This window comes from Pseudogulbenkiania subflava DSM 22618 (genome assembly GCF_900177275.1).
Taxonomy (GTDB): domain Bacteria; phylum Pseudomonadota; class Gammaproteobacteria; order Burkholderiales; family Chromobacteriaceae; genus Pseudogulbenkiania; species Pseudogulbenkiania subflava.
Genome location: NZ_FXAG01000005.1, coordinates 115343 through 230685, shown reverse-complemented (window position 1 = coordinate 230685; position 115343 = coordinate 115343). Strand labels below are relative to the sequence as shown.

At 59.4% G+C, this 115343-nt stretch carries 109 protein-coding genes and 1 other RNA gene (2 of these 110 running past the window's edge); 72 read left to right on the top strand and 38 right to left on the bottom strand.

The window, feature by feature from the left end:
* The 3 genes in view from B9N72_RS07070 to B9N72_RS07060 are tightly spaced (at most 1 nt apart) and all read left to right on the top strand, a layout consistent with a single transcriptional unit that may run on beyond the window.
* Positions 1-467, top strand: the 3' portion of a protein-coding gene (locus B9N72_RS07070) for a complex I NDUFA9 subunit family protein (protein ID WP_085275718.1). Its footprint begins 481 nt before the window's first position; 467 of the gene's 948 nt are visible here — the last part of the coding sequence; its start codon lies off the left edge, out of view; its stop codon occupies positions 465-467.
* 1 nt (position 468) lies between these two features.
* The gene (locus B9N72_RS07065; protein ID WP_085275717.1) at positions 469-1695 is read left to right on the top strand and encodes a multifunctional CCA addition/repair protein; all 1227 of its coding nucleotides are present in this window, start codon (positions 469-471) and stop codon (positions 1693-1695) included.
* On the top strand, positions 1692-2807 hold the full coding sequence (locus B9N72_RS07060) for a 2-methylaconitate cis-trans isomerase PrpF family protein (protein ID WP_085275716.1): 1116 nt from the start codon (positions 1692-1694) through the stop codon (positions 2805-2807). The genes B9N72_RS07065 and B9N72_RS07060 overlap by 4 nt, the downstream gene beginning before the upstream one ends.
* Before the next feature lie 72 nt (positions 2808-2879).
* Here the strand turns inward: B9N72_RS07060 and B9N72_RS07055 are convergent, their stop codons facing one another.
* The gene (locus tag B9N72_RS07055; RefSeq protein ID WP_085275744.1) at positions 2880-3857 is read right to left on the bottom strand and encodes an SGNH/GDSL hydrolase family protein; all 978 of its coding nucleotides are present in this window, start codon (positions 3855-3857) and stop codon (positions 2880-2882) included.
* Between the two features lie 597 nt (positions 3858-4454).
* Here B9N72_RS07055 and B9N72_RS07050 point away from each other — a divergent pair.
* Complete coding sequence (locus tag B9N72_RS07050) at positions 4455-4766, top strand: hypothetical protein (RefSeq protein ID WP_085275715.1); 312 nt, start codon at positions 4455-4457, stop codon at positions 4764-4766.
* Between the two features lie 16 nt (positions 4767-4782).
* Here B9N72_RS07050 and B9N72_RS07045 read toward each other — a convergent pair whose 3' ends face one another.
* The 6 genes from B9N72_RS07045 to motA all read right to left on the bottom strand — a co-directional run bounded on the left by B9N72_RS07045 (position 4783) and on the right by motA (position 10533).
* Positions 4783-5763, bottom strand: a complete 981-nt coding sequence (locus tag B9N72_RS07045) for a hypothetical protein (protein ID WP_200810895.1) — start codon at positions 5761-5763, stop codon at positions 4783-4785.
* A 115-nt stretch (positions 5764-5878) separates the two neighbouring features.
* Positions 5879-6673 (bottom strand): TrmH family RNA methyltransferase, encoded by a 795-nt coding sequence (locus B9N72_RS07040; RefSeq protein WP_085275714.1) that lies wholly within the window; start codon positions 6671-6673, stop codon positions 5879-5881.
* A gap of 9 nt (positions 6674-6682) precedes the next feature.
* The gene (locus B9N72_RS07035) at positions 6683-8011 is read right to left on the bottom strand and encodes an HDOD domain-containing protein (RefSeq protein ID WP_085275713.1); all 1329 of its coding nucleotides are present in this window, start codon (positions 8009-8011) and stop codon (positions 6683-6685) included.
* Positions 7998-8756 carry a class I SAM-dependent methyltransferase gene (locus tag B9N72_RS07030; protein ID WP_085275712.1) on the bottom strand — a complete coding sequence of 253 codons (759 nt, stop codon included), beginning with the start codon at positions 8754-8756 and terminating at the stop codon, positions 7998-8000. The genes B9N72_RS07035 and B9N72_RS07030 overlap by 14 nt, the downstream gene beginning before the upstream one ends.
* Entirely contained in the window at positions 8753-9652 is a 900-nt protein-coding gene (gene motB, locus B9N72_RS07025) for a flagellar motor protein MotB (protein ID WP_085275711.1), read from the bottom strand. The genes B9N72_RS07030 and motB overlap by 4 nt, the downstream gene beginning before the upstream one ends.
* Before the next feature lie 20 nt (positions 9653-9672).
* A complete protein-coding gene (motA, locus tag B9N72_RS07020; RefSeq protein WP_085275710.1) occupies positions 9673-10533 on the bottom strand; it encodes a flagellar motor stator protein MotA in 861 nt (286 codons plus the stop codon).
* Between motA and B9N72_RS21695 the strand changes: the two genes are divergently transcribed.
* Both B9N72_RS21695 and B9N72_RS07015 read left to right on the top strand, forming a co-directional pair.
* A complete protein-coding gene (locus B9N72_RS21695) occupies positions 10462-10845 on the top strand; it encodes an Arm DNA-binding domain-containing protein (protein ID WP_407681297.1) in 384 nt (127 codons plus the stop codon). The two genes, motA and B9N72_RS21695, sit on opposite strands and share 72 nt — an antisense overlap.
* Positions 10846-10972: 127 nt before the next feature.
* Positions 10973-12394: an EAL and HDOD domain-containing protein gene (locus tag B9N72_RS07015; protein WP_085275709.1), complete on the top strand. Its 1422-nt coding sequence runs from the start codon at positions 10973-10975 to the stop codon at positions 12392-12394.
* 171 nt (positions 12395-12565) lie between these two features.
* On the opposite strand, the gene B9N72_RS07010 is transcribed toward B9N72_RS07015, so the two are convergent.
* The 4 genes from B9N72_RS07010 to ald all read right to left on the bottom strand — a co-directional run bounded on the left by B9N72_RS07010 (position 12566) and on the right by ald (position 17372).
* Complete coding sequence (locus B9N72_RS07010; RefSeq protein ID WP_085275708.1) at positions 12566-13945, bottom strand: aspartate aminotransferase family protein; 1380 nt, start codon at positions 13943-13945, stop codon at positions 12566-12568.
* Between the two features lie 124 nt (positions 13946-14069).
* Positions 14070-15404: a glutamine synthetase family protein gene (locus B9N72_RS07005; protein WP_085275707.1), complete on the bottom strand. Its 1335-nt coding sequence runs from the start codon at positions 15402-15404 to the stop codon at positions 14070-14072.
* 69 nt (positions 15405-15473) lie between these two features.
* Positions 15474-16232, bottom strand: a complete 759-nt coding sequence (locus B9N72_RS07000; RefSeq protein ID WP_085275706.1) for a gamma-glutamyl-gamma-aminobutyrate hydrolase family protein — start codon at positions 16230-16232, stop codon at positions 15474-15476.
* Between the two features lie 15 nt (positions 16233-16247).
* Positions 16248-17372, bottom strand: coding sequence for an alanine dehydrogenase (gene ald / locus B9N72_RS06995; RefSeq protein WP_085275705.1), 1125 nt, complete (start codon positions 17370-17372; stop codon positions 16248-16250).
* A gap of 217 nt (positions 17373-17589) precedes the next feature.
* Between ald and B9N72_RS06990 the strand changes: the two genes are divergently transcribed.
* Both B9N72_RS06990 and B9N72_RS06985 read left to right on the top strand, forming a co-directional pair.
* Positions 17590-18132, top strand: a complete 543-nt coding sequence (locus B9N72_RS06990; protein WP_008952792.1) for a cupin domain-containing protein — start codon at positions 17590-17592, stop codon at positions 18130-18132.
* 54 nt (positions 18133-18186) lie between these two features.
* Positions 18187-19677 carry an aldehyde dehydrogenase gene (locus B9N72_RS06985; protein WP_085275704.1) on the top strand — a complete coding sequence of 497 codons (1491 nt, stop codon included), beginning with the start codon at positions 18187-18189 and terminating at the stop codon, positions 19675-19677.
* A gap of 64 nt (positions 19678-19741) precedes the next feature.
* Here B9N72_RS06985 and B9N72_RS06980 read toward each other — a convergent pair whose 3' ends face one another.
* On the bottom strand, positions 19742-20227 hold the full coding sequence (locus B9N72_RS06980) for a YajQ family cyclic di-GMP-binding protein (protein WP_085275703.1): 486 nt from the start codon (positions 20225-20227) through the stop codon (positions 19742-19744).
* A gap of 152 nt (positions 20228-20379) precedes the next feature.
* On the opposite strand from B9N72_RS06980, the gene B9N72_RS06975 reads away from it, so the two are divergent.
* From B9N72_RS06975 to B9N72_RS06945, 7 genes are all read left to right on the top strand, one after another.
* Entirely contained in the window at positions 20380-21021 is a 642-nt protein-coding gene (locus B9N72_RS06975; RefSeq protein ID WP_085275702.1) for a LysE family translocator, read from the top strand.
* An 82-nt stretch (positions 21022-21103) separates the two neighbouring features.
* Positions 21104-21331: a hypothetical protein gene (locus B9N72_RS06970; RefSeq protein WP_085275701.1), complete on the top strand. Its 228-nt coding sequence runs from the start codon at positions 21104-21106 to the stop codon at positions 21329-21331.
* 205 nt (positions 21332-21536) lie between these two features.
* Positions 21537-26087: an AAA domain-containing protein gene (locus B9N72_RS06965; protein ID WP_085275700.1), complete on the top strand. Its 4551-nt coding sequence runs from the start codon at positions 21537-21539 to the stop codon at positions 26085-26087.
* Positions 26088-26327: 240 nt separating this feature from the next.
* Positions 26328-26936, top strand: coding sequence for an HD domain-containing protein (locus tag B9N72_RS06960; protein WP_085275699.1), 609 nt, complete (start codon positions 26328-26330; stop codon positions 26934-26936).
* A gap of 99 nt (positions 26937-27035) precedes the next feature.
* Complete coding sequence (locus tag B9N72_RS06955; protein WP_085275698.1) at positions 27036-27350, top strand: metal-sulfur cluster assembly factor; 315 nt, start codon at positions 27036-27038, stop codon at positions 27348-27350.
* Positions 27351-27352: 2 nt separating this feature from the next.
* Positions 27353-28438, top strand: coding sequence for a hypothetical protein (locus B9N72_RS06950; protein ID WP_234985905.1), 1086 nt, complete (start codon positions 27353-27355; stop codon positions 28436-28438).
* A complete protein-coding gene (locus B9N72_RS06945; protein ID WP_085275696.1) occupies positions 28435-28830 on the top strand; it encodes a hemerythrin domain-containing protein in 396 nt (131 codons plus the stop codon). Before B9N72_RS06950 ends, B9N72_RS06945 begins: the two co-directional genes overlap by 4 nt.
* On the opposite strand, the gene bamE is transcribed toward B9N72_RS06945, so the two are convergent.
* Positions 28827-29114, bottom strand: a complete 288-nt coding sequence (gene bamE, locus B9N72_RS06940) for an outer membrane protein assembly factor BamE domain-containing protein (protein ID WP_085275695.1) — start codon at positions 29112-29114, stop codon at positions 28827-28829. The genes B9N72_RS06945 and bamE overlap by 4 nt on opposite strands.
* 289 nt (positions 29115-29403) lie before the next feature.
* On the opposite strand from bamE, the gene B9N72_RS06935 reads away from it, so the two are divergent.
* From B9N72_RS06935 to B9N72_RS06925, 3 genes are all read left to right on the top strand, one after another.
* A complete protein-coding gene (locus tag B9N72_RS06935; protein WP_008952804.1) occupies positions 29404-29607 on the top strand; it encodes a cold-shock protein in 204 nt (67 codons plus the stop codon).
* Positions 29608-29716: 109 nt separating this feature from the next.
* Entirely contained in the window at positions 29717-30283 is a 567-nt protein-coding gene (locus B9N72_RS06930; protein ID WP_085275694.1) for a DUF1415 domain-containing protein, read from the top strand.
* 96 nt (positions 30284-30379) lie between these two features.
* Complete coding sequence (locus B9N72_RS06925) at positions 30380-31144, top strand: hypothetical protein (RefSeq protein WP_085275693.1); 765 nt, start codon at positions 30380-30382, stop codon at positions 31142-31144.
* A 75-nt stretch (positions 31145-31219) separates the two neighbouring features.
* On the opposite strand, the gene B9N72_RS06920 is transcribed toward B9N72_RS06925, so the two are convergent.
* Positions 31220-31489, bottom strand: a complete 270-nt coding sequence (locus B9N72_RS06920; RefSeq protein WP_085275692.1) for a hypothetical protein — start codon at positions 31487-31489, stop codon at positions 31220-31222.
* Between the two features lie 215 nt (positions 31490-31704).
* On the opposite strand from B9N72_RS06920, the gene B9N72_RS06915 reads away from it, so the two are divergent.
* The 3 genes from B9N72_RS06915 (at position 31705) to B9N72_RS06905 (ending at position 33343) form a co-directional block, all read left to right on the top strand.
* On the top strand, positions 31705-32568 hold the full coding sequence (locus B9N72_RS06915; protein WP_085275691.1) for a dienelactone hydrolase family protein: 864 nt from the start codon (positions 31705-31707) through the stop codon (positions 32566-32568).
* A gap of 102 nt (positions 32569-32670) precedes the next feature.
* Positions 32671-32769, top strand: an RNA gene (gene ffs / locus B9N72_RS06910) — signal recognition particle sRNA small type.
* A 244-nt stretch (positions 32770-33013) separates the two neighbouring features.
* Entirely contained in the window at positions 33014-33343 is a 330-nt protein-coding gene (locus B9N72_RS06905) for a helix-turn-helix domain-containing protein (RefSeq protein WP_008952809.1), read from the top strand.
* 84 nt (positions 33344-33427) lie between these two features.
* Here the strand turns inward: B9N72_RS06905 and B9N72_RS06900 are convergent, their stop codons facing one another.
* Positions 33428-33877, bottom strand: a complete 450-nt coding sequence (locus B9N72_RS06900; RefSeq protein ID WP_085275690.1) for a universal stress protein — start codon at positions 33875-33877, stop codon at positions 33428-33430.
* 118 nt (positions 33878-33995) lie between these two features.
* Between B9N72_RS06900 and B9N72_RS06895 the strand changes: the two genes are divergently transcribed.
* From B9N72_RS06895 to xerC, 3 genes are all read left to right on the top strand, one after another.
* Positions 33996-34442 carry a thioesterase family protein gene (locus B9N72_RS06895; RefSeq protein ID WP_085275689.1) on the top strand — a complete coding sequence of 149 codons (447 nt, stop codon included), beginning with the start codon at positions 33996-33998 and terminating at the stop codon, positions 34440-34442.
* Positions 34439-34861: a tellurite resistance TerB family protein gene (locus B9N72_RS06890; RefSeq protein WP_085275688.1), complete on the top strand. Its 423-nt coding sequence runs from the start codon at positions 34439-34441 to the stop codon at positions 34859-34861. The genes B9N72_RS06895 and B9N72_RS06890 overlap by 4 nt, the downstream gene beginning before the upstream one ends.
* A gap of 81 nt (positions 34862-34942) precedes the next feature.
* Complete coding sequence (gene xerC / locus B9N72_RS06885; protein WP_085275687.1) at positions 34943-35914, top strand: tyrosine recombinase XerC; 972 nt, start codon at positions 34943-34945, stop codon at positions 35912-35914.
* A 43-nt stretch (positions 35915-35957) separates the two neighbouring features.
* Here the strand turns inward: xerC and pncC are convergent, their stop codons facing one another.
* The 3 genes from pncC to orn all read right to left on the bottom strand — a co-directional run bounded on the left by pncC (position 35958) and on the right by orn (position 38846).
* Complete coding sequence (pncC, locus tag B9N72_RS06880) at positions 35958-36458, bottom strand: nicotinamide-nucleotide amidase (RefSeq protein ID WP_085275686.1); 501 nt, start codon at positions 36456-36458, stop codon at positions 35958-35960.
* Positions 36448-38097, bottom strand: a complete 1650-nt coding sequence (gene pgi / locus B9N72_RS06875; RefSeq protein WP_085275685.1) for a glucose-6-phosphate isomerase — start codon at positions 38095-38097, stop codon at positions 36448-36450. Before pgi ends, pncC begins: the two co-directional genes overlap by 11 nt.
* A 203-nt stretch (positions 38098-38300) precedes the next feature.
* Positions 38301-38846 (bottom strand): oligoribonuclease, encoded by a 546-nt coding sequence (gene orn, locus B9N72_RS06870; RefSeq protein WP_008952816.1) that lies wholly within the window; start codon positions 38844-38846, stop codon positions 38301-38303.
* Between the two features lie 74 nt (positions 38847-38920).
* Between orn and B9N72_RS06865 the strand changes: the two genes are divergently transcribed.
* The 5 genes from B9N72_RS06865 (at position 38921) to B9N72_RS06845 (ending at position 42832) form a co-directional block, all read left to right on the top strand.
* Entirely contained in the window at positions 38921-40168 is a 1248-nt protein-coding gene (locus B9N72_RS06865) for a M48 family metallopeptidase (protein ID WP_085275684.1), read from the top strand.
* Complete coding sequence (locus B9N72_RS06860; RefSeq protein ID WP_085275683.1) at positions 40165-40494, top strand: 4a-hydroxytetrahydrobiopterin dehydratase; 330 nt, start codon at positions 40165-40167, stop codon at positions 40492-40494. Before B9N72_RS06865 ends, B9N72_RS06860 begins: the two co-directional genes overlap by 4 nt.
* Positions 40491-41363 carry a ribosome small subunit-dependent GTPase A gene (gene rsgA / locus B9N72_RS06855; protein ID WP_085275682.1) on the top strand — a complete coding sequence of 291 codons (873 nt, stop codon included), beginning with the start codon at positions 40491-40493 and terminating at the stop codon, positions 41361-41363. The genes B9N72_RS06860 and rsgA overlap by 4 nt, the downstream gene beginning before the upstream one ends.
* A 113-nt stretch (positions 41364-41476) precedes the next feature.
* Positions 41477-42214, top strand: a complete 738-nt coding sequence (gene phbB, locus B9N72_RS06850) for a beta-ketoacyl-ACP reductase (RefSeq protein WP_085275681.1) — start codon at positions 41477-41479, stop codon at positions 42212-42214.
* 132 nt (positions 42215-42346) lie between these two features.
* Complete coding sequence (locus B9N72_RS06845; RefSeq protein ID WP_085275680.1) at positions 42347-42832, top strand: GAF domain-containing protein; 486 nt, start codon at positions 42347-42349, stop codon at positions 42830-42832.
* 124 nt (positions 42833-42956) lie between these two features.
* Here B9N72_RS06845 and B9N72_RS06840 read toward each other — a convergent pair whose 3' ends face one another.
* From B9N72_RS06840 to B9N72_RS06815, 5 genes are all read right to left on the bottom strand, one after another.
* Positions 42957-44009 (bottom strand): DNA-binding protein, encoded by a 1053-nt coding sequence (locus B9N72_RS06840; protein ID WP_085275679.1) that lies wholly within the window; start codon positions 44007-44009, stop codon positions 42957-42959.
* Positions 44010-44105: 96 nt separating this feature from the next.
* Positions 44106-45290: a tyrosine-type recombinase/integrase gene (locus B9N72_RS06835; protein WP_085275678.1), complete on the bottom strand. Its 1185-nt coding sequence runs from the start codon at positions 45288-45290 to the stop codon at positions 44106-44108.
* A gap of 454 nt (positions 45291-45744) precedes the next feature.
* A complete protein-coding gene (locus tag B9N72_RS06825; RefSeq protein WP_085275676.1) occupies positions 45745-47283 on the bottom strand; it encodes a DHA2 family efflux MFS transporter permease subunit in 1539 nt (512 codons plus the stop codon).
* Between the two features lie 12 nt (positions 47284-47295).
* Positions 47296-48435, bottom strand: coding sequence for an HlyD family secretion protein (locus B9N72_RS06820; RefSeq protein WP_085275675.1), 1140 nt, complete (start codon positions 48433-48435; stop codon positions 47296-47298).
* A 36-nt stretch (positions 48436-48471) separates the two neighbouring features.
* Positions 48472-49848, bottom strand: a complete 1377-nt coding sequence (locus tag B9N72_RS06815) for an efflux transporter outer membrane subunit (RefSeq protein WP_234985902.1) — start codon at positions 49846-49848, stop codon at positions 48472-48474.
* On the opposite strand from B9N72_RS06815, the gene B9N72_RS06810 reads away from it, so the two are divergent.
* Complete coding sequence (locus B9N72_RS06810) at positions 49847-50614, top strand: TetR/AcrR family transcriptional regulator (RefSeq protein ID WP_234985901.1); 768 nt, start codon at positions 49847-49849, stop codon at positions 50612-50614. The two genes, B9N72_RS06815 and B9N72_RS06810, sit on opposite strands and share 2 nt — an antisense overlap.
* 135 nt (positions 50615-50749) lie before the next feature.
* On the opposite strand, the gene B9N72_RS06805 is transcribed toward B9N72_RS06810, so the two are convergent.
* Positions 50750-51388: a TetR family transcriptional regulator gene (locus tag B9N72_RS06805; protein ID WP_085275673.1), complete on the bottom strand. Its 639-nt coding sequence runs from the start codon at positions 51386-51388 to the stop codon at positions 50750-50752.
* A 374-nt stretch (positions 51389-51762) separates the two neighbouring features.
* Here B9N72_RS06805 and B9N72_RS06800 point away from each other — a divergent pair, with 374 nt between their 5' ends.
* The 3 genes from B9N72_RS06800 to adeC are packed head-to-tail and all read left to right on the top strand — an operon-like array spanning position 51763 to position 57625.
* Positions 51763-52947, top strand: coding sequence for an efflux RND transporter periplasmic adaptor subunit (locus B9N72_RS06800; protein WP_085275672.1), 1185 nt, complete (start codon positions 51763-51765; stop codon positions 52945-52947).
* A gap of 15 nt (positions 52948-52962) precedes the next feature.
* Entirely contained in the window at positions 52963-56163 is a 3201-nt protein-coding gene (locus tag B9N72_RS06795) for an efflux RND transporter permease subunit (protein ID WP_085275671.1), read from the top strand.
* Positions 56156-57625 (top strand): AdeC/AdeK/OprM family multidrug efflux complex outer membrane factor, encoded by a 1470-nt coding sequence (adeC, locus tag B9N72_RS06790; RefSeq protein WP_085275670.1) that lies wholly within the window; start codon positions 56156-56158, stop codon positions 57623-57625. The genes B9N72_RS06795 and adeC overlap by 8 nt, the downstream gene beginning before the upstream one ends.
* A 120-nt stretch (positions 57626-57745) precedes the next feature.
* On the opposite strand, the gene B9N72_RS06785 is transcribed toward adeC, so the two are convergent.
* The 6 genes from B9N72_RS06785 to B9N72_RS06760 form a co-directional block, all read right to left on the bottom strand.
* The gene (locus B9N72_RS06785; protein WP_085275669.1) at positions 57746-58366 is read right to left on the bottom strand and encodes a methyltransferase family protein; all 621 of its coding nucleotides are present in this window, start codon (positions 58364-58366) and stop codon (positions 57746-57748) included.
* 115 nt (positions 58367-58481) lie between these two features.
* Entirely contained in the window at positions 58482-60356 is a 1875-nt protein-coding gene (gene asnB, locus B9N72_RS06780; protein ID WP_085275668.1) for an asparagine synthase (glutamine-hydrolyzing), read from the bottom strand.
* Positions 60357-60360: 4 nt separating this feature from the next.
* The gene (locus B9N72_RS06775; RefSeq protein ID WP_085275667.1) at positions 60361-61320 is read right to left on the bottom strand and encodes a glycosyltransferase family 2 protein; all 960 of its coding nucleotides are present in this window, start codon (positions 61318-61320) and stop codon (positions 60361-60363) included.
* Between the two features lie 50 nt (positions 61321-61370).
* The gene (locus B9N72_RS06770; protein ID WP_085275666.1) at positions 61371-61709 is read right to left on the bottom strand and encodes an EamA family transporter; all 339 of its coding nucleotides are present in this window, start codon (positions 61707-61709) and stop codon (positions 61371-61373) included.
* A complete protein-coding gene (locus tag B9N72_RS06765) occupies positions 61706-62650 on the bottom strand; it encodes a class I SAM-dependent methyltransferase (RefSeq protein ID WP_085275665.1) in 945 nt (314 codons plus the stop codon). Before B9N72_RS06765 ends, B9N72_RS06770 begins: the two co-directional genes overlap by 4 nt.
* 45 nt (positions 62651-62695) lie before the next feature.
* A complete protein-coding gene (locus tag B9N72_RS06760; protein ID WP_085275664.1) occupies positions 62696-64279 on the bottom strand; it encodes a hypothetical protein in 1584 nt (527 codons plus the stop codon).
* Between the two features lie 261 nt (positions 64280-64540).
* On the opposite strand from B9N72_RS06760, the gene B9N72_RS06755 reads away from it, so the two are divergent.
* From B9N72_RS06755 to B9N72_RS06595, 33 genes are all read left to right on the top strand, one after another.
* A complete protein-coding gene (locus B9N72_RS06755; RefSeq protein WP_085275663.1) occupies positions 64541-64735 on the top strand; it encodes a Flp family type IVb pilin in 195 nt (64 codons plus the stop codon).
* 494 nt (positions 64736-65229) lie between these two features.
* On the top strand, positions 65230-65424 hold the full coding sequence (locus B9N72_RS06750; protein WP_085275662.1) for a Flp family type IVb pilin: 195 nt from the start codon (positions 65230-65232) through the stop codon (positions 65422-65424).
* 30 nt (positions 65425-65454) lie between these two features.
* The gene (locus tag B9N72_RS06745) at positions 65455-66006 is read left to right on the top strand and encodes an A24 family peptidase (protein ID WP_085275661.1); all 552 of its coding nucleotides are present in this window, start codon (positions 65455-65457) and stop codon (positions 66004-66006) included.
* Between the two features lie 193 nt (positions 66007-66199).
* Positions 66200-67510 carry an ATPase gene (locus B9N72_RS06740; RefSeq protein WP_085275660.1) on the top strand — a complete coding sequence of 437 codons (1311 nt, stop codon included), beginning with the start codon at positions 66200-66202 and terminating at the stop codon, positions 67508-67510.
* Positions 67511-67586: 76 nt separating this feature from the next.
* Complete coding sequence (gene cpaB / locus B9N72_RS06735; RefSeq protein ID WP_085275659.1) at positions 67587-68438, top strand: Flp pilus assembly protein CpaB; 852 nt, start codon at positions 67587-67589, stop codon at positions 68436-68438.
* Between the two features lie 43 nt (positions 68439-68481).
* Positions 68482-70044, top strand: coding sequence for a type II and III secretion system protein family protein (locus tag B9N72_RS06730; protein ID WP_085275658.1), 1563 nt, complete (start codon positions 68482-68484; stop codon positions 70042-70044).
* Positions 70045-70056: 12 nt separating this feature from the next.
* A complete protein-coding gene (locus B9N72_RS06725) occupies positions 70057-70347 on the top strand; it encodes a hypothetical protein (protein ID WP_085275657.1) in 291 nt (96 codons plus the stop codon).
* A 43-nt stretch (positions 70348-70390) separates the two neighbouring features.
* Positions 70391-71656, top strand: coding sequence for a TadE/TadG family type IV pilus assembly protein (locus B9N72_RS06720; protein WP_085275656.1), 1266 nt, complete (start codon positions 70391-70393; stop codon positions 71654-71656).
* A 9-nt stretch (positions 71657-71665) separates the two neighbouring features.
* Positions 71666-72136, top strand: a complete 471-nt coding sequence (locus B9N72_RS06715; RefSeq protein WP_085275655.1) for a TadE/TadG family type IV pilus assembly protein — start codon at positions 71666-71668, stop codon at positions 72134-72136.
* Entirely contained in the window at positions 72133-72606 is a 474-nt protein-coding gene (locus B9N72_RS06710; RefSeq protein WP_085275654.1) for a TadE/TadG family type IV pilus assembly protein, read from the top strand. Before B9N72_RS06715 ends, B9N72_RS06710 begins: the two co-directional genes overlap by 4 nt.
* A 48-nt stretch (positions 72607-72654) precedes the next feature.
* Positions 72655-73890 (top strand): CpaE/TadZ family protein, encoded by a 1236-nt coding sequence (locus B9N72_RS06705; protein WP_234985899.1) that lies wholly within the window; start codon positions 72655-72657, stop codon positions 73888-73890.
* 122 nt (positions 73891-74012) lie between these two features.
* The gene (locus B9N72_RS06700; RefSeq protein ID WP_085275652.1) at positions 74013-75371 is read left to right on the top strand and encodes a TadA family conjugal transfer-associated ATPase; all 1359 of its coding nucleotides are present in this window, start codon (positions 74013-74015) and stop codon (positions 75369-75371) included.
* Positions 75372-75379: 8 nt separating this feature from the next.
* The gene (locus tag B9N72_RS06695; RefSeq protein ID WP_085275651.1) at positions 75380-76354 is read left to right on the top strand and encodes a type II secretion system F family protein; all 975 of its coding nucleotides are present in this window, start codon (positions 75380-75382) and stop codon (positions 76352-76354) included.
* A 35-nt stretch (positions 76355-76389) separates the two neighbouring features.
* A complete protein-coding gene (locus B9N72_RS06690; protein WP_085275650.1) occupies positions 76390-77334 on the top strand; it encodes a type II secretion system F family protein in 945 nt (314 codons plus the stop codon).
* 31 nt (positions 77335-77365) lie between these two features.
* Positions 77366-78517, top strand: a complete 1152-nt coding sequence (locus B9N72_RS06685; RefSeq protein WP_234985898.1) for a LytR C-terminal domain-containing protein — start codon at positions 77366-77368, stop codon at positions 78515-78517.
* Between the two features lie 947 nt (positions 78518-79464).
* Positions 79465-82278 carry a YjbH domain-containing protein gene (locus B9N72_RS06680; RefSeq protein ID WP_327078283.1) on the top strand — a complete coding sequence of 938 codons (2814 nt, stop codon included), beginning with the start codon at positions 79465-79467 and terminating at the stop codon, positions 82276-82278.
* Positions 82279-82324: 46 nt separating this feature from the next.
* Positions 82325-84235 (top strand): SLBB domain-containing protein, encoded by a 1911-nt coding sequence (locus B9N72_RS06675; RefSeq protein ID WP_085275649.1) that lies wholly within the window; start codon positions 82325-82327, stop codon positions 84233-84235.
* A gap of 57 nt (positions 84236-84292) precedes the next feature.
* Positions 84293-85504: a GumC family protein gene (locus B9N72_RS06670; RefSeq protein WP_085275648.1), complete on the top strand. Its 1212-nt coding sequence runs from the start codon at positions 84293-84295 to the stop codon at positions 85502-85504.
* Positions 85505-85673: 169 nt separating this feature from the next.
* A complete protein-coding gene (locus tag B9N72_RS06665; protein ID WP_085275647.1) occupies positions 85674-86927 on the top strand; it encodes a lipopolysaccharide biosynthesis protein in 1254 nt (417 codons plus the stop codon).
* Between the two features lie 66 nt (positions 86928-86993).
* Positions 86994-88154, top strand: coding sequence for a UDP-4-amino-4,6-dideoxy-N-acetyl-beta-L-altrosamine transaminase (gene pseC / locus B9N72_RS06660; RefSeq protein ID WP_085275646.1), 1161 nt, complete (start codon positions 86994-86996; stop codon positions 88152-88154).
* The gene (pseF, locus tag B9N72_RS06655) at positions 88151-88843 is read left to right on the top strand and encodes a pseudaminic acid cytidylyltransferase (protein ID WP_085275645.1); all 693 of its coding nucleotides are present in this window, start codon (positions 88151-88153) and stop codon (positions 88841-88843) included. Before pseC ends, pseF begins: the two co-directional genes overlap by 4 nt.
* Complete coding sequence (gene pseG, locus B9N72_RS06650) at positions 88840-89943, top strand: UDP-2,4-diacetamido-2,4,6-trideoxy-beta-L-altropyranose hydrolase (RefSeq protein WP_085275644.1); 1104 nt, start codon at positions 88840-88842, stop codon at positions 89941-89943. Before pseF ends, pseG begins: the two co-directional genes overlap by 4 nt.
* 64 nt (positions 89944-90007) lie before the next feature.
* Positions 90008-90586 carry a hypothetical protein gene (locus B9N72_RS06645; RefSeq protein WP_200810893.1) on the top strand — a complete coding sequence of 193 codons (579 nt, stop codon included), beginning with the start codon at positions 90008-90010 and terminating at the stop codon, positions 90584-90586.
* Position 90587: 1 nt separating this feature from the next.
* Positions 90588-91649, top strand: a complete 1062-nt coding sequence (gene pseI, locus B9N72_RS06640; RefSeq protein ID WP_143477764.1) for a pseudaminic acid synthase — start codon at positions 90588-90590, stop codon at positions 91647-91649.
* Entirely contained in the window at positions 91649-93073 is a 1425-nt protein-coding gene (locus B9N72_RS06635) for a capsular polysaccharide export protein, LipB/KpsS family (RefSeq protein WP_085275642.1), read from the top strand. Before pseI ends, B9N72_RS06635 begins: the two co-directional genes overlap by 1 nt.
* The gene (locus B9N72_RS06630) at positions 93070-94416 is read left to right on the top strand and encodes an O-antigen polymerase (RefSeq protein WP_085275641.1); all 1347 of its coding nucleotides are present in this window, start codon (positions 93070-93072) and stop codon (positions 94414-94416) included. The genes B9N72_RS06635 and B9N72_RS06630 overlap by 4 nt, the downstream gene beginning before the upstream one ends.
* Before the next feature lie 21 nt (positions 94417-94437).
* On the top strand, positions 94438-95541 hold the full coding sequence (locus tag B9N72_RS06625; protein WP_159453023.1) for a glycosyltransferase: 1104 nt from the start codon (positions 94438-94440) through the stop codon (positions 95539-95541).
* 26 nt (positions 95542-95567) lie between these two features.
* Positions 95568-96602 (top strand): polysaccharide biosynthesis protein, encoded by a 1035-nt coding sequence (locus tag B9N72_RS06620; protein WP_085275639.1) that lies wholly within the window; start codon positions 95568-95570, stop codon positions 96600-96602.
* Positions 96603-97709 (top strand): UDP-2-acetamido-2,6-beta-L-arabino-hexul-4-ose reductase, encoded by a 1107-nt coding sequence (gene wbjC, locus B9N72_RS06615; protein WP_085275638.1) that lies wholly within the window; start codon positions 96603-96605, stop codon positions 97707-97709.
* A gap of 1 nt (position 97710) precedes the next feature.
* Complete coding sequence (wecB, locus tag B9N72_RS06610; RefSeq protein ID WP_085275637.1) at positions 97711-98841, top strand: non-hydrolyzing UDP-N-acetylglucosamine 2-epimerase; 1131 nt, start codon at positions 97711-97713, stop codon at positions 98839-98841.
* 61 nt (positions 98842-98902) lie between these two features.
* Entirely contained in the window at positions 98903-100075 is a 1173-nt protein-coding gene (locus B9N72_RS06605; protein ID WP_200810892.1) for a glycosyltransferase family 4 protein, read from the top strand.
* Positions 100076-100533: 458 nt separating this feature from the next.
* On the top strand, positions 100534-101664 hold the full coding sequence (locus B9N72_RS06600) for an MraY family glycosyltransferase (RefSeq protein ID WP_085275635.1): 1131 nt from the start codon (positions 100534-100536) through the stop codon (positions 101662-101664).
* Between the two features lie 83 nt (positions 101665-101747).
* Positions 101748-102737 carry a calcium:cation antiporter gene (locus tag B9N72_RS06595; RefSeq protein ID WP_234985897.1) on the top strand — a complete coding sequence of 330 codons (990 nt, stop codon included), beginning with the start codon at positions 101748-101750 and terminating at the stop codon, positions 102735-102737.
* A 367-nt stretch (positions 102738-103104) separates the two neighbouring features.
* On the opposite strand, the gene B9N72_RS06590 is transcribed toward B9N72_RS06595, so the two are convergent.
* The 7 genes from B9N72_RS06590 to B9N72_RS06560 all read right to left on the bottom strand — a co-directional run bounded on the left by B9N72_RS06590 (position 103105) and on the right by B9N72_RS06560 (position 107903).
* Entirely contained in the window at positions 103105-103458 is a 354-nt protein-coding gene (locus B9N72_RS06590; protein ID WP_085275633.1) for a hypothetical protein, read from the bottom strand.
* A 115-nt stretch (positions 103459-103573) separates the two neighbouring features.
* Positions 103574-104071, bottom strand: coding sequence for a phosphatidylglycerophosphatase A family protein (locus tag B9N72_RS06585; RefSeq protein ID WP_085275632.1), 498 nt, complete (start codon positions 104069-104071; stop codon positions 103574-103576).
* A complete protein-coding gene (gene thiL / locus B9N72_RS06580) occupies positions 104055-105005 on the bottom strand; it encodes a thiamine-phosphate kinase (protein ID WP_085275631.1) in 951 nt (316 codons plus the stop codon). Before thiL ends, B9N72_RS06585 begins: the two co-directional genes overlap by 17 nt.
* 59 nt (positions 105006-105064) lie before the next feature.
* A complete protein-coding gene (nusB, locus tag B9N72_RS06575) occupies positions 105065-105511 on the bottom strand; it encodes a transcription antitermination factor NusB (protein ID WP_085275630.1) in 447 nt (148 codons plus the stop codon).
* Between the two features lie 65 nt (positions 105512-105576).
* A complete protein-coding gene (gene ribH / locus B9N72_RS06570; protein WP_085275629.1) occupies positions 105577-106044 on the bottom strand; it encodes a 6,7-dimethyl-8-ribityllumazine synthase in 468 nt (155 codons plus the stop codon).
* A 41-nt stretch (positions 106045-106085) separates the two neighbouring features.
* Entirely contained in the window at positions 106086-107192 is a 1107-nt protein-coding gene (gene ribBA, locus B9N72_RS06565) for a bifunctional 3,4-dihydroxy-2-butanone-4-phosphate synthase/GTP cyclohydrolase II (protein WP_085275628.1), read from the bottom strand.
* Positions 107193-107291: 99 nt separating this feature from the next.
* Complete coding sequence (locus tag B9N72_RS06560; protein ID WP_085275627.1) at positions 107292-107903, bottom strand: riboflavin synthase subunit alpha; 612 nt, start codon at positions 107901-107903, stop codon at positions 107292-107294.
* Positions 107904-108230: 327 nt separating this feature from the next.
* On the opposite strand from B9N72_RS06560, the gene B9N72_RS06555 reads away from it, so the two are divergent.
* The 6 genes from B9N72_RS06555 to B9N72_RS06530 all read left to right on the top strand — a co-directional run bounded on the left by B9N72_RS06555 (position 108231) and on the right by B9N72_RS06530 (position 115024).
* Positions 108231-109841 carry a peptide chain release factor 3 gene (locus tag B9N72_RS06555; RefSeq protein WP_085275626.1) on the top strand — a complete coding sequence of 537 codons (1611 nt, stop codon included), beginning with the start codon at positions 108231-108233 and terminating at the stop codon, positions 109839-109841.
* 7 nt (positions 109842-109848) lie between these two features.
* Complete coding sequence (locus B9N72_RS06550) at positions 109849-110700, top strand: mechanosensitive ion channel domain-containing protein (RefSeq protein ID WP_085275625.1); 852 nt, start codon at positions 109849-109851, stop codon at positions 110698-110700.
* A gap of 50 nt (positions 110701-110750) precedes the next feature.
* Positions 110751-111395, top strand: a complete 645-nt coding sequence (locus B9N72_RS06545; RefSeq protein WP_085275624.1) for a TetR/AcrR family transcriptional regulator — start codon at positions 110751-110753, stop codon at positions 111393-111395.
* Between the two features lie 128 nt (positions 111396-111523).
* Positions 111524-112816 (top strand): paraquat-inducible protein A, encoded by a 1293-nt coding sequence (locus B9N72_RS06540; protein ID WP_085275623.1) that lies wholly within the window; start codon positions 111524-111526, stop codon positions 112814-112816.
* Positions 112800-114449: an intermembrane transport protein PqiB gene (gene pqiB / locus B9N72_RS06535; protein ID WP_143477763.1), complete on the top strand. Its 1650-nt coding sequence runs from the start codon at positions 112800-112802 to the stop codon at positions 114447-114449. Before B9N72_RS06540 ends, pqiB begins: the two co-directional genes overlap by 17 nt.
* Positions 114446-115024, top strand: coding sequence for a PqiC family protein (locus B9N72_RS06530; RefSeq protein WP_085275622.1), 579 nt, complete (start codon positions 114446-114448; stop codon positions 115022-115024). The genes pqiB and B9N72_RS06530 overlap by 4 nt, the downstream gene beginning before the upstream one ends.
* A gap of 38 nt (positions 115025-115062) precedes the next feature.
* Here the strand turns inward: B9N72_RS06530 and B9N72_RS06525 are convergent, their stop codons facing one another.
* Positions 115063-115343 carry the 3' portion of a coniferyl aldehyde dehydrogenase gene (locus B9N72_RS06525; RefSeq protein ID WP_085275621.1) on the bottom strand. It continues 1153 nt past the right edge of the window, so the window shows 281 of its 1434 coding nt (coding positions 1154-1434); the start codon falls outside the window, past its right edge; its stop codon occupies positions 115063-115065.

Here is a 115343-nt window from a genome sequence, read left to right as displayed (position 1 = left end):
CCTTGTTCGCCCACCTCGCACGCACCCTGCCGGTGCTGCCGCTGGCCGGTGCCGACACCCGCTTCCAGCCGGTGTGGGCCGACGACGTGGCGCGCGCCATGGTAGCGTGCCTGGCCAACGACGCCACCGTCCATCACAAAATCGAACTCTCCGGCCCCAAGGTCTACGCCCTGCGCCAGCTGGTGCGCTATGTCGCCACCCTGAGCGGCCGACAGCCGCTCATCCTCGGCGTGCCGGCGGGCCTGGCCATGTTGCAGGCCGGGCTGATGGAGCTGCTGCCGGGACAGCCGCTGATGAGCCGTGACAACGTACGCTCGCTCTCGGTCGACAACGTCGGCACCGGCCCCTTCCCGCACGAGTTGCTCGGCTTCTCGCCCACGGCACTGGAAGCCATAGCGCCGCTCTACCTGGGCAAGGCCGAGCCGAACAAGGTGCGCTCGCACTTCCGCACCGGGGCTGGACGTTGACATGAAGATCTACCAAGTCGGTGGAGCGGTACGTGACCGCCTGCTGGGACTGCCGGTGACCGACCACGACTGGGTCGTGGTCGGCGCCACGCCGCAAGACATGACCGCCCGCGGCTTCCGCCCGGTCGGCAAGGACTTCCCGGTGTTCCTGCACCCGGAAACCCACGAGGAATACGCGCTGGCACGCACCGAGCGCAAGATTGGCCGCGGCTACCACGGCTTCACCTTCCACGCCGATCGCGACGTCACCCTGGAAGAGGACCTGGCACGGCGCGACCTCACCATCAACGCCATGGCCAGCGACGAAACCGGGCAGATCATCGACCCCTACCACGGCCAGGACGACCTGAAAAACCGCATTTTGCGGCACGTCAGCCCGGCCTTCGCCGAAGACCCGGTGCGGGTGCTGCGCCTGGCCCGCTTCGCCGCCCGCTTCGGCTTCGCCATCGCGCCGGAAACCCTGCAATTGATGCGCACCATGGTCGCAAACGGCGAGGTCGACGCCCTGGTCGCCGAGCGCGTCTGGCAGGAAATGGCGCGCGGCCTGATGGAAAACCAGCCGTCGCGCTTTTTTCTGGTCCTGCGCGAATGCGGCGCGCTGGCGCGCATCCTTCCCGAGGTGGACGCCCTGTTCGGCGTCCCGCAGCGTGCCGACTACCATCCGGAAATCGACACCGGCGACCACGTGATGCGCGTGATCGACTACGCGGCAGCCCACCAACTGCCGCTGCCGGTACGCTTTGCCGCGCTCACCCACGACCTGGGCAAGGCGCTCACGCCGGACGACGTGCTGCCACGCCACATCGGCCACGAAGCACGTGGCGAGAAACCACTACTGGCACTGAGCGAGCGCCTGCGCGTACCGGCCGACTGCCGCGACCTGGCCCGTATCACCTGCCTTCATCACACCAAGGTGCACGTGGCCGGCGAAATGCGCCCGGACACAGTGCTGAAGATGTTCCGCGAAACCGATGCCCTGCGCCGGCCTGACCGTTTCCGCCTCATGCTCGATGCCTGCCTCGCCGATGCCCGTGGCCGCCTCGGTTTCGAACAGTGCAACTACCCGCAAGTCGACTGGCTGGCGCGCATGCTGGACGCCGCACTGGCGGTGGATGCAGGCGCCATCGCCCAGAATTGCACTGACAAACGCCAGATTCCGCACGCCGTCGACGCGGCCCGCAGCGCCGCCATCGCCGCCTGCAAACTGACCCTGGAACCCGCCGCATGACCACCCTGCATTCCCTCAAGGCCACCCTGATGCGCGGCGGCACCAGCAAGGGCCTGTTCTTCCGCGCCGACAGCCTGCCCGCCGACACGGAAACGCGCGACCGGCTGTTGCTGCGCGCCCTCGGCAGTCCCGACCCGCATGGCCTGCAAATCGACGGCCTGGGCACCGGGATTTCCAGCACCAGCAAGATCGTCATCCTCTCCCCGTCGCAACGGCCCGACTGCGATGTCGATTACCTGTTCGGCCACGTGGCGATCGGCGAGCCGCTGATCGACTGGTCCGGCAACTGCGGCAACCTGACAGCCGCAGTGCCGCTGTTTGCCGTGGCCTCCGGACTGGTGCCCCCCGACAAGGATGGCCCCTTCACCGTGCATATCTGGCAGGCCAACATCAGGAAACGCATCCACGCCGAGATCGACATCGAGCGCGGGCAAGCGGTCTGGCATGGCGACTACCGCATCGACGGCGTCGCCTTTCCTGGCGCGCCGATCCGCCTGCACTTTCTCGACCCGGCCGGAGGCAGCGCCGGAACCCTGTTCCCCACGGGAAACCCCTGCGACACTCTCCATCTACCCGACGGCACAACGCTTGCCGCCACGCTGATCAATGCCGGCAACCCGACGGTATTCATACGTGCCACCGATCTCGACCTCTCGGGGTACGAGACCGCCGCCGACCTGTCGGCCTCCACCCGCCAGACGCTGGAATGGGCCCGTGCCGCCGGCGCGGTGGCGATGGGTTTGGCGCCGGACATCACCAGCGCCAGCCACGAGCGTCCGGCCACCCCCAAAATCAGCTTTCTCAGTCCGGCACTCGCCACCGGCCACGACCTGAATGGCCGCATCCTGTCGATGGGGCGGCTGCATCACGCCTTCACCGGCACCGGCGCCATCGCCCTCGCCGCCGCCTGCGCCATCGATGGCACGTTGGCGAGCGAAATCGCCGGCGGCGTGATACGTGGACGGGAACTGAACTTCTCCCACGCCAGCGGAAGACAGGCTCTGGAAGCCAGGGTCAGCCGGCACGGCGACGCCTGGCAGGTCGACGAAGTCGTCATGACACGCACCGCCCGTCCGCTGATGAGCGGCGAGGCGTGGGTGCCGCTGGACTGACCCCAGCCCGACACAGGCTGCCCCACCGTCCGCGCGCCCCGCGCCGGACGGAGAGGATGCAAGGCCAATCCCTCACTCAGATAGTGCCTGGGCGGCTTTTTGCGAAAAGATGGCGTGTACCGTCCTGGTGGGATGGATGCCGTCCCAGAACAGAAAGTCAGCCGGATTCCGGCAAGTAAACGGTGCCACATTGGGCGTGACACACGGCGCCGAGACATCCCTCAAGCCAAACGTCGACGGGCTTTGCGTCATGTCATTAACCGTCTGAAACACGTTCAAGAGGACAAACTGGCTATCAGAATAGTTCGCCCGCAACCCGGTCAGCAGGTCGGCAAGCCCGATGTTGAAGTTGAGCGACAGCGAGCTGAGGGCCAGCTTGGCACCGGGAGACGCCTGGTCCAGGCGTTGCACCGCTGGTGTCAAGCCAAGATCCGGCACATTGGCGACCAGAAATTTTCGGGCGCCTTTGGCATGCAGTAGGGCGATATTGTCCTGAATCGCCGTCAATGCGGCGGAGATCACCCCACCGCCGTCTCCCCCCATGGCCAGTGAGACAAAGGCATCGCGTACATCGTTGGAGCCCGCCTCCACGACGTACAACCCGCCCGCGGGCGCAACACCGCCGAAATCCGCCAGAAAACGGCTGACCTGCGCGGACAGGCTCAACTCACCGGCGGGACGCGCCCGAGCGCCACCAACCGCGTAGTTGCTCGCATGATCGTTCGAGGCCCGAAAGGCGGGACGCGTGCTGGCGGCAAGCGCGTGAGACTCGGCGAACTGTTCGATCCAGGTCGCGCCATCGCTAAAGTGGTGTCCCCCTCGGGCATAGGGTGCCGAGGGAATGAGAAAAGGGTCCGAGGGATCCAGCTTGTTATACGGCGGGGTATTCTCCTGACCCGTCAGGGCGAAAACATTGCCCGGGTCCGACAGGCTGGTGCCGAATACCACGATCCGATCGAACGTCACCTGCGCCATCGCCCAAGCAGGCACCAGCAACGCCCATGCCAGTAGCCCAGTGACCAGCCATTTCTTCGTGGATTTCCTCTTCATTTTTCGCTCCCGAAGTGACACATCAAACGATAGCGGATCGGCATCCTCACGCTTTGCGTCATACCATCGGCGGTACAGGCGAAAAAGTGGGGTGTCGAACCCCCATCCCATCATTATTGACATGACAGTCCGAGGTCACCACCGCAAAACAGGAATACACCCCCAATTATTTCTATTACCGCCATACAGGCGATTACACCCTCACCGGCAACCTCGTCCAGGTCCGGAAAACCCGTCATGGCCGCCGCCCAGCTGGATAAAAACACCGCGGAGTCATGCCAAATATATGCAGACAACACCGGGAACACCGCCTGATCGGACAAGGCATCATCGACGCCAAGGCCCGCCTTATCGCCTCCCCGCCAGCCTTCTTGTAAAGCAAGTCTTGGACAACCATACTGAAATTGATTTCTGGCGGAAACCGACCGGCCGAAGCAGCGACGAGGCGACTCAGCCTTGCCGCTGCCTGGAACCACGGATGCGTCCCACACTATCCGCTTACCCGCATAACCCACCTCGCAGGTTCTTGCGTGCCAGTCTGATTGAAACCCCAGGGAAGGGGGCCGTTTCAATTTTTATCAGGGAAGGGCAAATACCATGAAACGCATTGCACTTTACGGTGCGTTGGCCTCTGCCTGCATTTTGATCGGCAGTGCCGCCTGCGCAGCGGACCAGGTCAACGACATGTCGTTTACCGAACAAGGACAGACAGTCAATCAGGAAGTACAGATTCACCAGGCAACAGGCCAATTCGGCCGAGTCGGCAGTCAAGCCATGAGCAAGGAAGGTGTTCCTGGCCTGATGGGGGCCAGCGCCGATGAGGATATGGATCGCTATGTGTACGAACTGGGGGTCGAGATGAGGATACGCAATGCCAAATACAGCCGTGACCCGACAGGGTTCCGGTAATGTCCTCCGATGGCCATCACTTCTTCCATTCAGTAGTCGGACCGCGGGGCCCCGCCTGGGAACGCGGGACGGCTACCGCTGCTGTTTTTGGCGGCACCATCGTACCGGCAGGAACGGAGGTTGGGGCAAGATCGATGCCCTCGATACCCAAGAGTGCCAGGACATCAAAAATGAATTTCTTATGCTCTGCCGGGGCGTTGCCGTACCAGTGCTGCAAGTACTGCTTCAGGGTGTCTGTCGCATCGGCAGAGTCAAGGTTGAGATAATGCAGCGTCGCCCACTCTTCCGGGTTCTTTTCGAACAGGGGCAATAACAAACTGGCGACGACCTCATTCTTGTCGCGCAGATAGGGATCACTCCTCAGCTTCCCCTCGTTCTCCCGTAACCAGGCCGCCAGCGTGGTGCCGGCGGGGAGCTGGCGGTGCTCTTCGCGGGTAAACTGTTCGGCATAGTCACGCATCGCGGGGGCGTAATCTCGCCAATTGGGATAGGGGGCGGAGGTTTCCCAGGTAACCGCCATACTTTTCAAGGCGTAGAGCGAAGCGGTTTCACACAATGTTTCCTCGAACCACTGGTTGTACTTGGTGGTATTTTCAGCGCCGACGTTCGCTTCGTAATTCGACATGATGTGACACAGTTCGTGGGCAAACTGGTAAACAAACTGTGACCAGCGCCGATCCTTGGCGCTGAGACGCACCAGATATTCCCCATCCGGTCCCTTCTCGAACTCCGTGACCGGATTGCCCTCGACGTGCGTCACCACGATAGGGGCCGTCACTTTGGCAGGAAAACGGTTCAGCAACTCGTCAGCCGCCGAATAGAGCACGGCTTCGACTTCAGCCCGGTCCGCCCTCCCCCAGTCCTCGCCTTCGACCCGGATGGTAAGCCCCATCTTCTTACTGGACAGCGGTCTTCTCTCCTTGGCCTCGTCAGCATGGGTAGAGGGCGACAGCAGCAAGGATGACAAGATCGAAGCGATAACAATAGATAAGCGCATCGGAGGCAGCCATTTCGACGAAAAACAAACCTACCCTCTCACTGTTGTAGAGGGGGTGCGCTTCGTCAAGAAGGAATGCAGAGAGCGCCTGTAAGCTCCGCGCCAGGAGGGCGAATCAGCCAAGCGAAACCTCAAGCTGCCGCACCCGTTCGAACAGACAGATGGTGGCCGCCATTGCCACATTCAGCGACTCGGCATGGCCCGGCATCGGAATCCGTACACGACAGTCCGCCTGTTGCAGCAACGCCGGCGACACGCCCGCCCCCTCGTTGCCGAACACGAACGCCACGTCGCCGCGCAGGTCCTGCGCATACAGCGACTGGCTGCCTTCCAGGTGGGTGACCAGCTTGCGCCCGGCAAAGCCGGCCAGCACGTCCGCCAGGTCCGCCGCCTCGTGCAGGTTGAGCACGAAATGCGCCCCCATGCCGGCGCGCAGCACCTTGGGAGAAAACACGTCGGCACAGCCCTTGGAGAGGAAGACCTCCATCACCCCAGAGGCCGCCGCCGAGCGCAGAATCGTGCCCATATTGCCCGGGTCCTGAATGTCTTCCAGCAGCAGGCAGCTGCCGCTACGGCGCGGCGGGTGCGGCCGCGGGCAGACGGCAATCAGCTCGGGGGCGCTCGACAGCGAAGTCAGCTTGCCGAGCAAGGCCTCGGGCACCACCAGCGGCGACAGCGTCTGCGGCAGGCGGGCGAGCAGCGCCGAGACCTCGGAGCGCCCCAACGCGGCCTCGTTGATGAAGCACTGTGCCGGGACGACACCCTGCTCCAGCGCCGCCTCGAGCAGATGAATGCCCTCCAGCACGATCACGTCGTCCTTGCGCCGGTCGCGGGCAAACTGGACCAGCCGTGCCAGGTGTTTGAGGGTGTCGTTGTGAGGCGATGTGAGGGTACGGTATGGGTGCGGCATGGAGAATGGTCAGAGGTGACGCGTGAAACGGGTCACGAGATCCTTGAAACGATGGTAGGTATCCGGGTCGATGGCTCGACCGCTGCGGCCGTTGTCAACGTAGAACACGCCACTCAGGGTGTGGCCGGCATAGAGCGTCATCACGGCAAATTCGCCGTCGCCGATATGATCAAAGAACGGGTCCTGATATTTTGCACCCAACTGGGCACTCACGTGCGCCGGCGCATGGAAGCTCTGCGGCTTGCTGGCGAGCAAGGCGAAGAAGGAGCCGGGCTCCAGGCTCACCGCCAGTCGCCGCAGCGGTGACGTCTCCGCCAGTCCCACCTGGTAACGCAGCCGCAGAGCATGCTCGGACGGCTCGTAGCGCAGGAACAGGATGCGTTCGAAGCGCAGGTCGTTGGCCAGATGGCGGATCGATTCGCGCATCAGTTGCTCGAGCTGCGCGGCATCGCTCAACATGGCGGTGGCGGTCAGATGCGCCCGTGGCGGGTAGTCGCCCGGCAGCATCAGCAGCTCGCGCATCGGGTAGGTATAGGCCGGCGCGCGCGGCTTTCTCGCCACGTTCTCGGCGGCGCTGAGCACGCAGCGATAGGCATCGTCATAGCTGACCCGCATCTGTCGGGCCGCCACCTCGATCCCGGTCGTCCACGGCGAGCGCCACCAGCCCGATTCGATCGCGTTGGCGGTCGCCACAGCCAGCTTCAGCAGTTGTTTGCGCGGCGAGGGTGCACTGCCACTGCCCAACAGCGTCACCAGTCCCGGCGGCAGACCGGTAGCCTCGACGAAACGTTCCAGCAACTTGGGATAGTCCACCTCGAAGTAGCCCGACACCGCCTGCAACAGCGGCTGGTCAGGGAGCTGATTGCGATAGAGCAGAAAGAAACAGGCCGGCAGGTTGTACAACAAGGCAGCGACAAAGCAATCCTCGACCTTATGCTCCCCGCTCAGCGACAACCAGTCCTTGATCAGGTAGGCCGCTACCCGGCTGCGCCCCAGCCAGTCGGCCACGACCTCGATCACCTCGTCGTCGAGCTTGCCTTCCTGCCCTCGCAACGCCGTCGCCAGGGACAAGCGGCGCGTGACACGCTCCAGCCCCATCAGCATCATCGCCTGCTCCACGGTCGGCGCGGCTTCGTTCTCGCGCAGCACCGAAGAGGACCCGACCGCCCGCAGCACGTCGAACAACAGCAGAGGGTCGGAGAGGCAAATATTGGACAGGTCTGAAAGATTGATCAGCTCGGCGTGGCGGGCGCAGGCCAGCTGCACCTCATCCAGCGTACCGGGCAGGATGGGCCAGCGCCGGTCGGCGATCGACTGTAGCCAGTTAGCGAGTTCCATGTGGGTGGCGCCAGATCAAGAGTTGTTTTTGCAACGGGCCGCCCAGGGCGAGGGAGCGTTCTGGCTCCACGCCGGGCACGGTAAAGGTATTGCTCAGCAGCAGAGAACCCGACTGTCCTTCCGTCACGAATTTACGCCACAGTCTGGGCATCGGTTGCGGCGAGAGAAAGGCATAGACGGCATCGTATTCGGACAGGGGCTCGAGCCAGAAGCTGCGACAGGCAATACGCACATTAGCAGGACGCCCTGCCAGACACCAGCGCAGCCACGCCAGTGCCCAGGCCGCCCAAGCGGTTTCCAGCGCGGCAATCTGTAAATCGGGACGGCGCTCCGCCAGTTGCAAGGCCAGCCTGGCGTCGCCGCAGCCGGCTTCGAGCAAACGGGCCTGCTCCGGCAAGGCTTCGGCCAACCTTTCCACCACCCGCGGCGATGAGCGGTAAAACGGCACACGCTCCAGCCAGGCATTTCGTCCGATGGCGAAGGTCAACAGCAAGGCCAGCAGATAGGCCCATGCCGGCAGTGCCAGTTGGTAGCTGTACACGACGGCCGGGGCAAACAAGCCATGTGCCAGCCAACTGCCGCGGCGAAGGCGCAACAAGGCCGCCAGCGCGGCGGCCAGGAGCCCTTGCAACACCGACCAGGCCAGCGGCTGGAGTGCCGGCGCGATCAGGAACCAGGCGCCAAGCGCGGCGGCCAGTTGCAGCAAGCCATGCCGCAACAAAGCGACAGGTACGGCTCGACTCAATGGCCCGCCCCGGCCGTGGCGGGCTGTGCCGGCGGAGCCGCGGGCGCCGGAGGCGTTTCGGCGTCGGGCTTCAAGCCGTCGCCAAGGATCGAGGCTTCCGCCTCCTTGTTGAGCACCACGATGGCGATGCGGCGGTTCTCCGGGCTGAACACGTTGCTGCGGATCAGCGGGTTGGCGGCGGCGAGGCCGACTACGCGCAGGATTTTGTCCTGCATCAGGCCGCCGGCCAGCAATTCGCGGCGTGCGGCGTTGGCGCGGTCGGCCGACAGCTCCCAGTTGCTGTAACCGTGCTGGGCACCGCCAAACGGCTTGGCATCGGTATGGCCGGAGATGCTGAGCCGGTTGGCGACACCGTTGAGCTCCTTGCCCAGTTCCTGCAGGATGGTTCGGGTATGCGGCAGCAGGTTGGCGCTGCCGGAGTCGAACATCGGACGGTTCTGCTCGTCGACGATCTGGATGCGCAGCCCTTCCGGGGTCATTTCCAGTTGCAGCTGATTCTTGTAGGCCTTGAGCACCGCACTCTGTTCGATATTGCTTTCGATCTTCTTCTGCAGTTTCGCCAACCGGGTCTTTTCCTGCTGGATTTCTTCCTCTCTCGCCCGCTTGACCTGCCCGGCCTGGCGCGTGAGATCGGTACCGCCCCCCTTGATCATCGAGGTGGCATCGCCGGAGCCTTGTCCTCCTGCCAGCGCCACCTTGAGCGGGGTGCGGAAGTATTCGGCGATACCCTGCAGCGTGCCCTGCGACACCGAGCCCAACAGCCACATCAACAGGAAGAACGCCATCATCGCCGTCACGAAGTCGGCGTAGGCGATCTTCCATGCCCCCCCGTGGTGGCCATGGCCACCCTTCTTGATGCGTTTGACGATGATGGGGCGTTGCGATTCGTCAGCCATGCGTGGTCACTCCGGGCGGCTTACTTGTTCTTGGCTTGCTTGACGTGGTCTTCGAGTTCCTTGAACGACGGACGGTCGTGCGAGGCCAGGACCTTGCGGCCGAATTCCACCGACACCTGCGGCGCGTAGCCGTTGAGGCTGGCGAGCAGGGTCACCTTGATGGTCTGGAAGACGCGGGTGCCGTCGGCCAGCTTGTGCTCCAGGATGGTGGCCAGCGGGCCGACGAAGCCATAGGCCAGCAAGATACCGAGGAAGGTACCGACCAGGGCGTGGGCGATCAGCATGCCAAGTTCGGAAGGCGGGATACCGACCGATTCCATGGTGTGCACCACACCCATCACGGCGGCCACGATACCGAATGCCGGCATGCCGTCGGCCAGGCCCTTCATGGCGTTGACCGGAATTTCACCCTCGTGGTGGTGGGTTTCGATTTCGACGTCCATCAGGTTCTCGATCTCGAAGGCGTTGAGGTTGCCGCCGACCATCAGTCGCAAGTAGTCGCAAATGAACTCGACCACGTGGTGGTCGTGCAGAACCGCCGGATACTTAGAAAACACCGGGCTGGATTCGGGATTGTCGACGTCTGCCTCGACCGACATCAGCCCCTCCTTGCGCACCTTGGCGAGGATTTCATAGAGCAGCGCAAACAGCTCCATGTAGAAGGCCTTGGTGTACGAGGAGCCCTTGAACAGGGTCGGCAAGGCGGCCAGCGTGGCCTTGAGCGGCGTGCCGCCGTTGGCCACCACGAAGGCGCCGATGGCCGCGCCACCAATCATCAGGACTTCCAGCGGCTGCAGCAGAGCGGCCAGATGGCCCCCGGCCATGACAAAGCCCCCGAGCACCGAGGCAAGGATAACGACATACCCGATTCCGACAAACATGCGTCACGTCCTGTGATGAGGAAGAGGAAACCCGGCTCTTTTGGGCACGGCTTTGCTTCATTGTTTACGTCTGGCGGGTGCCATGTCAGCACCCATGACAAGAAACTGGACACCCTTACGGTCGGCAATTATCCGGGCATTGGAGTGGCCGAGGCAAGACAAAGGCGTGAAGAAATTCGGGCAGATATCGCCAACGGGAATGATGCAAAGCGAGCACTCCCACGCCGCCAACAAGCGAGGCGACACGCGACGCATGACCTTACAGGGCCGCGGCAATGCGGCAGAACGACGCAAGGAGCGCACGGGCCATAGCACCCGCATGGCCGAATCGTGGCGGAAAGGTTGACGAAGGCTTCGTATCTTCAAATTCCGAAATACTTGATACAGCGATGACATTATTGTAAAAGTCGTGAATAAATGACGCATTGGAGAATGCCAAATGTTGAAGCAACTGTTTGGCGGCCTGCTTGGCAAGGATAAGCAATCAGCCCCGGGCAACGAACCAGGGCCAGCCAGTGCACCCCTCGCTTCGCCTCCAGCCCGTGTTCTGGATGGAACCGACGCACTCGCCCCACTGCATCACGTGCAAACGCTGGGTTTTGTGTCGCATCAGCCGGTGCAGGACAAGGACCAGCGCGTTGTCGCCTATGAATTCATCGTCAAGGGCAGCCAGGACGGCGCCAAGTCCGCGGCTCACAAGCGCACCTTTGACCGGCTGCTGCTCACCACGCTGCGTAACATGAATGTGTTCCGGCTGCTGGCTTACCGTCGCGCGTTCATCCATTTGTCGCTGGCCTCGCTGGACGATCTGCCGTCGCCGGACCTGCCCGCCAACAGCTGCATTTTCATCCTGGACATGCTGCCGGGCGACGTCCTGGACGAAGCGCTGATGTCCAGACTGGATTCCCTGCGCCAGGCCGGCTTGCGTTTTGCCGTGGAACCGGCCAGCGTCGGCAGCCAGCCGGCGGCCTTGGCCCTCTACCAGCGCATGGACTACCTGGTGCTGGATTTTGCCGCGCCCAACGCGCGCATGCTTTTCCCTCTGCTGGAAAAACTGCCGCAGCGGTTTCCTCACGTTCGCTGGCTGGGGCGCAATATCAACTCGGCCGAAGAGCTGGATCTCTGCCTCCACTCTCCCGGCAGCCAGCACTTCGCGCTCTTCCATGGTTCCTACTTGAACGTGGCCCAGCCCAGAAACGCCAACAAGAACGAAGGCGCCAACCAAGGGCGCGTACTGGAAGTGATGCGTTTGCTGCGTGCCAATGCGCCGATCGACGAGATCGAAGCACAGTTCAAGCTGGATTCGTTGTTGCTGTTCAAATTGATGCGCTACGTCAATTCCCCGATAAACGGTCTGAACCGCAAGGTGCAGACCATCGAGGAAGGCATCATGCTGCTGGGCCGGGGCAACTTGTTCAAGTGGCTGTCATTGATGCTCTTCACGTCGGAAAGCGACAGCGGCTCGGCACTGACGCTGATGGAAAAGTCACTGATCCGCGCCCGCTTCATGGAAGAACTGGGATTGGCGCACGGCAACAAGCTGGAGGCCGAGCACTTGTTCCTGACGGGCATGTTCTCGCTGCTCGGCACCTTGCTGAATACCACGCTGGCCGAGGCGCTGGCACCGCTCGATCTGCCGATGATGATTGCGGATGCCCTGCTGAGAGGAAAAGGCCTGTTTGCCGAGCCCCTGCAGTTGGCGCTGGCCTGCGAACAGGATGACAACGATGCCATCGCACGCCTCAGCGCGTCGCAGCGCGTCAGCCTGGAGCAAGTCACCGGCATCCACATGGATGCCGTGGTCTGGGCGCAGGAGGTACTAAAGGAAAGCGACGTACAGAACGACGTGGAGGGAGTTTAGCCCGGCAGCGGCGGCTTCTCCGACAGCCTCAGTCAAAAAAGGGAAAGCACTCGCTGTGCTTTCCCTTTTTTACAGCCGCCTCACCTTCCCTTCCGGCTACGCCGTGCTCACAGCCCCTTCACCACCGGCAACGTCCCGTGATGTCGGCATCCCCGCCTCCCAACACCTGGATCAGACCAGCCCGCGCTGACGCAGCACCTCTTCGCACTCGGTGACACACTGCACCGCCGTGTCGATCAGCTGATCGATCTCGGCCTTGCTGATCACCAGCGGCGGCGCCGCCACCATGTGATCGCCGCAGGCGCGCATGATCAGGTTGTGGCGGAAGAAGATGTCGCGGCAGATCGTGCCAACCTCGCCCCAGTTGGGAAACAGCTCGTGCGTGGCCTTGTCCTTCACCAGCGTGAAAGCCTGGATCAGGCCGACGCCGCGCACGTCGTCCACGTGGGCGAAACCGCCGAAGGCCTCGCGCCAGCGCTGCTGCATATAGGGGCCGGTGTCGCGTTTGACGCGGTCGATGATGCCCTCGTCACGCAGCGCCTTGACATTGGCGTGCGCCACGGCCGCCGCTACCGGATGTCCCGAATAGGTGAAACCATGGTTGAAATCGCCCCCTTCGGCCAACCCTTGCGCCACCTTGTCGCCGACGAACACCGCGCCGATCGGCAGGTAGCCCGAGGACAGCCCCTTGGCGGCGGTGAACAGATCCGGGTGAAAACCGAACAACTGGTGCCCGAACCATTCGCCGGTGCGGCCGAAGCCACAGATGACCTCGTCGGCCACCAGCAGCACGTCGTACTGGCGGCAGATGCGTTCGACCTCCGGCCAATAGGTCGACGGCGGAATGATCACGCCGCCGGCGCCTTGGATCGGCTCGCCGACGAAGGCCGCCACCTTGTCCGGCCCAATCTCGAGAATTTTCGCTTCCAGCCAGCGCGCCGCCACCACGCCGAATTCCTCCGGCGACATGCCCTGGCAGTACCGGTACCACCACGGCTGTTCGACGTGTTCGATACCGGGAATCGGCAGATCGCCCTGCTCGTGCATATAACTCATGCCGCCCAGGCTGGCGCCGCCGATAGTCGAGCCGTGATAGCCGTTCCAGCGCCCGATCAGCGTCTTCTTCCCGGGCTTGCCCTTGACGTCCCAGTAACGGCGCACCATGCGGATCATGGTGTCTACCGACTCGGAGCCGGAGTTGGTGTAGAAGATGCGGCTGAAACCCTTGGGGGCGACTTCCGACAACAACTGCGACAGCTCCACCACGGCTGGATGGGTGGTCTTGAAGAAGGTGTTGTAGTAGGCCAGTTCGTCCATCTGGCGCTTGGCCACCTCGGACAAATCCTTGCGGCCATAGCCGATGTTGACGCACCACAGGCCGGCCATGCCGTCGAGAATCTTGTTTCCGTCCGAATCCCACAGGAACACGCCGTCGGCTTTGGTGATCACGCGGGCGCCCTGTTGATTCAGCGACTCGGTGTCGGTGAACGGGTGCAGATGGTGTGCGGCGTCCAGCGCGCGCCATTGCTCGGTGGTACGTTCGTTCTGCATAGGGATATCCCTCTCAGAGACGTTGCAGCAGGCTATTCCGCTTCCGACGCTGGCCGAAACCGGCTTCGGCCAGCGTCTTGGGTGAAAAGGCGCATGGTGAGCGACCCGCCTTAGCCGGCAGCACTCACACGTGCAGCAACAGGAACTTGCGCTCCCAGGGGCTGATCACGCGGAAGTACTCGGCATACTCCTTTTCCTTCATCGCCAGGTACATCTTCACGAAACGCTGGCCCAGCACCTCGGCGATTTCGTGACAGTTGCGCAGCGCCACCAGCGACTCCTCCGAAGAATGCGGGAACTGGTACGGCAGCTCGTAGGCGTCGGTCTGGCGCGGCTCGGTCGGCTGGATCTTGTTGACGATGCCGAGGTAGCCGCAGGCCAGCGTGGCGGCCATGGCGATGTAGGGGTTGGCATCGACGCCGGGCACGCGGTTTTCCACGCGGCGCGCCTTGGGCGAGGAATGCGGCACGCGCAGGCCGACGGTGCGGTTATCGTAGCCCCACTCGACGTTGGTCGGTGCCGCGGTGTAGCGCGACAGGCGGCGGAACGAATTCACGTAGGGCGCGAACAGCGGCATCACCTGCGGCACGTACTTCTGCAGCCCGCCGATGAAGTGGAAGAACAGCTCCGATGGCGTACCGTCTTCCTTGGAAAACACGTTCTGGCCGGTCTTTTTGTCCTTCAGGCTCTGATGGATGTGCATGGCACTGCCCGGCTCGTTCTCCATCGGTTTGGCCATGAAGGTGGCGTACATATTGTGGCGGAACGCCGCCTCGCGCACGGTACGCTTGAACAGGAACACCTGGTCGGCCAGCTCCAGCGGGTTGCCATGCAGGAAGTTGATTTCCATCTGCGCCGTGCCAACCTCGTGGATCAGCGTGTCGACCTCCAGTTCCTGCGCATGACAGTAGTCGTAGATATCCTCGAACAGCGGGTCGAACTCGTTGACCGCGTCGATGGCGTAGGAGCGGCGGCCGAACTCGGCGCGACCGGTACGACCGATGGGCGGAGCCAGCGGAATATCCGGATCCGGGTTGGGCGACAGCAGATAGAACTCCATCTCCGGCGCCACCACCGGCTCCAGCCCCAGCTCGTCGAACAGATCGAGCACGTGCTTCAGGACGTTGCGCGGCGCCACATCCACCGGCGTACCGTCGGAACGGTAGGCGTCGTAGATCAGTTGCGCGGTCGGATCGACCGCCCACGGCACGAAGCGCAGGGTGCTCTCGTCGGGCCTCAGCACCATGTCCGGGTCGGTCAGGTCCATCATGCTGTCGTCCGGGTAATCACCGGTGACGGTCTGAATCAGCACCGCCTCCGGCAGGCGCATTTCCGGCTCCACGGCAAATTTGTCTTTCGGCACGATCTTGCCGCGCGCAACCCCGGTAAAGTCGGGGACAATGCATTCCATCTCGGTGATGCGATGCTCGCGCAACCACTCAAAAATCTGGTTTTCCATTTTACTACCCCTGCCTCTATAGATCCTTGGCCATCGATGGCTCTGTCTCACAACGGCGCCGAAGCCCGCTCACGTCTTGGCACGTGCTGCTACCCGCTCCCGGCAGGCCGCACCGAAAGCATTGAAAATCGCGATCGAAATCGCATTGTCATGATATTTCCATTCGGGGTGCCATTGCACGGCATAAGAGAAAGTGCGCGCGTCACGCACGCGGTAGGCCTCGATCAGACCGTCGTCGGCCACCGCCTCGGCCTCGAGCCGCGGAGCCAAACGCTTGATGCCCTGCTGGTGCAGCGAGTTCACCTCAATAGAATCGCAACCCAGCCACTGTCGCAACAGGCTGCCTTCGGTGAAGTGCACAGCATGGGCTGGCCCGTACATCTCGTCCAGATCATCGGTCTCGGGCTCACGATGATCGGCGAAGCCCGGTTCCTCATGCACGTGCTGGAACAGTTCGCCGCCCAAAGCCACGTTGATTTCCTGGAAGCCGCGGCAGATGCCCAGGAGAGGAATCCCCTCCTGCAGCAGCAAGTCGATCAGCGGCAGCGTGGTGGCATCGCGCTGCGGATCGTGCGGCGACCCAGGCCGGCTTGGCGCCCCTCCATAATGATGGGGCTCGATATTGGACAGCGAGCCTGTCAGCAGAATGCCATCGAACGTGTCCAGGATTTCTCGAACGTGGCTGCGACTACCCAGCGCCGGAATCAGCAGCGGCACGCCGCCGACGCCACCAGATACTGCCTCGACATATTTCTCGGCCACAGTGTGGAACGGTAACAAGCCGATCCGTTTGACATCGCAAGGGATGCCGATGATCGGTTGTCGCATGACTCACCTCATCTTTCAGGACGCCGCCTTGATCGCCTCGAACGGGTCCACGTACTCATACCCCAGCCCGGCCGCCACGGCGCGGTGAGTCACCTTGCCGCGGCACACGTTGAGGCCGTTGCGCAGATGCGGATTGTCGAGCAGCGCCTGCACCCAGCCCTTGTTGGCCAGTTCCAACATGAACGGCAGCGTGGCGTTGGTCAGCGCCTGGGTGGACGTCCGCGCCACCCCGCCCGGCATGTTCGCCACGCAGTAATGCACGATGCCGTCCACTTCGTAGGTCGGGTTCTGATGCGTGGTGGGGCGGCTGGTTTCGAAACAGCCGCCCTGGTCGATGGCCACATCCACCAGCACCGCGCCCGCCTTCATGATCTTCAACATGCGCCGCGTCACCAACTTCGGCGCCGCCGCCCCCGGAACCAACACTGCCCCCACCACCAGGTCGGCTTCCTTGATCATCTCTTCGATGGTGGCGGTATCGGACATCAAGGTCTTGATCTTGCCACCAAACACCATGTCGATCTCTTTCAGGCGGTTGAGCGACTTGTCGAGTAGCGTGACATCGGCCCCCAGCCCCATCGCCATGCGGGCGGCGTTGAGCCCGACCACCCCGCCCCCCAGCACCACCACCTTGGCCGGCGCCACCCCGGGCACGCCACCCAGCAACATACCGCGCCCGCCCTGCGCCTTTTCCAGCGCGTGGGCTCCAGCCTGGATCGCCATGCGGCCGGCCACTTCCGACATCGGCGCCAGCAGAGGCAGTCCTCCGCGCTCGTCGGTGACTGTCTCGTAGGCGATGGCCACCGCGTCCGACTCCAGCAGCAGCTTGGTCTGCTCCGGGTCCGGCGCCAGGTGCAGGTAGGTGAACAGCACCTGGCCGGAGCGCAGCAGTCGGCATTCGACCGGTTGCGGTTCCTTGACCTTGACGATCATGTCGGCGGCTTCGAACACGCTCTCGGCGTTGGACGCGATCGAGGCGCCGGATTGAATGTACTGCTCGTCGGTGTAGCCCACCCCCAGACCGGCACGGGACTGCACCAGCACCTTGTGCCCGTGCGCCACCAGCTCGCGTACCCCGGAGGGTGTCAGACCAACACGGTACTCATGATTTTTGATCTCTTTCGGAACGCCGATTAACATATCAACCTCCATATTGTCCGGGTGTGGCTTTCAGGCGTCAAAAGCGTTTAAGAAAATCCACATTCGACTTGCTATATATATTTGATTCTGACTATAAACTCTCATTCCCGCAAAGAAAACCGGTTTTGCGGCGCAGCAGGCGCCGTGTGTGCGGTCAAAATTCTTATCACGAATCGTCTAAAATTATTAACGTATTTATTGGGATGCGACAGGAACGATGGACATAGGCGCCCGCCTGAGAATGGTTCGAGCCCGCTTCGGACTCTCACAACGTGAGCTGGCCAAGCGCGCCGGCGTAACCAACGGAACGATTTCCCTCATCGAACAGAACCGTGTCAGCCCTTCCGTCAGCTCGCTGAAAAAGGTGCTGGAAGGTTTGCCGATGACGTTGTCGGACTTCTTTACCTTCGACGCCGAGCCCGAACACAAGGTGTTCTACAACGCCGACGAATTGCCCAACCTCGGCAACGAAAAGGTGCAGCTGTTTCTGGTCGGCGCGTCGCACGAGCGCCGCGACCTGCAAATTCTGCGCGAATTCTACGAGCCGGGCGCCGACACCGGCCCGGACATGCTGATCCACGAAGGCCAGGAAGGCGGGGTCATCATCAGCGGCTCGATCGAATTGACGGTGAACGGCGTCAGCCGCATCCTCAACCCCGGCGACGCCTACTACTTCGATAGCCAGCAACCCCACCGATTCCGCAATGTCGCCGCCGAGCCGTGCGAGATCGTCAGCGCCAGCTCACCGTCCACCTTCTGAGCACGCGCCCCGCCCGGCGCGACGGCGACGCCATTCCTTACCACGGAGAAGTCCATGTCTCGCACCCACGCCGAATGGCAGCAACTGGCCGCGACGCTCGGCATCGAAGGCCGGCTCTTCATCGACGGCGAGTATGCCCACGCCCACGACAGCCGCACCTTTAATTGCATCAACCCGGCGACCGGCGACAAGCTCGCCGAGGTGGCATGGTCTGCCGCCGCCGATGTTGACGCCGCCGTCGCGGCGGCCCGCCGGGCCTTCGAATCCGGTGTCTGGTCGGGCCTGCCACCACTGAAGCGCGGCAAAATACTCAAGCGTTTCGCCGCACTGATCCGACAGCACCGCGACGAGCTGGCGCTGCTGGAAACCCTCGACATGGGCAAGCCGATCGGCGACTCCACCACCGTGGACGTGCCGGGCGCGGCCTATTGCGTGGAATGGTTTGCCGAGGCCATCGACAAGGTGGGCGGCGAAGTGGCGCCGGTCGACCCCAAGCTGGTCGGTCTGGTCACGCGCGAACCGGTCGGTGTGGTGGCCGCGGTGGTGCCGTGGAATTTCCCGATCCTGATGGCGAGCTGGAAATTCGGCCCGGCGCTGGCCGCCGGCAACGCGGTGATCGTTAAGCCGTCCGAGAAATCGCCGCTGACCGCGATCCGGCTGGCCGGACTGGCCAAGCAGGCGGGCATTCCCGACGGCATCTTCCAGGTGCTGCCGGGAGGTGGCGACGTGGGCAAACTGCTGGCGCTGCACATGGGGGTGGACTGCATCGCCTTCACCGGCTCGACCGCCGTCGGCAAACTGATCGCCGGCTACGCCGCACAGTCCAACCTCAAGCGCGTCTGGCTGGAGCTGGGCGGCAAGTCGCCCAACATCATCCTGGAAGACTGCCCCGACCTCGCCCGGGCCGCGCGCACCGCCGCCGGCGCCATCTACTACAACATGGGCGAGATGTGCACCGCCGGCTCGCGCGTGCTGGTCCAGCGCAGCATCAAGGAACGCTTTCTGGAGGAATTCAGAAAGGCCGCACAAAGGTACTATCCGGCCGACCCGCTCGACCCGGCCGCCGGCATGGGCGCGATCGTCGACCAAATCCAGTTCGACAAGGTGCTGTCCTACATCGACCAGGGCCGTGGCGAAGGCGCCACCCTGATCTGCGGCGGCCAGGCCACGCAGGTGGAGAGCAAGGGCTATTTCATCGAGCCGACCGCGTTCGACTGCCCGCACCCCGACCTGACCATCTGCCGCGAGGAGATTTTCGGGCCGGTGCTGTCGGTGATCACCTTCGATTCGATCGACGAGGCGGTGCGCATCGCCAACGATACCGAATACGGCCTGGCGGCAGCGGTATGGACCGCTAACGTCAGCACGGCCCATCAGGTATCGCGCCGACTGCGTGCCGGTACGGTATGGGTCAACTGCTACGACGAGGGCGGCGACATGAACCTGCCGTTCGGCGGCTTCAAGCAGTCCGGCAACGGCCGCGACAAGAGCCTGCACGCGCTGGAGAAGTACACCGAGCTGAAAAGCACGCTGATCAAGCTGTAAAGGTTGGCCGAAGACGCAAAAAAAGGCACCTCGCGGCGCCTTTTTCGTTGCTGCTCGTTCCGGCTCAGTCGCGGAAGTTGTTGAACTGCAGCGGGAAGTCGGTGATTTCCTTGCGCATCAGTGCGATCACTTCCTGCAGGATATCGCGCTTGGCACCGCTGACGCGCACGGCGTCGCCCTGGATGCTGGCCTGCACCTTGAGCTTGGAGTCCTTGATCAGCTTGACGATTTTCTTGGCCAGATCACCCTCGATGCCTTCCTTGACGGTGATTGCCTGCTTGATCTTGTTGCCGCTGACCTTCTCGATCTTGCCGTGGTCGAGACAGCGCACGTCCACGTTGCGCTTGGCCAGCTTGCCCAGCAGGATGTCCTTGACTTGGTCCAACTGGAATTCGGCGTCGGCGAACAGGGTCAGCACCTTCTCGGCAGACTCGATGCGGGCGTCGCTGCCCTTGAAGTCGTAACGGGTGGAAACTTCCTTGTTGGCCTGATCCACGGCGTTGCGCACTTCCACCACATTCACTTCGGAGACGATATCAAAAGACGGCATAGACGGTTTTACCTCGTACATTCGAGGCCAAAATTCTAGTGCCTGCGCCACGAAAAGTCATCCTTGAGACCGGGAGGCTCCCTCCACTTGCCAGCCTCCGGCCGGCAACGGATGATGACAACGATCCATCGCCCCGACCAAAGGACTCCGACATGCTGCTCTCGCCCGAACAACTGGCCGGCTTCACCATGGCCGCGATTCTCATCACGCTCTCCCCCGGCCCGGACAATTTGATGGTGCTGAGCCTCGGCATTGCGCGCGGCAAGAAGCAGGGCATCGCCTTCGGCCTGGGCTGTGCGCTGGGCTGTATCAGCCATACCCTGCTCGCGGCGCTGGGCATCAGCGCGCTGATCGCCGCCTCGCCCCTCGCCTTCACCGCCCTCAAGGTCGGCGGCGGGGCGTATCTGGTCTATCTCGGCGTGCAGGCGCTGCGCAGCCCCGGTGCCAGCTTCCGCCCCGACACACCCGGCCAGGGCCCGGCCAACCCGGTGCGCACGATGTTTGCCAAGGGCCTGCTGGCCAACGCCATCAACCCCAAGGTGGTGCTGTTCTTCCTCGCCTTCCTGCCACAGTTTGTCGATACCGGCCGCGGCATGGCGGGGTGGCAGACGCTGGTGCTAGGGCTGATCTTCACGCTGCAGGCGGCGGTATTGTTCGGACTGCTGGGCTATTTCTCCGGCCACGTCGGCCAGTGGCTGCAGCAGAAGCCCAGCATGAGCAAGTGGCTCGACCGGCTGGCCGGCAGCATCTTCGTCGCGCTCGGCCTGCGCCTGATCCTGGCGCGCAATCACTGAGCTGCCCCTCTGCTGAGGCTCAGGCCGCCCCGACCGCCCTCCTTTATCGACTACCATTCAGGATATAAAGGAGGGCGCGATCATGAAATGCTGGAGCTACGACACCCAATATGGCCCCTTCGATATCGTTCCACTCGACGGGCGCTATCACATCATGCACGACGGCGAGGCGCTCGGCGCCTACCCCACGCCGGAAGACGCGGCACGGGCGCTGGCGGAAGGCAGCTCGTCCTGGCCGCCGTTCGGCGATCCGCGCGACCTGGGCATCCCGGCCGACCTGGCTCAATGGCACTGCCGGCCGCTGACCTGACATTTCCCGCCAAACCACCCGTAGCGCGGATTTTTTCCTCCCCGCCGCTGTCACTGCCTGTGGCCGCGCGCATGCCCTGATGCCCCTGCCTGTCAGGGGCCCATGACCCGCGTGTAAAAAAACGAGGGCTTCGCGCTACAATGCGGCATAGATTGTTTTTATACCAATAACCATATCCATTGCATAAATACGCCGCACCCACCCTATGACCGTCCTGCAACGCCTTGCCGCCCTGATCCAGTTTGTCCAGCACACCGCCCGCCTGCACGCTGCTCCGGTCACCGATCTTGCCAAACACGGCGACTTTCTCGCCCTGGAAGCCGAACTGCACGAACTGCCGGGCATCTCGCTCAACAGCGAGGATGACGAGAACGAGGAAGTCTGGCTTGTCGTCGAGCGCCTGCAGCCGCTACCCATGCCCCAGCCGGAAGCCCCCTTGCTGCAACGCTGGCTGGAGCCGTCGGCCGCTCCCTCGAAAGGAGCGATCAAGCCGCCGGCCCTGGCCCCGGCAATCCCCTTCGCGGCACTGGAAGCATTGGGCTACGTCCGCGGCGAACTGGTCGAGCCGGCCCGCAACGTGACGCTGTCCGACTTCACCGACCGCGCGCACGTCGAAGCCTTGCTCGAAGCCTACCGCAGCGGGCCGTGGCAGGCCTGGGCCGACGAAGAACAGCGCCGCCAGAAAACCATGGGGCTCTATAACCAGCTGTTCCGCCTGAAACAGACACTGGACGGCATGATCGCCGACAACCAGCTGGAGATCGTCTGGGGCAGCGGTGTCGCGGTCTGGCTCAAGGACGGGGTGCGCCTGTGCTACCCGCTGCTGACCCGGCCGGTGGAACTGGCGCTGAACGCCGGCACCATGGCGCTGGAACTGCGCCCGCGCGATCAGCCCGCCGCGCTCGAAGCGGATGCGCTGAACGCGCTGAACGTGGCCGGCCTGGCCGATTTCGAACGCCAGGCGCGCCAGTGGCTGGAAAATGCCACGCAAGAGTATTCGCCGTTCGACGCTGCCAGCTACCGGCCCCTGCTGCAAGCCGCCGCCGCCCATCTCGACCCCGACGCCCGACTGCAGCCGCGCGAGCCGGGCACGCCCCCCGCGCCACTCCCCAGCCCGGGCAGCCAGCTGCAGTTGGTCGACAGCTGGGCGGTATTCGCCCGGCCACGCACCGCCAACCTGCTGGTGCAGGACCTGCAACGCTTCAGCGATACGCTGCCGCCCCAGCCGGAGACGCTTCCCCCGGCGTTGTCCCAGCTCCTGAGCGAACCCTCGAACCAGCATCTCGATCGCCCGCTGCCGGCCTTTCGCGGGCTGTCTGCGGTGAGCGGCAGCATCGGCAACGGCACGGTGCGTGACCTGTTCTTCCCCAAGCCGTTCAACGACGAGCAGGTTCGCATCGTGCAGATGCTGGAGCAGCACGATGGCGTGGTAGTGCAAGGTCCGCCGGGCACCGGCAAGACCCATACCATCGCCAACATCATCTGCCACTACCTGGCCCAGGGCCAGCGCGTGCTGGTGACCTCGATGAAGGAGCCGGCGCTCAAGGTGCTGGAGGAAAAACTGCCCGACGCCATCCGTCCGTTGGCGATCAGCCTGCTGGCCGGCGAGCGTGACGAAGCCAAGCGCTTCGAGTATTCGGTCAACAAGATCGCCAGCGAAATCCAGTCGCTCGACCGCACCGCGCTGACGCGCTCGATTGCCACCCTGGAAGACACCGTCGATCGCCTGCACGGCAATTTGCAGCGCGTCGATCATGAGATCGACCAATGCGCCGCGCGCAACCTGCAGCCGCTGACGCTGGACGACAAGCAGATCGACCCGCTGCGCGCCGCCGAGCAGATCGGCACCCTGGGCGAGCGGCTGGCGGCGCTGCCAGACGAGCTCACCGCCGAGGCACGCCACCGCCCTCAGTTCGACGACGACGCCGTCATCCGGCTACGCGCGGCACGCCGAGAGCTTGGCACGGCACTCGCCTACCTGCCTCACGCCCTGCCTGATCCGGCCGAACTCCCCACCATGGAAGCGCTGCACAAGGCGCATCAGGACTTGCTGCAGGCGGCACACCTGCGGCATGCGATCGCCAACGGCGACGTGCCGGCACTGGCAGAAGGTGCACTAAACCAAGCAGCGGGGTTGGCCGAAGCCTTGCGCGAACTGTCCGCCCGGCAGGTCGAGATTGCCAACGCCGCGGCACCGTGGGCGCGCCCCTGTCTCGACCTGCTGCGCCTGCCGGCCTGCACGGCGATGTTGCGTCTGCTGGAAGAATGGGACAGCGCCGCCGAAGCGGAGCTGACGCGCCGCCCGCAGCTGCTGCAGCGCCCAGTGACGCTGCCGGACGGGCTGGAGCAGGACGCCGGGCTGGTCGAGGCCGTCGGCCAGCTCGCCGCCGGCCGCAGCGCCTTCGGCCTGGCCGGCTGGTTCGGCAAGGGAGAAGCCAAGAAGACGCTGGCACGGGTCGAAGTATTGGGCCAGCCGGCGCAGTCGAGCGCCGACTGGTCTCAGGTAGCGGCCCACCTGCAGCATCGCCAGTCGCTGCGCCGCCTGCTGCTGCGCTGGAACGCCATCGCCGCCGAATTCGGCGCCGAAGCACTGGCCAGCACCGACCCGCTGCTGGTGGAGCGGGCGCGCGAGCGCTGCCGCCTGATCCGGCGCATGGCCGAAGCGGTCCAACTGGAAGCCGAGGTGCTGCCACGCCTGCGCCACAGCCTGCCCGGCACCGCCTGGCCAGAGACCCTGCTGGAGCAGCCGTCGCGCCTGCTCGAGGCCCAGCGCATCCTGCTGCACCACCTCAGCTGCCAACGCCTCGAAGGCGCCGCCACGCTGCGCGAGCAGTTGCTGGCAGTGGGCCGACGCAGCCGCGGGGAGTGGGCGGAACAACTGGTGACCCTGGCCGATCAGCTCGGCACGCCCGAACTCGATGCCGACACGCTGGGCGAGACATGGCAAGCCCTCGGCCAGCAATTGGCCGCGCTGCACGCCTTTCGCCCGGCGTTCGACGCCGTCCGCACCGAGGTGCGCCGCATCGCCCAATCCGGCGCCCCGCTCTGGGCACGCCAGCTCTGCCAGCAGCCCGCCGGCGCCGAGTCCGACCCGCTGCTGCCGCAGGACTGGGCGGCGCTGTGGCAGGCCAAGCGTCTGCGCCAGGCGCTGCAGCAACTGGACACCCGCGCCCGCCTCAAGACGTTGGCCGAAGAACGCCGCGCGCTGGAAAAACAGCTGGCGCACAGCTACCAGGAATTGGTCGCCCAACGCACCTGGCTCAAGCTCGCCGACAATGCCACGCCCGAGGTGCGCAGCGCGCTGGGCCTCTATTCCGCCGCCATCCGCCTGATCGGCAAGGGCACCGGCAAGCGTGCGGTACGCTACCGCCGCGACGCTCGCGCCGCCGCCGCCAAGGCCACCCCGGCGATTCCGTGCTGGATCATGCCGCACTACCGCATCGCCGAATCGCTGCCGGCCGAACTGGGCTGCTTCGACCTGGTGATCATCGACGAGGCCTCGCAATCCGACCTCAGCGCCTTGCCGGCGCTGCTGCGCGCCAGGAAGGTGCTGGTGGTGGGCGACGACAAACAGGTGTCGCCGGAAGGCGTCGGACTGGAAGAAGACAAGGTGCTGACGCTGATGCAGCGCTTCCTGTCCGACCAGGTGGCGCTGTACCGCCCGCTGATGACCCCGGAGCGCTCGATCTACGACCTGTTCAAGGTGGCCTTCGCCGCCAGTGCGGTGATGCTGAAAGAGCACTTCCGCTCGGTCGGCCCGATCATCGAGTACGCCAAGCGCGAGTTCTACCACCACGAACTCAAGCCGCTGCGCCTGCCCACCGCGAGCGAGCGGCTCGACCCGCCGCTGATCGACGTGCTGGTGGAAGACGGCCACTGCGGCAACGACAACTGCAACCGCGCCGAAGCCGCCTTCATCGTCGAGGAAATCCGTCGCCTCGCCGCCGACCCGGCCACCGCCGGGCGCTCCATCGGCGTGGTGTCACTACTGGGCGACAAGCAGGCGATCAAGGTCTGGGAGCTGATCCGCGAAGAGCTGGGCGAGGCGCTGATGGCACGCCACGACATCGCCTGCGGCGACGCCCGCACCTTCCAGGGTAAAGAGCGCGACATCATGTTTCTCAGCATGGTGGTGTCCGGCAAGCCGCACGCGGTAACGCGCGACAGCTTCGCACAGCGCTTCAACGTCGCCGCCTCGCGCGCCCGCGACCGCATGTACCTGGTGCGCAGCGTCGAGATCAGCCAGCTGAGCCCCGCCGACGAACTGCGCCGCAAGCTGATCGAGCACTTCCACACCCCCTATCTGCTCGACCAGCAGCAGGTAACCGACCTGCGGGCGCTGTGCGAATCGCCGTTCGAAACCGAGGTCTACGACGAGCTAACCGGGCGCGGCTACAAGGTCACGCCGCAGGTCAAGGTCGGCGGCTTCCGCCTCGACCTGGTGGTGGAGGGCGACAACGACGCCCGCCTCGCCGTCGAGTGCGACGGCGACCGCTACCACGGCGCCGCGCAATGGCCCGACGACATGCGCCGCCAGCGCATCCTGGAGCGCGCCGGCTGGCAGTTCTGGCGCTGCTTCGCCTCGACCTTCGTGCTCGACCGCGAGGCGGTGCTGCAAGATCTGCTCGCCACGTTGGCCGCGCGAGGCATCGAACCACAGACCCAGGCACGCCGGACAGCCAGTCCGCACGTCGAGCGGCGCACCTTCCGCGCCAGCCCCAAGCCTAGCCAAGCGGAAGACGCTGTCCTAGCCTGACGACAAGATTGGCCGAAGCCCCGCCAGACGGGGTTTCGGCCGCTGCACCAGGGCTATCGGGGAGACCGGCGCCGCGCCGCCACGCGCCGACGAGAAGCCAGGCCACCCCCAAAGCATGTCGTCGCATTGAAATCGCCTGTCATGCTCGTGGCCAGGGACAACGCCCCAGCAAGGCAACGGTTCAGGCTACCCCGGAAGCCCTGTATCATCACACCATCCCGACACACCCAAGTACCCGCCATGACCCCGGACTACACCCAGCTGGAACGCCAGATCGCCTTTATCCTGGAAATCGACAAGCTCAAGGGCGTACTGCGCAAGAACAAGCCGATCACCCTGGAGCGCCACGAAAACTCCGCAGAACACAGCTGGCAGGTCGCGCTCCTGGCCATGGCGCTGCAGCCGCACGCCGACGAGCCGCTCGACATCGACAAGGTCATCCGGCTCCTGCTGGTGCACGACATCGGCGAAGTCGACACCGGCGACACCATCGTTTACGCCGAAGACGGTGAGGCCGAACGCAAGGCCGCCGAACTGACAGCCGTGAAGCGCATCTTTGGCCTGCTGCCGCCGGAACAGGCCGTCGAGATGCTGGCACTGTGGCAGGAATTCGAGGCCAACCAGACCGCCGAAGCGCGTTTCGCCAATGCCATGGACCGGCTGATGCCGATGCTGCTCAACCTCAACCGCGAGGGGCAAAGCTGGCGCGAAAACGGCATCCGCAAGGAACAGGTGATGGCCAAGGCCGTGAACAAGGTGCAGGCCGGTTGCCGGCTGGCTGGCGACTGGGTGGCAGGCCAGGTTGACGCCGCCGCAGAGAAAGGCTATTTCGACCCGACACGGAACTGACCCACCTTGGCAGGGCGGAAAAACTTGAGCGCGCTCATGGAAGACTCGCCCTACCAGGGACTACGCTCCATAGCATGAACCACCCCACTGGAGAGCATCATGTCCCTGCCTGACGACACCGCCGTGCTGAACGCGCTGAGCGAGGTGATCGACCCCGAGATGGGGGTCAACATCGTCGACCTCGGGCTGATCTACGGCATCGAACGCACTGAGCGCGGCCTGACGGTGCGCATGACCATGACCTCGCCGGCCTGCCCGATGGGCGCCATCATCGAAGAAGACGTCCTGGCCGAACTGCACCACCTCATACCGGGCGCCGAGCTTTCCGTGGAACTCGTGTGGGAGCCCGCCTGGACGCCAGAGCGGATGAGTGACAAGGCGCGCTACATCCTCGGCTGGGAGGGCACCGCGTGAGCATGGCAGCCAGCCCGCGCCCGGTCTGGCTATTGTTGCTGGTGCCGGTACTGCTGGCCGCCGCCCTGCTGGGAGGGCTGGCGCGCGTTGGCATGATGCTTCCCGCCCTGCCGGCGGAAGCCCCCCTGTTTCACGGCCCCTTGATGGTCTCCGGGGTATTCGGCGCCCTGATTTCACTGGAACGAGCCGTCGCCCTGCGCCGACGCTGGGCCCTGCTCGCGCCGCTGTGCGCCTTCTGCTCCGGCGGCCTCTTGCTGCTGGGCGGGCCGTGGTGGCTCGCCGCAGCCGGCTTTGCCCTCGCCAGCGCCGGATTGCTGGCGGCCTCGTTCGTCATCTGGCGTATCCAGCCGGCCGACTTCACCCGCCTCTTGGCCGTCGCCGCCCTGCTCTGGCTGGTGGGCAACCTGGCCTGGCTGGCCGGATGGCCGGTGTGGAACGTCGTCGGCTGGTGGCAGGGCTTCCTGCTGCTGACCATCGTCGCCGAACGGCTGGAACTGTCGCGCCTGCTGCGCCGCCCTCCCCACGCCGCCCCGTTGCTGAACGGACTACTGATCCTGTGGCTGCTGGGCATGCTGGCCAGCGCACTGACGCCACGCCCCCCCGGCCTGCCGCTGGTCGGGCTGAGCCTGGTCGGCATGGCCGCCTGGCTGGCCCGCTACGATCTCGCGCGACGTACCGTGCGCCAGCAGGGCCTGCCGCGCTACATCGCCGCCAGCCTGCTGGCGGGCTACGTCTGGCTCGCCATCAGCGGACTGCTCCTGCTGGGCGGCCAGGCACTGCAACCCGGCCCCGGCTACGACGCCGTGCTGCACGCCCTGTTCGTCGGCTTCGTGTTTTCCATGGTGTTCGGTCATGCCCCAGTCATCCTGCCGGCGCTGACCGGCTGGCGCGTGCCCTACCGCCCCCTGCTGTACCTGCCGTTGGCGTTGCTGCACGGCTCGCTGCTGCTGCGTCTCGCCGGCGACCTGCTGGGCCGCTTCGAGTGGCGCCAGGCCGGTAGCCTGCTCAACGGCATCACCCTGCTGCTATTCCTTGTCCTGATGATCGCACTGGTCCGTCTCGGCAAAACCGCAAAGAGGCCTGCATGAAACGCCACCCCGCGCTGGTCCCGCTCTCGCACGAGCATCATCACAACCTCTCCTTCGCCCAGCGCCTGCGCCGGGCCTGTTCCGACGCCGATGACGCCGGCTGCGAGGCACTGATAGAGAACTTCCGCCAGCATTACGCCACACCGCTGGAGCAGCATTTCCAGCTCGAAGAAACCTGGCTGCAACCCCACCTGGACGAAGCGACGAGCGCACGCCTGCTGGCCGAGCACCAAGAGCTGCGCGCCCTGGCCGCAGCGCCTTCGGCCAACCCTTCCCGGCTGGCCGAAGCGCTGATCTCACACGTGCGCTTCGAAGAGCGCGAGCTATTTCCGTGGCTGGAGCAGCATCTGCCTCCCGAACTGCTGGCACAGCTGCAAGAAAAACTGGGCTAGTACGCCGACGTCGCGGCCGCCGTGTCGATCTGTTTGCTGACAACCTTGTCGTTGACGAAGCGCACCGTTATCACGGTCTTGCCGTGGCGCCAGGTCGCCGTCCCGCCGGAGAAACCCAACAGGCTGGCACTGCTGACATCGGCGGGCTCCCCCAGTATCTCGACCACCTGCTGCCGGGTCATATCCTCCTGAATCTTCTCGAAATTGGCCGGCGTCACCTTGCTGCAGGCAACCAGGAACAAAGCAAGAAGCGTGATGGCAAGCGGCTTCCACAGGGCTTTCATAGATCATCCTCAAGGGCTGGACGGAAGGGCCACAGCATAGCAAAAGGCAGCCGCGCCGCCAGCTCGGCGCGGGCCCGGCCCGATGACCGTGCCCGGCAACTATTTGCCGATAGCTCACAGAAATCGCTTGCCTTGTGCGGCAACTCGGTGCACTATCCTCCACGCAAGATTTTCAAGTCGTAGATGTGTAGTTGTCGTCGTGGCCTAAGTCCGTACCTCAGTTCGCCATTTCCCTTGATTTTCATGCACTTAAATTCATATCATTATTTTTATATAGATGGGAAATACCATGGCAACTGGTACCGTTAAGTGGTTCAATGACTCCAAAGGCTTCGGCTTCATCACCCCGGACGAAGGCGGCGACGATATCTTCGCTCACTTCTCCCAGATCAAAGCCAACGGCTTCAAGACCCTGGCCGAAAACCAGCGCGTAAGCTTCGACGTGACCATGGGTCCGAAGGGCAAGCAAGCCTCGAACATTCAGCCGCTGTAATTCTTACCGCGACTAAGCGTTCCAGAAAAAACCCGGACTGGTTCCGGGTTTTTTCATGCCCGTCTACAATGAAATCCCACAAACGACACCACCCTCACCGGACCGCGACATGACTACTCCTAGCGACAACGACATCATCACCGCCACCCGCCAATGGGTGGAAAAAGCCGTCATCGGCCTTAACCTGTGCCCATTTGCCAAGTCCGTCTACGTCAAGAACCAGGTGCGCTTCGTAGTGAGCCACGCCCCCCACATCGACGCCCTGCTGGAAGAGCTCGAACGTGAATTGCAACTACTGGACGAAACCGCCCCGGAAGAGATCGACACCACCCTGCTGATCCACCCCGACACGCTCACCGACTTCCTGGATTACAACGACTTTCTCGACCTCGCCGACAACGTCGTCGAAGAGCTGGGCTACGCCGGCACCCTGCAGGTGGCCAGCTTCCATCCGGACTACCAGTTCGAAGATACCGACAAGGACGACATCGAGAACTTCACCAACCGCTCCCCCTACCCCACGCTGCACCTGTTGCGGGAGAGCAGCATCGATCGTGCCGTCGAGGCTTTCCCCGAGGCCGACGCCATTTACGAAAAAAACATCGCGACAATGAAGGAACTCGGGCACGAAGGCTGGGCTGCCCTGGGCCTCCACACCCCCACCAAGCAACACTAAACACCGGGGCAGGGAAATGATGCCGCCGCGCTCGCTTGCCGCGGTGCGCGGCGGCATGCTACATACGGCAACACCGTTATCGCCTCAAGACGCCCCATGCCCCACCTACCGCAGACTGCCTCCCGCCTGCTCCCGCTGTGCCTCTGCGGACTGCTGCTCGCCTGTTCCTCACCGCCCGGCAAGAAGCCGGTTAGCGGCGATGGCTTCAGCGTGGAGCAGCTAGGGCAAAGCGACGGCAACCGCGTCGCCAATCTCACCATGCGCGACAACCTCGACAGTCTGAGCCTGCTGCTCGACAAACTGTACAAGCGCAACCCATCCAGTTGGCGCGCGGGCGGCGCGGGCAGTCGCGACGAAGCTCATCGGCAAATCATGGAGGCCATTCGCCTCAACCAGCCCCTCCCAGCCCTGGGCAAGGTGCGCGCGGTCGCCGCCCTCACCACGGCATTCGACCCTCACTTCAAGGGCGATCGCGCCGGCACCCTGATCTACGGCCTGGGGAGCATGCTGCTCGACTGTTACGACGGCAAGACCGAACACTACCTGCTGGACGGTCTCGACGCCGGCAAGCTCGCCAACGCCTCCTACAATGTCGAAGTGGCGGCCTGGCTGCTATCCAACCGCAAAGGTGACGACGGCAAAGCCATGCTGCGAGCCAACGAACTTAGCGATAGCGAACAGAACCTCAGCTTCGAACGTGAATTCGGCAAGATCGTCGGCCGACTCAACTTGCTCGCGGCCTTCTCCGACGAGAAGTATCGCCGCGCCGCCATCAACTACAGCCAAGCCTTGCTCGGCGCCCCCTTGCTGCAGTTCCTGCCGCTCGATGCAGCGGCCGCCACGGCGGCCACACGCCCCTGACTGCCGTTATCACGGCCACACCAAAAGCAAAACGGCACGTTACGTGCCGTTTTGCTTGCCATCGTCCGCTCCGATTCAGGCGGACAAGCCCTTCTTCAACAGCTCCACGGCCAGATCGCTCATGGCAAGCTGGCGCTCTTGAGCCAGCGCCTGCAACTCCTTGACCAGATCTCCCGGCAGCTTCACCGCGAAAGGCACCAGGCCCTGAGCCTGATCGAGCTTGCGACGTTCCTTCTTATCCAGCGCTCCGCCCGCCTGCTGGCCGTAGCGGGCAGGCACGCCGGCCTGAGCCATCTTGCCGTTGATCTTCAGCCCCTTGTTCTTTTCCAGATCCGTTCTTTTCATGTGCACTATGCCTTGTCATCATCTTTCAGTAATGCGCGCCATTCTACACCCCGCCCCAACACTCGGCCCCACCTTTATCAGCCAGCATCGAACGGCACCACATCACCATGCGGCCCGGCTTTCCCTGATCAGCAGACCGCCGGAGCAAGACCCGACACCCGGCTGGTTTGCAAAGCTGGATTGATCTAGCATGGATTACCTGTTGGAGAGCCACCATGACCACATCGTCAAGCCGCCCCTCCCATCCCGATGACGAGCGCCGACACTTCTTGCAACTGGCCCTGGGCACCGGTTTCGCATTGGCAGTGAGCCCGGCCTCGGCCACCGTCATCACCACTGACAGCCAGAATTTGAGCACAGGTCCGGTTGGCGTCCCGGTCAAGGGTGAAATCCTACCCGCCTACGTGGCCCGCCCCGCCAACGCAAAAGGGGCGCTGCCCGTCATCCTGGTGGTACAGGAGATTTTCGGCGTTCACGAGCACATTCAAGACCTCTGCCGGCGACTGGCCAAAGCCGGTTACCTTGCCATCGCGCCCGAACTCTATTTCCGCCAGGGTAATCCACGGGACTACCCCTCGACCGAAGAGCTCCTGGCCAAACTGGTCAGCAAGGTCCCCGACCAGCAGGTGCTGCAGGATCTGGATGCCACATTGGCCTGGACGCGCAACCATGGCGGGGATAGCACGCACATGGCCATCACCGGCTTCTGCTGGGGCGGCCGTATCGTCTGGCTGTACGCCGCACATACCACCGCCATCAAGGCGGCGGCGGCCTGGTACGGAAAACTGACGGCCGGCAGCAGCGCCATGACCCCCAAGCACCCGCTGGACCTGGCGGATCAATTGAAGGTACCTGTTCTGGGACTCTATGGCGGACTCGACAGCGGCATCCCCCTCGATACCGTCAAGGCAATGCAGGACAAGCTAGCCAAAGCCGGCAGCCCATCCCATCTGATCATCTACCCCGACGCCGGCCACGGCTTCAACGCCGATTACCGACCAAGCTACAATGCCGCCGCCGCACGCGACGGCTGGGCCAAAATGCTGGCATGGTTTGCCGACCACGGCGTCAAACCATGAGACCCCTCCGTGCAATTGGATGGAGAAGTAAAAATACCCTGACAGCCCGCAATAATTGCTTGGCAAACCCATGTTAAAGGGATACAATTTTCAACTCTCAATGGCGGGCCTCCCCGCATTGCACAATAGCGAACCTGGTCAGGTCCGGAAGGAAGCAGCCACAGTTATTCAGTGCAAGTGCCGGGGGTCGGGCTCGCCACCCCTCCCTTTCTTTGTTGTGCATAGCCCAGCCCATCAGCGCCGGACGATTCTCTGCACCCGTCGATCCAGCAACCTGTCCTGCGGCTTGAAACATAAGAAATACGGAATATTCCATGAGCGATGACGGGAACTATTTTTTTTTGTACGCTCTAATATTCCTAATGGATTTTTTCTGCTATTTTTTATATAGCAGCACCCAATAAAAACACTTATCAAGACCGGTTACCAATTTACGAGGCTTACCATGAAACTGTTTGAGAAGATCACCAACCCCCGCGAAATCCGGCGAAAGCTCGGCCTGAACCAGCAGGAATTCTGGAGCCGTATCGGCGTCACCCAATCCGGCGGTTCCCGCTATGAAAGCGGTCGCAACATGCCCAAACCGGTGCGCGAACTGCTTCGCCTGGTTCATGTTGAGCAAGTCGATCTGGCCCGGGTACGCCGTGAGGATTTCGAAATCGTCGAATACCTCAAAGAGACCCACCCGGACCTCTACAAGAGCCTACGCAAGGCAGTGCGTGCCAAACTGGACGCCACGGAAGGCTCCTCGTCGTCGGAATCGGTTGCCAGCTGATCATCGGCAGCACCATCCCATGACATCTCCCCGGTGAACCCCACCGGGGAGATGGCGCTGCGCGACACCGACCTCAACTCCAGGTCAGTCGCCGACGTTACGCACCAACAAGACCGGGACTTCGACCTGTTTTAGCACACCCTCTGCCACACTTCCCATCAGCAGATGCATCAGACCGCTCCAGCCGTGCGTCCCCATGACCACCAAGTCCGCCTGCCAGTTCTGCAAGTCTTCAATCAATACCGACGCAATCTTGTCGCCCCAGCTCTCGAGAATCTTGCCCTCGACCTGAACACCCATGGTCTGGGCCTTGGCTTCAGCTTGGGACAGCACCTTCTCACCGGCTTGCTTGATCGAAGCCTGTAGTTCGGAAGCATCGAGAAACTCCGTCCCCCCCCATCCAAACTGCGCCAAGTCGACAACATGCGCGAGGCACACCTTGGCCCCCACTTCTTTTGCGAGCTTGCAAGCCTCAGCCAAGGCCAGGTTGGAAGTTTCGCTATCATCCACCGGTACGTAAATTCGCTGATACATGACATGCTCCTTATCTAATAACCCCTGACTACCACACCGTACCAAATCCGCCACGTTTCATTGTTGATGCAGGTTAAGGACGTGAGTAGACTCCTCCGTATTTGAAGCAGAATCGATCATGGCTCGTATCCAGATTCCCCTGCCGGAAACATTCGTTTTCGAAATAACCCTCGATATCAGGATAGGTGATATCAACTACGGGGGACATCTCGCCAACGACGCCATGCTGCGGCTGGCCCACGAAGCGCGCCTACGGTTCTTCAAGGCCTACGGTTATACCGAGCTCGACGTAGAGGGCCATGGCATCATCATGACGGATGCCGCTATCGTCTACAAGGCAGAGGTCTTCCATGGCGAAAGCCTGATCTTCCGCCTGGGGCTGGCCGACCCCAACAAGTACGGTTTCGATCTGGTTTATCAGGCAAGCCATGACAAGACCGGGCAAGAAGTGGCAAGATTGAAGACCGGAATCGTCTTCTTCGATTACGGCAAGCGGAAAATCGCGCCAATGCCCGACGTGTTTATGACGCGCTTTCCGCGAGAACAACAAGGAGGAATGGCATGATGAGACCCTACCCCCCCAACAGTGCCGAAGCCATTGCCCGCTTGCTGGCCATGTTCCTGGTCACCGACGGCGAGATGGATCACCACGAAATCGAGGCACTAGAGGAGTTGAACGTCTACGAGGTGTTAGACCTCGGCCGCAAGCAATTCATGGACGTGCTGATCAGCTACTGCGACGACATTTCGGACGAAGCCGATGAGCAGGATGGTACGATCCATCTCATCGACAAGCAGCGCATCGACAACCTACTGACGGATGTCACCGACCGGAGCCGGCGCATTCTCGCCTGCGCCCTGGCCATCGACGTCACCAAGTCCGACGGACAGATCAGCGACCCGGAAATGGCCCTGCTGCGCTATATGATGGACTCGTGGGAAATCACGCTCGAAGATATCGAGAACGAATTCGTCAAGCAGTAAGATTCATCGAACCCCACCCCGGCCGCCTTCATGTCATCGGGCGGCTTTTTGCTTTCTCCCGCCCACAGAAAACGTTGCATCATGAACACTGGCCCGCAGGACGCGCCCGACCCCCCCCCCGACCAGGGAGAACCCCCGCCCACGAGCTGGGAGCGGCGGATCGCCGGCTACGACCAGGCGCTGCAGCTTGCCGGCAAGAGCCCGCACACGCGCAGCGCCTACCGCCGCGACCTGCAGGCGTTGGCCGCACTGCAAGGCGGACAGGATCCCGCCGCCCTCACCGCACAGCAGATCCGCCTCGCCGTGGCACGGCTCCACGCCAAGGGGCACATTGGCCGTAGCCTGGCACGCATGCTGTCCGCCTGGCGCGGATTCTTCGATTGGCTGATCGAACAGGAAAAGCTCCCAGCCAATCCCTGCCATGGAATCCGCCCACCCAAAAGCCCGAAGACGCTCCCCAAGGCCCTGCCCGTCGATGCCACCAGCGCACTGCTCGACGCTCCGATCGACTCCGAGGATGACTTAAGCCTCCGCGATCAGGCCATGTTCGAGCTGCTCTACTCGTGCGGCTTGCGCCTGTCGGAGCTGACCGGACTCAACCTTGCCGACCTCGATCTGAGCGAGGGCCTGCTCACCGCCCACGGCAAGGGCAACAAGACACGCATTCTGCCGATCGGCCGCCAAGCCCGGCAGGCGCTGGAACACTGGCTGGCAATTCGCCCCTCCCTGCCGGGCGAGGGCGCGGTATTCACCGGCAAGAGCGGGCGGCGGCTGTCCGGGCGGCAGGTGGAGAAACGGCTGGAACAGTGGGCGCTGCACCACGGCAGCGACCGCCATGTCCATCCGCACATGCTGCGCCATTCTTTTGCCAGCCATCTACTGCAGTCTTCAGGCGATCTACGCGCGGTCCAGGAACTGCTGGGCCACGCCAACCTGTCCACCACGCAGATCTACACCAGCCTCGATTTCCAGCACCTGGCCAAGGTCTACGATGCCACCCACCCGCGCGCCAAGCTGGGTGAGAGCAACTCCCAGGCTGACGACGAGACATGAAAAACGCCGGACGAACCGGCGTTGCGACCGCTAACTGTAGTCGTCAGGCGGACAGCGGCTGACGGTCGATCAGCTGTATCAGACGGGTCAGAGCCGTTTCCACCGTCTGCCGACGAACCTCAAGCCGATCGCCGGAAAAATGGCAGGCGAAGGCCTCGGCTGCACCTTGACAGCCAGCCAGGGCGAACCATACCGTCCCCACCGGCTTCGCCGCCGAGCCACCTGCCGGGCCGGCGATACCCGACACGGCCACCGCCCAGTCGGCCCCGGAGCGCTGCAGCGCCCCGGCCGCCATTTCCCGCACGGTCCGCTCACTGACCGCGCCGTCTTCGGCCAACGTTTCGGCGCGCACGCCGAGCATCTGCTGTTTGGCCTCGTTGCTGTAGGTGACGAAGCCATAGCCGAACCAGGCCGAGCTGCCGGCAATATCGGTCACGGCCCCGGCAATCCGTCCGGCCGTGCAAGACTCGGCCAGCGTCAGACGCTCCCCCCGATCCAACAGCAACTCGCCCAATTGGCGGGCCAACGCCATTTCAGTACTCATGACGACTCCGGAAATGGGCGATCAGCCCGTTGGTGGAACTGTCGTGCGCCAGCGCGCCTTCGGACGAGAGCTCCGGCAGGATGCGCTGCGCCAGTTGCTTGCCGTACTCGACGCCCCATTGATCGAACGAGTTGATTCCCCAGATCACACCCTGCACGAACACCTTGTGCTCGTACAAGGCCATCAACATGCCGAGTGCGTGCGGCGTCAGCTTATCGAGAGCGAGCGTGTTGGAGGGCTGATTGCCGGGAAACAGTTTCTGCGGCAGCAGCATGTCGAGCCGGTCACCCGGCAGATCGGACAATTCCGCCATCACTTCAGCTTCGGCCTTGCCACGCATCAGCGCCTCTGTCTGCGCCAGGCAGTTGGCCACCAGCACGGCATGCTGGTGGTCGACCCGGTAGTGGCTGTTCATCGGGATGATGAAATCGCACGGCACCAGGCGGGTGCCCTGATGCAGCAACTGGAAGAAAGCATGCTGGCTGTTCACGCCCTCCTCGCCCCAGATCACCGGCCCGGTCTTGAAGTCGAGCCGCTCGCCGAAGCGCCCGACACGCTTGCCATTGGACTCCATATCCAATTGCTGGATATGGGCAGGAAGGCGGCGCAGACCATGGTCGTACGGCATGATGGCGTGGGTGTGGGCACCGTAGAAGGTGTTGTACCAGACGCCGATCAGCGCCAGGATCACCGGCATGTTGCGCTCGAACGGAGCGCTGAAGAAATGTCGGTCCATGGCATGACCGCCAGCCAAAAACTCACTGAAGCACTTGAATCCGACCGCCAGCATCACCGGTAGGCCGATGGCGGACCACACCGAGTAGCGCCCCCCCACCCAATCCCAGAACCCGAACATGTTTTCTGGATCGATGCCGAACGCCTTGACGGCGTCGGCGTTGGTCGATACCGCCACGAAATGACGCGCAATATCCGCTTCCGTCGCCGCCTGCAGGAACCACTGCCGCGCCGCCTGGGCGTTAAGCAAGGTTTCCGGCGTGGTGAACGACTTCGATGCCACGATGAACAGGGTGGTACGTGGGTCGAGCTTCTCCAGGGTGCGGGCGATATGCTGACCGTCCACGTTGGAGACGAAATGCACCGTCAGGCCGGGATGTGCGTATGGCCCCAAGGCCTCGTCCACCACCAGCGGGCCGAGGTCGGACCCTCCAATTCCCAGGTTGACCACGTCCTTCACCGGCAAGCCGGTATAGCCGCGCCATTCGCCGGAGCGCACCCGTTCGCAGAACGCGCGCAGACGTTGCAATACAGCATGCACCTGCGGCACCAGGTCGACGCCGTCCACCTCCAGCACCGCGTCGGCAGGAAGACGCAGCGCGGTATGCAGCACGGCGCGGTCCTCGCTCACATTGATGCGCTCACCGCGGCGCATCGACTCCATCCAGCCCCGCAGGTTCACCGTTTCGGCCAGCTCGAACAGCAGTTCGAAGGTACGTTCGGTCATGCGGTTCTTGGAGTAATCCAGCAACAGGCCGTCGACTTCCAGTGAAAAGCGGCCGAATCGCTGCGGATCCAGCTGAAAGAGTTCGCGCATGTGCATGTGGCGCGTGGCGCGCTGGTGCTGATGCAGCTTGGCCCAGACCGGTGAGCCGTTGATGTCGTGACGACGGTAGTCCAGCATCGAAAAATCCAGTTGATGACGGGAAGGCGGCCCGCAGGGAAAGGCGGCCCGGAAAACCAGCCGGCGAAAGAAATCATCCTCCAGGGATTCCCTGCGGCCATCGCCGCACCCTCAGGCCGGGCCGGGCCGGGGCAGCACAGCCGTACCGAGGCACGGTGGGCAGCACCAGGCCGGCTGAGGGCAGCCGATTTATTCACAAGCCATCAGAGTTTGATGAAGTGCTCGCGGTAGTACTTCAATTCCTCGATCGATTCGAGGATGTCGGCCAAGGCCTGGTGACGGCCTTTCTTCACCACGCCGCGCGCCACCTCGGGCTTCCAGCGCTTGCACAGCTCCTTCAGCGTCGACACGTCGAGGTTACGGTAATGGAAGAAGGCTTCGAGCCGCGGCATGCCGCGCGCCATGAAACGGCGATCCTGGCAAATCGAGTTGCCGCACATCGGCGAGGTCTTGGCCGGCACGTACTCCTGCAGGAACGCCAGCATCTGCTCCTCGGCATCGGTTTCGCTCAGGGTCGAAGCCTTGACCCGTTCGATCAGTCCCGAGCGGGCGTGGGTGGACTTGTTCCACTCGTCCATGCCATCCAGCACGCTGTCGGGCTGGTGAATCGCCAGCACCGGCGACTCGGCCAGCACGTTGAGCTGGCCATCGGTCACCACCACGGCAATTTCGATGATGCGGTCGCTATCGGGATTCAGGCCCGTCATTTCCATGTCGAGCCAGATGAGGTTGTTTTGATCTTGTGCCATACTGATCCATCTTTCTAAACGATCGTATTTTCCGCCATTGCCGCACATCCGGCAAACGTCGCGCATTCTTTCCCATGACAAACGCCTTTACCTACGCCTTCCTGCTCGCCCTGGGGGGTTCCTTGCTGCTCCGGCTGTGGCTGGCCCGTCGCCACACCCGCCACATCCTGCGCCACCGCCAGCAGTTGCCGGCGGGCTTTGCCGACAGCATTCCGCTGGAAGCCCACCAGCGCGCCGCCGATTACACCGTCGCCAAGACCCGGCTCGGCATGCTCAATGCGGTCGCCGATACCCTGCTGATCCTGGCTCTGACGCTGGGAGGAGGCCTGCAGGGGCTATGGCAGCTTTCGGCCAACCTTGCCGGATCGGACCTGCTGCGCGGACTGATCCTGATTGGCGCGGTCAGTCTGGTTTCCGGCGCGGTCTCCTTGCCCTTCAGCCTCGCCCGCACCTTCGGCGTCGAGGCCCGCTTCGGCTTCAACTCGACAACGCCCAAACTGTTCTTCCTCGACCTGATCAAGAGCACCACACTGGGCATCATGATCGGTGCGCCATTACTGCTGCTGGTCTTGTGGCTGATGTCGATCATGGGCAGCCTGTGGTGGCTGTGGGTGTGGCTGCTGTGGAGCGGATTCAGCGTGCTCTTGGTGGCCGTCTACCCGACCCTGATCGCCCCCCTCTTCAACAAATTCCAACCGCTGCAGGATGCCACGCTGAGCCAGCGCATCGACGCCCTGCTCCAGCGTTGCGGCTTCAAGAGCCAAGGCATCTTCGTCATGGACGGTTCCACCCGCTCCAGCCACGGCAACGCCTACTTCACCGGCTTTGGTGCGAGCAAACGCATCGTGTTCTTTGACACCCTGCTCAAACGCCTCGAACATGACGAGATCGAAGCCGTTCTGGCCCACGAACTGGGCCACTTCCACAAGCGCCACGTCATCAAGCGCATCGGCCTCACCTTCGCGCTTTCCCTGGGCTTCCTGTTCATCCTGGGTCGGCTGATCGATGCGTCCTGGTTCTATCAGGGACTGGGGCTGACCAGCCAGAGCAACGCCTTGGCGCTGGTGCTGTTCTTCATGGTGATCCCCGCCTTCACCTTCCCGCTGACACCGCTCTCCAGCCTGCTGTCACGGCGCCACGAATACGAGGCCGACGATTTTGCCGCCGCGCAAGTCTCCGCCGAGGCGCTGGCGTCGGCCTTGGTCAAGCTGTATCGGGACAATGCCTCGACGCTTACCCCCGACCCCCTGCATTCGGCCTTTTATGATTCTCACCCGCCGGCGACGCTACGCATCGCCCATCTAAAAGGAGAGCACGCATGAACCTCATGGAAATGCATTGCCAAGCCCAACATGGCAAGAGCCCGCTGGACGCCACCAGCCAGCAACAACATCTCTCCGCCCTGCCCGGCTGGGAAATCCAGGGCATCGAGCTGGTCAAAACCTTCCGCTTCGGCAATTACTACGAAACCATGGCTTTCGTGAATGCTTTGGCCTGGATTGCCCATCAGGAAGACCATCATCCCGACCTGTCAGTCCACTACAACCGCGCTGTGGTGCATTTCAGCACCCACGACGCCAACGGCCTCACCCTCAACGACTTCATCTGCGCGGCAAAAACGGAAGCCCTGCTGAATAGGCCTGCATGAAACAAACCGGACAGATCATCCGCAGCTACGGCCGCCGCTTCATCGTCGAAACCGACGGCCGCTCCTACGATTGCACCACACGCGGCAAACGCGTCAACTACGCCTGCGGTGACTTCGTCGACATCCTGATCCAGAACGATGAACAGGCTGTCATCGAAAACGCCCACGAAAGGCGCAGCCTGCTCTATCGCCAGGACGACTGGAAAACCAAGATGATTGCGGCCAACGTCACCCGCATTCTGTTCGTGACGGCCGCCGTCCCCACCCCAAGCGAAGAGTTCCTCAACCGGGGCCTGATCGCCGCCGAAGCCGCCGATATCGAGCCCATCATCCTGGTCAACAAGTCCGACCTGCCGGAAACCGCAGCCTGGCTGAAGAAACTGGAGATGTATCAGGCGCTGGGCTATCACGTCCTCAGCCTGTCGGCGAAACAGAGCGTGGAAGAACTACGCCCCCTGCTGACCGGCCACACTTCGGTTTTTGTTGGACAGTCGGGCATGGGCAAGTCCACCCTGACCAACGCCTTGCTGCCGGACGCCCGCGCACGAATCGGTGACATTTCCACAGCTCTCGACTCCGGCCGGCACACCACGACGCATGCCGCGCTCTACCATCTCGACTCGAACAGCCACTTGATCGATTCGCCGGGACTGCAGGAATTCGGCCTGAAACACCTTCAAGCCACTGATCTCGTACATTATTTTCCCGAGATGCGCCCCTTCATCGGGCAGTGCCGCTTCCATAATTGTGCCCACCTAGCCGAACCGGACTGCGCCATCAAGGAAGCCGCCAAGAGCGGGAAAATAAGCCAGTATCGCATGGAATTGTTACAAAGACTGACAAGCGAGCTGAACAAGATAACAGCATAAGTTATGCAATCTCGCTGATGATTTACAAAGCCAGACAATGCCCCTATTCTGTCGTGCAAAGAACCTCAAAACAGCGCACTTAACAGCGCTTTTCACAGACAGGAGACGAGATAATGGCAAAGAGAATCGCTTTGGTTTCGGGCGGCATGGGCGGTATCGGGACTTCGATTTGCAAGGCTCTCGCCGCTGCCGGGCACACCGTGGTCACCACCTACAGCAAACCGGGCAAGGAACAAGCCTGGCTGGCCGACATGAAGGAAGCCGGCTATCAGGCTTACGCCTATCAGTGTGACGTTACCGACACTGCAGCCTGCCAGGCCATGGTCGAGAAAATCACTCAGGACCTCGGTCCGGTCGACATTCTGGTCAACAACGCCGGCATCACCCGTGACGCCACCTTCAAGCGCCTGACCAAGGATGACTGGAGCGCGGTCATCAGCACCAACCTGGATTCGGTCTTCAACATGACCAAGCCGGTGCTCGACGGCATGGTCGACCGCGGCTGGGGCCGCGTCATCAACATCTCGTCGATCAACGGCCAGAAGGGTCAGTTCGGCCAGACCAACTACTCGGCCGCCAAGGCCGGCATGCATGGCTTCACCATGGCCCTGGCCCAGGAAGTGGCCAAGAAGGGCGTAACCGTCAACACCATTTCCCCGGGCTACATCGCCACGGATATGGTCATGGCAGTACCGGAAGACGTTCGCAACAAGATCATCGCCCAGATCCCGGTAGGCCGTCTCGGCAAGCCGGAAGAAATCGCCGGCCTGGTCACCTATCTGTCCTCCGACGTGTCCGGCTTCATGACCGGCGCCAACCTCGCCATCAACGGCGGCCAGCACACGATGTAATCACCATCGCCAGCTGATTGCCATCAGCCCGGCCGGACAGCTTGTCGCCAAGAGCGAGACAAGCAGCTCGGTCGGGCTTTTTCATGGCAAGATGTCGGCCCCTGCATGACACGATTCAAAGCGAAAATTCAGATGGCCGAACAACTGATTATCGAAGGCAACAGCAAGACTGAAAAATACCAGGCGCTGCTGCCGCAAACGCAAGCCCTGCTGGCACATGAAACCGACCAGACCGCCGCGCTGGCCAACTTGTGCGCCGCCCTCAAGATGACTTTCGACTGGCTGTGGGTCGGTTTTTACGTCGTCAAGAAGAATGAACTGGTCCTGGCACCGTTCCAAGGGCCGATCGCCTGCACGCGCATCCCGCACGGCAAGGGCGTCTGCGGCACGGCATGGAAGGAAAATCGCACGCTGGTCGTGCCGGACGTCGACGCCTTCCCCGGCCATATCGCCTGCTCGTCCAGCTCCCGTTCGGAGATCGTCGTCCCGGTACACGGACCGGACGGCCAGGTTGCCGCCGTGCTGGATGTCGACTCCGAGCACCTGAACGAGTTCGATGAGATCGACGCCCGCTTCCTTGATGACATCGTGGCACCGCTCAGCCGACTCTTCACGTAACCCAGCCTTTAGAGTCACTAACAAGACCCAGTGCAACGGTCTTGGCTAGGCGCGCGGCCGCAGACAGTACAAGTAGTACGGCAAGGCCGCGCAACAACGCCAAGAGGGTTTTGTTAGCGACGCGTCAACGCGGCACCCGCACCTCCAGCCATTGCCGCAAGGCGGAGGCATCCATCTTCGCGATTTCGGCGGCACCCTCGCCGAGATCGCACACCAGTTGTTCCAGATACCCTTGCAGGATGGAGCGACGTTCGGCCTCCGAGCGGCTCACCACAGAAGACATCTCCAGTAGCTGCTCGTTAAGCCGATGGCGGGTTTGCGTTTCATTATCAAGCATGCGTTGGAGCTGTTCGCGCTGTTCTTCGAGCGTCTCGAGCCTGGCCGACAAGCGTCCGCATTCTCGTTCGCGCTCGGTCAGCCGCTCCTGCCACTGCGCATTGGTTCGACTCATTTCCTTGCGCGTGCCGAGCAGATCTCCCTCCAGCCTTCCGACTTCCTGTTTCATCTGCTGTCGCTCTTCCTCGACCTGCTCATACAGACGCACACGCAAGCCCTCAAGGCGCTCATACGCCAAAGCCTCACGCCGGGCGCTTTCTTCTTTCTCTTGCCGCACCTGACTCTCGGTCTTTTCCTTGAACTCGGCAAATCGTCCATCGGCCTCTTGCTGGATTTTGCCAACCTGGGCCACCGCCTTCTCCAGCGCCAGCTCGCGATCCCGCAACCCCTGCTCCAGTGCTTCCCGCCGCGCCTCCTCGGACTTCAGCTGTCCCGCCATGGCCGTCAGCTTGGCAGATTCCATATCCAGTTCGTGCCGCGTGGCGACCAAGGCAAGCTCGGCATTTTCTAGCGACTGCCGCAATTCGTCGTTTGCGCCTTTTTCGGCAGCCAGTTCCGTCTGCCATTCCTGTTTGATCGACTCCAACCGGTGGTCGGACTCATCACACGCACGCTGCCAGATTTGCTCAAACGCTTCGGCCAAACCCGGCGGCCAATCGGGCCGGCGCGAGGAAACCGCCATGCGGGACAAGAACTCCTGTCGCCAGGTCTTCAGCGTGTTGTTGATCGTGGTGTTCGAGCCAGTGCCCAAGCGTGCACGGACTTCGATGACCGTCGGCCAAACGCCCTCTCCAACCAATTCAAACGCTACCTGACGAATGCGGGAATAAATATCCGTCACCCTCTGCCCCCTTCTGCGCGGTTATCGATATCACCGCCATGTCAAAAAATCAGCGCGTGATTATAAAGTCATTTCATTTTCAATGAGGCGCCACAGTCACCCCTCACCCTCTCTTTGCAGCAGATCACGATCGAATGCTTCCGCCTGTTCTTTCAGGCTCGAGTGGATGTAGTAACGCTGCGTCGTGGCATGCGACTTGTGCCGCAAGCGCTCTGCGGTCAGATGGATCGGCACCCCGGCCCTGGCAGCATGAGATGCCAGGGAGTGGCGAATCCAGTGGGTCGAAGCCCCCTTCAAGGCATCACCCCATTGTTCCTCCACAGCTCGCGCCGCCGGTTCGGCCATCCGGAAGAACCACTTCAATGAGCTGTAGATCTGCAAGCCCTGGACGGCCCTTTCCCCGTCCAGCGCCGCAACCAGCGGCACCCCGCCCTCGCCACGGCCCGGATAATCGGTCAAACCCCGGAACCGGCGGTAGCGCACCAAAGCCTCCAACGCCTGATGATCGAGCGGCACATCGACCACGCGCCCGCCTTTGCCTATCACCCGCCACAGCCATAAACCGTGACTGCGGTGAACATGCCCCATGCGCGCACCAGCCAGCTCGCTTCGCCGCGCCGCCGTTCTATACAGCCACAACAGGATGAACCGTAATCGCTCGACCCGTGCCAAGCGGATCGGCGTCGAGACGGGAAGCGTACCCAGAAATTCAGCCAGCCACCCCCAAAGAGCCGGCTCGATCCACCGATTGATGGCCACCTGCCCCTCGCTGTCGAATCCCGCCGGCGCGATGGTTTCCCTGCCGCGCTGGTTTTTACCGAGCAAGCGAAAAGGATTGGCAGCCAGATAGGCCGCGTTGACCAGATAATCGAACAAGGCCTGGAGAATGATTTTTGCCTGTCGGCGGCTGGACTCTTTCAACGGGCCGTTGATCAACCGCCAGTGTGACGGCCAATCGCGGTGACGCTCTGGCGCCGCAAGCCAGTCGAAATAGCCGTGCAAATCGTCCACTCGCAAGCTGGAAATGCTTTTTTGCCGGAAGCTGATCGACCACAACAACAAACGATACGCCTCTTTCCGGTAAGCGCGATGCGTATTGGGATTATCGATCGTCGCCAGCCAGCATTCGATCGCCTCCAGATCATTGCCGGCCGCAATCTGACATGACTCGCCATGTAAAGGCGATCGATTCTCCCCCTGAGCAACGGACACCCCTTCCCGGCGCACCAAAAGCGCGACTTCATCACCTGCCGGTAACCCCTTTAGGCTCGACCCCACCATTTCACCCCCTCTTTTTGACCCCCGCCATTATAGTGCAACGATTATGTAAATAATCATTGTACATTTTCATATTATCGTATTTTTTACACGTTATACGTAATATACATCAAACTTCAAGATAGAACGCCAAACACCTCAGTACACAGGTACAACCAGGCACATCAATACGGGGATTTGTCGCACCGAGAATGAGAACAGCCCGATCGAATCGCCGGGGAAGAAATGACGCGCGGACACAGGCGAGCGCGCACGGAATCGGAAGCGGAATTTAGCGAGAAGAGATGGCGCAGGACGCGCCAGAAACAGCAGGGGCTTGTACGGCAGAGCCAGCTTCCCGCCAGCGTCTTTCAGAACCTATCAATGCGGTTGCAAGAAAGGTCTTTTGCCTTGGGCACGCTCTAGACCTTTCTTGAACACTGGCGGCTGACCACTCGCCAGCCCACCGGACACCTTTCTAATGAACGTTGCCGGTATCCGCCACCTTGGTCGGGCGTGGCGCCAACCATATCGCGCAAGCTGCGATCACGAACGACAGTCCGCTCAGCCAGAAAATCTGGTTAGTCGACAGCATGATGCTTTGCGACTGCACCAGTTGGTCGATCATACCCCTAGCGGTTTCGGTACTCATACCGCTCTGGGTCAGGCTTTGCAAGGCCTGCCCGGTCGCATCGACAAAGCCGGACAGTTCAGCCCGATTGTAGGAGGCCTTGTCTTCCCAAGAAGTCGTGACCAGCGAGGTCGCAAAGGCGCCGGATAGCGTCCGCAAGAAACTCATCAAACCCGCCGCGGAAGCCATCTCCTCGGTCTCGACGCTGGCCATGGCAAGGCCAGTTAACGGAACGAAGAAGAAAGGCATGCCAAGCCCCTGGAACAGCAAGGGCAAAGCCACCTGCCAGAAACCCATGTCGGAGGTGCCGAAGCTGCGGAACAGCGTCACACCGCCAAGCCACATCACCCCAAAGAACACCAGCGGGCGCGGGTCCATCTTGGTCGACATTTGCGCCGCGATCGGCGCGGCAATCACCGCCAGGATGCCGCTCATGGCCGTAGCGTAACCGGCCTGGGTAGCGGTGTAGCCCATATAGCTCTGCAGCCATTGCGGCGTCAGAACCGTCGCGCCAAAAAACGAGCCGAAGGCAAGCGAAATGGTCAGCACGCTGGCCCAGTAACCACGATGGCGAAACACGCGCAGGTTGACGATAGGGTTGCTTGCCGTCATTTCCCAGATCATGAAGGCGGCAAAGCCGATGACGGCGATGATTGCCAGGGCCACGATCTCGGGAGACGAGAACCAGTCCAGATTTTTCCCTTCGTCCAACATCAGCTGCAACGACGCCACCCAGGCAATAAGCAAAGCCAACCCGACGGCGTCGACAGGCAGCTTGATCAGCTTGCCTTCAAAGCGCTTGAGCATCTGCCAGCCAAAGTAACTGCACGTGATCGCGAGCGGCGCATTGATGAAGAAGATCCATGACCAACCCACCTGGTCACACAGGTAGCCCCCCAGAATCGGCCCCATGATGGGCGCCACCAGCGTGGTCATGCTCCACAGACCAATGGCGGCGCCGGCTTTCTCTTTCGGGAAAATCTGCTGCAGCAGGGTCTGGGACATCGGCATCAACGGTCCACCGGCCAAGCCCTGCAAAACACGGAACAGCACTAGGAGCTCGATCGAGTTGGCAAAGCCGCACAGCACCGAGAACAGCCCGAACAACAGCATCGATACGACAAACAGGCGTACCGTTCCGAAGCGGGCGGCCAGCCAGCCCGTCAGCGGAACGATGATGGCCTCGGCCACGGCGTACGAAGTAATGACATACGTCCCCTGACTGGAGGACACGGCCAATCCGCCGGCAATATTGGGTACCGACACGTTGGCGATGGTGGTGTCGAGCACCACCAGGAAGTTGGCGGCCGCCAGCATCAAGGCAGCCAGCCACAACGCCCCGCCTTCAAGCGGCTTGGTCTGTGCAGCAGCGACGTTAGCACTCATGACAAGACCCCTTTAGAGGTTGCTGGCCGTATCGATGGTGGCGGTCATCGACAAGCCGACTTGCAACGGGTGAGCCTTCAGTTCGGCCGGGTCGAGTTCGACGCGCAGTGGCAAGCGCTGCACGACCTTGATCCAGTTACCGGTAGCGTTCTGGGCCGGAATCAGCGAGAACGCCGAGCCCGAACCGCCGGAGAACCCCACTACCTTGCCGTGGTACACCACATCGGAACCGTAGATGTCCGAATGCAGCGTGACCGGCTGGCCAACCCGTACCTTCTCCAACTGCACCTCCTTGAAGTTGGCATCCACATGCACCTGCTGCAGCGGAACGACCGACATCAGCTGCGCGCCGGACTGGATGCGCTGCCCCACCTGCACCTGGCGCTTGGCTACCACGCCGTCGATCGGGGCGCGAATGACGGTGCGCTCCAGATCCACACGCGCCTGGTTGCGTTTGGCGCGAGCCAGGGCGACCTCCGGATTGGTATCAACGGTGGTATTCGCGGTCAGCGTCTGATTGGCCTTGAGCGAGCCTTGGGCCGCCAGCTTGTTGGCCTCCGCCTGGGCCAGCGCTGCCTTGGCGGCATCCAGGGCGGACTTGGCGGTGTCGTAAGCCGTCTTGGCATGCGTCAGCTCTTCACCGGAGACCGAGCCGGATTTCGCCAGCGCCTGCCGGCGATCCAGGTCAATCTTGGTTCGATCCAGATCGCTTTGTGCGGAGCTCAGCTGTGCCTTGGCGCGCAGCAGTTCGGCATCGCGGGCGCTGACTTGGGCCTGCAGGCCATCGTCGCTGGCCAGATAGCCTTTCACTTTTCGCTCGGCCCGGGCCAGTTCGGCCTCGGCCTGCTCCAGGGCCAGACGGGCATCAGTGTCGTCCAGCTCGACTAGGACATCACCCCGTTTCACGGCCTGGGTGTCCACGACCTTGACGGCGCGGACGTTGGCGCTGATAGACGGCGTTACCTGGGCGATTTCGGCGGCGACGTAGGCATTGTCGGTCGTGACATGATGCGAGGCGACCAGCGTCCAGTAGGCACCATAGGCTGCAGCGGAAAGCGCCACCGCACCGCCCAGTGCGAGGAACAGTTTCTTGCGCTTGGCCGCATTGTCGGTTTGAGGGAGCGGAGCAGTGACAGTCAGCGTTTCAGACATGATGGATTCCTTAGATTATTGAATTGGTGTCGGTTGTTATGCCGCGCGATAACCGCCGCCAAGGGCGCGGATCAGTGCGACATCGAGGCTCAGACGGCGGGTCTGCAGATCACTCAGCGAGCGGCGGCTGGCAACTACGCTGTCTTCGGCAGTCAATACATCCAGATAGGTAGCCAGACCACCCTGATAGCGGTTACGAGCGATGCGCAAGGCATCCTCGGCAGCCGCCAGCGACTCCTGCTGTGCCGACAGCCGGCCATCGAGTGCGGCCTGGCTGCTCAAGGCATCGGCGACATCCTGCAAGGCGTGATTGAGGGTCTGGTCGTAATTGGCGACGGCCTCGTCGTACTGGGCACGGGTGACGCGGTACTGGCCTTGCAACTGACCACCCCGGAAGATGGGCAAGCTGATGGCCGGGCCGAAACCGGCAATGCCGGAGCCGGCCTTGGTCAACATGCCCAGCCCCAAGGATTGAGCCCCGACGTAGGCAGACAGGTTGATATTCGGGTAGAACTCGGCGCGCGCCTGGTCGATCCGTTTGGCCGCGGCCTCGGCACGCAGCCGTGAGGCGGTGAGGTCTGGACGACGCCCCAGCAGATCGGCGTGAAGTTGCGCGGGAACCACGATGTTCTGCGCCAGGTTGATTGCCGGCCGCTGGATACGATCACCCCGCTCCGGCTCAGCCCCCATCAGGGCCGCCAGTTGATGACCCTGCAACGTGATGGATTCTTCGATGGCCAGCAGCTCTGCCTTGGCCGACGCCGAGCGGGAATCTGCCTGGCGCACCGTCCCCAGCGTTTCCAGCCCTTGCCGTTGCCGCTCATTGATCAGCTGCGCGCTTTGGGTCCGTATCTCGAGAGCCTGTTGTGCCGCATCCCGCTGGGCGTACAAGTGCGCCAGCTCGGCATACGCAGATGCGATGGCAGTCGACAAGGTCAAGCGCGCCTGGGCCGCGTCGGCTTCGGCCGCCGCCTGCTCGTTGGTGGCCGCGGCCAGCGCCGAGCGGTTTTTGCCCCAGAAGTCGATTTCGTAGCTCAAGTCGAGCGTGGCCCGGACAGAGTTGTTAAGCCCCTGCGGCACGAACGCGGCCGGGACACCGTTGTTGTAACTCTGCTTCATGCGACTAAGCGAAGCATTCACCCCCACCGAAGGCAGCATGGCGGCACCAGCCTGCTGTGCCGCGCCGATGGCCTTGCGTACCCGCGCATCGGCTGCAGCCAGGTCAGGAGCATTGCGAAGCGCCTCGTCAATCAGCTGATTCAACTGGACATCACCGTAGTGCTGCCACCAGGTGGCGTCGAGTTGGACCTGCTCCTTGCTCGGGCTGGCGCCCAGGGGTTTAGGCTGAGGCAGCGGGCCAAGATCCGGCACGCTGGCGCAGGCGGCCAAGGCGAGCACGATGGCCAGGGGCATGGCACGTCGCAGCAAAACCGCAGGTGATGAAGCGCTCATGTCAGTGGTTTCCTTGTTAACTGAACTGTACGGTACAGTTTATAACTTGACAGATTTCCTCTCGTCAAGCAAAACTGAACCCATTGGTTCAATTTTGAGGCATCATGTTGTGAGAGTGAAAAGCGAGGCAAAGCGGCAAGGCATCATCGATGCGGCGGCAGCGGTATTCATGGAACAGGGCTTCTCCGCCACCTCCATGTCGGAAATCGCCAGTCGCGCGGGGGGCTCCAAGGCCACCCTGTACAGCTACTTTCCGTCCAAGGAAGAGCTGTTTTGCGAAGTCATGCGGGACTTGTGTGCCGCACGGGTACAGCCGGTCTTTACCGTGCTGGAGACGGGTGAACAGCTGGACGAGACGCTGGAGACGTTCGCAATCGGCTTTCTGCGGGAGATTCTTAGCCCTGACCTGCTGGCGATTCGCCGCATGATGCTGACAGAGGCCGGGCGATCCAATATCGGGCAACTTTTTTACAACGAAGGACCCAAGATTGGCCGAACCAGAATCGCCCATTACCTGGAGCAACAAATGCAACAGGGACTTCTGAAGCAGGCCGATCCATGGCGCGCTACCCTGCATTTGCTGGCCCTGCTGACATCCGAACTGGCCGATGAATGCCTGTGGGGCGTCAGGGAAAAACCTACCGATCAGGAAATCACCGAGCATGTACGTTCGGCACTGACGGTGTTTTTTGCCGCTTACGGCACTCAGTCCATTCCCCAGGAGTAACGCCACCGGTGAAAACGGCCATGCCTCCAGCAAATGTCACGGCGAGGATGCCGGCGCCGACCAGACCAGCGACACAACACCAAAGCGAACACCGCCCCCATCTCTACCAAGTACAGGCACGCCGGGGCCATGGCTTCAGGGGCGGAGCATCGCAGGACAGGATTTGAGCATTTCGCAGTAGCCATCCAGAAGGTTTCCGGCCTCGCCTTCAAGATCGAAGCTATCGGGACTGAACAGCCAGTTGCCCATCAAACCGCTGACCAGCGCATGCAGCATGATGTCGGCGCGCGCGATGTTGAGTCCGGCCGGCAACTGGCCCAGCTCAACCGCCCGCAGCAGGATACGGCGGATACGATCGGTACAGTCTATGAGGCATTCCTCCTGGCGCTGCATCACCGGCCCCATATCGTCGGTTAGTTCGCACTTATGGTAGAGCACGTCGAACACACGCCGACGCTGTTCGTTGCGCACCAGGCTTTGCAGGATGCTCAGGCAGGCGGCACGCAATTCACCAAGGGGATCAGGATGTTGCGGATTGTCCACCACGTCAGCGAACAGGGTTTCGATAGGCAGGCTCACCCGGTCGACCATCGCCGTGAACACGTCCACCTTGTTTTTGAAATGCCAGTAGATCGCACCGCGTGTCAGCCCGGCGGCGGTGGCGATATCCGCCAGAGAGGTGCGTGCCACCCCCTGCTCGGCAAAGACCCTCTCGGCCGTGTCGAGAATCAGACTGCGCGTTTCCAGCGACTCTTCTTTAGTTTTGCGGGCCATCCAGCCTCTCCCGAGCAGGCAAGGCGTTCATAGCGCCCCACGCGTCATAGACATACATTCATGAATGTATATATACTATCAGCCAGCTTGGTAATTTCCCAGCACCCCGTGAAATCCATTTTATTAGTGTGGCTTTTAATGGCCTGGTTATGTGCTTTCTGACAGCTGCCATCGCCCTATGACAGAGCGGCCTCCCCGCCACTGCACCTACATGGTTGGCACACCGTCCTGATGTAAGGATCACCAGAAAATCGCATAATTAGGATATTTGCATTTCCAGACGAGAAGCAGGCCGGCTGCCTCCCATAGCCCGTCTCTCTCGGGTCTTCGACTTAGCCATACCCAATCACCCACTTGAGTATCGGGAGCGTTCCATGCGCATCAATAAAAACTCCTCATTGCGTCTGGTCACAGTCGCAACCCTTGCGGCGGTAGCCGTCCTGACCGGCTGCGGCGAGAAGCAGCAGACGCCGCCCCCCGGCGCGGGTCAACCACAGGAAGTCGGCGTCATCACCGTCAAGCAGGAAAGCCTGGCGCTGTCGACCGAGCTTCCGGGTCGACTGAATCCTTATCGAGTATCCGAAGTACGCGCACGTGCAGCCGGCATTGTGCTGAAACAGGTTTTCCACGAAGGCAGCGACGTCAAGCAGGGTGAATTGCTGTTTCGCATCGACCCGGCCCCCCTCCAGGCAAGCCTGCTGAGCGCCGAGGCGTCGTTGGCCAAGTCGGAAGCGACGCTGGCCCAAGCCAAATTGCAAGAGGGCCGCTACAAGGAGCTGGTTGCGGTCAATGCAGTCAGCAAGCAGGATTACGACAACGCGGTCGCGGCCGTGAAGCAGGGGCTGGCCGACGTGGCAGCCGGCAAGGCAGCGGTGCAGACCGCAAAGCTGAATCTGGGCTATACCTCGGTGACGTCCCCGATCCCCGGCCGCATCGGCAAGGCCCAGGTGACTGAAGGTGCACTGGTAGGCCAGAACGAACCCACCCTGCTCGCCACGGTGCAGCAACTCGACCCGATCTACCTCGACTTCACCCAGTCGAGTTCCGACATGTTGCGGCTGCGCCGCGCTTTCGATAGCGGCAAGCTGGAGAGCGTGGCACCGGGCCAGGCCAAAGTCCGCCTGGTACTGGAAGACGGTACGGAATACCCACTGACCGGCAAGTTGCTGTTCTCGGACGTGACGGTGGATCAGAGTACCGGCATGGTCACGCTGCGCGCCGAGTTCCCGAACCCGAAGCATGAGCTGTTGCCTGGGATGTACGCCCGCGCGCGCCTGGCACAGGCGGTCGACAAGACGGCGTTGACCATTCCGCAACAAGCGCTGCAGCGTGGCCAGGGCGGCAGCGCCTCGGTGCTGCTGGTCGGCGCCGACAACAAGGTGCTGGCGCAACCCGTGAAGGCCGAAACGGCGGTCGGCGACAAGTGGGTGGTCACCGAAGGCCTGAAGGCCGGTGACAAGGTCATCGTGCAGGGCCTGCAGAAAGTCCGCCCCGGCGCCCCGGTGAAACCGGTTGCGGCGGCCTCTTCAGCCCCCGCCTCGGCCGTTCAAGGTCAATAACGGAGACCGCTCAACATGCCTAAGTTCTTTATCGATCGCCCGGTCTTCGCCTGGGTGATCGCCCTGTTGATCTTGCTGATCGGGGGGCTGTCGGTGGTCAAGCTGCCGGTGGCACAGTACCCCAGCATCGCGCCGCCATCGGTATCGGTGAGTGCCACCTACGCCGGTGCCTCGGCGGAAACGCTGCAAAACTCCGTCACGACGGTGATCGAGCAGCAGATGAACGGCATCGACGGCCTGCTTTACATGTCGTCCAACAGCCAGTCGTCCGGCCAGGCCACCATCACGCTTTACTTCCAGCCCGGCACCAACCCGGACATCGCCCAGGTCCAGGTGCAGAACAAGCTGCAACTGGCCATGCCGCGCCTGCCGACCGAGGTGCAGCAGCAGGGGGTGAAGGTTGCCAAGGCGACCCGCAACTTCCTGATGTTCGTGACCTTGTCGTCGACGGATGGCAGCGTGGATGCGGTGGGGCTCGGCAACTACATCTCGTCCAGCCTGCTCGATCAGTTGAGCCGGGTGACCGGTGTCGGCGAGGCGACGCTGTTCGGCTCCGAGTACGCGATGCGTGTCTGGGTCAGCCCGGACAAGCTCAACAGCTTCAAGATGACCACCTCCGACGTCATCGCCGCCATCAAGGCACAGAACGTGCAGGTGTCGGCCGGTGAACTGGGCGGCCTGCCTGCCATCAAGGGCCAGCAGCTCAATGCCACGATTCGGGCGCAAAGCCGTTTGTCGACCCCCGAACAGTTCGGCAACATCCTGCTTCGCGTCAACAAGGATGGCTCGCGCGTGCTGCTGCGCGATGTCGCCCGCATCGAGCTCGGCGCGCAGACCTTCACCACCAAGGCCTACGTCGACGGCAAACCGGCGGCGGCAGTCGGCATCAAGCTCGCACCTTCGGCCAACGCCCTGGCCACGGCACAGGCAGTACGTGACAAGGTCCAGGAGCTGTCGCCGTACTTCCCGCACGGCGTGAAGGCCGATGTGCCGTACGACACCTCGAAGTTCGTCAAAATTTCGATCGAAGAGGTGGTGAAGACGCTAATCGAAGCCGTGGCGCTGGTCTTCCTGGTGATGTACCTGTTCCTGCAGAACTTCCGTGCCACGCTGATTCCGACCATCGTGGTACCGGTCGCGCTGGCCGGTACGCTGGGTGCGATGGCGGCGTTCGGCTTCTCGATCAACGTGCTGACCATGTTCGGCATGGTGCTGGCGATCGGCATGCTGGTGGACGACGCGATCGTCGTGGTGGAAAACGTCGAGCGCATCATGAGCGAGGAAGGCCTGCCGCCGCGCAAGGCGACGCGCAAGGCGATGGAGCAGATCACCAACGCGCTGATCGGCATCTCGCTGGTGCTGACCGCGGTGTTCATCCCGATGGCGTTCTTCGGCGGCTCGGTGGGGGCCATTTACCGGCAGTTCTCGCTGTCGCTGGTGGCGTCGATGGTGTTCTCGGTGCTGCTGGCACTGACCCTGACCCCGGCGCTGTGCGCGACCCTGCTGAAACCGGTTGACGCCGGCCATCACCATGCCAAGAGCGGCTTCTTCGGCTGGTTCAACCGCAGCTTTGCGGCCAGCACCAACAAGTACCAGGGTGCCGTCGCCAAGATCATCCAGAAGACAGGCCGCTACATGCTGGTCTACTTCGTGATCATCGGCGTGGTGGCGCTGCTGTTCGCGCGCCTGCCGTCGTCGTTCCTGCCGGAAGAGGATCAAGGCTACTCCATCACCATGGTGCAGTTGCCGACCGGCGCCACCTCCGAGCACACCCGCGACATCCTGGCCCAGGTCGAACAGTATTACCTGAAGCAGCCGGAAACGGCGCACTCGATCGCCGTGGCCGGCTTCGGCTTCAACGGCAATGGCCAGAACCTGGGCCTGGTGTTTACTCCGCTCAAGGACTGGGGTGAGCGCAAGGCCGCGGAGCACCATGTGCAAGGCGTGATCGGCCGAGCCTTCGGGGTGTTCTCGCAGATCAAGGATGCGATCATCTATCCGCTCAACCCGCCGCCGATTCCGGAACTGGGTAACGCCACCGGCTTCGATTTCATGCTGCAGGACCGCAGCGGCCAAGGCCACGACAAGCTGATGGAAGCGCGCAACATGGTGCTCGGCATGGCGGCCAAGGACCCGCGCCTGGCTGGCGTGCGTCCGCAGGGCATGGAAGACGCGCCGCAGTTCCAGGTCACCATCGATCAGGAAAAGGCCAGCTCGCTGGGTCTGTCGCTGGCGGATATCAACAGCACCCTGAGCACCAACTTCGGTTCGTCCTACGTCAACGACTTCACCAACGGCACCCGTGTGCAACAGGTGATCGTACAGGCGGATGCTCCGTACCGGATGCAGCCGCAGGACATCGAGAAGCTGTTCGTGCGTAACGCTTCCGGGACCATGGTGCCGTTCTCGGCCTTCGCCAGCGCCAAGTGGAGTTACGGCTCGCCACGCCTGGAGCGCTACAACGGCGTGCCCTCGATGGAGATTGTCGGCACCGCGGCGCCGGGCAAGAGTTCCGGCGAGGCGATGCAGGCGATCGAGGAAATCGTCGCCAAGCTGCCCGCGGGCTTCGGCATTGAATGGACCGGCCAGTCTTATGAAGAGCGCTTGTCAGGTTCGCAAGCGCCGGCGCTGTTCGCCATCTCGCTGGTGGTGGTGTTCTTGTGCCTCGCCGCGCTGTACGAAAGCTGGTCAATCCCGTTCTCGGTCATGCTGGTGGTGCCGCTAGGCGTGTTTGGCGCGCTGCTGGCAGCCCACCTGCGCGGCCTGCCCAACGACGTCTTCTTCAAGGTGGGCTTGCTGACCACGATCGGCCTGTCGACCAAGAACGCGATTCTGATCATCGAATTCGCCAAGGACCTGCAGGCACAGGGCAAGAGCGTGATCGAAGCGACGCTGGAAGCGGTTCACCTGCGGCTGCGTCCGATCCTGATGACCTCGATGGCCTTCGTGCTGGGCGTGCTGCCGCTGGCAATCAGCAATGGCGCGGGCTCGGCGAGTCAGCACGCCATCGGCACCGGTGTGATCGGCGGCATGCTATCGGCCACGTTCCTCGCCATCTTCTTCGTGCCGGTGTTCTTCGTGGTCGTCCGCAGCCGCTTCAAGGGCAGCGAACGTCAACGCAAGCTCTACACGCACCATATGGAAGACGAGGTTGCGGCGGTTCCGGTGACGGTTGAAACGCGTAACGCGGACCAGGAAGGAAAACACCATGACTAAATACACCTTGCCCGCCCTGCTCGCCGCCACGCTGCTTGCTGGTTGCTCTTTGGCCCCGACCTACCAGCGCCCGGCCGCGCCGGTGGCCGGGCAATGGCCGAGCGGACCGGCCTACGGCGGCGATGCCGCCACCCAGGCGACCCAGGGCCGTGCCGCGGCGGACATCGGCTGGCGCGAATTCTTCGCCGATGCACGGCTGCAAAAGCTGATCGAGCTGGCACTCGCCAACAACCGCGACCTGCGGGTGGCGATGCTGAATGTCGAAAAGACGCGCGCGCAGTACCAGATTCAGCGCGCCGACCTGTTCCCGGCGATCGACGCCACCGGCAGCGGCACTCGCCAGCGCCTGCCGGCCGACCTGTCGAGCAGCGGGCGCGCCGGCGTGAGCGGCAAGTACAGCGCCTCCGTCGGCTTCACCGCGTACGAGCTCGACCTGTTCGGACGGGTACAGAGTCTGAAGAACGAGGCGCTGGAGCAGTACTTCGCCAGCGGCGAGGCGCAGAAATCGGCACAAATCTCGCTGGTATCGGAGGTGGCGAGCCAGTATCTGACGCTGCGCGCGCTGGACGAGCAACAGAAGGTGGTCACCGACACCCTGACCGCCCAGCAGAGCTCTTATGACCTGACCAAGAAGCGCTTCGACGTCGGCACCGTCACCGCCCTCGACCTGAGCACCGCCGACAGTCAGGTGCAAACCGCCAAGAGCAATCTGGCGAGCCTGATGCAGCAACGCGCCCAGGCCGAGAATGCCCTGGCGCTGCTGGTGGGCCAGCCCTTGCCCGCCGATCTGCCGGAAGGCAATGCGTTCGATGCCCAAGGCCTGCTGGCAGACCTGCCGGCCGGCCTGCCGTCCGACTTGCTGGAACGGCGCCCAGACATCGTCCAGGCCGAGCACCAGCTGAAGGCGGCGAATGCCGATATCGGCGCGGCACGCGCGGCGTTCTTCCCGAGCATCTCGCTGACCGGCAGCTTCGGCACGGCGAGCAGCCAGCTCAGCAACCTGTTCAAGTCCGGTCAGGGCGCCTGGAGCTTCATGCCGCAGATCAACCTGCCGATCTTCGACTGGGGCAAAAATGCGGCCGGACTGGACGTCTCCACCACGAGCAAGAAGATCGCGGTGGCACAGTACGAGAAATCGGTGCAATCGGCCTTCCGCGAAGTGTCCGACGCACTGACCGCACGGGCCATGCTGGAACAGCAGATCGCGGCGCAAGAGGCGCTGGTGAAGTCGGAAACCCAACGCTACCAGTTGGCCGAGTTGCGCTACCGCAATGGTGTGGATAGTGCGCTGACGCTGCTCGATGCCCAGCGCTCGCTCTACAGTGCACAGCAAGGCCTGATCCAGGCCCGGCTCGCGCGGCTGACCAACCAGGTAACCCTGTACAAAGCACTGGGCGGTGGCTGGCTCGAACACTCGGCCGCGGCGGGAAAAACGCCGCCCAAGGCGGACGCCGCCTCCTAGTGAGATGTATCCCGCCTGCCAGCAGGCACTCAAGCAAAACGCCATGAGTCTCTCTCATGGCGTTTTTGTTTGCGGCACCGTACCCGAATGCGGGGTGTACAACGTTGGCCGAAGCCATCTCTAGTACACGAAGGGGATCAGGCGGTAACGTACCGTCAGCATGTATTCCCGATACGCCGGATCGAGCGCCAGATGGCGCTCCTCACGGACGATGCGGGTGAGTAGCAACAGCAACAACAAGGCATAGACCAGTGCATTGGCCGGCGACGTGTTTTGCAGCACATAGCCGGCAAAAACCAGAAAGTAGCTGGCATAGATCGGGTGGCGCACCAGACGGTACATCCCGGAGGTTTTGATCTCACGTTTCGCCGCCACAATAGCGAAACTGCGGTTCAACGACAGCAAGCCGACGATCTGCAGTGCCGTCCCAATCAACACCAGCATGCTCGCTGCTGGCATGACACCCCATGGCGCGGGCCGAAACAGCATCGGCAGATAACTGCCGGCCACACCGATCAGCCAGTCACCCGGAGCGAGCGAGATGGTCTTGGGGCTGCTACGCACGAAGAAGAGAACCGCCGTCAGCGTTTCTGAAAATACCACTACGATCAGGGCAACATCATGGGTCTGCTGAAACCGGGTCAGATGGGCATAGGAAAACATCCACCACACGAGTGAAAAAACCGCCCCGACATACAGATTGAAGCGCTTCGAGTACAGCAAGCCGGGCAGTGTGATCATGGCCAACCCCTTCCGTTCTTCAAGAAATATCTGTCGGGAGAACAGTATCAATCACCCCTGCGGCAACCCTTCGGGGCTTGATTCGCCACGCCAGAGATAGTCATACACACCCGCACTACATCAATACCCCATCAGCACGCGGCGGCACCACCATGCCCAACACCCACTGGCTCCAAAGAAAGGAGTGATGGTTTTTCCGATGACCTGCGTGATCGGCAAACGCCGCTTCGATAAAGTCGTTGTTGAGACAGGACAGGCAGGATTTTTCGGGAAGCAGGTTTTCCCCCCTCAGCCACTGGGCGACCGGTGCGGCGAACCCCTGTTTCGGTCGGTGCAGGATGCCCATCGGCAAGAAGGGAGCCATCGCTTTCTTCAGGATGTACTTGGTTTCGCCGTGCCGGATTTTGTAGTCGGACGGAATGGTTCGAGCCAGATTGATGACGTCGATATCCAGAAACGGCGAGCGCAGCTCCAGCGAGTTCATCATGCTGGCTCGATCGGTTTTCGCCAGGATGTCGTCCTGCAGATAGATATCGGTGAAAAACTGCAGGGTCCGACCGACAGGATCGGTTTGCGAGCAGCGCTCCCAGGCGTCGATCGCCTCGGCGAACACCTCGTCGAGGTCAACCGGCTCCGCGAACAACTCGGCGAGCTCTTTCTCGTCGAGCGGGCACATCCATACCGGATTCCACAGCCGAGAGGGATAGCCAACCCCACGAATGGCCCGCTTCACCTTGAAGTCGAGGCTCATGTAGCCATCCAGCACAGGCAGACGGCTTGCCAGGAGCTGGATCACCTGGTGTACCGGCCTCGGTACGATCTTCTGGTAATAGCCTGCCCACCTGAGCGCCCGAAATGGTGCGTACCCCCCGAACAATTCGTCGGCGCCATCGCCCCCCAACGCCACCGTCACGCGCTCGCGAGCAAAACGGCACACTAAATAAGTGGGAAGCAGGGAACTGTCGCCCGTCGGCTCATCCAGCCGCCTCACCACCTCGAGCAGCAATTCCCTGGCGGCCTCGCTCCCTAAGATCTGCTCATGGTGCTGCGCCTTGATGTGTTCCGCCATCTGGCGCGCATAGCCCGACTCGTCAAACCCCTTCTCGTCGAAGCCGATGCTGAACGTCTGCAATTGTCCCGCTTCGAGACGGCGGGCTGCCAGCGCCGCCACCGACGACGAATCGACCCCTCCGCTGAGAAACACGCCCACCGGGACATCGGCCACCAGGCGCCGGGCAACTGCCTGGTCCAGCAACGCGGTCAGCTCTTCCTGGCACTGGCGTTCGAAGCCGGCAGGGCGCGTTTCGGTGGGCTCGAGGACGAAGGACCAATAGCGTTTCACCTCCGCTACCCGCTCCAGCAGAGAGAAGGAGAGCGAGCACCCCGCCGGCAGCTTGAAAATATCTTCGTAGGGCGTGTGCGGGGCCGGAATGTAGCCGTAGCCGATGTATTTCTGGATGGCCCGGGTCGACACCTGGGCGGTGACATGCGGATGCGTCAGCAGGGCCGTCAGTTCCGAAGCAAAGACCAGGGTGCCCTGCTGGAACGTATAGTAGAACGGCTTCTTGCCGAAGCGGTCACGGCTGCAAAACAGCCGCTGCCGGACCTGATCGTAAAGAGCAAACGCCCACATGCCGTTGAGCTTGTGCGTCAGCGCCTCTCCCCACTCGCGGTAGCCGTGCAACAGCACCTCGGTATCGGAATGGTCCGTGGCGAAGACATGCCCTGCCCGCTCCAGCTCGGCACGCAATTCTCTGTGATTGTAGATTTCCCCGTTGAACACCACTCCCAGGCGGCCGTCCGCGGTCCACATCGGTTGATGGCCATCGGCCAGGTCGACAATGGCAAGCCGCGTATGCCCGAGATACACCCCTCGTTCCCGGTCACACCACGCCCCTGCCCCATCCGGCCCGCGATGGCTCAGCAGTTGGAGCATCCGGGACAAATCCTCGGCTGACCCCTTTCCCATGAACCCGGCGATGCCACACATTCGACTACCCCTGAAGGCCATGCGGCTTGATGTTGCAGGTCTTGCCGATCAGATAGACGGTCTTGCCCTGCGCCTCGTAATAGGTGCGGATCAGCACTTCGGCCAACAGCCCCATCAGAATGCACATGAAGCCGGAGATGCCGGCCATCACGCCCAGCAGCGGAAGGGGCGTCGAAATCAGGGAGACCCCCTCAACAAACTTGAGGTACAGCGCCCAGGTCACCACCAGCAGGCTCACGGCGAGAATCACGACACCGACCGAACCGAACAAATACATGGGCTTGCCGGAATACTTGGCCAAAAACTTCACCACCAGCAGGTCGAGCAGGACCTTCACCACCCGGCTAATACCATACTTGGACACCCCATTCTGGCGAGGATGGTGCTGGACCGGAATCTCCGCAATCCTCGCCCCGAGGCAGCTCGCATAGATCGGAATGAAGCGATGCATTTCTCCGTACAGGCGGATACCTTTGATGATGTCCTTCCGGTACGCCTTCAGCGAACAACCGTAGTCATGCAGATGCACCCCGGACACGTACGAAATGATCCCGTTGGCGACCCGGCTCGGCAACGTGCGGTTGATGGGATTGTCCTTGCGGTCCTGGCGCCACCCGGAGACGACGTCGAAGCCTTGCTCCAGTTTTTCCAATAGGCGGGGGATGTCCTGCGGATCGTTTTGCAGGTCGCCATCCATGGGAATGATGACGTGGCCTTCCGCATAATCGACCCCCGCCATCATCGCCGCCGTCTGACCGAAATTGCGGCAGAACTTGATCACCTTGACCGACGCATTCCGTGCCGCCAGCTCTTCCAGCTTGTCCTGGCTGCCATCGGTGCTGCCATCGTTGATGAAGATCAGTTCCCAAGGCTGCCCCAATCTCTCAAGTACAGAAACGGCCTGCTCGTATAACGCAGTGAGATTGTCTGCCTCGTTGTATACAGGCACGATAACCGAGATCATAAATACCTCTAGCTCAAGGTAAGCACGGCGCGACGTTGATGACGTCAAACTCAGGTAATGGTCCGCCCGACCAGCACGATTCCGGAAAAGATCAAACCAATCCCCAGCAGCCTGGCGGCCCCAATGGGCTCACCCAGCACCAGGTGCGCGGCAACAATCACCGCGACGAACTGCATCGCCGCCAGCGATTGCGCCACATTCAGTGGCAGCACCCGCAGCACGACGATATACAACAGCGCCGCGAGCCCGAAACACACAAAACCCAGCACGATCTTGATGTTGAGCAGACCCAGCAGCCCACTCTCCGCACGCATCGCCCCGGATTTAAAGAAAAGGTTGGCCGAAACCGTGAGCAAGACCATCGCCAGATAACAGGCAAGAACCTTCATGACTGTGCCCTCTTCGGCTTCTCGGCCATGCCGATCACGATCAGCCCGGCATGCCGGAGCCCGGGAATCCGCACCGTCCAACCATCCAGTTTCGCCATCAGCCTCGTCAGCGCTCGAATACCCGGCAGATAGCGGAACAGGCGATTGAAAACCAGCACATCGCTATTCATCAGCAGGCAGTAACCCAAGAAGCCATGGGTCTCCCAGTGCTTCAGCTCCAGGCCAGCCTGGGTCAGCACCGGAACCGTTTCCCCATAAAGTAGAGGCCGTTCAGTCTTTTCGTCGAGGGCGGGAGACAGCCAGTAGATCAGCGCGCGCAGCCAACGCCACAGGAAGAAGTCGCTCACCGGCTCGCGCCAGAAGAAGCGCCCCCCCGGTTTCAACACCCTGTAGATTTCACCGAACAGACGCGCCCGGTCATTGACGTGATGAATGCCACCGATGATGAATACGCTATCGAAGGTGGCATCGTTCAGCGGCAGATTGGTGGCGTCGCCCTGGATGAAGCAGTAGCGCCTGTCCCTGAGAAAATGCCGGGCAACATCCAGCATCGAAGCGGAAATATCCACCCCCACACCGCTACCGACCTTGCGGCCCAGCAGGCGAAAGGCTTCGCCACTGCCACAACAGATTTCCGCCGTCACCGCCAGTTCGGCGTCCGAGACCACCTTATGAAAGGCATCGTCCAGATAGGCCATATACTCCTGCGTGTGGGGATAGCCGAGGTTTTCGAGATACTGCGCATGAACCATCTCGAAATGCACCTGCTGTCGCTTGGCATCCTCGGTGCACAGGGTTTCCGCAAACAGAGGAATTCCTGAGGCGTTGACCCGGTAACAATTGGCACCATCACAGCTCGACAGGCCCTGCCCGTCGAATACCAGCGCACTCCCGGAACTAGGGCAGCGCATCATTCGGACAAACTGTGAGTTGAGATTCATTGCCCACTCCACCAAACCCGCCAGGAACCTCTTGCAAAGCCCGCTTCAGCCCTGACCGCCGTCTTTGCCATAGCGGGCAATGAGCGCCCGGTACTTGCTAACGTTTCTGAGCAAAATGGAATGCTTGCCATCATCAAAAACGGACTTGAAGCTTCCGTCCGCCAGGATGAGCTGCCGGATCGGCGCCGAGCTTTCACACACGACATAGTCGATACCGTAGCTGGCAAAGCGCTTTTTCCAATCCTTGTCGCCACGATAGGTTTCCAGGTAGTGATCGACGAAACCCTTGGGATAGATGTCCGTTCTGCCGTAGATAAACACACGCTGTTGCGGATACAACCGGTAAATCAGGTAGCCGCCATAGTGGTAGGTATTGAACATGCGCCCTTCGATGTGGTTGGCCAGGATGAAATCAGTGGCCTTCACCGGCAGTATCGAAGTCAGGGTTTCTTCGGCCAGGCTTCTCCTGGAGGGATAGATCAATGCAACAGCCAGCAGGGCAAAGATCAAGAGCAACAGGTTCATCACTCCTTCTGCCCCTCCTACCTGCCTGTTTCCCGCCACCCAAACCTTTCCGACCCGTGCAACCAGGGGATGAGGCACCGCATTCGCCCGACGGGTCGGAAATCTCAGTTTGCGTAAGCCCTCTGACACCGGGAGGTCCCGGTAGAACAGCGCAAAATGGGGCGTCATGGCCAGCGCAGTCAAGGGCAAGTTCCTGACTGAGATGAATGCGCCGGCAATGTAGATCAGTGACACTCCGATTTCTGCCAAGTCGGGCTTCCTGGTCGAATAGACCATGTTCAGAAAGAAAATAAACACCATGGCCAAAAAGTACTGGAACAGCCATTGGTGAAAGTTGGGCGACTGCCATTCGTTAATGAATTGCATATCGCCGGAGGCCACGATGGCGTTGTAGGGGTAACGCCAATAGCTGAACCCTTGCGGGTTGATTGCCGTTGCAAGCAGCCCCAGCAATGCCACCAAGGTGAGCCGTGTCAGCCGCGACACGGCAATACAGCCAGCCGCATCGCGCCAGCAATACTTGGCCCATTCCGCCGAGATGAACGCCGCCATCAGCACGAGGCCAAGGAAGAAACCGCCATGCAAATTGGCCCACAGCAGCATGATGAGGGGTATCCACCACAGAGTCCGCTCAGAAGCACAATACTTGAAGCAGAACAGCACCCTGATCAGCAGGGCGAACAATAAAAAAGTAAAGATGTGAGGCCGTGGAGCCAGCAATCCCATGAACACACAGAACAGCAGAATCGCCTGAACCGCCTTACCCTCGTCCTTCAGAACATCAAGACTGGTTTTGTAGCTGACAGCCCAGCACGATACGTAAATGGATGTGGTAAATAGCCATACTGTTTTCAAGCCACCCAGCTGGAATAATTGATAAAACAGCCATTGAGACAACCACTCGGAATTAACCCAAGAATGTCCTGAATTGGTATAAGCGAATACATCATGCCAAGGCAATTGGGCAGAGCTAGCAATAAGCTCGCCCGTTTTGAGGTGCCAGTAAAAATCGGGGTCCTCGAACCTAGGAAAAAATCCGACCACCATAAACATAATGATGAAAATAGCAATCGGCAGCGTCAAACGCCCTTTCAAGTAAGCCATTTTTTCAAATCTCCCTATTATTTTTATAATTGATTTGTAAATTGCACCCACCCCACCTTTGAAATGCACTATAGTGCATGACAAAACATTATCAAGAGCTTGACACACTTTTGATAGCAGCCTAAACCGTAGTGCATGTCATACCCAAATGGATGACAGAGCTGCATTCAATCAGCCCAATGAAAATTCAATTAGCATTATTGAGAATACAAATATATGTCATATATATAAACATACTTCCGCAATGAAAGCCTGTCGATCATGTCAAAACTGAGAATCATTCTGAAGTCAATCTTCGATATCGAAGATGGCGTCACCAGCATCGAATATGCCCTACTGGGGTCCCTGATCGCCATGGTAATCCTATCGGCTGTAATGGGGTTAGGAACCAGCCTGGGGGCTTTGTTTGTCGATGTAGCAACAGAGGTTGGAGATGCCATCAGCAGAGCCCTGTAGCCACACAGGCTCCTGGCTAAAGCTTAATTCATGGAAGCGCCTGACAACCTATCAAATAGTGATAGATGAGGGAGCTTTGTTGTTGCAATTCAAAAGGGATGCAAAGAGAAAATAAAATTTTGCGATTCATCTTGCATCGCAAACAGGATGTACTAGATTGGGTTTAATAAAACGTGTTTTTACTCAATCCGCAAACCTAGCAAAGCGGCTGAAGCAACATTTTATGCAAAATTGTTAATTAAACCAATTATCAATACCAATTAAATAAAATGGCAGCTGTAAGCAGTGTTTTTTTTGCCCATATTTAAAACAAAGACAATGAAGTATGCTTAGCATTAACTTAGCAATATCGACTGCCGAAAGGCTGTCCGGGGAACCTGGCAATCCACTCCTTCTGACTGGAATGCCACGAAGCAAGACGCCATGACGGCATGGCGTAATGACGAGGGCAGCAACTTGCTGCTTTGGGATCACTCGAGATGGAGAGTATGGCAATGGAAAAGCTGACAGTTTCATGGAAACAATTTGCCCAAGATGAAGAGGGAGTTACTGCTATCGAGTACGGCTTGATTGCGGCACTGATTGCCGTTGTAATCATCACTGCCGTAACACATGTAGGGAAAAATCTAAATCTTGTCTTTGATAACATTTCTAATGCACTTGATAATGCATTGAAATCGGCGAGTTAGAAATTTATCTTAAATTGAACTTAACCCCCCATGATAACAAATGACATAATTAATTTTCTCCCTGGGGCGAGGCTGGGCCTGCTCGCAGGCTTCCTCCTCGCCACCGTTATCACCGATACGGCCGCAAGGAAGATCCCCAACAAGCTGGTGCTAGGGGGATTGGTAGTCGCGTTTCTCTGCCAAGGGCTGATTTCAGGAGGGGGCGGTTTACTGGAAGCGGCAAAAGGGATGGGGCTGGGATTTGTGCTGTTTCTGCCCCTTTACCTTTTACGCGTCATGGGGGCGGGTGACGTGAAGCTGATGGCCATGGTGGGTGCGTTTACCGGCATGCAGGATATCGTCGGTATCGTGTTATTCACGCTGCTCGCCGGCGGAGTTTTGTCACTTGCCTTTGCCTTGAAGCTGAAATCGTTGAACCGATTGATAGACAACGTGAGATACCTGGCCTTGTCCGGGATCAGTAAAGTCGCCGCCGGAAAAATACCGGTCAATGATTTCCCTATCAATTCGATAGGAACACTGCCCTACGCTTGGGCTATAACGCTAGGAACAGCAGGTTATTTTTTTTGGCAATCGGTATAGCGTCAGTGCAAGATCAATAATAAAAAAACAAAAAAATTCGACTACCCAAGGGGCTTGCGGCGCAAAGCGGCTTTTTTTGGGCCAAGTTACATGCATTTCGGGTCATCTATGAAGTTGAAGTTTTGATTTGGCAAAATCCACGTCTCCAACATGAGGCCATGGAATACGCCGAATAATCGGGGAAGGAACGAAAATGTTCAATCCGGATGGACTGGAGTCGCAAAATAGCGGCTTATCGCAAGAATTTCTGCCCAAAGCACCACAATCCGTCAAAGAAACCGAACTGGATTTTCTCTTCCTAGTGGAACTGCTCTGCAAGACCCTGTTCTCCCACGGGCAGATGCGGCTGGTCGAACTGGTGAACCATACCAAGCTGTCCATTTCCGTACTCGAACCCCTGCTGGCCTTCATGCGCACCGAGCAGCTTTGTGAAGTATCCGGGCGCAACGATACCGAAGCGACCATCGCTTTCAACCTCACCGAGGGCGGCCGCAAGCGTGCACAAACCTTCCTGCAGAAAAGCCATTACGCCGGGCCGGCCCCGGTGAGTCTGGCTTCGTATATCGACATGGTGCACAGGCAGTCCGTCAGCGGCATGAAGATCACCAAGGAGTTGGTCGCCGAGGGTTTCGAAGGATTCGTGCTCCGGCAAACCACGCTGGACCAGTTCGGTGCCGCCATGAATTCGGGGCGAGCCATCTTCGTCTACGGCCCGGCCGGCAGCGGCAAAACCTACGTCTCCGAACACCTTGCCACACTACTTACCGGCTACACGGCCATTCCCCATGCGGTGGAGATCAACGGAGAAGTTGTCCAGATCTTCGACCCGTTGGTGCACAAGCCGGTGAGCAGTAGCGGCGCCGCGGGCTCGCTCGACCGGGGCGTGCGACATGACCCGCGCTGGGTGCTCTGCCAACGACCGGTGGTGATTACCGGCGGCGAGCTGACCCTGTCGATGCTGGATCTGGAATTTGACCAGAACACGCGCTTCTATCAGGCGCCGCCTCAGGTCAAAGCCAACAACGGCTTGCTGATCATCGATGACCTGGGACGCCAGTTGGTCTCGCCTCAAACCCTGATGAACCGCTGGATTGTCCCTCTGGACCGCAAGGTCGATTACCTCGCGCTGCATACTGGTACCAAGTTCATGGTGCCGTTCGATGTCATCGTGATCTTCTCCAGCAACATCCCGCCCAGCCAGTTGGCCGACGAAGCCTTCCTGCGGCGTCTCGGCTACAAGATTTATATCGGGGAACTTCATGAAAACGAGTATCGCGCCATCTTCGAACAAAACTGCCGTCGAATGAGCATTCCGTTCAGCGAAGCGGGGTTACGTTTCGTGATCGATCAGTTGCATACCAAGCACGACAAACCCCTCCTTGCCTGTATCCCGCGCGATCTGCTCGAGCAGGTTCGCGATTTTGCCTTCTACCAGGGGGTGGAGCCGGAATTGTCGGAGAAGATGCTGTCATGGGCATGGGAAAACTACTACACCCGAGGCTAGGTTGGTTGACTGACCCGGATTCGAGCCTCACATCACGCACGGGGAGAAGCCAGTGAAAAACCCAAGAGCAATCGGAATGATCGTGGTGTCCGTCATCATCGGCCTGGTGGCTGTGGTGATGGCATCCCAGTGGATCAACAAGCAAACCAACGTGGCGGCGCAAAAAGTCGTCGTCGCCTCGATGGACATCGACCTCGGCTCCAAGCTGACCCCCGAGATGCTGCGCTCCGTCGACTGGCCCAGCGGCAGCATTCCGGAAGGCGCAATTCTCGATCCCAAGGCCCTCGACGGCCGGGTACTGAAAACCAGCATCAATCGTGGCGAGGCCATCCTCGAGTCGAAGCTGGCCCCCGTCGGCACTAAGGGCGGGCTATCCGCCGTCGTCATGGAAGGCAAGCGCGCCATGACGGTCAGGGTCAACGACGTCGTCGGTGTCGCCGGCTTCGCCCTGCCCGGCAACTACGTCGACATCCTGGTCAACACCACCGACGATGCCAAAAAAATCCAGAACAGCGATGCCAGCATCTCCAAGATCGTGCTGGAGCACATCCTCGTTCTCGCCGTGGCTCAGGAGGCAAGCAGGGATGATACAAAGCCCAAAGTGGTCAATGCCGTAACCCTCGAGGTAACGCCAGAGCAAGCCGAAAAGCTCGACCTGGCCCGCAGCGTGGGCACCCTATCGCTAGTGCTGCGCAATCAGGTCGACCCTCAGCCAGTGCAGACAGTGGGCATCACCAAGCAAGTCTTACTGCGCGGTCATGACGAACCACAACCGCCCAAGGCCACCGCCGAAGCCAAGCCCGTCAAGAAGCACGTCAAAGTGGCCAAGAAAGCGACCAAGCCTGCCCACTCGGCTCCCACCGTCGCCGCGGCCCAGACCTGTGTGGAAATTGTCCGTGGCACATCACGCCACCATGAGTGTTTCTAGCCGGATCGCCAGATAAAACCGCTCATTACGTGAGGGAACCATAATGAACAAGAATCCTGTTGGTGCGTTGCCTGGACTCAATGCCTGTGTTTACGCCCTCGCCACCTGCGGCATGTTTCTTCTGGCTTCCAATAGCCAGGCCGCAACCACTACGCCCAAACGGCTGGCGGCCACTCCTTCTACCGTGGCGCCCTGCAATACGATCGAGTCGGCGCCGCTGGTCAATGTCACCGTGGGCAAATCGTTCAGGCTGAAAACCCCATCGCCCATCAGTCGCATCCTGCTGGGGAACCCGGAAGGGTCACAAGCGGCTCAGCCCAAGGAAAGCACCGACGCCAATGCAGACAAGGGGAAGCCCTCGGCAGGAGGGAGTGCCAAATCCGGTGTGGCCGACGTGGATGTGATTCTGCTGAGCCCCAGCGAAATCTACCTCTTGGGCAAGAGCGTCGGCTCCACCAACATCATCCTGCTCGGACGTAACGGCCAATGCACTCTGGTCGACGTAGCCGTCGGCGCGGACACCGCTTCGCTGCAATCCTCGCTCAACCAATTGCTCTCCCCCGGCGCCAATAACGTCAAGGTCAGTGCCGCTGCAGATTCGCTGGTACTGACGGGCACGGTGGCCGATACCGCCAAGCTCGACAGAGCCATGACCTTGGCCGAAGCCTACGCAGGCAAATCTAAAGTCATCAACATGCTGTCTGTCGATGCTCCGCAGCAGGTGCTGCTGGAAGTCAAAATTGCTGAGATTTCCAAGAAATTGCTCGACAAACTTGGCGTCAATATCGCGGGCATCCTTAACCATGGTGGCTGGACCTACTCCTGGAACAGCCTTTTTGCCAATGACCCACTGGGCAAAGCCTTGCTAAGCGGCATCAACGATAGCGGAACACGGGCATTCCAAATCGATGCACAACACGATGATGGCCTGCTGAAAGTTCTGGCAGAACCTAACCTCATGGCGATCAGCGGCCAGGAAGGAAGCTTCCTCGCCGGCGGCAAGATCTTCATCCCGGTGGCGCAGAGCAATACAAATAGTGGCGGGTCGACCATCACCCTGGAAGAAAAGGAATTTGGGGTCGCACTGCGCTTCACACCGACCGTACTCGACGGTGGCCGCATCAATCTCAAAGTCGCTCCGGAAGTATCGGAGCTGAACCCGGAGGGCGTCGGTATCTCCGCCATCGGTGTAGCAGGAAAATCCATCCTGCCATCCTTCACTACTCGGCGCGCCGCCACCACCGTACAACTGCATGATGGCCAGAGTTTTGCCATCGGCGGTCTGCTCAAAAACAATGTCACCACCAACATCAGTGCCTTCCCGTTCCTGGGCGAAATTCCGATTTTGGGGGCACTGTTCCGCAGCACCAGCTTTCAGACCGACAAGTCGGAACTGGTTTTTGTCGTCACCCCGCGGCTGGTGAAACCGCTGCCACCTGATTACAAGCTGCCAACAGATAATTATATCCCACCAAACCGGGCAGAACTCTTCCTGGGTGGCCGCATGGAAGGCAGGCAACCCGAGCCCTCGGCAAGCAAGGCCAGCGATGCCTCGCCCCAGCCAGAAGCATCGACACAAGCCCCCAGCGGCTTCGAAGTGAAATAAGGAGGCCACGCCATGCAAGCTTACAAACTGATGATCACCATGAGTGGGACTGTCTTGGCTGTGCTGCTGACCGGTTGTTCCTCCACCCCGTATCTGGACAGTCATTTCGGTGAGTCGGTGGACATGATCAAGGCCCAACAGACCATCAATCCTCAGGCATCGCAAAACATGGACCCGGTGGCGGGAATCGACGGCAAAGCGGGACAGGAGGCCATAGGCCGCTATTACGACTCGTTCAAGACGCCCCCCTCTACCGCCAACATTCTTACTATCGATGTCCTGGGAGGCGGGGGAGGGAAATAAATAAACCCTTTTCTTAATTTGGCAAAACGCGCGAGGTGGCTTCATGAAGCGCTTTCACCAGCGGCCGTTACGACACCATCAGAAAGGTGTAACCGCCATTATTGTCGGCCTTTGCATCGTCGTTCTGATCGGCTTTCTTGGGCTGGTTGCCGACCTTGGGCATCTGTTCATTACCAAGACGGAGTTGAGCGACGCTGCCGATGCCTGCTCCTTGGCCTCGGCAGCTGAATTGAAAGGCGATGCCGACTCTCTCAATAGGGCTGAAAGCGCCGGTATCACGGTGGGCCAGAGAAACAACGTCGATTTCCAGAACGTCGGGGTTTCGATAACACCCAATCAAGACATCACTTTCAGCGACCATCTAAATGGCACTTACTATACAAAAAATGCGGTAGCAGTAACCAATATCCCCAATATGAAATATGCCAAATGCACGCTCCCCCGTACGGGTATCATGCCTTGGTTCATGCAAGTGATGGGAGCGGGGGCTCAAAGCGTTACCTCTCATGCGGTGGCAGCCCTTTCACCTTCCCAGACGAATTGCGCCATTCCTGTCGGTTTGTGCACACAGACCCCACCTGCAAGCTGCCCTGACGGTAGTGCACCAGACAGTTATGGGTTTTGTATTGGCCAATGGTATGGCAGTCGCTTTACAGCAGGCGGGGGATTCACCGGTAATTTTAACCTGATCGACTACACCCCCCCCAGTGGCGGGGCAAGCGAACTGTCAGGCCAGATGACCGGTGCTGGGCAATGCAATTTGAATATAACGAACTCGGTTGGCCAAACAGGCATGCAGCAATCTGTTGCCAATGCCTGGAATACACGATTTGGCCTTTATCAAGGCAGCTACAGTGTCAATAATGCCCCGCCCGATTTTACCGGCTACGCCTATACCGTCAATTCTTGGCCAAGCCAGTTCAACGCCTATAACGGGACGGATGGCACTCAGCCCAATTTCTTGGCTTCTCGCACTGCCCATACCATTTATCAAGGTGATGTGGCTGCTGGCCTGAATTTAACGGGCAGCCCCAACAGCGCGACATCAGCCCAGCTCGCTGCCAATGGAGCGGACCGCCGCATGGTCTTGATGCCGATTGTCAATTGTGGCGATTGGTCCACCTCACAAACCGTCCAAATCCAGAAATTCGCATGCGCCTTACTTTTGCAGCCGATGCAGGCTCCTGGATCGGATACCTATATCGAATACCGCGGCCAAGCCGACTTGCCCGGAAATCCGTGCGCCACGCTGGGCTTACCAGGTGCTGGGGGCGGCATTGGCCCTAAAGTACCTGCTCTCGTACGGTAGGAGGTGGAGATGCAACGTTACTCCAGACAAACAGGTGTCGCCGCAGTGGAAATGGCGTTCTTATTGATGCCGTTGATATTTATCGTATTCGGCATTACCGAATTTGGCCGTGCTTTCTACCAATACAACACCGTAGTCAAGGCAACACGCGATGCCGCTCGTTATCTGTCAGGGCAACAGCCAGGCACCAAAGATGCAGAAGCCACCTGCTTGGTGAAGTATGGCAACTACAGTGCCTGCCTTGCCGACCCTAGCTATACCGGTCCACTTTTGGCTCCTGGCCTGGCAACAGCAACCATCTCGATCTGCGACTGGCCACGGTGTGCCAACCATAATGCACAAGGAAGCGATCCAGTCGTGAATTTGGTTTCTGTCACGGTAAGCAACTATCAATTTACTTCCTTGGTGCCTTTTGTCACATCGGGTTTATCGACAATCACCTTTAGTGACATTCATACCACTATGAAGGCAAACCTATGAAAACGGCCAAGTCAGGGTTGCTTGCATCAACCAAGAAATGTCAAAGCGGGGTTACTACCGTGGAGTTTGCATTCATCGCCATGATTCTTTTCGCCCTGCTGTTAGGAATCATGGAATTTGGCCGCTTGATGTTTACCTGGAACTCCGCAGTGGAAGCCACTCGCCGGGGAGCCCGGCTTGCCGTGGTGTGCGACATGAATGCCACAGGAGTCAAAAATGCCATGCGGGAAATTCTTCCCATCGTCGCGACAGGGGATATCAGTGTCAGCTACTCACCCAGCACATGCACAGGATCTACAGACTGTCAAAGCGTGACGGTTTCCATATCTCCCAACGCGCCGGCCTTTCATTATAACTTCCTTTATATCGGTACTTCATGGCGGATTCCGGCATTCAGTACCACCCTGACAAGGGAAAGCCTGAGCAACGGCTCTGGAGCCGATCAAAATCCCGATTGCTCAATTACATAACGCAACAAATCGAACGTCACGATAGCAATAACTCACGTGGGGGTTGCCATGAAAATATCGATTGTCTCCCTAAACACCAAGCATCTCGATGAAATGCGCCGTTTTACCGAGGCAGACATCAACCGTGACGTCAAGGTATTTCCTGGTGGAATGGAAATGCTGGCACCGGTTGCCGATCAGTTCCATCCCGACATTTTGATCTTCGAATGTGATGAGCAAGATTTGACGGATTTTTCGGCTTTGTCACGCTTGAATCTGCGCCACCCCGATATTACCGTCATTCTACTATCCAACATCCAGGCGCATGAAACCTTGTTAAGCGCGATGCGGGCTGGCGTTCGGGAAGTACTACCCTCCCCGGCAAACCGTGAAGCCTTGAGCCTCGCCATTTCCCGTGTCGAGGAAAAGCGCATGCTGCAAAACTCGGCACGTCCTAAAGGCAAGGTATTCGCCTTCATCCCGTGCAAAGGCGGCAGTGGCTCCACGTTTCTTTCAACCAATCTGGCTTATAACCTGGCCACCCAGGAAGACAAGAATGTCATCCTAATCGATCTCAACCTGCAGTTTGGCGATGCCGCGCTTTTCGTCACCGACCACAAGCCTTCCATAAACCTGGCCGAAGTGGCTCGTCAAATACACCGCATGGATGCCTCATTTCTGGCATCGAGCCTGATAACGGTGTTGCCAAATCTGGGTATTCTGGCCGCACCTGACGACCCGGTGCAGGCCATGGAAGTGACGCCGGCCCATATTGACACCTTGGTCAACCTGGCACGAAACCACTACGACGTGATCATTCTCGATATCGGCCGAGCGTTGGACCCAGTCAGTATCAAGGCACTGGATCACGCTGACATCGTTTTCCCCGTCCTGCAAATCACCCTGCCCTTCGTGCGCGATGCACGTCGCCTGCTCGACGTACTGCGCTCTCTGGGATACTCGCGCGACAAGATCAAGTTACTGGTCAACCGCTACGAAAAGGGGGGGGAAATCAATCTCGAGGATGTTGAAAAAACGCTGGGCCTGCCGGTATTCAAAACCATACCCAATAGTTTTCGGGCGGTTGCCGCCTCGGTTAACCAGGGCATCCCCATCGCCAAACTATCTCCTAACAACCCGGTCACTCGCACCGTTCAGGAGCTCAGCAAATCGCTGGTCTCCGAGGCAAGCTCCGGAGAATCGTGGTGGGGCAGTTTATTGAATCACTTCAAGGGTGGCGAAGCCCCAAAGAAAACGGTAGTCGGCCCTAGTATGACCGGGCCCATTTCTTCCACCCGGGAATGACGGGTCCGGCATGGGCCGATATCTGCAAACGAGCATGGCATTTTCACTGCAACCACCGCATCAGCTGACTGGATTCTTGTTTTGCTCCCTGTCGCCTGATCACATGTAGAGGGGTAATCATCATGTCCTTGCGAGACCGGCTCGAATCGCTGCACACCCCACCCGAAGCGCTGCAAAACATCGTCAAATCGGCAGCAGGCCTGGGTTATGAGACTTACCATGACCTGAAGGCGCGTATCCACCAAAAGCTGCTGGACCGGGTGGACCTGACCGTCATGGAAAGCCTGACCCCAGACCGTTTGAAGGACGAGCTAAAAATCCTGGTAGAGCGTTTGTTGAGTGAAGAAAACACCGCACTCAACGAGACGGAGCGGCGCAATCTGGTACGGGACATCCAGCATGAAATGCTGGGCCTGGGCCCCCTGGAACCCTTGCTCGCCGACCCCACCATTTCCGATATTCTGGTCAACACCTACCAGCAAATCTATATCGAACGGCGCGGCAAACTGGAGCTGACCGACATCCGCTTCAATGACGACGCCCACCTCATGAAGATCATCGACAAGATCGTGTCGCGCGTCGGCCGACGTGTCGACGAATCCAGCCCGATGGTCGACGCTCGCCTCCCGGATGGCTCGCGGGTCAACGCCATCATCCCGCCCCTGGCCATCGATGGCCCGATCATGTCGATCCGCCGTTTCTCTGCTGTGCCCTTGCGCATGGACGACATCATTGAATACAAGAGCTTGACCCCGGACATGGCCACGGTACTGAAGGGGTTGGCCAAGGCCAAGATGAACATGCTGATTTCGGGCGGAACGGGCAGCGGCAAGACCACCATGCTCAACATTCTTTCCGGCTTCATTCCTGAAGTTGAGCGCATCATCACTATTGAAGACGCCGCCGAACTTCAACTGCAACAGCCACATATAATCCGGCTGGAAACACGCCCACCCAATATCGAAGGGCGAGGCGAAGTACCCCAGCGCGCCCTGGTACGCAACAGTCTGCGCATGCGACCGGACCGGATCATCCTCGGCGAGGTGCGCGGGGCGGAAGCACTGGACATGCTCCAGGCCATGAACACCGGGCACGAAGGCTCCATGGCGACCATCCACGCCAATACGCCTCGCGATGCCATTACCCGGCTGGAGAACATGGTCGGCATGGCCGGCATGAATCTGCCGCCCAAGGTCATCCGCCAACAGATCAGCTCCGCCATCAGCGTCATCATCCAGATCGCCCGCCTGACGGACGGTAAACGCAAAGTGGTGAGCATTCAGGAAATCACCGGCACCGAGGGCGACGTCATCACCATGCAGGAACTGTTCCATTATGTTCAGACCGGCATCGGCACGGATGGCGCGGTGCAAGGGTACTTCTGCTCCACAGGCGTTCGACCCAAATTCATCGACCGACTCAGAACGCACGGTGTAGACATCTCCGACGCGCTGTTCGACCCCAATAAACGCTTCGAATAGGTGCAGACATGGACACCACCTTCGCGATACTCATCGTCCTGATTTTCATCGCCGTGGTCTTCCTGCTGGAAGGCGCTTATCTCACCTGGAACACCTACAAAGGACCGGAGGCGACGCGTATCGAGCGACGCCTGCAAGCCATGTCGGCCGGCGCCCACCACAGCGAGTCGATGAACCTGATGAAAGAGCGGCTGCTCAGCGACACCAAGATCGTTCAGCGATTTCTGCTCGGCATCCCGCGCGCGCATCAACTGGATCGGATTCTCTTGCAGTCTGGCCTCAAGCTGAAGGTCGGCACTTTTCTCGGCCTGACACTGGCATGTGGCCTGGCTACCTTTTTCCTGTTGCAGCTCCTGCCACTTCCTCTCCTCGTTAACGTTCTCATCGGTTTGGCTGGTGCCACCATCCCCTGGATGGTGGTGATGCGTTTCCGTCATAAGCGCCTGGTAAAGTTCGAAGAGCAGTTACCCGATGCCATCGACCTGATGTGCCGCGCCCTGCGTGCCGGCCATGCCTTGCCGCAGTCGCTGAAGATGATTGGGGACGAAATGTCCGACCCGATCGCCGGCGAGTTCCGCACCACGTTCGATGAAGTGAATTATGGCTTCTCACTTCAAGAGGCCATGATGAACCTGGCGACCCGCATCCCGAGTACAGACCTTCGCTACATGGTGATCGCCGTGCTGATTCAACGCGAAACCGGCGGCAACCTGGCTGAACTGCTTGGCAATATCAGTGCGCTGATTCGCGCACGGCTCAAGCTTTACGGCACGATCAGGGTTCTCGCCGCCGAAGGCAAACTTTCGGCCTGGATTCTGACCATCCTGCCCTTTGCTGTGGCACTCATCATCCACTTGCTCAACCCAGACTTCATGAAGGTACTCTGGGAAGACCAAACGGGCTTGATGATGGTGGTAGGTATCGGCGGCATGATGCTGGCCGGTATCGTCTGGATGCGCAAGATCATCAAGATTCAGGTTTGATCATCGGCCGCACAACACATTGAGAGGGAAACGAGATGAACACCTCGCAGTGGATTTATCTGGGCATCATTTTTGTGGCGGTCTTTGGCGTTGTGCTGACCATTTCGCTGCAGATTGCACCCAACCGCGTCAAAGCACGTCTGGACAAGATTTCCGAAACGGAAACCCCCATCGATTCGGATAACTCGTCGGCCTGGGTTGCCAAGGCAATCAAGATCGCGACTCCACTCGCCAAGCTCTCGGTTCCCGCAGAAGGATGGGAAACCTCCCCCATTCGTATTCGCTTCATGAACGCGGGTTACCGCGGCCCGTCCGCCGTGCCACTGTTCTTCGGCGCCAAGACCTTTCTCGCGCTGCTGTTTCCCACCATTCTGTTTCTCTACCTGGGACTGACCGGTGGGCATCAGGACGGCACCAATTTCCTGCTGTTCATGCTCCTTGCCGCAGGGATTGGTTACTACCTGCCCAATATCCTTCTCTCCCGTCGTATCGAAAACCGTCAGCGCGAGATTTTCAACAACTTCCCGGATGCCATCGACCTTCTGCTGGTCTGTGTCGAGGCTGGCTTGGGGCTCGATGCCGCTTTACTCAAGGTGGGGGAAGAAATGCGCATCAAGAGCCCTATTCTTGCCGACGAACTTCACTTGGTGAACCTTGAGTTGCGCGCCGGCAGCACCAAGGAAAGAGCCCTGCGTAATCTGGCCATGCGTACGGGGGTACAAGAAGTGGACACCCTGGTTGCCATGCTGATTCAATCAGACCGCTTTGGCACCAGCATCGGCGAATCACTGCGCGTGCATGCCGACGACCTTCGCACCAAGCGCCGCCTGCGTGCAGAAGAAACAGCGGCAAAGATTCCACTAAAACTGCTGTTCCCTCTGATTTTCTGCATCTTCCCGGCCCTGCTTCTGGTCTTGCTCGGGCCAGCCTTTATCCAGATTTACCGTGTGCTGCTTCCCACAATGGGCGGCGGGCAATAAGTCATTTTGCATGACTTGATAGACAGTCGCCATGGAAGACCTGATCATGAAAACAAAGCATCTGACGTTGCCATTGTTATGTCTCGTGCCGCTTCTGCAAAGCTGCGAATCCACCCCGCCAAAACAAGCATGGGAAATGCAGCCATTGATGCGGGTAAGCAACTCTAATGATAGCCCTGCTGCGTATTATCAACTCGGCCGCTACTACCAGGGTCAGAACCGGACCGACAAGGCTATTCCGGCTTTTCAGAAAGCTCTCGCCCTGGATAGCCAATATGCCGAGGCCCACAATGCACTGGGGGCGTTATATGCGGCACAAGGCCGCTACGACATGGCCATCGCCGAATTTCAAAACGCACTGGCCACGTCCCCAAGCAGCCCTCATTTCCTCAACAATCTTGGCTACACCTTCTATCTGCAAGGCCGCTATGCCGAAGCCGCCGCCATCTACGAGAAAGCGGTGGCACTAAACCCCTCCGACCTCAAAATCGTCAACAACCGCAACCTGACCATGGCCAAGCTGGGAGGGAGAGAGCAAACTAAACCGGCTACGCTGCTGGCCGGCACGCCACAAGCCGCTCAAGCCCCCGCAGCCGAGACCTCAGTTGGCGCAGCCACGGAGAAAGTGGTCGATCCGAAACAGCAGGAAAACGTAGTCGCAGTCGCAACACCTCTGCCCAGTGCTCCACCGCCGACATCATCGCCCGTACCTTTCACTACAGCGGAAGGGCATTCCGTGCAAAAAACGGCCATTGAGCCTCCGGGCACTGACCGCCATGCGTCGCAACAGGAAAAGAATGCGCCAGCCGCCGTATTAGCCTTAAAAGAAACAACGCAGGCCACAATGACTCACCCCCTTCCGCGTTTTGAGGTGTCGAATGGAAATGGTGTAACCGGAATGGCGAAGCGAGTCGGCTATGTGCTTGCCAATCAAGGCTTCGCCAAAGCTCGTCTCACCAACCAGAAACCCTTCCAGCAATCGGTAACGCTGGTGGAATACCGACAAGGCTTTGCACCCGAAGCGGAAAGACTCAGCGCCAGCCTGCCGGTCAAGCCGATGATCAAGGAAAAGAACGATCTGAGAACCAGCACAGACATACGCCTGGTGCTAGGAAAGGACGTGATGCGCAACGTTGCTCTTGTAACGCCGAGGCAGCAACCCACCCGTCTCGCGCTCAAATGACAAGTGGCTCACGAATAACAGGGATGGAAAACAGCGTGCCAAAGTGACCAGATTTCCGGGGGATCGGCATCCAATTTTGATCACCCCGGATGTGCCACACATCCGCCCTTTGGGCGGAGATCAACCTGTTATGCATACCGTCCAGAAGTCCATCAACGGCACGGCGGTAACAGTCTACCATCGTCAACTTCAGCCCAAGCTGCCACTGGGCCACACGCAGCGATTCCGACACGTTGTCATCGTCAAACCCGTCAACTCCTTGCCCAGTTGACCATCATTGCCACAAGGCGGGAAACCTAGTCGAGCGCTTCTCCAGCGGCTCAAGCTAGTTCATCAACATGGCACTTGGCATACCAAGCTTGCTTGGCACTTTGGTTCGCCCCTCTGCGCTAGCCCATACCATGCCAGAATGTGCAACCCATCTCAAAAATAAATGTCAACATCATTAAAATATCAAAAATTCATAAAAATCAACATGCAAAGCCACGTGTAACTTGCCAATGTCTTGCAACATGCAAGATGACTAATTTACACTATGCAAAGGCTACTGTCCTATGCACTCTTCAATAAGGAGTTAACAATGAAACATGCATTTGTTCTTGCCGCACTGACCGCTGCACTTGCCAGCCCGGCATTCGCGGATGTCGCCCCGATCGGCGCCAGTGTCCAAGGTTCCACCACTGCTGGCGCGGGCACTACAGCGGGTGCAGCGGGTAGTGCAGGCGCTGCTGGCGTTGGCGCAACGGCGGGGGTTGCTGGCCTCTCCGTCGGAACAATTGCTGCAATCGGTGCTGCGGTAGCTGGTGTTGTTGCGGCTACTTCGAACTCGAACTCCGCCACCTCTCACTCGGCGACTTCGCATAGCAACTGATTGCCCCTCGGCAACGTGCTCTTTCAAGCCACTTCGGTGGCTTTTTGATTGCCCATAAAAATACAGCGTATCCAAGTTGAATTCTTGTAAGTTTTTGAGGGGATGTTTCTCTCTCATTGCCAGCAGCTCTGCCATAGCCGCTATCAGCCTTAACGGCCAGGATGGCTATATCAACATGCCCAATGCCCTGACCGGGCAGGATGGCAACTGGAGCATCGGCTATAGCTTCGACCGGCCTTACAGCACGCTATGGACCAATGTCACCATGCTGCCGGCTCTGCAAGTATCTGCCCGCTATGTAAGCGTGATGGGTGTTCCAGGCTTTACGGATGCCAATTACGGCGGGGGCTATGGCCGCTATAAAGACAAGGTCTTCGATGCGAAGCTGAAACTGCTTGAAGAAGGGGAATGGACCCCTGCCCTTGCATTCGGCAAAACCGATCTGTTTGGCACCGAGCTGTTCAAAGGCCACTATGTCGCCGCCACCAAGAATTTTGGGCCGCTGGAAACCACACTCGGTTATGGCAAAGGCCGAATCGACGGGCCTTTTGGCGGCGTGCGCTGGCGCCCGTCTAGCCTCCCCAACTGGGCGCTCGTTGCCGAATACGACAACAACAATTACCGCAATGATTTCAATGCGGACAAGACCTTTGCCAGTGAACGCTCTCCCGGCCTGGCTACCGGGGTAGAGTACCGCTGGGGCTGGCTGTCACTGCAGGCAGCACACCAGCGTAGCCACAACAGCATCAATGCCATGGTGAACATCCCTCTTTCCGAGAAAGAGTTTGTTCCCAAGATCTATGAGCCCGCCCCCTACGCTGAAACCCGCCCCCGCCCAACTGATAAGGAGTGGCGCAGTGACTCCACGCATGCGTCGGCACTGCGCCTTGCTCTGGAAAAGCAAGATTACAAGCTGGTTCAGGTGCAATACACCCGTGGCACCCTTTCTCTCCAGCTAAGCAACTCGCGCATCTCCAACATGGGACGCGCCGTCGGGCGAGCCGTAAGAACGGCACTGATGTTCGCTCCACTAGAAACCCGTACGATCAAGGTCACTTATACCGAAACGGACCTACCCGTTGCTACGTTCGAGTTCTTCAATCTTGAGCGCCTGCAAGACTATCTCAACGGAAAAATCAGCCGGGAGGAATTCCGCAAATTTTACCTGCTCCGAGCGGCGACCCCCGATGACGACTTGGCAGAAAACGATGCCAAAGAGCTTGGTGCGGGCCTCAAGGACAATGAAAACCTGTCGGTGCTGTTTTCTGAAGACGGCGACTTTGTTCAGCTCAAACAGCAAGACAGCGAATCCAACCGCTTCAAACTAGCACCCAAGCTCTCGTTCTACTTCAACGACCCTAGCGGGGCGCTGCACTACGACATCAACCTGAGTGCCAGTTACGACAAGCGCCTGGCGAAGGGCCTGTATCTGAACTCGACCGTTGCAGCCACTGTGCTCGAGGATGTCAGTGCGGTCAAACAACCATCCAACAGCCTGTTGCCGCACGTGCGTTCTGACGTGGCGGAGTACAAGCGCGGAAGCAAGGCCAAGCTGTACCAGTTGATGCTCAACAAGTATTACCAGCCCGCTCCCGAATGGTATGGCCGCGTTTCTGCCGGGATTTATGAAGAAATGTATGGTGGCGCAGGCGGCCAGCTGCTCTATGCACCGACCGCATCGCGCTGGGCAGTGGATATTGCTGTGGACGCCCTTAAGCAGCGTGATTTCGATGGACTGGGTTTCAGGCCGTACAGCACCGTCACCGCCCTCGCCTCCATGCACTACAAACTGCCCTATGGCATGACCGCCACGGCACGTGCCGGCCGCTTTCTGGCCAAGGACAACGGGGTACGGTTTGAGCTTAAACGACGCTTTCAATCCGGCGTCGAGATTGGCGCCTGGTACACCTATACAGACGGGAAGGACATCACCTCCCCGGGCACACCCTCAGCCCCATACCATGACCGCGGCATCTTCTTCACCCTGCCTCTGTCTTCCATGTTGACGTTCGACTCCAAATCCAAGGCGGGCTTCTCGATTTCGCCCTGGACGCGAGACGTTGGCCAGATGGTGACCAGCCCGGGCGATCTCTACTCCATATTGGAAGACCCGAGCCAGGACATGAATGTCTTTGACGGGCTGGGCAATTTTGCAGAGCGCGCAGACGAACAGAGTCACCCCGGTGTCGCCCCCCCGGTCGAACGTTACAACCCATGGCCACGAGTTCGCTTGCGGTTGGACGACTCTGCCTCCGCCTTGCCCGACCTGCCAGGCAGTCTCAAGGGGGGCCTCTTGGCAGCAGGTGCCATCGGCATCGCCAGCCTGAGCGACAAACGCTGGGACAATTTTATCCGCGACCATAAAGACAACAGGCTGCTGAAAGGGTGGGACTCCTTCTCGTCGGTTGCCCCTTGGCTGGGCGTTGGCGCAGCGGGCGCCGCCATGATGCTGGGCAACGACCGATTCAGCAACACAGGGTTGATCGCCCTGCAATCCGCGGCGGTAGCCGGCGGCAGCAGCCTGCTGATCAAACAGGCCGTGAACCGTTCGCGCCCTGAACCAGATAGTGGTCACTGGGCCACCCAAAGCGCAGGTAAAAGCAAAAGCGACAGTTCATTCCCATCCAACCATGCGGCAATGGCTTTCGCTCTGGCAACACCCTTTGCCGAAGAATACGACGCGCCCTGGCTTTATGGAGTGGCCACCGCCTCCTCACTTGGCAGAACAGCCCAGCGCAAGCACTGGCTCTCGGACACCGTTGCCGGCGGGTTGATCGGTTACGTCGCTGGGCACTGGCTCTGGAAAGCGCAACGCAACGAAGGGCGTTACCAAACCGGCTTGAACCTGGGGCCCGACCAGATCGGCGTTACCGTACAGAAAAGCTACTGATGGCCTGGCGCCATGCAGAACGAATACAAAATCAAGGTTGATACGAATGCACAAAACACCCACGAACCCTGCACTGCGCACGTTGTGCCACGCACTCTCTATCGCCTTCCTGAGTAGCAGCGCGATTGCAGCTACCATGCCGGCCAACGCGGCGGCCATGTTGGCCAGCAATCCCATGCTAGCGCCGGGCTACGACGTTTCCGCCGTCAGTGGCCTGCCCAGTATCGGCAACGCCAACCCGGTTGAGGCCAATGTGGTCAAACCGACCACCCAACGCCCTGTCGGGCGAGCAGAAGCTCCAAGCCAAAACAGCGAGTTCAGCAACTACGTCAAAAACGTGACCGGTGCCGAGCTTCCGCTCTTCGGCCAATCGTTGTTCCAAGGCGTGCCGACGACGTTTGCCCCGCTCGAAGCTGGGCAAGTCAACCCTGATTACCTCATCGGGCCGGGGGATGAATTGCAGGTTCGCGGCTGGGGCATGGTGGACATTGACCTCACCGTCACCGTGGACCGCAACGGCAGCATCTATCTACCCCGCGTCGGGTCGGTCAACGTTGCCGGCGTGAAATATCGCGACCTGCAAGGGCATCTGAAAAAGGCGGTCAACCGTATTTTCACCAACTTCGAGCTGACTGCCAGCATCTCGCAGACACGCGCAGTGCAAATCTATGTGGTTGGTCATGCCACCCGCCCCGGCACCTACACCCTGAGCGCCATGAGCACGCTGCTCAATGCGCTGTTTACCTCTGGCGGCCCTAGCGGTACGGGCACCATGCGTGATATCCAGGTCAAACGCGGCAGTGAAACCATCACCCATTTCGACCTCTACGACATGCTGGTGAAAGGCGACAAGAGTCGCGATATCGCCCTGCAAGACGGCGATGTGATCTTCATCCCCGAGGTTGGCCCCCTGGTTGCCCTCACTGGCGACGTTAAAAAGCCGGCCATCTACGAATTGAAAGGCCAGACCACACTGGCTGACGTCGTCAACTGGTCTGGCGGCCTCGATTCCGCTGCGGCGCCCAAGCCGGTCATCATCGAAAAGAATGTCGACAACCGCTATCAGACCGTGGTCGAGATCGGCGCCGACAAGAAAGACACACAGTCACGCTTGGCGGCACTTCCCCTTTCTTCTTCTGACATCTTGCGGGTGTTCGCGCCAGCATCGGTTGCGGTAGTAGCACAAAAAGAGCGGGAATTTGTCCGCGTTGGTGGAGCGGTCCAACAAACGGGCGTATTCCAAATCCAGAAAGGTGAAACCCTGCGTGAACTCATCTCGCGTCTGGGGGGAGTTCGTGAAGACGGCTACCTGTTTGCCACCCAGCTAAACCGGGAGACAGTGCGCCGGGCGCAGCAAGACAAACTGGACGAAGTGGCAGACCGCTATGAAAACGAAGTGGAAAAAACGGCATCCGACCGTATCGCAGGCCTCAGCAACAAGGAAAACATTGACGCACTAACTGCCGAAGTAGCGCGACAGCGCCGCATTGCCCAACGTATGCGCACAGTCAAGGCTACCGGACGCATCGTGCTGGAACTGCCTGATGGCAGTGCCGAGCTGAAAAACCTGCCCGACATGCCGCTGCAGGATGGCGACAGCATCTTCGTTCCACGCAAACCCGGCACCGTGGACGTACTGGGGGCGGTGTATCAGCAAAACACCTTCATCTACAAGCCCCGACGCAGTGTTAGCGACTACCTCGGGCTGGCGGGTGGCGCCACGATCACGGGCGACAAGGACGAAATGTACGTGATCCGCGCTGACGGCACCGTGCACAGCCGTCGCAGCAGCGGATGGCTTGTAGGACTAGGCAGTGAGCGCATGAACCCCGGCGATGCCATTGTGGTGCCGGAAAAGATCGAGCGCACCAGCTTCACCCAAGAGCTCAAGGAATGGACCAGCATTCTTTACCAATTCGGCCTCGGCGCTGCTGGTCTGAAGGTATTGAAGGACTAAGTGCAACGGCGCTGCCTCATGCGCCCTCGCCTACCCTATTGAACGGAATGACGATACATGTCTGAAAATGTAAAACCGGTGGCAGAGCAAACCATTGCTGCAGACGAAATCGATCTGCTCGACGTGCTGATCGTGCTCGCTCGGCAAAAAAAATGGATTACCGGCTGCACTATTGGCATTGGTGGCGCAGCCTTAGTGGCCAGCTTACTGATAACACCGATCTTTACCTCGACCGCCAAGATCATGCCGCCGCAGCAACAAAGCTCCGGCCTTGCCGCCATGATGGGTCAGCTTGGCGCTTTAGCCGGCGCCGCTGGTGCAGCCGGCAGTATTGCCGGGCTGAAAAACCCCAACGACCTTTATGTGGGCATGCTGCAAAGCCAGACTGTTGCCGACAACCTGATCCGTCGTTTCAAACTGAAAGAACGGTTTGAAAGCAACACCATGGTCGACACCCGGGCAACTCTGGACAAAATTAGTAACATCACGGCGGGTAAAGATGGCCTCATCGGCATTAGCGTTGATGACAAGGACCCCAAATTTGCCGCTGAATTGGCGAATGCCTATGTGGATGAACTGATCAAGTTGACCCAGACCCTGGCTGTTACGGATGCGGCTCAGCAGCGTCTGTTCTACGAAAAACAAATGCAGACCACAAAGGACAAGCTCGCGCAAGCCGAAATTGCCCTAAAGCAGACGCAGGAAAAAACCGGGATGTTGCAACCAGATGGCCAGGTTCAGGCCATCATAGCCAACGTTGCGCAATTAAAAGCGACGATTGCGGCCAAAGAAGTCGAATTGGCAGCAATGCGCAGTTTTGCTACCGAGCAAAACCCCGACTACATCCGTACCCAGCAAGAAATCCAGGGATTGAAAGCACAGTTGGCCAAGCTTGAACAAGGCCAGCCAGAAGCGGGAGACTTCATGGTCCCCACTGGCAAGGTGCCACAAACTGGTCTGGAATACGTCCGCAAACTACGCGACGTGAAGTACTACGAAACCATGTTCGAACTACTGGCCAAGCAGTATGAACTGGCAAAAATAAATGAAGCCAAAGACAGCTCAACGATTCAAGTACTGGACAAGGCCACACCCCCTGACTGGAAATCCAAACCAAAGCGAGCGCTGATTACCTTGGGAGGCCTATTCATGGGTTTCTTCGTTGGGGTGATCGGAGCATTTGTTCGTGAGTCTTATCGCAAAAGCCGCGAGCAAGATGCTAGTGGACGATGGAAAGCTTTGGGGCTGGCACTCAAGCAAAATCGCTGAGCTCAAGCAGCGACAGCGAGGGTTTTCCTTATTGGCTGATGAGATATTACGACTTCATCCGCTCCTTTGGCAATTTCCAGAGCCCACTCAAGAAACAGACGAAGGAGCAAGAGGCGATCTATGGGATTTTCAATCTTGACTCATTTGCATTAGAAAGATTTATACAGAAATGGCTTCTGGTCGAGCACAACTGTCAAATATTTTTTTGCGCGGACTAACATTGACGAGCCGCTTCCTGTTTGTTTTTTTTATCGCGCGATTTGTTGGACCAACCTTGCTCGGCACATATGGCATTTTCACAGCCACTGTCGGGTACGCACTCTATTTTGTAGGACTTGATTTTTACACCTATTCCACCAGGGAGATGCTCAAGGAGAAAAAAACGGAGTGGGGACGTTTTCTAAAAAGCCAGCTTATACTCTCTCTTTTATTGTATGCAATTTTCATCCCATCAATTGGGTCCCTGTTCTCCTTTAATGTTTTACCACGGGAGTTAATGGCGTGGTTTTTTGTTATTTTGATTCTTGAGCATGTCAATCAGGAGCTGGGACGCTTACTGGTTGCCATATCGGAACAGTTGCTCGCCAGCCTTGCCTTGTTCCTTCGGCAAGGAATCTGGGCAATCCTGGTTGTTGCCCTGATGGCGGCTAATGCAGAAACCCGAACGCTTAACTATGTTTTTGCTGCGTGGGCAATATCCGGATTTTTTGCAGCCATACTTGCTATGTATCGCCTTAAGCACCTAGGAATTAGTGGCTGGCACCACACCGTAGACTGGGTCTGGATTATCAAAGGGATCAAGATTTGTATCCCGCTGCTCTGTGCAACGTTGGCTATTCGGGGGCTTTCTACACTGGATCGCTACTGGCTACAAGCCATTGGTGGCACGGAGGTGGTAGGTGCCTATGTTCTTTTCTTAGGAATGGCCAGCACAATGATGGCGTTCCTGGATGCGGGTGTATTTGCCTATGGCTACCCGATTTTGATCCGCACCTATCAAAAAGAAGATTCAATCTGCTTCAGAAAAGAATTAAGAAAAATGCTAAGGCAGACATTTATTTTTTCAGCTTTATTCTCAGCGGCCAGTCTTTCAATATTGCCGTTCCTGCTGAAGTGGATTGGAAATTCTTTTTACATACAAAATCATGCCATATACCCATGGCTGCTACTGGCGACCTTCGTAAACGCCTTGGGAATGATCCCCCACTACGGCCTCTATGCCCAAGGGAAAGATCGACCCATTATCGTTAGTCATCTTGTTAGCGTTGTTATTTTTGCCGCAACCACTTGGCTATTATCAGCAATAATGCCATTGCTTGCTGTGCCGATAGGGCTCGTTTCTGCTTATGGTTATATTTTTATTTGGAAATCTTTTGCCTTCTTGAAACTGACTCCAAAAGAATACAATTTTGCTCTTGCTTGATCTGTAATCTCGCTTAAAGCCACCAGGAACATAACAGTTAGATATCAATAGGAAAGTTTGCCAGCCATGATTCCTTATGGAAGACAAGATATAACACAAGACGATGTTGATGCCATCGTACAAGTACTGCATTCGACCAACCTCACCCAAGGGCCGGCGATTCCTCGTTTCGAGCAAGCCGTCTTGGAGCATTGCGGTGCCAAGCACGCATTTGCTGTTAACAGTGCCACCTCTGCGCTACATATTGCCTGTCTTGCACTGGGGCTCGGGCCTGATGATTGGCTATGGACTACGCCTAACACCTTTGTAGCCTCCGCAAACTGTGCACTGTATTGCGGCGCCAAAGTAGATTTTGTCGATATCGATCCCAAAACCTACAATCTTTGCCCCAAGGCACTAGAAAAAAAACTACACGCAGCAGAGCAAGCTGGGCGCTTGCCAAAGATCGTAGTGCCGGTACATCTCTGCGGCCAGCCTTGTGACATGCAGGCAATCCATGCTCTTGCACAACGTTACGGCTTTAAGATCATCGAAGATGCATCGCATGCCATTGGCGGTAAATATCAGGGTGAACCAATTGGTAATTGCCATTACAGTGACATTACCGTATTCAGTTTCCATCCGGTCAAAATTATCACCACCGCTGAAGGTGGCATGGCGCTAACCAATAATCGTGAACTGGCAACCCGCCTCGGTCTATTACGTAGCCATGGGATTACTCGTGATCCGGAACTGATGACCAAAGACATGGATGGCCCTTGGTACTACCAGCAGGTGGCGCTGGGTTACAACTACCGCATGACGGATATTCAGGCCGCATTGGGAGCCAGCCAGATGACCCGCCTGGAACAGTATGTCGCTCGTCGTCATGAGTTGGCCCGTCGCTACGACGAACTGCTGAAGTCACTGCCGATAACCACCCCCTGGCAACACCCGGATGGCTATTCCGGCTTGCATCTTTACGTGATCCGCCTGCAACTGGACAAGATCAGCCGCACTCATCGCGAAGTCTTTGAATACATGCGGGCCCAAAACATCATCGTTAACCTCCATTACATCCCGGTGCATACCCAGCCGTATTACCAGGCCATGGGCTTCAAGGAAGGAGACTTCCCTGAGGCTGAACGTTATTACGCCGAGGCCATCAGCATCCCCATGTATCCGACTTTATCCGAAGCCCAGCAGGATGAAGTCATCGCAACGCTCAAAGAGGCACTTGGCGTATGAAACTGGCGGTCATCCCCGCTCGCGGCGGTAGTAAACGTATCCCGCGCAAAAACATCAAAGACTTCTGCGGCCAGCCCATGATTGCTCGTTCTATCGAGGCAGCACGGATCAGTGGTTGTTTTGACTGCATCATCGTATCGACCGATGACGAGGAAATTGCTGCCGTTGCACGTGCCCATGGCGCAGATGTGCCCTTTATGCGCCCGCCAGAGCTGTCGGATGATCACACCGGCACCATCCCAGTTATTGCCCATGCCATAAAGTGGCAACAACAGCAGGGAGAAAAGCCACACTTGATCTGCTGCATCTATGCCACGGCACCTTTTGTTGCCGCTGAGGATTTGAACCGAGGTCTCGAAGCCATCGAGCTGACTCAAGCCGACTATGCCTTTTCTGTTACCAGCTATCCCTTCCCCATTCAGCGGGCTGTGCGCATTACGGAAGCTGGCCGAGTTGAGATGTTTGCGCCAGAGAACTTTACAACCCGTTCCCAGGACCTGGAGGAGGCTTATCACGATGCGGGCCAATTCTATTGGGGTCAGGCCAATGCCTGGCTTTCGGGCCAACCCATTTTCTCGGGCAACACGGTGCCGGTCATTCTGCCCAGACACCGGGTACAGGATATCGACACACCGGAAGACTGGACGCGCGCCGAAATGATGTTTCGCGTGATGCAGGCCCCAGCATGAAGCAGACCGGCAAGACCATCGTGTTCCGTGCCGATGCGTCCCTGCAAATGGGCACCGGGCATGTCATGCGCTGCCTGACGCTGGCCGATACGTTGACCGCATCCGGTGCGGGCTGCCATTTCATCTGCCGCGCCCACGACGGCAATCTGGCTGCGTTTATTCGCCAGCGGGGCTATCAGGTACACCTGCTGGAGCTTGTGCCCGGCGTGCCGGCACAGGCCAATCCGTTGGCGCATGCCGCATGGCTGGGTGCCAGCATGATGCAGGATGCTGCTGAGACTGCCGCGCTACTTTCACACCTAAAGCCGGACTGGCTGGTTGTCGATCACTACGCACTGGATGCGCGCTGGGAAACACCGCAGCGACGCCATGTGGCCAGGCTGATGGTGATCGATGATCTGGCCGACCGCCAGCACGATTGCGACCTGCTGCTGGACCAGAATCTTGGCCGTACCGATGCAGATTATGTGGCCCGAGTGCCGGCGTACTGCACCTGCTTGCTGGGGCCGAACTATGCGCTGTTGCGCCCCGAATTTGCCGCGTTGCGGCCATACAGCCTACAACGGCGCCAGAAAGGCGCGCTGCGCACGCTGCTGATTACCATGGGCGGCGTGGATAAGGACAATGCCACTGGGCATGTACTGCAAGCCCTATCCGGCAGCAGCCTGCCGCTCGACTGCCGCATTACCGTGGTCATGGGTGCCACTGCGCCATGGCTGAACGAAGTAACAACGTTGGCCGAAACCTTGCCCTGGCCGGTGGACGTGCAGGTCAATGTCAGCAATATGGCACAACTGATGGCCGATGCCGATTTGGCCATAGGTGCGGCCGGTAGTACCTCATGGGAACGATGCTGCCTTGGCTTACCAAGTATCGTAATTTGTCTGGCAGAAAATCAGCGGTTCATCACTAATCAATTAAAGCAATGCGGGGCTGCATTAGTTCTGGAGCCACCAAACAATGAAAACTTCCCGCATCAATTATCGATTGCGCTGAATTCATTGGTCACACAACAGGTTTTTCTGCAAGACATGTCATTTTCTGCAAGAAATATTAGCGCTGGCAACGGGACCTCTTTGATCGTAAAGACAATAATTTAAAATGAACATAACAATTATTTGCACATCAGAACATCATCCAGTGAATGCGTATTTGCAGAAGTGGATGTCGAAAAATTCATTGAGTCACGACATTCGGTTGATTAGAGAAAAAAAAGATGCCACAGGTGGCGATATTCTTTTTTTGATTTCATGTGGCCAGAAAATTGAAGACCACGAAAAAGAAAAATATAAAAAAACGCTGGTAATCCATGCAAGCGACTTGCCAAATGGAAAGGGATGGAACCCTCATATCTGGCAAATACTCGAGGGCAAGACAGCAATAACAGTTAGCCTGCTAGAGGCTGCCGATAAAATTGATAGTGGCGACATATGGTCAAAAGTTCACTGCTCAATCCCTAAAAATGCATTATGGGATGAAATAAACTCCACAATATTTGAAGCTGAACTACTGCTAATGGATTTCGCAGTAGATAATTTTTATTCCTTGACCCCCCAGCCGCAATCTGAACTATCAAGTGACAATGTCTACTATCGGCTAAGGGGGCCTGAAGATAGCAAACTTGACCCTAAAAAAAGCATAGCAGAACAGTTTGACTTAATGCGTGTATGTGATCCAGAACGATTTCCCGCATTCTTTTTTATGCATGGTTGCAAATATAAATTAACTCTGGAGAAAATTTAAATTGAAAAACCACATAGAGATTGCGGGGAAAAAAATTGGCAATGAATTCCCCCCATACGTTATTGCCGAAATGTCAGCCAATCACAATGGTGCCCTTACCGTTGCTTTAAGTCTGATTGATGCGGCCCAAAAGGCTGGGGCAGATGCGATAAAGATACAAACCTATCGTCCCGACACGATCACACTTAAGAGCTCCCTCCCTGATTTTCAAATCAATGACGGTTTATGGGCTGGTAGAACGCTTTATGAACTCTACGAATGGGCACATACTCCTTGGGAATGGCATGCCCCGCTATTTGATCATGCCCGCAAGCTGGGCATTACCATTTTTAGCTCGCCGTTCGATCGCACCGCCGTAGATTTGCTGGAAGACCTGAATGCACCGGCCTACAAGATCGCCTCATTCGAAGCCGTCGATCTGCCGCTGATCAAGTACGTGGCCAGCACCGGCAAGCCCATGATTATCTCGACCGGCATGGCAGATGCGGAAGAGATTCAGGAAGCTATCGATGCGGCCAGAGCTGGCGGCTGCAAAGAACTGGCGATTTTGCATTGCGTAAGCGGTTATCCAGCGCCAGCAGAAGACTACAACTTGCGCACCATCCCGGACATGATCCACCGCTTCGGCTTGGTTACCGGCTTGTCCGACCATACGCTAGACAATACAACGGCGATCACCAGTGTGGCACTGGGTGCGTCGATCATTGAGAAACACTTCACCCTGGATCGTAGCGGTGGCGGTCCGGATGACAGTTTCTCGCTGGAACCGGCAGAAATGAAAGCCTTGTGTGATGGTGCACGCACGGCCTGGGCAGCATTGGGTAATGTGGACTATGGCCGTAAGTCCAGTGAACAAGGCAATGTCAAATTCCGTCGCTCCCTTTACTTCGTAAAAGACTTGAAAGCAGGCGACATCATTACCGAGGATGCCGTACGCAGCGTACGTCCCGGCTTCGGCCTGCCACCCAAAATGGTCGACCAGATCATCGGCAAGGCCGTCACGCAAAACATCCGTGCCAATACGCCGGTTGAAGCTGCAAAAATCAGGGGCTTTGGCGCGTAATGAATATCCTGCTGCTGTCGAATGGTGCACCAAACTACCATTACTTTTTCAATAGCCTGGCCCAGTGCTTCCATGAAGACGGGGCCAAGATCGTGGTTGCGGTCGACAGCAAGCTGTCGCGTGATACCAACGGGTTGGATGCGCTGGGATTCGAGATTTACGAATTCCCTGCCTATTTTGCCGTGCACCAGACCAATCCGGCCCTGCTGGCAAAGTATGCCGACCGTAACCTCAATGCGGCGCTGCTGTCCGATTTCGAGCGCGCCGAGGTATACGGTATTTGGGGTACCAAGGATCACGATTACTTCGAGCGGCTCAAGAGTGCCTTGCTGAGCTATTTCGAGGAAATCTTCCAGCGTCACGGCATTGATACCGTGCTGTATGAAAACGTCTCCAACACGCTGGCCCACTTTGCCCTGTTTGTTGCCGAAAAACATGGTGCCCGCTACTGCGGCGTGGGTGGTTCGCGTCTGCCGGGGCGTTTCTCCATTACCGATGATCCGCTGAATGACGACGAGCCAGCCGAGATGTTCAAGGCCATTCGTTCCGGTGAGCGTGAAGTGGCGCCCGACGTGCGGGCATGGAGTGAAGACTACCTGTCCAATATCGAGACGATTGTTCCGGACTACATGAAGATCAACGGGTTGGACAATACCAGCCTGATCCGCAAGTACGTCAAGGCAGACAAATTCAAAAGGGTGCTGACGGTATTGCGCCATGCCGGGGATGACAGCTACCACGCATTCCAGATCGGCAATCCGCTGCGTACCTATCTGAACCTGTTCTGGCGCAGTGTAAAGCGCAAGTTCAAGCTAAAGCTTATCCGCAACCGCTACGAACAGGCGGTAGAAGGTGAATCCTTTTTGCTGTACCCGATGCACTTTCATCCTGAGTCGTCCACTTCCATTCTGGCAGGTACGTATCTGGACGAGTATGAGGTCATCCGCAATATTGCCTTTAACCTGCCGCAGGGCATGAAGCTGTACGTCAAAGACCACATCAGTGCCTGGGGTTATCCGTCGCTGGCGTTTTACAACAAGGTACGCAAGCTACCCAATGTCCGGTTGCTGCATCCTAATGCGCCAACCAAGCTGCTTATCAAGCAGTCTCGTGCCGTCATTACCCTGACCAGTACCGTGGGTTACGAGGCGGTATTGCTGGGCAAAAAGGTCTTCATGTTTGGCAAGGTCTTTTATGACTTTCACAAGGACGTGGTGCCGGTTGCTAATCCTGCCGCGCTGTTTGCCTTGCTGAAGCGAGAGTTGGCCAGGGAGGTTGTGTACGACAAGCAATATAACGTTGATTTTGTTTGCGCATATTATTCGGCGTCTAGATCTGGCGCTTTGAATCTAATGTTAAAAGATGAGGCTGCGCACAATGTTGTGAAAGGCCTGTATCCCACGATAAGAAAATATATTGCATGAACATTTCTCATGGAAAGATTCTTGTTGAAAAGGGGGCTTTTGGGTTTTTTGCCCTTTTGACTGTTTTTTCATTTGTTTTTGCTGTTAGCTTGGATTTGAATTTTGACTTTGTCGGGCTGACTTTTTTTGCTCTTGCTGTTCAATCTGTGTTTCTTGCTTCTTTTTTTGGCTTAAAGCAGATTTCTTTGCTTAGGTTGTATTACTTGTTTTCTTTTATATTTTTGGCGCTAGTCCCTTGGGTTCATTATTCTAATAATATTATTTTTTGGGGCGGCGGAAGCTTGGGGGATGAAGATTATTTGGTAACAAATTTCTTAATCTTCATGTCTAATTTTTTGATTTTATTGGTTTATTATTTTGGCGGCGGCTTTAAGTTTTTGCCGGTTGCCGATTTACTGCAAAATAAAGCTCCAAGTAAAAAAGTTGGTGTGTTGCTTGTTTTATTGGCTTTGCTTTCTTTTTTTGTTTTGCTTCTTATTAATAACTTCTCTCTGGCTCAAATATTTCTTAGGGGCATTGTCGGAGAGGATCGTGATAATACCGTTGAGAATTCGTCATTGTCTCTGCTATTGACAATGACTTCAAGGATGGTTCCATTTTTTTGCTTTCTGTATGGGTATACGCAAAATAAATCGGGGAAGATTTTAACCACAATTTTACTTTTTATTTTGATTTTAAGTGTATTTCCAACTGGTGTTGCTCGGTACATGGTTGGCTTTGTTTATATTCCTGTTTTGTTGATATTTTTTCCTGCGCTGCGAGCAGGAAAAATATTTTCGCTTTTTCTGGTTTTTGCAATTTTTATAATTTTTCCTTTTCTAAATCAATTTAGAAAATTTGATAGTTTTCAGGATTTAAGTATTTTACCTAGCGCAGATTTTTTCTTTGAAGGGCATTTTGATGCCTATCAAAATTTTGCCAGAGTCGTTCAGATTGATTTTGTAACATATGGCTATCAAATGCTGGGAAGTTTGTTTTTTTATGTTCCGCGCTTTATTTGGCCGAACAAGCCAGTTGGTAGTGGTTATGAAATTGCAGAACAATTGGGGTATTTTTTCAATAACATATCAATGCCTTTTTTGGCGGAGGGGTACGCAAATTTTGGCGTCTTAGGTGTTTTCTTGTTTGCTGTTGTTATTGCTTTTGCTATGGCGAGACTGGACAGAAAATATTCTTTTGACGGCCGTTCTGGCGAGCGAATTTCATATTTTGGCGCTGTTTACCTTTATCTTTGTGGTGCGTTGTTTTTTGTTCTTCGGGGTGATCTTCTTTCGTCGGTTGCATATGTTACGGCAGGTTTGTTTTCGGCCTTTTTAGTTAGATTTTTATGTAGGTTTTTTTGACGGCAAGTGATGAAAAGATTTTTGATCAATGCCAGCAATCTCCACGTCGGCGGCGGTGTCCAGGTGGCGACCTCGGTAATCGGCGAACTGACCCTGTTACCGGCCTTGCCTGCCGGCCTGGTGGTGTGGGCGTCCGATGTGGTGGATGCCAATTTGCGGCAGCTGGGGTATGACCTGTCGGCTTTGCCGGCCTATGAAGTGGTCAACAGTTTCGGACTGAAGATGCTGCGCTCGCCACTGGCGCGCCGCATGCAGGCCTTCGATGCGGTGCTAACGGTGTTTGGCCCGCTGTATGTCTGGAGGCTGACTGCTGCCAACATTACCGGCTTTGCCCAGGCTTGGATTATCTGCCCGGACAACGATGCCTATCGTGCGCTGGGCTGGCGCCAAAGCTTGCAGGCCCGTCTGAAATTTGCGGTACAGGCAGCCTTTTTCCGCCGTGCCGACATGCTGCTGGTCGAACTTGATCATGTGCGAGACGGATTGCTGCGTCACGGCCTGGCATCCGCGTCGTCTATCCGCGTGGTTCGTAATTGCCTGTCGTCGCTGTATCTGTCGCCACAGAGCTGGCAGCCGGTGGCCGTGGACGATACCGGCTGCGATATCCGGCTGGGCTTTGTGGGGCGCAACTATCCACACAAGAACACGCGGATTTTCCCGGCGCTGATCGAGATTCTGCGTCGCGAGCACGGCATCCGCGCCAGTGTGCATGTGACGTTTACCAATGAAGAATGGGCGGCCTGTGACGAAACTTTCCGCGCAGCGGTATCGAATGCGGGGTCACTGGCCGTTGCCCAGTGCCCGGCTTTTTATCGCAGCATGGATGCGGTCATTTTCCCAAGCTTGCTGGAGTGTTTCTCTGCAACGCCACTGGAAGCGATGGTGATGGAACGTCCATTGTTTGCCTCCGATCGCCCCTTCAACCGGGATGTCTGTGCAGAGCATGCCCACTATTTTGACCCACTTGACCCTGCGGATGCTGCCGCCAAGATTGCTGCCTACCTAAAGGGTGGTAATGACAGATCAACTGCTTTGCACGCTGCAAGTCAGCATGCTTTATCTTTTTCAAATGCGTCAGACCGGGCTCGGCAATATCTGGAATGCCTTGTTGCATCTGCCCAGTAAATCTATATCAACCTTTTGGATTCAGCATGTTTAATAAAAAAACCTTGTTAATTACCGGTGGCACTGGCTCTTTTGGCAATGCTGTGCTTCGTCGCTTCCTGAATACCGATATCGGCGAGATTCGCATCTTTAGTCGGGATGAAAAAAAGCAGGACGACATGCGCAAGAAGTACAACAGCCCAAAACTCAAGTTCTATATCGGGGATGTACGCGATTACAACAGCATTCTAAATGCTACTCGTGGGGCGGATTTCATCTACCACGCGGCTGCACTCAAACAAGTACCGTCCTGCGAGTTCCACCCGATGGAGGCCGTCAAAACCAATGTTTTGGGTACTGAAAACGTGCTGGAAGCCGCTATTGCCAACGACGTGAAACGCGTGGTGTGCCTAAGCACGGACAAGGCGGTTTACCCGATCAACGCCATGGGGATTTCCAAGGCGATGATGGAAAAGGTCATGGTGGCGAAATCGCGCAGTGTCGATGAAAACAAGACCGTTATCTGCGGCACCCGCTACGGCAATGTCATGGCATCGCGAGGTTCGGTGATCCCTCTGTTTATCGATCAGATTCGTGCCGGCAAACCGCTTACCATTACCGACCCTTCCATGACACGCTTCATGATGACGTTGGAAGATGCGGTAGAACTGGTGCTGTATGCCTTCGAATATGGCAATAACGGAGATATTTTTGTACAGAAAGCACCGGCAGCGACGGTGGAAACACTGGCAAAGGCATTGCGGCGCATTCTCGACAAACCGGATCACCCGATCAATGTCATTGGCACCCGTCACGGTGAGAAGCTCTATGAAGCTCTGTTGAGCCGCGAAGAGATGGCATGCGCCGAAGACCGGGGCGATTACTACCGCGTACCGCCGGATCTGCGTGATCTTAACTACGGTAAGTTCGTTGAGCAGGGTGATGTGCGGATTACTGAGCAAGAAGACTACAACTCGCATAACACCCAGCGTCTTGATGTGGACGGCATGGAAGCCTTGCTCTACAAGCTGAGCTTTATCCGTGCCATCTGCGAAGGTCAGCCGGTAGAACCGGAGGCATAAATGAAAATCCTGCTGACGGGAGCCAGTGGTTTTATCGCTCGCAACCTGCTGTTTTTTCTGCGTGAATCCGGCTTTGACGATGTGATCTGTTTTGGCCGTGAGCATGATGATGCCAATCTGAAGCAGGCGTTGGCCGAAACGGATTTTGTGTTCCATCTGGCTGGGGTGAACCGCCCACAGGATGTGACCGAGTTCACACAGGGCAATGTGGGGCTGACGGAGAAGCTGGTCAGTTTTCTGGATGAACTAGGCCGAGCAGTACCGATCGTGTTCAGTTCCTCCACCCAGGCGGATCGAGACAATCCGTACGGCGTGAGCAAGTCCACGGCCGAGCAACTGCTATTGGCCTACAGCGAGCGCACTGGCGCCCGGGTAGCCGTGTTTCGTTTACCGAATGTTTTCGGCAAATGGAGCCGCCCTTTCTACAACTCTGCCGTTGCCACGTTCTGCCACCAGATCAGCCGTGGGGAGCCCGTCACGATCCACGATCAAGCAGCGCCGTTACGCTTGGTATATGTGGATGATGTGTGTAAGCGGTTTGTCAGTCTGCTGGTAACAGATAGCACCGATGCGGGTTACCTGGATGTCGAACCGGTGTATGACACCACTGTCGGCCAGCTGGCGGCACAGTTGCAGGCTTTCTACGGTAGCCGCTCCTCGCTGATTACCGAGCGAGTAGGCACAGGCTTGGTACGTGCACTGTATGCGACTTATATCAGTTTTCTGCCGCCCGAATCGTTTGCCTACGATCTGCCTGCCTATGGCGACGCGCGGGGGGTGTTCGTCGAGATGCTAAAAACCCCGGATTGCGGGCAGTTCAGTTTCTTTACCGCCCACCCCGGCATTACCAGGGGCCGCCACTATCACCACACCAAGACCGAGAAATTTCTGGTGATCAAGGGTAAGGCACGCTTCGGTTTCCGCCATATTGTGACCGACGAATACCTGGAGGTACTGGTTGACGGTAGCAAGCCCCAAGTGGTCGAAACTATTCCCGGCTGGTCGCATGACATCACCAATATTGGCGATGACGAGATGATCGTCATGCTGTGGGCCAACGAAATTTTTGACCGGCAAAATCCGGACACTATCGCGCACAAGGTTTGAAATGAAAAAACTGAAAGTTGCCACCGTTGTCGGCACCCGACCGGAGATCATCCGCCTGTCTCGGGTGCTGGCACGCCTTGATCAGTACTGTGACCATGTATTGATTCACACCGGCCAGAACTACGATTACGAGCTGAACCAGATTTTCTTTGATGATCTTGGCGTCAAAAAGCCTGACTATTTTCTGTCCGCTGCCGGCAAAAATGCAGCCGAAACCATCGGCCAAGTCATTATTGCAGTGGACCGCGTTCTTGAAGAAGTAAAACCGGACGCACTGCTGGTACTGGGCGATACCAACAGCTGCCTGGCCGCCATCCCTGCAAAGCGCCGGAAGATCCCGATCTTCCACATGGAGGCGGGTAACCGTTGCTTCGACATGCGTGTCCCGGAAGAAAGCAACCGGCGCATCGTCGACCATACGGCTGATATCAATCTGACCTACAGTGACATCGCCCGCGAGTATCTGTTGCGGGAGGGCTTGTCGCCGGACCGCGTCATCAAGACCGGCAGCCCGATGTTCGAGGTGTTGACGCACTATCTCCACAATATCGAGGCATCCGATGTGCTGTCACGCTTGGGCCTGGAGCAAGGCAGGTTCTTCGTGGTAAGTGCACACCGTGAAGAGAACATCGATTCCGACATCCATCTCGGCAAACTGGCCGAAACATTGAATACGGTAGCGGAGCATTACGGCGAGCCTGTGATCGTATCCACTCACCCCCGCACACAGAAGCGTATCGATGCCAAGGGGCTGGTTTTCCATCCCCAGGTAAGACTATTGAAGCCGCTCGGCTTTACTGATTATGTACATTTGCAGATGACGTCGCGCGCGGTGCTGTCCGATAGCGGCACGATTACCGAGGAGTCGTCCATTCTCAACTTCCCTGCGCTTAATATTCGGGAGGCCCATGAGCGCCCCGAAGGCATGGAAGAGGCCTCCGTGATGATGACAGGCCTGGATGTCGAACGTGTCATGCAAGCACTCAGCATCCTTCAAGATCAGCCCCGTGGCGAAGAACGCCTGTTGCGGCAGGTAGCTGACTACTCCATGCCCAATGTGTCGGACAAGGTGGTACGCATCATCCATAGTTACACCGACTATGTGAAACGAGTTGTGTGGAGGCAGAACTAAAGTGCGATTGGCGCTAATCATTGACGACTACCTCCCCGACAGTACACGAGTCGGCGCAAAGATGATGCACGAACTGGCCTTGGAATTACTCCGCCAAGGCCATGAGCCATTCGTGATTACCCCAGGGCCTAGTCATCAGAAGCAACGGTTGGTCGAGGATGCTGTAGACGAGATTCCCATTCTTCGTTTCCGAAGTGGACCGGTAAAAGACATCTCTAAGGTACGAAGAGCCATTAACGAATCTCTTCTCTCGAGAAGAGCGTGGGGAGCCGCAAAAAATTATATTCAATCCCGAAAAGTAGATAGCATCATCTATTACTCGCCATCCATCTTTTTTGGCGGGTTAGTAAACCGCATCAAATCTACCTGGAACTGCCCATCTTTCCTGATACTGCGAGACCTTTTTCCTCAATGGGTCATTGATAACGGGATGATAAAAGAAGGCTCCCCAATTGCTCGCTATTTTCGCCACCATGAGGGAAAGAGCTATGCGGCTGCGGACCATATCGGCTTGATGTCCCTGAATAACCAGGTTTTTTTCCAGAAAAATCATCCAACAATAACAAGAACTTGTATCCTCCCAAATTGGGCTAGCCAGGAGCCCTCCTCTGCGCCATCCAAAGAGGACAGCCTCCGGCATAAACTCGGTTTACAGGATAAAGTTATCTTCTTTTATGGTGGCAATATTGGCCATGCCCAAGACATGAGTAACCTCATGAAGCTGGCTCTTGCCATGAAAGATGACTCGTATTCTCATTTTCTTTTTATTGGCCAAGGTGACGAGGTCGGTTTAGTACAAAGTTTTATCCAGGAGCATGCTTTAACCAATGCCACTTATCTCCCCCCAATATCCCAAGACGCTTTCAAGAAATTGCTTCATGAAGTGGACATAGGTTTATTCAGCCTTTCCCGTGACCATACAGCACATAATTTCCCTGGAAAATTACTGGGTTACATGGTGAACGAGATACCCATTCTCGGAAGTGTAAACCATGGAAATGATTTGCTGGACATTATCCAGCACCATGAGGCTGGCTTCGCATTTGTGAATGGAGAAGATGCACAACTCCTCGAGTCAGCCCGAAAATTGGCATCTGAGCCAGGAACCAGAAAGCGCCTTGGAGAAAATGCAAGGAAGCTTTTAATTGAACATTTCTCTGTAGAGTCCGCCTCCAAGAAAATCATAGATAGCCTGACACAGGCTCACGGCGCACCGAACAGAACCAACACCTGATGGAGACGATTCGGCCAGCATGCAACACTCACTGGCTACCGTACGCAGCATCGGTCACTACATGACTAAATGGTGATCGTCGACACGGTCAGAGCCACACTCTCCGTGGCGCTGACCGAGCACGACAGCCATCTAAGATAACAGCGTGATCTCCAGCTCGAAATTCCTCACGGCGCTTCATGCGTCTCCTAGCACATCAGGAGGCTGATCCGCAGTGGCATGACCCACGGCCATTACCAAGCGATTGGGTACAACCCCGCATTAGTTCTCGGAGGCAGACCGTATAGTGCGTCTACTCCGCCCTCCCATCATGATAAATATTTTCTATGGAAATTTGATGTTTAATATCTACATTTTTTGTAATTCATAATTTTATTTATTGGTAATATTGCCATATTGACGACAAACGCATATTATGTTGCATAACAACAATTAATGCATTTTTGGTCATTTTGGTTATGCTTTTGACAAGCTTTTTCGCCGCCTTGGCGATGTCGTTTGCGGTAGGCTGGATTATTCTACGTTCCCGATCGCTCCATGCCCGCTTCTCCCTAGATCACGACACCTCCGGTATTCAAAAATTTCATAGCTATGCCGTTCCCAGGATAGGCGGCATCCCACTGATGGCAGGCCTAGTGGTGGGTGTCACCGTTTTGTTGGCCGAAAGTGAGGACTGGGGCCTGGCTGACGACCTGATGCTCTGCGCCCTGCCCGCCTTCGGCTCCGGCCTGATCGAAGACCTGACGAAGAAGATCGGTCCACTGCCCCGCCTTCTTGCGGCGTTCTTTGCCGCAGCCTGTGCTTTCTTTGCGATGGATGCCGGCATCTATCGTCTGGACATCCCGCTGCTCGACAGTTTGTTGTCTGCTTACTGGGTTCTAGCCCTGATTTTTACGATGTTTGCCGTTGGCGGGGTGTCTCACGCCATCAACATCATCGATGGCTATAACGGCCTCTCTGCCGGTGTCTGCACCATCATTTTTAGTGCCTATGCCATCGTGGCCTGGCAGGTTGGCGCGCCCCAGATGCTGGCGATCAGTCTGATCATGATAGGGACGTTGATCGGCTTTCTTTTGTGGAATTTCCCGAGAGGGAAAATTTTTGCTGGCGATGGCGGGGCCTATCTGGTCGGCTTCATGGTCGCCATCATTGGAGTGCTGCTGGTCAAGCGCCATGCTGAAGTGTCGCCGTGGTTCCCCTTGGTGTGCATGGCCTACCCAGTGTTTGAAACGATTTTCTCCATTTTCCGCAGAAAATTCTTGCAAGCACGGGCCGTGGGCCAGCCTGACGCCCTGCACTTGCACCAGATGATTTATCGGCGCCTGGTTCGCTGGCGGGTTGGATCGCGTGATCGCCGGCACAGGACCTCCCGCAATGCCATGACGGCTCCCTATCTGTGGTCGGTTGCGCTCACTCCCGTTGTCCCCGCCGTCTTGTTTTGGGATGATACGCCGATGCTGATTGCCATTTTCCTGGCATTCAGTCTGAAATATGTCTGGCTATACTGGCGCCTGGTTCGGTTCCGTTCGCCGCGTTGGCTGATTCTCTACCGTGCACACACGGAACATCTCTCTTACAGAAAAAAATGAGCTCTCTTTTAACCGAGAAAAATCTCTTGATCGCCACTTTTGTGGCGATTGTTCTTTTTGCCCTTGAGCACAGCCTGCTCCACATGAGCAAACCGGTGGTTTTTATTGCCATCGCCATCCTGCTCGCCACCATCATGGGCGCCGCCCTGCGCGTGGCTCACCATGCCGAGATGCTGGCGGTGAAGCTGGGCGAGCCCTACGGAACGATGATCCTGACGCTATCGGCGGTGCTGGTGGAGGTGGTGATTCTGGCGATCATGATGCTCTCCGGCGGAGGCCCCACCCTGGCACGCGATACGGTCTATTCGGCGCTGATGCTGGACATCAACGGCATACTCGGCTTTGCCGCCATCATCGGCGGGCTGAAGCATGGGGAACAACCGTATAACCTCGATTCAGGCAACAGCTACGTGTCGATGATTCTGGTGGCGGTAGGAGTGTCGATGTTCGTGCCCGAATTCGTGCCGCAAGAAAAGTGGCAGGCCTACTCGGCCTTTACCATCGTGGCGATGGTGCTGCTTTATGGCCTGTTCTTGCGCCTGCAGACCGGCAAGCACAGCTATTTCTTCGATTACGCCTACGAGCACCAGGAAGAGCACGAACACGGAGCCGAGAGCATTTCAACTGGAAAGCACGCTGGACTGCTGGTGCTGAGCATCGGTTTGATCGGGGTGTTGTCGGAACTGATGGCGGCGTTCCTGCACGCAGGGCTGGAGGGCAGCGGGCTGCCCGCGATCGTACCGGCCATCCTGGTGGCCTTGATTTCGGCGAGCCCGGAAATTCTGACGGCCATGCGCGCCGCTGTTGCCAACCGCATGCAGTCGGTACTGAACATTGCGCTGGGGGCCTCGCTGGCGACCGTGGTGCTGACCATTCCGGTGATCGAGGGGATTGCCTTGTTCACCGGTCAGCCAATCCAGATGGCGATGACTCCCGCGCAGACCGCCATGGTGTTGCTGACCCTGCTGGTGGCGACCATCAACCTGCACGACGGGGAGACCAACGCCATCGAGGGCTACACGCATGTGGCACTGTTTGCCACGTTCCTGTTTCTGGCCGGGATCGGGCTGTAGAGGCTAGGCGGGAACCTCAAAGAGGGGGCGGACGGTCCGTCCTGCGCTGGATGGGTGAAACGTCGTGGAACCCATCTGCACCTCCTGCGCGTTGACTGACGGGTTGCGACGATAGTGCCTTTTCCCGTCCTAACAACTCAGCCCCCTGAATGGGTGAGCCGCAGAGGAAACCATCCAGACTTCCAGTACATGGACTGATGGGTTCCGGCGCTTGTGTCTTCACCCATCTACCACTGCGCCTCAAGATTGAGCTCTACGGTAATCGGCAACCCCTGTTGCCGTGACCTGGCCTGGGGGCAGGTCACGGCAACAGGAGAAGCGGTTATCACTACCGGTGTGAATAGGTTTAAGGAGCGTCGAGACGCTCCTACTTGCGACGCTTCGACTTTTGCCCGCTATCGGGCTGCAAAAACAGCGGATCAGCATCGAACAGCATGCCGGTACGACCAGTCTGGGACTGACAGGCGATCAGCAGTGCCCGGTTGATCGCCTCTTTCTTGCTGACCCCCCACCATTCGATCATTTTGTCGAGCGACTTCTGCGCCTCGCGATTGAGTTCCACGGTGATCGACAACTCCTGCAGGCGGTTGCGGCGCAGTTCGCGGCTGCGCCGCTTGCGCTCGGCCACGCTCATCGCGCGCTCGCCCAATGGCTTGCGGCCGGGCTTTTTGCGCACCCCGCCAATCAGGTCGAGGGTGTAGTGATCACAGGGGTCTATCATGCAATGGTGACGGGTCACGTTGGAGGGGCGCAAGAATACCACGAAGCAGCCCGCGGCGGGAGACCCTCGCTGTCTCTGGGGCTGATTCAGGCCGGTTTCCCGCCCCCGATCGACCTCATTCCAGACCCGCCCCGGAGGCCAGCCATAGCACGGCCATGGCAAACAACGCGGCGATCAGGTCGTCCAGCATCACCCCGAAACCACCGTGGACGTGGCGGTCGAACCAGCGGATCGGCCACGGCTTGACGATGTCGAACAGGCGGAACAACCCGAATGCCAACACCCAACCGGTCACGGTGAATGGCGTGATCGACAGCACCAGCAACATGGCGACGATCTCGTCCCAGACGATGCCACCGTAGTCGTGCACCCCCAGCGCATCGCCGGTCACCTGGCAAACCCATACGCCCAAGACGAACAAGGGCAGGCACAGTGCCGCCAGCAGCATGCCGTCCACCCCAGCCAAATGCAGCAGCCCGGCCAGCGGCAAGGCGGCCAGCGTGCCCCAGGTACCCGGAGCGCGCGCGGCCAGACCGGAGCCGAAACCGAACGCCAGGAAGTGGGCCGGACGGCGCAGGACGAATGCCCAGTCAGGTTTACGCAAAGTGGTCAAACCCGCCCCTTTGCAGAGTCACCGGCTGCCCGGCGGCGTCCAGCAGACGACTTCCCTGCCCCGCCACGATACGGCCGATACGCGTCAGCGTGCAGTCCAGTTCTTCGGCCAACCCTTGCAACTCGGCACGGACCGAGGACGGGGCGGTGAAGCACAGCTCGTAATCATCGCCCCCCGCTGCGATGGAGTCGGCCAGACGGTCGCGGTTTTCAGCCATCCAGGGCAAGGTCGGCAAGGATTCCAGCCACACCTCGGCAGCGACGCCAGAGCGCTCCAGGATGTGGCCGAGATCGGCCATCAGGCCGTCGGACACGTCGATGGCGGCGTGCGCCACGTCCAGCAAGCGCTGGCCGAGCGCGACGCGCGGCGTGGGGAAGTCGAGCTTGCGGCGACAGACGGCGAGCACCTCTGGCGGAAGGGCGACATCGCCACGCAGCCGCTGGCGCACCGCCAACGCGGCCAAGCCCAGCTCGCCACTGACCCAGACGTCGTCCCCCACCTGGGCGGCGTCGCGCCGCAACGCCTGGCCGGCAGGGGCTTCGCCGAAGATGGTGACGGAGAGCGTGAGCGGGCCACGCGTGGTGTCACCGCCGATCACGCCCACGCCATGTGCTTCGGCCAGGCCGAAGAAACCGGCAGCGAACTCGCTGGCCCAGTGTTCGTCGAGTTGGGGCAAGGCGAGCGACAGTACGGCCCAGCGCGGCGTGGCCCCCATTGCGGCCATGTCGGAGAGATTCACCGCCAGCGTCTTGTGACCCAGCGCGCGCGGTTCGACATCGGCAAAGAAGTGCCGCCCCTCCACCAGCATGTCGACCGAGACGTGCAAATCGTGGCCGGGAGTCGGTCTGACGATGGCCGCGTCATCCCCGACCCCGAGCACGGCGTTGGTCGCCGGCCGGGTGAAGTGGCGCTGGATCAGTTCAAATTCATTCATGGGTACACACGTAAAAACACCCGCTGGCAGCGGGTGTTGCTGTGAAGATAGGCGCTTTATTAGTGAGCACGACGGGAGCGCTGCGAGGCGACCTCGTCCGGGCGCACGTCGGCGGCCAGTTTGTCGAGCACGCCGTTGACGAACTTGTGACCATCGGTGCCGCCGAAGGTTTTGGTGATCTCGATGGCTTCGTTGATGATCACCGGGTACGGTGTTTCCGGATGCTGGGTCAGTTCCAATGCCGCCATCAGCAAGACCGCACGCTCGACCGGGCTGACTTCGTCGGCCGGACGCTCGTAGTAACGGTCGATCTTGGGCGACAGTTCTGCCGCATCTTTCAGTACGCCGAACAGCAGCGTACGGAACAGCGCTTCGTCGGCCTTGGCGAAATAATCGTTCTCGCGCAGGTGTTTCTCGATCAGCGAAGCCGGACGGTCCGGGTTCAGCTCCCACTCGTAGATGCCCTGGACGGCAAATTCGCGCGCGCGACGGCGAGAAGTTTTCATGTAATGCGAATCCTTGTCTTTAAAGAACGATTGCGGCGCGACGCGGCGCCGGCAGAGGGAACGGCTTAGCCGCGCAGCGCCTTGCGCAGGTTGACCATTTCGATGGCGACACGGGCAGCCTCGCGGCCCTTCTCGATCATGCGGGCCTCGGCCTGCTCGTCGGTTTCGGTGGTCAGGATGGCGTTGGCGACCGGGATGTCGAAATCGAGGCCGACACGGGTCACTCCGGCGCCGGACTCATTCGATACCAGCTCGAAATGGTAGGTTTCGCCGCGAATCACCGCCCCCAGCGCCACCAGTGCATCGAAACGGCCGGACTTGGCCATGGTCTGCAACACCAGCGGCACCTCCAGCGCGCCCGGCACGGTGGCCAGGGTGATGTCGGCCGGGTTCACGCCCAGCGCGCGCAGCTCGCCAAGGCAGGCATCGCGCAGGCCATGGCACACGTTCTCGTTGAAGCGGGCCATGACCACGCCCACCTTCAGGCCTTGGCCGTTGAAATCGGAATCGATGCGCTGGATAGCTTCAAGCATGGTGACCTCGCGGCAAATCGGTAACAAAACGGTGCATTCTACTAGATTTCGATGTGGACGTGTTCGGGCTGGCAGAATCCGGTGACCTCGAGCTCGAAGCCGGCCATCGACGGCAGGTTCAGCGGAGGCGACATCAGCTTCATCTTGCCCACTCCCAGCGATTTGAGCATTTGGGCGCCGATGCCGAAGGTTTTGCCATCCCATTTTGCCTTGGGGGCTTCTTCCTGCGGCAAGGCACGGGCCAGCAGATCCAGTCCGGTTTCGTTGCGATGCAACAGGATCATCACGCCCTTGCCGGTTTCCTCGATGATTTCCAGTGCATTGGGCACGGTCCAGGAGTGGGGGCTGCCGAGCGGATCGATCAGGTCCATCACCGACAGCGGCTCGTGCACGCGCACCAGGGTTTCCTGATCGGCACGGATATCCCCCTTGGCCAGCGCCAGGTGGGTAGCCTGCGTCATGGTGTCGCGGAATACGTGCATATCGAACGAGCCGAACGGCGTGTCGATCGGGCGCTGACCGACGTGCTCGACCAGGTTCTCGGTTTCGCTGCGGTAGTTGATCAGGCTGGCGATGGTGCCGATTTTCAGGCCGTGGGTGGCGGCAAACTCCATCAGTTCGGGCAGGCGCGCCATGGTGCCGTCGTCGTTCATGATTTCGCAGATCACCGAGGCTGGCTCCAATCCGGCCAGACGCGACAGGTCGCACCCTGCCTCGGTATGGCCGGCACGCACCAGCACGCCGCCCTTTTGCGCCTTCAGCGGGAAAACGTGGCCCGGCTGCACGATGTCGGTCGGCTTGGCCTCGCGCGCCACCGCCACCAGAGTGGTGTGGGCACGGTCGGCGGCGGAAATACCGGTAGTAACGCCCTCGGCGGCTTCGATCGACACCGTGAAGTTGGTGCCGAAACTGGTGCCGTTGTTGGTCGCCATCATCGGCAGGTTCAGTTGCTTGCAGCGCTCTTCGGTCAATGTCAGGCAGATCAGGCCGCGGCCGTGCTTGGCCATGAAATTGATCGTTTCCGGCGTGACGTGTTCGGCTGCCATTACCAGATCGCCTTCGTTCTCTCGGTCCTCGGCGTCCATCAACACCACCATCTTGCCAGCCTTGATGTCGGCGATGATGTCCTGAATCGGGGAGATGGTCATTTCGGTTTTCCTTGTGCTTTCATGCGGCCGTGCCGGTCGCGTGGGATGTTCGTGGCGGCGGTCATGGGGCCGGCGCTTCGGCCAACCCTCTGCCGGATTTCAGTCCTTGCGCTGCGCCAGCACGCGTTCGACGGTGTCGACGATGGCCTGCGTCTGCGGATCGATCTCGATGTTGATGGCGTCGCCGGGCTGGCGGCTGCCGATGATGGTGCGCTCCAGCGTCTCCGGGATCAGGTGAACGCAGAAGCGATTGCCGTCGACCGCGCCGATGGTGAGGCTGATGCCGTCAATTCCGATATAACCCTTGGTGAGGACATATTTGGCGTACTCCGCCGGCAATTCGAACCAGATGGTGCGATTGTTCGGGCTTTCGATCACCTCGACGACACGCGCGAGGCACAGGATATGGCCGGACATGGCGTGACCGCCGATCTCGTCGCCAAAGCGCGCAGCGCGTTCGATGTTGACGCGACCGCCTACCTTCAACTCGCCGAGGTTGGTGATGCGTAGCGTTTCCTGCATCAGGTCGAAATAGACCAGATCGCCCTCGACACGGGTGACGGTCAGGCAGCAGCCGTTGTGCGCCACCGAGGCACCCAGTTCGAGCCCCTGCAGCAGGTGGGCGGGCAAGCGCACGGCGTGGGTGCGAAAACGTTCTTTTTCTTCGATTCGGACGACCTCGGCGGCCGCCTGGACTATGCCGGTAAACATAAGTGATGATCTTTCCTGATTCCAATTCGCCTTAGAAACGATAACTTTGTCGACTGCGTCGGGCGGACTGCGTCCGAATCTTCAGATTCGCTCAGCGAGCACTTGCCGTACTACCTGTACTGTCTGCGGCCCCGCTCAACTTGTCTTCGCGTTCTCGTTCCTAATGCTTTTTGGAATGGGCGCTGCGGCCGGTGAACGTCAAACGGCCATGATAACGAAATCCGCGCCCGATGCCGACGCCTGCACCGGAAAAAGAATCCGGCGCGGAGTGTCTGCGGCGGGCGTTATCGGGTAAAATTTGGGGTTTTGAATCCAATCTCAAGCCCCATGTCCGCCGAATTGACCCGCATTGCCGAAGAAGTGGCGCGCCGCCGCACCTTCGCCATCATCTCCCACCCTGACGCCGGTAAGACCACGCTGACCGAGAAGCTGCTGCTGTTCTCGGGCGCGATCCAGATGGCCGGCACGGTCAAGGGCAAGAAAACCGGCAAGTTCGCCACCTCGGACTGGATGGAGATCGAGAAGCAGCGCGGCATCTCGGTCGCCTCCTCGGTGATGCAGTTCGACTACCGCGACCACACCGTCAACCTGCTCGATACCCCGGGCCACCAGGACTTCTCCGAAGACACCTACCGCGTATTGACGGCGGTGGACTCGGCGCTGATGGTGATCGACGCCGCCAAGGGTGTGGAAGAGCAGACCATCAAGCTACTGAACGTGTGCCGCCTGCGCTCCACGCCGATCGTCACCTTCATGAACAAATACGACCGTGAAGTGCGCGACTCGCTCGAACTGCTGGACGAGGTGGAAAGCGTGCTGAAGATTCGCTGCGCTCCGGTCACCTGGCCGATCGGCATGGGCAAGAACTTCCGCGGCGTGTACCACATGCTGCGCGACGAGGTGCTGCTGTTCGAGGCTGGTACCGAGAAGCTCACGCTCGACCTGGAAGTGATCCAGGGCATCGACAACCCGCGCCTGGACGAGCTGTTCCCGCTCGAAATGGAACAGCTGCGCATGGAGATCGAGCTGGTCAAGGGCGCGTCGAACGAGTTCAACCTGGACGAGTTCCTGGCCGGCGAACTGACCCCAGTGTTCTTCGGCTCGGCCATCAACAACTTCGGCGTGCGCGAGATTCTCAACGCGCTGATCGACTGGGCGCCGATGCCGGCCGCACGCGACGCCACGCTGCGCGACGTGGCGCCGATCGAAGAGCCGTTCTCCGGCTTCGTGTTCAAGATCCAGGCCAACATGGACCCGAAGCACCGTGACCGTATCGCCTTCCTGCGCGTGTGCTCGGGCAAGTTCGAGCGCGGCATGAAGATGAAGCACCTGCGCCTAAACCGCGACATTGCTGCCTCCAGCGTGGTGACCTTCATGTCGCACGACCGCGAGATCGTGGAAGAGGCCTTCGCCGGCGACATCATCGGCATTCCCAACCACGGCAACATCCAGATCGGCGACAGCTTTTCGGAAGGCGAACAGCTGGCCTTCACCGGCATTCCGTTCTTTGCCCCGGAACTGTTCCGCTCGGTGCGCATCCGCAACCCGCTGAAGATCAAGCAGCTGCAGAAGGGCCTGCAGCAGCTGGGCGAGGAAGGCGCGGTGCAGGTGTTCAAGCCACACAACGGTGGCGACCTGATCCTGGGTGCCGTCGGCGTGCTGCAGTTCGAGGTGGTGGCGTCGCGCCTGGCCGCCGAATACGGCGTGGACGCGGTGTTTGAATCGGCCAGCATCTGGTCGGCACGCTGGGTATCGTGCGAGGACCGCAAGAAGTTGGACGAATTCGAAAAGGGCAACCTGAACAACCTGTCGATCGACGCCGGCGGCAACCTGGCTTACCTGGCCCCCAACCGCGTCAACCTGCAACTGACGCAGGAACGCTGGCCCGCCATCACCTTCCACGAGACCCGTGAACACGCGGTCAAGCTGAACGACTAAGCCGCGAATGGAGCGCCTGTTCGACTGGCTGGCCAGCCTCAGCCACCTCTATGTGATCGACATCATCCGCTCGGCGGCGTTGGTTCTGCTGCTCGTGGTGGTGCGCACTATGGTGATGCGGGCCATTTCGGCCAACCCCAACGTGCCCCTGGAGGTGCGGCGACGCTGGTCGATCAGCTTGCGCAACGGCCTGGTGATTCTGGGCTTGATCGGCATGGTGACGATCTGGGCCAAGCAGCTGGAAACCATCGCCTTGTCGATGGTTGCCTTCGCGGCGGCCTTGGTGGTGGCAACCAAGGAGCTCTTCATGTGCGTGGGCGGGTCGCTGATCCGCACCACGAGCAACAGCTTCGACCTGGGCGACCATATCGAAATCGCCAACCTGCGCGGACGAGTGGTGGACATCAATCTGTTTTCCACCACCATCATGGAGATCGGCCCGCGCCACGACGCCCACCAGCTCACTGGCCGCGCGGTCTCCTTCCCCAACAGCCTGCTGCTGAGCCACCCGGTCGTGCGCGAGAACTACATGGGCGACTACGTGGTGCACGTCACGACCGTGGCGGTGCCCTACAGCGTCCCGCCGGCCCAGGCCGAACGCCTGCTGAAAGCCGCCGCCGAGGAGGCTTGCGCTCCGCACGTGCAGGCTGCGCGCCAACACATGGAACGTATCGCCGCCCGCCACCTGGTCGACACCCCGTCGGTAGAGCCGCGCATTGCCATCTTCCCGATCGACGACAAGCGCTACAACCTGATCCTGCGCATATCCATCCCCGCCAAGGACAGGCATCGGGTCGAGCAGGCGATTCTGCACCAGTTCATGTGCCGCTGTTTTCCCGAAAAGGCCGTAGAGCAATAGCTCTAGCCATGGCATACTCACGGCCTTCACCCTGCTGCCCCCCCTGCCCCATGACCCGAAAACGCATCAAGACGTACGATCGTATCGTCGAGGAAAGCCTGACGCTGTTCAACGAACAGGGTGAACGCAGCATCAGCACCAACCACATCGCGGCTCACCTGGGGATCAGCCCGGGCAACCTGTACTACCACTTCCGCAACAAGGAAGAGATCGTCCACCAGATCTTCCTGCAATACCGCCGCTTCATCACCGAGCGGCTTGCGGTTCCACCCGAACGCGAGCTACAGGTGGAAGACCTGGTGAACTACCTCGACACCGCCTTCCTCGCGATGTGGCGCTTCCGCTTCATGTTCTACGATCTACCTGGCCTGCTGGCGCGCAACCCGCAACTGCAGAACGAGTACCACCAGTTCGTCAACAGCGAACTGAAAGACATCCTTGGCCATCACTTCCGCGCCTTCATCCAGCTCGGACTGCTGGAAATGGACGACGACGATATCGAGTCGATCTCCGTCAACATCTGGCTGGTGGTGAAATTCTGGTTCGCCTTCGAGCAAACCGCCCACCCCAAGGCCGTCATCACCGAAGCGTCGGGCCGGCGTGGCGTCAAGCAGGTGCTCACCCTGCTCAAGCCCTATGTGCAGACGCCCTTCATGACCGCCTTCACCGAACTGCGCCGCCGCTACGACAGCTAAATCCGGGCACGCGGCCCCTTCCGTGGACGACACCCCTCGGGCCGGAGCCCCTCTCTGTCTGTCAATACCTCCCTCCGACGCGGTTTCGACGTAGACTGTCGGTTATATCGCTATCGATCCAGCACACGATGCCCTCCACTCTGGCCACCCCGTTCGCCCCGGACGAGCCGATGACCCTGCCCGCGCACGTCATGGCCTGCCCGCAATGCGGTCTGCACGTCACCCTGCCCGCCCTGCGGGTAGGCGAAGAGGCGTTTTGCCCGCGCTGCGACGAGCACCTGGTCAGCATCCCGCGCTCGCCCGTCGATGCCCCTCTGGCCTTTGCCTGGACCTCGCTGATACTGCTCTTGCTGGCGTGCAGCTTTCCGCTGCTCGCCATCGACGTGCAAGGCAACCAGACCCAGATCTCGCTGCTGCAGAACGCCGAGGCAATCTACCGGCGCGACTTCGCCCTGCTGGCCAACGTGCTGCTGCTGTGCGTACTACTGCTGCCGGGGCTGTTCCTGCTGACCGTGATCTACCTGTTTTCCGGCATAAAGACCGGACGCCGGCTGCCCGGCCTGCGGCCGCTGGCCACACTGGTCGGGCGGATCCAACCATGGATGATGGTCGACGTGTTCCTGCTCGGCGCCATCGTCAGCATGATCAAGATGGCCTCCTTGGCCCAGGTGGGTTTCGGGTTGTCGTTCTGGGCGCTGCTTGGCTTCAGCCTGGCGCTGACGCGCACCGGCTGCCTGATCGAGCCCCACTGGCTGCATTACCGCATCAACCTGCTGCATGGCACCGACCCCACGCAGGGCCAGGCCGAACCGAGCCATGGCTGCCATAGCTGCGGCTTTCTGTCGCCTGCCAGCGAAGACTGTTGCCGCTTCTGCCACTCCAGCCTGCACGTCCGCCATCCCCGCAGCCTGCAGAAGACCGCCGCCTTGCTGCTGGCTGCGGTGGTGCTCTATGTCCCGGCCAACCTGTACCCGATCATGCTGACCGAGTCGCTCGGCCGCATCACCCCGTCGACCATCGTCCAGGGTATTTTTGTGATGTGGCAGAACCACTCCTACCCGATCGCGATGATCATCTTCGTCGCCAGCGTGTTCATCCCCATCGCCAAGATGATTGCGCTCGCCCTGCTCTGCCTCGCCGCCGCCATCCCGCACCAGGTTCACCCGCTGCACCTGACGCGGCTCTACCGCGTCATCGATTTCATCGGCCGCTGGTCGATGGTCGACGTGTTCGTGGTCATCATCCTGGTCACGCTGGTACACATGGGCTCGCTGATGTCAGTCCACCCCGGCGTCGCCGCACTCTCCTTTTGCGGTATGGTCCTGGCCACCATGCTGTCGGCCATGAATTTTGACGTACGCTTGTTATGGGATATAAAACAACCGGGTTCAACCGGACAAGAACATGACGAATTCCACTGACGAAAACCAACATCCGGCACGAACCCGGCCACTGCGGCGGTTCTCCATGGTCTGGATCGTGCCGATCATCGCCATGTTGGCGGGCTTGTGGATGATCTACGACACCTGGAGCAAGCTGGGACCGGAGATCACCCTGAACATGGCCAGCGCCGAGGGCATCACCCCGGAAAAAACCACCATCCGGGTGCTCGACGTCAACATCGGCAAAGTCACCGCCGTGCGGCTGAGCCCCGACAACAAGAGCGTACGGGTCACGGCCCGGCTCGACGCCGGCACCGACTCGCTGCTGAGCGTCGATAGCCGCTTCTGGGTGGTCAAGCCGCGCATCGACAAGACCGGGGTATCCGGGCTGGGCACGCTACTCTCCGGCGCCTACATCCAGCTGCAGCCGGGCAAATCATCAGAGCAGAAGACGGAGTTCCAGGCCTTGTCGTCGGCACCGGTCACCGGCCCCGATGTCCCGGGGCTGCGGATTCGCCTCAACGGCCAGAATGTGAGGGTGCTGTCGGTTGCCGACCCAGTGCTATACCAGGGCTTTCAAGTCGGACGAGTTGAAACGGCCCACTTCGACCCGGCCACCCGGCAAATGAACTACCAGCTGTTCATCGAACAGCCCTACGACCGGCTGGTGACCGATACCTCGCGCTTCTGGGTCGCCAGCGGCCTGCAGATCAGCGCCACCGCCGAAGGATTCAAGATACGCACCGGCTCGCTGGAAACCCTGGTCAGCGGCGGCGTCGCCTTCGACGTTCCGCCCGGCCGGCCGTTAGGGGGGCGGGTTGCCAACATGACGCCGTTCAACCTCTACCCGGACCAGGACAGCATCGCCGAGCAATACAGCGGGCGGCATATCGATTACCTGGCCTTCTTCGACGAGTCGGTCCGCGGCCTGACGGTCGGCGCGCCGGTGGAATACCGGGGCCTGCGCATCGGCACGGTGCAAGCGCTGCCCTACCCGCTGAAGAGCAGGAAACGCTGGGTGCTCGGCGAGCGGCGCATCCCGGTGCTGCTGCGGATCGAGCCCGACCGCATCGAATCGTTCACGCCCTCGCGGCCGAACGATTGGCAGCAGGAAATCGAACACGCTATCGGGGAGGGACTGAATGCCAGTCTGAAAACCGGCAACCTGCTGACCGGCGCCGTGTTCGTCGATCTCGACTTCAACGGCAAGCTCCGCGACCAGCGCATGGCCAGCATCGACGGTTTGTCGGTACTGCCGACCACGAGCGGCGGGCTGGCCCAGATCGAGGCGAAGGTGATCGCCCTCCTCGACAAACTCAATGGACTGAAGCTCGATACGACGCTGGGCAATGCCGACCAGACCTTGGCCGAAGGACAGCGCACCTTGAGCGAAGTGCGCCGCCTGACCCAGCGCCTGGACGGATTGCTGGCCCAGCCGGATACGCAGCAACTACCGCAAGACTTGCGCGGCACCCTGCAGGAATTGCAGCAAACGCTGAATGGCGTCTCGCCGCAGTCCCCGGCTTACCAGCAGTTGCAGCAATCACTGTCGACACTGAACCAGCTGCTGCGGGAGATGCGCCCGGTCGTCCGCACCCTGGACGAAACCCCCAACGCCCTGCTGTTCAACCGCTCCGCCCGCGATCCCGAGCCGAAAGGAGCCACACCATGATGCGATGTTACGGGCTTGTGCTACTGGCCGCGCTGGCCGGCTGCGCCAGTGCACCCGAGGTCCACTACTACCGGCTGTCGGACGAGACCATGGCGACGCCCCAGGCTGGCGCTGTCGAGGGCAACATTCAGCTCAGCATCCGGCTGCCCGATTACCTGAACGACCGCAACATCGTCTACCAGAGCGACGACGTCACCATTACCGCCGCCCGCCAAAACCTCTGGGCGGAACCGCCCGAGCAAGCCATCGGCCGGCGCTTGAGCGCCGAGCTGGGCCAGCTGCAGCCGCACTATGGCTGGTCCACCCCGCTGAGCGGCGGCGGCCCGCGTGACCCGATGCTGGAAGTGGTGTTCGACCAGTTCAACGGCCGTTTCAATGGACGGGCTGTGCTGAGCGGGCACTGGCTGCTACACGATGGGCGGCCGGTGACACCAAGCCGCCACCCCTTCCGCATCGAGGCTCGCCAGCAAGGGAACGGCTACCCCGCCCTGGTCAGGGCGCTCAACCAGGGGCTGGTCGAGCTGGCTGGGCAGATCGCCCGCCAGCTGCCACCCCCATCGTTCAAGCCGGCGTAAGCGTACCGGCGGATGACTCGGCGGCAAGGCGCAGCCGGTCAACGCCGCAGCATCAGCTTCAGCAGCCAGCGTGCGCGGGCGCCGTAGGGCGGGCGCATCCAGGCGATGGCGTTCGGCCGCCCCTGCCGGAAGACCGGGCGCAGCTTGGAGAACGCCTGAAAGCCCTCTCGGCCATGATAATGCCCCATGCCGGAGTGGCCGACGCCACCGAAGGGTAAATCGCCTTGCGCCACGTGCAGCATGGTCTCGTTGACCGTGACCCCGCCCGAGCGGGTCTGACACAGCACGGACCGGATCCGTTGGGCGTTGTCGTCGAACA

Coding starts and splice junctions, on each gene's coding strand:
- B9N72_RS07065 (WP_085275717.1), top strand. CDS start 469: ATGAAGATCTACCAAGTCGGTGGAGCGGTACGTGACCGCCTGCTGGGA.
- B9N72_RS07060 (WP_085275716.1), top strand. CDS start 1,692: ATGACCACCCTGCATTCCCTCAAGGCCACCCTGATGCGCGGCGGCACC.
- B9N72_RS07055 (WP_085275744.1), bottom strand. CDS start 3,857: ATGAAGAGGAAATCCACGAAGAAATGGCTGGTCACTGGGCTACTGGCA.
- B9N72_RS07050 (WP_085275715.1), top strand. CDS start 4,455: ATGAAACGCATTGCACTTTACGGTGCGTTGGCCTCTGCCTGCATTTTG.
- B9N72_RS07045 (WP_200810895.1), bottom strand. CDS start 5,763: ATGCGCTTATCTATTGTTATCGCTTCGATCTTGTCATCCTTGCTGCTG.
- B9N72_RS07040 (WP_085275714.1), bottom strand. CDS start 6,673: ATGCCGCACCCATACCGTACCCTCACATCGCCTCACAACGACACCCTC.
- B9N72_RS07035 (WP_085275713.1), bottom strand. CDS start 8,011: ATGGAACTCGCTAACTGGCTACAGTCGATCGCCGACCGGCGCTGGCCC.
- motB (WP_085275711.1), bottom strand. CDS start 9,652: ATGGCTGACGAATCGCAACGCCCCATCATCGTCAAACGCATCAAGAAG.
- B9N72_RS21695 (WP_407681297.1), top strand. CDS start 10,462: ATGGCCCCCGGCCATGACAAAGCCCCCGAGCACCGAGGCAAGGATAAC.
- motA (WP_085275710.1), bottom strand. CDS start 10,533: ATGTTTGTCGGAATCGGGTATGTCGTTATCCTTGCCTCGGTGCTCGGG.
- B9N72_RS07015 (WP_085275709.1), top strand. CDS start 10,973: ATGTTGAAGCAACTGTTTGGCGGCCTGCTTGGCAAGGATAAGCAATCA.
- B9N72_RS07010 (WP_085275708.1), bottom strand. CDS start 13,945: ATGCAGAACGAACGTACCACCGAGCAATGGCGCGCGCTGGACGCCGCA.
- B9N72_RS07005 (WP_085275707.1), bottom strand. CDS start 15,404: ATGGAAAACCAGATTTTTGAGTGGTTGCGCGAGCATCGCATCACCGAG.
- B9N72_RS07000 (WP_085275706.1), bottom strand. CDS start 16,232: ATGCGACAACCGATCATCGGCATCCCTTGCGATGTCAAACGGATCGGC.
- ald (WP_085275705.1), bottom strand. CDS start 17,372: ATGTTAATCGGCGTTCCGAAAGAGATCAAAAATCATGAGTACCGTGTT.
- B9N72_RS06990 (WP_008952792.1), top strand. CDS start 17,590: ATGGACATAGGCGCCCGCCTGAGAATGGTTCGAGCCCGCTTCGGACTC.
- B9N72_RS06985 (WP_085275704.1), top strand. CDS start 18,187: ATGTCTCGCACCCACGCCGAATGGCAGCAACTGGCCGCGACGCTCGGC.
- B9N72_RS06980 (WP_085275703.1), bottom strand. CDS start 20,227: ATGCCGTCTTTTGATATCGTCTCCGAAGTGAATGTGGTGGAAGTGCGC.
- B9N72_RS06975 (WP_085275702.1), top strand. CDS start 20,380: ATGCTGCTCTCGCCCGAACAACTGGCCGGCTTCACCATGGCCGCGATT.
- B9N72_RS06970 (WP_085275701.1), top strand. CDS start 21,104: ATGAAATGCTGGAGCTACGACACCCAATATGGCCCCTTCGATATCGTT.
- B9N72_RS06965 (WP_085275700.1), top strand. CDS start 21,537: ATGACCGTCCTGCAACGCCTTGCCGCCCTGATCCAGTTTGTCCAGCAC.
- B9N72_RS06960 (WP_085275699.1), top strand. CDS start 26,328: ATGACCCCGGACTACACCCAGCTGGAACGCCAGATCGCCTTTATCCTG.
- B9N72_RS06955 (WP_085275698.1), top strand. CDS start 27,036: ATGTCCCTGCCTGACGACACCGCCGTGCTGAACGCGCTGAGCGAGGTG.
- B9N72_RS06950 (WP_234985905.1), top strand. CDS start 27,353: ATGGCAGCCAGCCCGCGCCCGGTCTGGCTATTGTTGCTGGTGCCGGTA.
- B9N72_RS06945 (WP_085275696.1), top strand. CDS start 28,435: ATGAAACGCCACCCCGCGCTGGTCCCGCTCTCGCACGAGCATCATCAC.
- bamE (WP_085275695.1), bottom strand. CDS start 29,114: ATGAAAGCCCTGTGGAAGCCGCTTGCCATCACGCTTCTTGCTTTGTTC.
- B9N72_RS06935 (WP_008952804.1), top strand. CDS start 29,404: ATGGCAACTGGTACCGTTAAGTGGTTCAATGACTCCAAAGGCTTCGGC.
- B9N72_RS06930 (WP_085275694.1), top strand. CDS start 29,717: ATGACTACTCCTAGCGACAACGACATCATCACCGCCACCCGCCAATGG.
- B9N72_RS06925 (WP_085275693.1), top strand. CDS start 30,380: ATGCCCCACCTACCGCAGACTGCCTCCCGCCTGCTCCCGCTGTGCCTC.
- B9N72_RS06920 (WP_085275692.1), bottom strand. CDS start 31,489: ATGAAAAGAACGGATCTGGAAAAGAACAAGGGGCTGAAGATCAACGGC.
- B9N72_RS06915 (WP_085275691.1), top strand. CDS start 31,705: ATGACCACATCGTCAAGCCGCCCCTCCCATCCCGATGACGAGCGCCGA.
- B9N72_RS06905 (WP_008952809.1), top strand. CDS start 33,014: ATGAAACTGTTTGAGAAGATCACCAACCCCCGCGAAATCCGGCGAAAG.
- B9N72_RS06900 (WP_085275690.1), bottom strand. CDS start 33,877: ATGTATCAGCGAATTTACGTACCGGTGGATGATAGCGAAACTTCCAAC.
- B9N72_RS06895 (WP_085275689.1), top strand. CDS start 33,996: ATGGCTCGTATCCAGATTCCCCTGCCGGAAACATTCGTTTTCGAAATA.
- B9N72_RS06890 (WP_085275688.1), top strand. CDS start 34,439: ATGATGAGACCCTACCCCCCCAACAGTGCCGAAGCCATTGCCCGCTTG.
- xerC (WP_085275687.1), top strand. CDS start 34,943: ATGAACACTGGCCCGCAGGACGCGCCCGACCCCCCCCCCGACCAGGGA.
- pncC (WP_085275686.1), bottom strand. CDS start 36,458: ATGAGTACTGAAATGGCGTTGGCCCGCCAATTGGGCGAGTTGCTGTTG.
- pgi (WP_085275685.1), bottom strand. CDS start 38,097: ATGCTGGACTACCGTCGTCACGACATCAACGGCTCACCGGTCTGGGCC.
- orn (WP_008952816.1), bottom strand. CDS start 38,846: ATGGCACAAGATCAAAACAACCTCATCTGGCTCGACATGGAAATGACG.
- B9N72_RS06865 (WP_085275684.1), top strand. CDS start 38,921: ATGACAAACGCCTTTACCTACGCCTTCCTGCTCGCCCTGGGGGGTTCC.
- B9N72_RS06860 (WP_085275683.1), top strand. CDS start 40,165: ATGAACCTCATGGAAATGCATTGCCAAGCCCAACATGGCAAGAGCCCG.
- rsgA (WP_085275682.1), top strand. CDS start 40,491: ATGAAACAAACCGGACAGATCATCCGCAGCTACGGCCGCCGCTTCATC.
- phbB (WP_085275681.1), top strand. CDS start 41,477: ATGGCAAAGAGAATCGCTTTGGTTTCGGGCGGCATGGGCGGTATCGGG.
- B9N72_RS06845 (WP_085275680.1), top strand. CDS start 42,347: ATGGCCGAACAACTGATTATCGAAGGCAACAGCAAGACTGAAAAATAC.
- B9N72_RS06835 (WP_085275678.1), bottom strand. CDS start 45,290: ATGGTGGGGTCGAGCCTAAAGGGGTTACCGGCAGGTGATGAAGTCGCG.
- B9N72_RS06825 (WP_085275676.1), bottom strand. CDS start 47,283: ATGAGTGCTAACGTCGCTGCTGCACAGACCAAGCCGCTTGAAGGCGGG.
- B9N72_RS06820 (WP_085275675.1), bottom strand. CDS start 48,435: ATGTCTGAAACGCTGACTGTCACTGCTCCGCTCCCTCAAACCGACAAT.
- B9N72_RS06810 (WP_234985901.1), top strand. CDS start 49,847: ATGGCACGTCGCAGCAAAACCGCAGGTGATGAAGCGCTCATGTCAGTG.
- B9N72_RS06815 (WP_234985902.1), bottom strand. CDS start 49,848: ATGCCCCTGGCCATCGTGCTCGCCTTGGCCGCCTGCGCCAGCGTGCCG.
- B9N72_RS06805 (WP_085275673.1), bottom strand. CDS start 51,388: ATGGCCCGCAAAACTAAAGAAGAGTCGCTGGAAACGCGCAGTCTGATT.
- B9N72_RS06800 (WP_085275672.1), top strand. CDS start 51,763: ATGCGCATCAATAAAAACTCCTCATTGCGTCTGGTCACAGTCGCAACC.
- B9N72_RS06795 (WP_085275671.1), top strand. CDS start 52,963: ATGCCTAAGTTCTTTATCGATCGCCCGGTCTTCGCCTGGGTGATCGCC.
- adeC (WP_085275670.1), top strand. CDS start 56,156: ATGACTAAATACACCTTGCCCGCCCTGCTCGCCGCCACGCTGCTTGCT.
- B9N72_RS06785 (WP_085275669.1), bottom strand. CDS start 58,366: ATGATCACACTGCCCGGCTTGCTGTACTCGAAGCGCTTCAATCTGTAT.
- asnB (WP_085275668.1), bottom strand. CDS start 60,356: ATGTGTGGCATCGCCGGGTTCATGGGAAAGGGGTCAGCCGAGGATTTG.
- B9N72_RS06775 (WP_085275667.1), bottom strand. CDS start 61,320: ATGATCTCGGTTATCGTGCCTGTATACAACGAGGCAGACAATCTCACT.
- B9N72_RS06770 (WP_085275666.1), bottom strand. CDS start 61,709: ATGAAGGTTCTTGCCTGTTATCTGGCGATGGTCTTGCTCACGGTTTCG.
- B9N72_RS06765 (WP_085275665.1), bottom strand. CDS start 62,650: ATGAATCTCAACTCACAGTTTGTCCGAATGATGCGCTGCCCTAGTTCC.
- B9N72_RS06760 (WP_085275664.1), bottom strand. CDS start 64,279: ATGGCTTACTTGAAAGGGCGTTTGACGCTGCCGATTGCTATTTTCATC.
- B9N72_RS06755 (WP_085275663.1), top strand. CDS start 64,541: ATGTCAAAACTGAGAATCATTCTGAAGTCAATCTTCGATATCGAAGAT.
- B9N72_RS06750 (WP_085275662.1), top strand. CDS start 65,230: ATGGAAAAGCTGACAGTTTCATGGAAACAATTTGCCCAAGATGAAGAG.
- B9N72_RS06745 (WP_085275661.1), top strand. CDS start 65,455: ATGATAACAAATGACATAATTAATTTTCTCCCTGGGGCGAGGCTGGGC.
- B9N72_RS06740 (WP_085275660.1), top strand. CDS start 66,200: ATGTTCAATCCGGATGGACTGGAGTCGCAAAATAGCGGCTTATCGCAA.
- cpaB (WP_085275659.1), top strand. CDS start 67,587: ATGATCGTGGTGTCCGTCATCATCGGCCTGGTGGCTGTGGTGATGGCA.
- B9N72_RS06730 (WP_085275658.1), top strand. CDS start 68,482: ATGAACAAGAATCCTGTTGGTGCGTTGCCTGGACTCAATGCCTGTGTT.
- B9N72_RS06725 (WP_085275657.1), top strand. CDS start 70,057: ATGCAAGCTTACAAACTGATGATCACCATGAGTGGGACTGTCTTGGCT.
- B9N72_RS06720 (WP_085275656.1), top strand. CDS start 70,391: ATGAAGCGCTTTCACCAGCGGCCGTTACGACACCATCAGAAAGGTGTA.
- B9N72_RS06715 (WP_085275655.1), top strand. CDS start 71,666: ATGCAACGTTACTCCAGACAAACAGGTGTCGCCGCAGTGGAAATGGCG.
- B9N72_RS06710 (WP_085275654.1), top strand. CDS start 72,133: ATGAAAACGGCCAAGTCAGGGTTGCTTGCATCAACCAAGAAATGTCAA.
- B9N72_RS06705 (WP_234985899.1), top strand. CDS start 72,655: ATGAAAATATCGATTGTCTCCCTAAACACCAAGCATCTCGATGAAATG.
- B9N72_RS06700 (WP_085275652.1), top strand. CDS start 74,013: ATGTCCTTGCGAGACCGGCTCGAATCGCTGCACACCCCACCCGAAGCG.
- B9N72_RS06695 (WP_085275651.1), top strand. CDS start 75,380: ATGGACACCACCTTCGCGATACTCATCGTCCTGATTTTCATCGCCGTG.
- B9N72_RS06690 (WP_085275650.1), top strand. CDS start 76,390: ATGAACACCTCGCAGTGGATTTATCTGGGCATCATTTTTGTGGCGGTC.
- B9N72_RS06685 (WP_234985898.1), top strand. CDS start 77,366: ATGGAAGACCTGATCATGAAAACAAAGCATCTGACGTTGCCATTGTTA.
- B9N72_RS06675 (WP_085275649.1), top strand. CDS start 82,325: ATGCACAAAACACCCACGAACCCTGCACTGCGCACGTTGTGCCACGCA.
- B9N72_RS06670 (WP_085275648.1), top strand. CDS start 84,293: ATGTCTGAAAATGTAAAACCGGTGGCAGAGCAAACCATTGCTGCAGAC.
- B9N72_RS06665 (WP_085275647.1), top strand. CDS start 85,674: ATGGCTTCTGGTCGAGCACAACTGTCAAATATTTTTTTGCGCGGACTA.
- pseC (WP_085275646.1), top strand. CDS start 86,994: ATGATTCCTTATGGAAGACAAGATATAACACAAGACGATGTTGATGCC.
- pseF (WP_085275645.1), top strand. CDS start 88,151: ATGAAACTGGCGGTCATCCCCGCTCGCGGCGGTAGTAAACGTATCCCG.
- pseG (WP_085275644.1), top strand. CDS start 88,840: ATGAAGCAGACCGGCAAGACCATCGTGTTCCGTGCCGATGCGTCCCTG.
- B9N72_RS06645 (WP_200810893.1), top strand. CDS start 90,008: ATGTCGAAAAATTCATTGAGTCACGACATTCGGTTGATTAGAGAAAAA.
- B9N72_RS06635 (WP_085275642.1), top strand. CDS start 91,649: ATGAATATCCTGCTGCTGTCGAATGGTGCACCAAACTACCATTACTTT.
- B9N72_RS06630 (WP_085275641.1), top strand. CDS start 93,070: ATGAACATTTCTCATGGAAAGATTCTTGTTGAAAAGGGGGCTTTTGGG.
- B9N72_RS06620 (WP_085275639.1), top strand. CDS start 95,568: ATGTTTAATAAAAAAACCTTGTTAATTACCGGTGGCACTGGCTCTTTT.
- wbjC (WP_085275638.1), top strand. CDS start 96,603: ATGAAAATCCTGCTGACGGGAGCCAGTGGTTTTATCGCTCGCAACCTG.
- wecB (WP_085275637.1), top strand. CDS start 97,711: ATGAAAAAACTGAAAGTTGCCACCGTTGTCGGCACCCGACCGGAGATC.
- B9N72_RS06605 (WP_200810892.1), top strand. CDS start 98,903: ATGATGCACGAACTGGCCTTGGAATTACTCCGCCAAGGCCATGAGCCA.
- B9N72_RS06600 (WP_085275635.1), top strand. CDS start 100,534: ATGCTTTTGACAAGCTTTTTCGCCGCCTTGGCGATGTCGTTTGCGGTA.
- B9N72_RS06595 (WP_234985897.1), top strand. CDS start 101,748: ATGAGCAAACCGGTGGTTTTTATTGCCATCGCCATCCTGCTCGCCACC.
- B9N72_RS06590 (WP_085275633.1), bottom strand. CDS start 103,458: ATGATAGACCCCTGTGATCACTACACCCTCGACCTGATTGGCGGGGTG.
- thiL (WP_085275631.1), bottom strand. CDS start 105,005: ATGAATGAATTTGAACTGATCCAGCGCCACTTCACCCGGCCGGCGACC.
- nusB (WP_085275630.1), bottom strand. CDS start 105,511: ATGAAAACTTCTCGCCGTCGCGCGCGCGAATTTGCCGTCCAGGGCATC.
- ribH (WP_085275629.1), bottom strand. CDS start 106,044: ATGCTTGAAGCTATCCAGCGCATCGATTCCGATTTCAACGGCCAAGGC.
- ribBA (WP_085275628.1), bottom strand. CDS start 107,192: ATGACCATCTCCCCGATTCAGGACATCATCGCCGACATCAAGGCTGGC.
- B9N72_RS06560 (WP_085275627.1), bottom strand. CDS start 107,903: ATGTTTACCGGCATAGTCCAGGCGGCCGCCGAGGTCGTCCGAATCGAA.
- B9N72_RS06555 (WP_085275626.1), top strand. CDS start 108,231: ATGTCCGCCGAATTGACCCGCATTGCCGAAGAAGTGGCGCGCCGCCGC.
- B9N72_RS06550 (WP_085275625.1), top strand. CDS start 109,849: ATGGAGCGCCTGTTCGACTGGCTGGCCAGCCTCAGCCACCTCTATGTG.
- B9N72_RS06545 (WP_085275624.1), top strand. CDS start 110,751: ATGACCCGAAAACGCATCAAGACGTACGATCGTATCGTCGAGGAAAGC.
- B9N72_RS06540 (WP_085275623.1), top strand. CDS start 111,524: ATGCCCTCCACTCTGGCCACCCCGTTCGCCCCGGACGAGCCGATGACC.
- pqiB (WP_143477763.1), top strand. CDS start 112,800: ATGACGAATTCCACTGACGAAAACCAACATCCGGCACGAACCCGGCCA.
- B9N72_RS06530 (WP_085275622.1), top strand. CDS start 114,446: ATGATGCGATGTTACGGGCTTGTGCTACTGGCCGCGCTGGCCGGCTGC.